We start from the raw sequence: 114,802 nt of genomic DNA, 5'->3' as shown, positions 1-114,802 counted from the left end.
ATGACCACCGGCGTGCCCGGCTACTTCATGTCCGAGGCCATCCTCGATGCCGACAGCCAGCGCATCGGCGTGATCGTGATCAAGATCGAGCTGTCGGCACTGGAACAGGAATGGTTGAACAGCCCGGACGTGGTGCTGACCAGCGACAACCACGATGTGGTGTTCCTGGCCAACCGCGATGCGTGGCGCTACCGCCTGCTGCGTCCGCTCGGCACGGAGGAACGCCGCGAGATGCGCGCGGCGCGGCAGTACGCCGACCGCTCGCTGCAGCCGCTGCGCGTGCGCACCGAGGACGTGCTGGCCGATGGCGGCCGCATGGTGCGCCTGCTCGACCCGGCACTGCCGCAGGCGATGCTGTGGCAGACCCTGGCGCTGCCCGACGAAGACTGGAGCCTGCACCTGCTGCACGACGCCAGCGCGGCCACCAGTGCCGGCCGCGGCGCGGCAGTGGCCGGCGCCGCCGCTTGGCTGGCGCTGGGTTTCCTGGTGCTGTTCGTGCAGCAACGGCGTCGCCTGTCCAAGCACCGCCAGCGCAGCCGGCGTGAACTGGAAACCCTGCTCAAGCAGCATGCACAGGAACTGCGGACCGCCCAGGACGGCTTGCTGGAAGCCGCGACCGATGCCGACGTTGGCTTGAGCCGCAGCCTCGAACATCTGCCGCAGGGCGTGGTGGTGATCGACAAGGAACAGCGTCTGGTCGCGTGGAATTCGCGCTATCTGGAATTGTTCCGCTTCCCGGCGGGGCTGGTGCGGGTGGGCCGCCCGATCGAGGAACTGTTCCGCTTCAACGCACGTCGCGGCCTGTTGGGGCCCGGCCCGATCGACGAGGCCATCGAACGCCGCCTGACCCACCTGCGCAGTGGCCGGCCGCACATGCGCGAGAGCGAGAAGGACGACGGCACGGTGCTGGAGATCCGCGGCAACCCGCTGCCCGACGGTGGCTTCGTCACCAGCTATGCCGACATCACCAGCTACAAGAACGCCGCGCGCGAACTGCGCTCGCTGGCCGATGCGCTGGAACACCGCGTGGCCGAACGCACCCAGGATCTGGACGAAGCCCGCCGCGAAGCCGAGCAGGCCAACCGTTACAAGACCCGCTTCGTCGCCTCGGCCGTGCACGACCTGCTGCAGCCGCTGAACGCCGCGCGCATGTTCGTGTCGGTGCTGCGCGGCAAGCTCACCGACCCCGAACAGCAACAGACCAGCGACCATATCGACGCTGCACTGGCCGCGCAGGACGCGATCCTCAACAGCCTGCTGGATATTTCACGGCTGGAGTCGGGGTCGTTGCAGGTACGGGTGCGCGCATTCGCGCTGTCTCCCTTGCTGGAAACCCTGGCGCGCGAGTTCGGCATCGCCGCACAGAGCCGCGGCCTGCAGCTGGACTGGGTGGACACCCGTGCGGTGATCGTCAGCGACGAAGCACTGCTGCGGCGCATCCTGCAGAACTTCCTGTCCAATGCGCTGCGCTATACGCCACGTGGCCGCGTACTGATCGGCTGCCGGCGTGCAGGCGACCAGCTGCGCATCGAGGTGCATGACCAGGGACCAGGTATTCCGGAAAGCCTGCAGGGCGAGATCTTCGAAGAGTTCCGGCGCCTCAACGACGGCGTGGAGCAGGAACGGGGCGCCGGCCTGGGCCTGGCCATCGTCGAACGCATCGGTCGACTGCTCGGACACCGCATCAGCCTGCGTTCCGCGCTGGGCAAGGGCAGCGTATTCGCGGTGAGCGTGGCACTCGGGGGCGCCGACGAGGTGATTGCACCGCCGGCGGCGCCGGTCATCGCAACCGAACCGTCCGATGACAGCCCGCTGCGCGAATGTCGGGTCTGGAGCATCGATGATGACCCCCACGTCTGTGCGGCAACCCGTGCTCTGCTGGAACGCTGGGGCTGCCATGTGGAACTTGCCGACGGCCCGCAGGGAGCGGTGGAAATCGCCAGCGCGTTGAACGTGCCGCAGCTGTTGCTGCTGGACGTGCGCATGGGGCAGTGGCACGGACCGGACCTGTATGAAGCGCTGTGCACGCTGTGGAAGGCGCGGCCGCCGGTGATCCTGGTGACCGCTGAGCGCGATGATGCGCTGAAAGTGCATGCTGCCGAGAACGGTTGGGGCTTCCTGCTCAAGCCCGTGCGGCCGCCGGCGCTGCGGGCGTTGATGACGCAGCTGCTGTTGCGGCATCGCGGGTAAGTCAGTCGCATCTGAGCGAGGGCCACAGACTGGCGTCAGACCGATCATCTCCCACATACAGCTACGCCGAAGTATCTGAGAAGCTCGGCGCGGGATACGAGAACAGATTCATGTTCTCTACCGATCCCGAACTGAATTCGATCAGCGGGAACTGATCAGGAAAGCGGAACAGCATCCACAACGACGCAGTACATGCGCCAACGTCCCGTCTCGGTCAGCCATCCAATCCAACGCGCGCATCACCTTCCGGCTCCAGTGCCTTCACCAGCACTGCCGCCTGCGTGCGGCTGTGGCATTCGAGCTTCTTCAAGATGGCGGTCACGTGCACCTTCACCGTATTTTCGGCCAAGCCCAGTTCATAGGCGATCTGCTTGTTGAGCAGCCCGTCGGCCAGGCACAGCAGCACCCGGAACTGCTGCGGCGTCAGCTGCGCCAGGCGGCTGGCCAGCAACGCGTCGGCCTCGGAACGCTCAGCGGCCATCGCCGGGAACCACAGGCCACCATCGAGCACCGCTGCCACCGCTTCACCGATGGTTTCGGCAGGCGCGGACTTGGGAATGAAACCGGCCGCGCCGAACTGCTGCGCGCGACGGATCACCCGCGGGTGGTCGTTGGAGGACAGGATCACCACCGGAATATCCGGGTGCGAACCGCGCACGTGCAGCAGCGCGGAGAATCCATGTGCGCCCGGCATGGTCAGGTCCAGCAGCACCAGATCCACATCGGGCTGTGCGTCCAGCGAGGTGGCCAGTGCTTCGGCGCTGGCCACCTCGCGTACCTGCGCCAGCGGCAGACTCTGCCGCAACGACTGCACCACCGCCGAACGCAGCAGCGGATGGTCATCGGCGATCAGGATGGTGTATTCGCTCATGCGGCCATTGTACGGGCAGCGAACTGCCTCCGCCGGGCATGGCCCGGCGCTACCGGAGCACCAGTACGGGCGCTACCGCCCCGACGGCTCCACGCTGCTGCGCCATGCATCCAGGAACTGGCGGCGCTTGAGCGCATCCAGGTAGACCAGCAGGCCGGGGCCGAGCTGGATCGGGCGACGGCTGCGGCCAGGGGCATCCCCGCCGCCTGCATCGCTGCGCACGATCGGCATCAGCCGCGCTTCCCGCGCGAGCACCTGCTGGCCACGTGGCGACAGCAGGTAGTCGAGGAAGCGCCGCGCTTCCTGCGGGTGCGCGCCGGTACGCGGAATCACCGCCGTACGCAGTACCACCAGCGTGTAGTCTTCCGGCTCGACGATGGCCAGCGGTGCGCCCGCATCGATACGCGCCTGCGCATACGAGCCCAGCACGTTGTAGACCAGCGACAACTGGCCGCTGGCCACCTGGTCCAGCAGCACGCCGGTGCGCTCCTCGCGCACCACCGCGTTGTCCCCCAGCGCACCAAGCAGGGCCCCGGCGATGCTGCCGCGCTGGGCGTCCTGGGTCGCCAGCAGGTAGCCCACGCTGCTGCGTTCGATATCGTAGGTGCCAACCTTGCCGCGCAACGGCGCCCCCTCCGCGCGCAGCAGGTCCAGCAACTGTCGACGCGTATGCGGCGCTTTCGCCGCCGGCAGCCTGCGGGTGTTGTAGACCATCACCACCGGTTCGTAGCTGATGCCGAATGCCTCGCCACGCCATTGCGCCCACGCTGGCAGCGCCTGGGTCTGCAGCGAGCGGTGTGGCAACGCGTGGCCGTCGTTGACCAGCTTGGTCTGCAGGTCCATGCCGCTGGAGATCAGCAGGTCCGGCGACGCAGGCCCGCTGCGGTCGCGCAGGTAACGCGCGTACAGGTCCTGGGTGATGATGTCTTCGTACACCACCTCGCTGCCCGGATGCAGCCGCTGGTAGTCAGCGATGACCTCGGCGAAGACCTCGATATCGGTAGTGCCGTGGATGCGCAGCTGCGCGGTGGCGGCGCCCTGGGCGGGGAAGCGGCGTACATCGCCCGGCGCGGCGAGGACCGGCACGGCCAGCAACAGGGCAAAGGCTGCGGCGAACAGGCGGATCATGTGCTGCTCCGGGGCAGGCGGATGGTGGCGACCAGGCCACCCTGCGGTCGATTGCTGAGATCGATCTGCCCGCCATGGCTGTCGACCACCCGCTTGACGATGGCCAGGCCAAGGCCTGCACCGCCGGAGGGTGCGCCCTCGCCGCGCGCGAAACGCTCGAACACGCGTTCGGCATCGGCGGCGGCGATGCCGGTGCCATGGTCGGCGATGGTCAGCACGGCCTGCCCACCTTCAGCGGTCAGCGCGATCTGCAAGGGGCCATCGCCGCCGTACTTCAGCGCGTTGTCGACCAGATTCTTGATGGCTTCGCGCAGCAGCAGCGCGTCGCCATGCACCTGCACCGGCTCGGCCGTCATCGCCAGCTGCACGCGCGGGGCGGGCCCTGCCTGCGGCAGCGCTTCATGCAGGGCCTGGTGGACGGTCTCGGCCAGATCCACGGTGGCGAAGCGCTGCAGATGTGACCGATGGATCACGCTGGCATCGCTGAGCAGCTGGTTGAGCAGCCGGCTCATATGGGTGGCGTTGCGCTCGATCGCCTGCAGGCTGCGCCGCATGTCTTCCGGATCGTCGTCGTCCAGCGCCAGCTGTGCCTGCGCACGCAGCGCGGCCAAGGGCGTGCGCATCTGGTGCGCGGCCTCGGCCATGAACGCGCGCAGGGTTTCATTGCTGCTGGACAGGCGCTCCATGAAGCGGTTCAGCGCGGCCACCATCTGGTCCATCTCGCGTGGCACGCGCGCATCGAGCGGTTTCAGGTCGGACGGCTCACGGCGTGACAGCTCGCGCTCGACCCGCACCAGCGGCCGGAACGCGCGGTGCACGCCGAACGCCACCAGTGCCAGCAGCAATCCCGACAGCACGCCGATGGCCAACAGCGCGCGGGTGACCAGCTCCTGCGCCACCGCTTCACGTGCACGCCGGGTCTGCCCCACCTGCACCTGCACCTCGCCCTGCGCGGAGGCCGCGGCAAAGCTGCGGCCGACCACCACGAAACGCACGATCTCGCCGCTGTAGGGCGCATCGAACAACTGCGGTTGCGTGCCCGGCCGCCGCGGCGACGCAGGCAGGTCACCGTAGCCGGTGATCAGGTTGCCGCGGCTGTCGGCGATCCGGTAGAACACGCGGTCTTCCGGCGCCATCGCCAGAAGGTCCAGCGCGGCATACGGAAGGTCCACCTGCCACTGGCCATCGACCAATGCCACCGAATCGGCGATCGACAGGGCCGACGACACCAGCAGATGGTCGTAGGAGCGGTTGGCGGCACGCTGGCCGTAGTCGCGTGCAGCGAACAGCAATGCCACCGCGAACACCGCCAGCAACGCGCCCAGGTACAGCAGCAGGGTGCGCCGCAGCGACCCGGGGGCGGCACTTGCGCTGCGCGCGTCAACCATCGGCATCGGCCGGGCCGTCGCTGCCTTCAAGCAGATAGCCGACACCACGCACCGTGGTGATGCGCAGCGGTGCGCCCGCCAGCTTTCTGCGCAGGCGACCGATGTACAGCTCGATGGCATTCGGCCCGGCTTCGTCATCGAAACCGAACAGGCCATTGCCGATCTCATCCTTGCCCACCACCTGGCCCAAGCGCCCGACCAGGATCTCCAGCAACCGATACTCGCGGTTGGGCAGCTCGATCGGCTCGCCATCCAGGGTCACCCGGTGCGCAGCGTTGTCGAACTGGAAGCCGCCGATCTGCACCACTTCGCTGGCTTGCCCGCGTGCACGTCGCAGCAGCACGCGGCAGCGCGCTTCGAATTCACGGAAGTCGAATGGCTTGCCGAGGTAGTCGTCAGCACCGACATCGAGTGCCTGCACGCGATCTTCGATGCCATCGCGTGCGGTCAGCATCAGCACCGGTGTGCTGTCACCACGCTCGCGCATGCCGGCCAGCACCCGCAGCCCATCCAGTTTTGGCAGGCCGATATCCAGCACCACCAGATCGAAACTCTGGTAACGCAGCACGCTGGCGGCGGCCAAGCCGTCAGCCTGCCAGTCCACCGCGTGACCACTGCGGCGCATGCGACGGATGATCGCATCGGCCAGGTCCGGGTTGTCTTCGACCAGCAGCAGGCGCATGGGCACAACAGTGGGAGGGGATACGAATGCTACCGCATGGCGCCGCTGCGCTCGCCGGGCATGGCCGGGCGCTACCGATGCTGACCTGTCCGCCGGTCATGGATCGGCGCCCCCGGGTGCATCGTCGCCGGGTAGCGCCGGGCCATGCCCGGCGAGCGCAGCGGAGACCATTTACGCTGCACCGCACAAACCGCTGACAGGACGATGACAGCTTGCGCGACACAGACTGCGGCCGCGCACCGTCCGGTGCCCACGATTGCCGCGCGCCTGGCGCGCACCTGGGAGGGTTTGTGGAATTGAGCATTGCCTGGCGGCGTCCTGCCGCCATGATGGCCCTGGCTGCGCTGGCCGCGCCGGCCTTCGCCGAAGACGAGCGTCCAGTGACCGCCACGGTGGGCGGCCGCCTGCACCTGGACTTCGCCACCTTCGACAACGACAACCGGGGTACGCCGAACAAGGACGACACCGAGATCCGCCGCGCCTGGGTTGACGTGTCCGGCAAGTTCTTCGTGGTCGACTACAAGCTGGAAGCCGATTTCTCCGGCGACCGTGTCGAGGCCAAGGACGTCTACCTGAGCCGCAGCTTCGGCGATGCCGGCCGCCTCACCGTGGGCCAGTTCAAGCAGTATTTCTCGCTGGACGACCGCACCGGTTCCAACTACGGCAGCTTCCTGGAGCGCGGCAACGCCGGCACCACGCTGGCGCCGCTGTACCGGCTGGGCGCCTCGTGGCAGGCCAATCCGGGCGATTTCACCTGGGCGGCCAGCGTGTACAGCCTGGAGAGCATCGACGCCTGGCAGGTCAAGGGCCGCGCTGCGGGTGGACGCGTTACCTGGGCGCCGTCACCCAGCGAGGGCGACGTGCTGCACCTGGGCCTGTCGCTGGCCCGCGAGGCCTACGACAACCCGGGCGGCAACGGCACCCCGGGCCTGAAGATCCGTCCGCGTCCGGCCGGCCATCTGTCCGACGAAAGCCGCCTGACCCTGGTCGACTTCTCCGCCGGCCGCGATACCGACGTCAACAAGTGGTCGCTGGAATATGCGCAGGTGCGCGGCCCGCTGTCATGGCAGGGCGAGTTCAGCGGCGCCACCTTCGATGATGGCGCCCAGCGCGGTGACGTGATGGCCGCCTACGGCATGCTCAGCTGGTTCGTTACCGGCGAAAGCCGCGCCTACGACCGCAAGACCGGTCGCTTCGCCCGGGTCAAGAACATCCGCCACAAGGCCGGTGCCTTCGAAGTGGCCCTGCGCTACGACCAGATGTGGGGCGCGCAGCACCTCGATGGTGCGCCGGACCTGCGCCGGGGCAGCACCGAAGGCTGGACGCTGGGCGGCAACTGGTACCTGCGCGACAACCTGCGCTTCATGCTCAACGTGATCGAAAGCCGCAACCGCGACCGCCTCGCCGGCACCACGGTGGATCGCACGCGCGCGGTCACCGGGCGCCTGCAGTTCGACTTCTAACGCGTTTTCCCCGGGCACGCTCGCTCGGGCCCCTTCCACGTCCCACATCCTGTTTCCTCTAGGAGTCCGCAGATGATGCTGAGCATCCTCGGCTTTGGCATGGTCATTACGTTCATGTACTTGATCATGAGCAAACGACTGTCGCCGCTCGTTGCCCTGATCACCATTCCCATCATCTTCGCCCTGATCGGTGGCTTCGCCGCCGGCATCGACGAGATGATGCTGGAAGGCATCAAGAAGATCGCGCCGACCGGCGTGATGTTGATGTTCGCCATCCTCTACTTCGGCGTGATGATCGATGCAGGCCTGTTCGATCCGCTGGTGCGGATCATCCTGCGCTTCGTCAAGGGCGACCCGATGAAGATCGTGCTTGGCACCGCCGTGCTGGCGATGCTGATCTCGCTCGACGGCGATGGCTCGACCACCTACATGATCACCGTCTCGGCGATGCTGCCGCTGTACCAGCGGCTGGGCATGAACGCGCTGAACATGACCTGCGTGACCATTCTCGCCGGTGGCGTGATGAACCTGACCCCGTGGGGCGGCCCGACCGCACGCGCGGCCACCGCACTGCACGTGGATCCGGCCGATGTGTTCGTGCCACTGATTCCCTCGATGGTGATCGCCTGCGCTGGCGTGCTGCTGCTGGCCTGGTACCTGGGCCTGAAGGAGCGTCGTCGCCTGGGCGTGGTGACCCTGCCCAAGGGCGGCAGCTGGATGGACAACAGCGTGTCCGATGACGGCAACACGCTGCCGACCGTGGAAGACGCCGAAGACACCAAGCGCCCCAAGCTGCTGTGGGTGAACCTGGTGCTGACCCTGGCGCTGATGAGCGCGCTCATCATCGGTGTGCTGCCGATGCCGGTGCTGTTCATGATCGGCTTCGCCATCGCGCTGGTGATCAACTACCCGAACCTGGCCGAACAGCGCCGCCGCGTGGTCAGCCATGCCGGCAGCGTGCTGTCGGTGGTGGCGCTGATCTTCGCCGCAGGCATCTTCACCGGCATCCTCAACAACACCGGCATGGTCGAGGCGATGTCGCACAGCTTCCTGGCGATCATCCCCGACAGCTGGGGCCCGTACCTGGCGGTGATCACCGCCGTGGCCTCGATGCCGTTCACCTTCTTCATGTCCAACGACGCGTTCTACTTCGGCGTGCTGCCGATCCTGTCCGAGGCGGCCGGCAACTACGGCATCACCCCGGTGGAAATGGCCCGCGCGTCGCTGGCCGGGCAGCCGGTGCACCTGCTCAGCCCGCTGGTGCCTTCCACCTATCTGCTGGTGGGGCTGGCCAAGGTTGAATTCGCCGACCACCAGAAATTCACCCTGAAGTGGGCGATCGCCATTTCGCTGCTGCTGATGATCGGCGGCCTGTTGTTCGGGCTCTATCCCTTCACGGCCTGATTTCCTTACCAAGGAGCGTTCTGCAATGACTCTTCGCATCGCCTACGTCACCAGCGGGATGGGCAGTGTCGGCACTGCCATCTGCCAGAGCCTGGCCCGTTCCGGCCATACCGTGGTCGCCGGCTGCGCGCCCAACTCGCCGCGCAAGGCCAACTGGCTGCGCGAGCAGCGCGAACAGGGCTTTGATTTCATCGCCTCCGAAGGCAACGCCACCGATTGGGCGTCGACCACGGCGGCCTTCGCCAAGGTGCGTGCCGAGGTCGGCGAGGTGGACGTGCTGGTCAACAACTCCGGCGGCAGCCGCGACCTGCTGTTCCGGCAGATGACGGTGGAGGACTGGAATGCGGTGATCGCCTCCAATCTCAATTCGCTGTTCAACCTGACCAAGCAGGTGGTCGATGGCATGGCCACGCGTGGCTGGGGCCGCATCATCAACATCGGTTCGGTCAGCGCCCACAAGGGCCAGATCGGCCAGGTGAACTACGCCACGGCAAAAGCCGCGATGCACGGTTTCAGCCGTGCGCTGGCCGCTGAAGTCGCCTCGCGCGGGGTCACCGTCAACACGCTGTCGCCGGGCTACATCGCCAGCCAGGCGATCAGCAGCTTCCCACCGGACGTGCTGGATCGACTGGCCGCGTCGGTACCGGTGCGGCGCCTGGGTCGCCCGGAAGAAGTGGCCGGCCTGTGTGCCTGGCTGGCTTCGGATGAAGCCTCCTACGTGACCGGTGCCGACTATCCGGTCAACGGTGGCCTGTACATGGGCTAGTCCTCTCCACGCAGGGCGTGGGTCTGCTTCCCTCCCCCGGCAGATTCACGCCCTGCGCGGCTTCCCCCACGACGCCGTTCGTTGGTTTTCCGTAAACAAGGTTTCATGTTCCGTTCGCATAGTGGCCGTGCACCACGCCCCCGGGCCGGTGACCATCCCCCATGCAACGGACCATCATGCAGACCCGATACCTGACGATCGCCGTGGCGATCGCGCTTTCCGCCGCCAGCGCCCATGCCGCTGAAGCCGCCGACGCCACCGCCGATACCGCGCTGAGCGCGCAGACGCTGGATACCGTCTCGGTCATCGGCCAGGGCGAGACCCGCCAGGTGCAGCGCATCACCACCGTCGACAAGCAGGTGCTGCCGCCGGGTACCAGCGGCCAGAAGATCCTCGACCGCCTGCCCGGCGTGTCGGTGCAGTCCAACGATGCGTTCGGTGCCAATGAGGAATCGCAGACCATCAGCCTGCGTGGCTTCGACAAGAGCCGCCTGGGTTACACGCTGGACGGCATCCCGCTGGGCGACAACAGCTACGGCAACTACAACGGCCTGAGCATCGCCCGTGCACTGATCGCCGAGAACCTGGCCGGCGCCGAGCTGTCGCAGGGCATCGGCTCGCTGGGCGTGGCCTCGACCAGCAACCTTGGCGGCACCATCCAGTACTTCTCGATGGACCCGTCCACCGAATTCGGCGGCCGCGCCAGCATCACCGTCGGCGATGACAACCAGCGCCGCGGCTACCTGCGGGTGGACACCGGCGACATCAACGGCTTCTCGGCCTACGTGTCCGGCGTGCACCAGGACCAGGACATGTGGGCCGCGCCGTACCAGAACCAGACCACCCGCCAGTTCAATGCCAAGGCGGTATGGAACGTGGGCGACAACCGCTTCGGTGCCTTCGTCGCCACCTCGCGCGCCAGCCAGGCCAACTATGCCTACCTGTCCAAGGACATGCTGGCGCGCGGCCTGGGCTATGACTGGAACATCTATGCACCGGACTGGGATCGCGCCGTCGCGGCTGCATACTGCGCACCGGGCACCTACAACAAGGCACGCTGTGCATTCAGCGGCGGCGTCAACAGCATCGACGATGCCTACTACCAGAGCCGTGCGCTGCGCGATGACAACCTGTACTCGATCGACGCAGACATCCGCCTGGGTGAACAGGGCCGCCTGAAACTGCTGGGCTACCACCACGAAAACCGTGGCCAGGGCCACTGGTGGGCACCGGGCCAGCCGTCCTACCCGGGCACCGACAGAATGCTGCCGATCTCGATCCGCAGCACCAACTACACCATCAACCGCGATGGCGTGACCGCTGCGCTGTCGTGGACGCTGGGCATCCACGAACTGGAAGCCGGTGTGTGGTACGAACAGAACGACCATAACGTCTCGCGCAACTTCTACTACATCAGCGGCCCGTTCCTGGACGACCTGTACCTGCAGAATCCGGACCGTCGCCTGTTCAACCAGGACTTCGACATCCGTACCCGCCAGTTCTATGTGCAGGACCGCATGCGCTTCCTCGACCAGCGCCTGACCGTGGACGTGGGCATCAAGAGTCCCAACACGCGCATGACTGCCAAGGCCCAGCCGGGCATGGAAACCAGCATCGCCTCGGGTACGCTGACCGCCAAGGAATCGGTGCTGCCGCAGCTGGGCGTGGGCTTCAAGCTCAATGCCAACAATGAAGTGTTCGCCTCGTACGCCGAGAACATCGCAGCCTTCGTCGGCGGCGGCAGCGGTGGCCCGCTGCAGGTGTCGCCGGAATCGTTCGCGGCCAGCGCCGGCCTGGAGCCGGAGAAGTCCAAGAGCCTGGAAGCTGGTTTCCGTACCTTCGGCGAGAAATACCAGGCGTCGATCGCGGCCTACAACGTGAAGTTCGACAACCGTCTGCTGTCGTTGAACCCGTGCTCGAGCATCGAGGTAGGCACGCGTCCGGAGTGCGTGACGCGCTTCATCAACGTCGGTTCGGTGAAGAGCCATGGCGCAGAGCTGACCTTCATCCTCAAGCCGGTCGATGGCCTGCAGTGGTACAACGCGCTGTCCTGGAACAAGACCACCTACGAGGATGACTACACCTCCGGCGGTGCGATCGTACCGGTGGCCGGCAAGATCACCGTGGATACGCCGCAGCGCATGGCGTCCAGCGAGATCAGCTGGAACCGCGATGGCTTCTTCGCCAGCCTGCGCGCCAAGTACACCGGCAAGCGGTACTACACCTACACCAACGACCAGTCGGTGCCGGGCGTGACCACCTTCGATGCCGGCGCCGGCTACGACTTCGGCCCGGGCATGGGCCTGCGCAACGTGCGGGTGTCGTTGAACGCGACCAACCTGACCAACAAGCGCTATGCGGGCCAGCTGAGTTCGTTCGCACCGACCGATCCGAAGGGCACGCGGTATGCAATCCATGCGAGTGCGCCGCGGCAGATCTTCATGACGGTGGCGGCGGAGTTCTAAGTCGAAAGCGGGCGCTGCGGCGCGTTGATTGTTCCTGCATGGCGCGGGCAGGCAGGCCCATGCAGGACACGCCGTAAACCCGTCCATGGAGGCTCGATGGCGCCTTGCTCGCGTGCGCTGTCCTGCGCACACGGCAAGACCGGGGTTGGGCGTCCTGCCCAACCCGCCAGTCGCATGCGACTGGCCCATGGCGCCAACGGTCCTGCATGGGCCTGCCTACCCGCGCTGGACAGTTCCCCGCGCCGGCGCGGAGGCAATGGAAAGCAAGAGCAAAAGCAAAAGCAAAGAGCCGGGCAGTGCCCGGCTCTTTGCTTTTCAAGCGCAATCCCTTCGGCGCGGTGATGTGCTGCCGCCCGCGCGGGAAACTGTCTGGCGGCGGTGGGGCACCCTGGCCAGGACCGTGAGGCGCATGGATGCGCCGATCGAGCCCCCATGGATGGGTTTACGGCGTGTCCTGGCCAGGGTGCCCCACCGCCGCCAACCGATATCAATCGAGGCGCCAGCGCATCATCCCGCCAACGCATTTCATTCCGGCGCCAGCTGGTCCATCCGGATGCGGTTGGCGAACAGCGAGAACGCCAGCATGCCGGCCAGGCCGTTGGCCCGGCTCATCCAGTGCGGCAGCCAGCGCGGTGGCTTCAGCACACCCGATTCGAACAGCGGGGCGAACGCGATCGCATCGGTCAGGCTCATCTTGCCGGCGAACAACCAGCGGCAGACCTGCAGGCGATCCTCGGCCAGCATATGGCGGAAGAAGGTATGCACCGACACCAGACCGCGCAGGTACACCGTGTCCTTGGTGAAGGCCAGGCCGCCACTCGGCGGCACACCGCGGAATACCCGCTGCGCCGAGGCGAAGCTCTCTTCCGGGTTCTGCCCGGCATCGCAGAAGTAGCGGAACACCTCGATGAAGTCCGCACCTTCGCGCGCCATCGCGATCGCCTCGGTACGCAGGCTGATGCGCTTCAGGCGCTCGATGTCGATGCTGCCGGTGATCTGCTCGGCAAACGTCGCCAGTCCTTCCTGGGTGGCCGTCACCCGTGGCGAGGACAGCGCCAGGCTCGGCAGCACCGGCTGCGCGCGACCGTTCAACGCCGTCAACGAATGCACCAGCGCTTCGTGGTGGAACAGCTGCGCGCGATCGTAAGCGCTGAAACGCGCGCTGGTGCGCAGGCGGATGCGGGTCGGCCCGGCAGCCGCCTTCGAGACCAGCTCCGGGTCCAGCTGCACCTGGATGATACGTGATTCAAAGAACGCATCGAGATCATTCTGCAGCTGCAGCTGCAGGGCGATCGCCGAAACCGGCACCTGCTCTTCCGGTGCCAGCAGTTCGTGATCCAGTTCGGCGGCAATCTGGATGAAGTGGCGCGCCGCATCGCGCGTGCTCGGTCCGTTGCCCGGCAACGGCTGCTCGGGCGAACCGAACAACTGCATCGAACAGGCATCCACGGCCGCGGTGCCGAGGCCTTCCAGCAGCTGCGCTGCCAGATCCCAGCTCTGCGCGGACTGCCGCACGTAATGGCCCAGCGGATGGCTTTCGTCACACTCGGCAGCGAGCGCGGCCAGCGCGCGACGCTCGTCGCTGAAGTCCAGCTTCGGGTAGTCGACCACCGGCAGCGTCGGCTGGCCACGGGCCACGCTGTCCAGGAAGGGTGCCTGCAGTGTCGCCGGCCAGCTGGTCAGGCCCAGCAGGCGGATGCCTCCTACGGCCTCGACCAGGCGCGCATCGAGCGCTGCATGGTGGGCCACGTCACGGTCCAGCGTCGCGGTCGGTTCCATGGGCGGACTATAACGCCCTGCCCGCGCGTTGGTAGGTGCCAACCTTGGTTGGCACAGATATGCATGCGCGGGAAGCATCCACGCATGGCGTGGATCTACTGGGCTGCCCCTGCCGTGACAGTGCCAACCAAGGTTGGCAGCCACCATTCTCCAGCCTTAGCGCCGGCGCGGTTTGCCCGCCGTGCGGAACTGCTGGCTCTTGCCCTTCCTGCCACCGCGTTCCTGCGCGGTCTCGGCCTGGCGCACGGCCAGCTTGGCGGCGGCGGCGGCCACTTCTTCCTTCAACTTGAAGTAGTTCAGCAGCCGGCTCTCTTCGATCTCGCCGGCATCGATCGCCGCACGCACGGCACAGCCGGGTTCCTGCTGGTGCATGCAGTCGCGGAAGCGGCACTGCGCGGCCAGCGCTTCGATGTCGGCGAAACCGCCTTCGGCCAGCGTTTCTTCGCCGGTCGGCTTCAGTTCGCGCATGCCTGGCGTATCGATCAGGCAGGCGCCCATCGGCAGTGGCATCAGTGCGCGGTGGGTGGTGGTATGGCGGCCGCGCGAATCGTTGGCGCGCACCGTATTGGTCTTCATCCGCTGCTCGCCCAACAGCGTGTTGGTCAGCGTCGACTTGCCCGCACCGGAAGAACCCACCAGCACCACCGTGCGACCGGGGCCCAGCCACGGCTCCAGCACTGCAACACTGTCGGCATCCAGGCCATTGATCGCGTGCAGGGCGATGCCCTGCATCTCCAGTTCTTCCAGTACCGCCAGCGCATCTTCGCTGTACTCGGTCTGGTCGGCCTTGGTCAGCACCACCACCGGTTCGGCACCGCCACCGCCCACCAGCAGCAGATAGCGTTCAATACGGCGCGGATTGAAGTCCGCATCCAGGCCACAGACGATGAAGACGGTATCGATGTTGGCGGCGATCACCTGCTGGTGGTAATGCTCACCGGCAGCGCCACGCTTGATGGCGGTACGTCGCGGCAACAGGGCAACGATGCGGATGCCATCCAGCAGCACCCAGTCGCCCACCGCCGGCCGTTCGTGGCTGGGGAAGCGCGGGCGCTGCCACTCCGGCAGCGATTCGGCCTTGATCGATGCCTCCGGGCCATCAGCCACCACATAGTGGGTGCGATGCTGCTCGATCACCCGCGCCGGGTGGGCCTGCGGGTGTGCGGCCATCACAGCCTGCCAGTCGGCCTGCTGCGGCGGGCCCGGCCAGGGCCAGCCAATGGTCTGCAGAGCGGTGAAATCGGGGGTCTGGGTCATCGCCGCCATTCTACCTGTGTGGTGCCGCCCAGCCCAATGTTGGCGGGCCCTGCGGCCCTTGCCATGCGCTGCAGCAATTCCGCTACCATGGAAGCCCCATGCCTTTTGCGGCCCACCGCCCATGTCCACTCCCTCGCCCAAACCCCTGGTCATCCGCGAGCGCCTTTCCGAAGTGCGCTACGAAATCCGCGGAGAACTGGCACGGCGAGCCCGGGAGCTGGAAGCGCAGGGCCACAAGCTGATCAAGCTCAACATCGGCAATCCCGGCGCTTTCGGCTTTCGTGCACCGGAACACCTGCAGCGCGCGATCGCCGATGACATGGGCCGCACCGATCCGTATACCCACCAGCAGGGCCTGCCGGTCGCCCGCGAGGCCATCGCCGCCGCCTACGCCCGCCGTGGCGCACCGGATGCCCATCCGGACCGCGTGTTCGTCGGCAACGGTGTCAGCGAGCTGATCGACCTGTCACTGCGTGCGCTGCTCAACCCGGGCGATGAAGTGCTGGTGCCCTCGCCGGACTACCCGCTGTGGTCGGCCTCGACCATCCTCAACGACGGCCGCCCGGTGTATTACCGCTGCGCCGCCGAGAACGGCTTCCAGCCGGACCCGAGCGAGATCGAGACGCTGGTGTCCTCGCGCACCCGCGCCATCGTGCTGATCAACCCGAACAACCCCAGCGGTGCCAGCTACCCGCGCGAGCTGCTGGAGCAGGTGGTGGAGATCGCGCGCCGCCACAACCTGCTGCTGCTGGTCGATGAGATCTACGACCAGATCCTGTACGACGACGCGGTGTTCCAGCCGGTCGCACCGCTGGCCGGTGACCATCCCTGCCTGACCTTCGGCGGCCTGAGCAAGGTGCACCGCGCCTGCGGCTGGCGGGTGGGCTGGGCACACCTCAGCGGCGACGACGCGCGGCTGGGCGACTTCCGCGCCGCGCTGGACCTGCTGGGCGCACTGCGCCTGTGCGCCAACGTGCCGGGCCAGTACGCCATCGACGCCGCAGTGAACGGTCCGGACACCATTTCGGAGCTGTGCGCACCGGGTGGCCGCCTGTATGAAACCCGTCGTGCGGTGATCGAAGCCTGCGAGGCCAGCGAGCACCTGTCGCTGGTTGCCCCCGCCGGCGCGCTGTATGCGTTCCCGGCCGTGGTCGGTGCCGCTGCCAAGGGCTTCGACGATCATAATTTCGCGCTGGACCTGATGAACAACGACGGCGTGCTGGTGGTGCCGGGCTCGAGCTTCAACGTGCCTTACCGCCATCACTTCCGCGTGACCCTGCTGCCGGAGGCGTCGGTGATGCGCGACGTGTTCGCCCGTATCGACCGCGCCCTCGCCCGCCGTGCCGAAGACGCCACCAAGGTGGTGCCGCTGAAGCCCCGCCGGTCGGTGGCTTGATCGATGGGCTTGTCGTATCTGGCCCTGGGCGATTCCTACACCATCGGTGAAGCGGTCGCGGTCGACGGCCGCTGGCCGCATCAGCTCGCCGCCGCCCTGCGCGCGCAGGGCATCGCGCTGGGCGACCCGCAGATCATCGCCACCACCGGCTGGACCACCGACGAGCTCGACGCCGGCATCGACGACGTGGCGCCGCAAGGGCCATTCGACTTCGTCAGCCTGCTGATCGGCGTCAACAACCAGTATCGCGGGCGTCCGCTGGACGAGTACCAGGTGCAGTTCCAGGCCCTGCTGCAGCGCGCGATTGGTTTTGCCGGCGGCCGTGCGGACCGGGTCCTGGTGCTGTCCTTCCCGGACTGGGGCACCACGCCGTACGGTGCAGGCAGCGGTCGCGACCTGAGCCAGATCGAACTGGAAACCGACGAGTTCAACGCTGCCGCCGAGGTGATCAGCACCCAGCAGGGCGTGGCCTTCGTCGACATCACCGATATCAGCCGCGACACCGGCGCTGACCCGGCGATGATCGCCGAGGATGGCCTGCACCCGTCCGCACGGATGTACGCGCTGTGGAGCGCGCGTGCGCTGCCGGTGGCCGCACACCTGCTGGGCAGGACGGACTGAGACGATGGACGGCACGCCACGGAACGGCACGCCCCTGCCCTGTTCGCCGCTGGATGCCGGGCAGGCGCGCCTGATCGCCGAGTCCTTCCGGCCGATGCAGGCCTGGGGCAGCCGCCGCGATTACTACTACACGCGCGGCAAGCTGGGCAGCGACCCGCTGTATGACGGCGTGCTGCAGCACCTTCCCGATGACGGCCAGCCGGTGCTCGACCTGGGCTGCGGGCTGGGCCTGTTCGCACATGTGCTGCGCCAGCGCGGTCGCCAGCAGGGGTACCTCGGGGTGGACGTGGACAGCGACAAGATCGCCCGTGCGCAGCGCGCCGGCAGCGGCCTGGCCGACGTACGGTTCGACTGTCTGGATGTGCAGGCGCCGTTGCCGGTGCATGGTGGGCATGTGCTGCTGCTGGATGTGCTGCAGTACCTGGACGAAGCGCCGCAACTGGAGCTGCTGCGCGCGGTGAGCGCGCGGGTCGCGCCCGGTGGCCGCCTGCTGCTGCGCACGCCGCTGGCGACCGGCGACCGCCGCGACCGCACCACGCGGGTGGCTGACCGACTGGCCTGGCTGGTCGGCTGGATGGGCACGCGACCGCGCCACTACCCGGATCCGCAGCGGCTGCAGGCCACGCTGGCGGCTGCCGGCATGCAGGTGGCTCCGTTGCGTCCGCTGCATGGGCGCACGCCGTTCAACAGCTGGTTGCTGGTGGCCGAGCGGCCGGGAACTGCGGCCAACGGCTGAGCCCCTCGTGGTGGGCGGCTGTCTACGGGGGCTGCCCGGGCGGGATGGGCTGCGCGGGGACGCCGTGAACCCCTCCTTGGGGGCTTAGCCGCGCCATCCATGGCGCGGATACCCCGCGCAGCCCACCCGACCCGGACACGGACGGTTTACGGGCGCGTCCGCCACGGAAGACAAGAGAAAAGCGAAGGGCAAACGCGGATCGCTTCGCTCTTGCCGCGCTGCGCGCTCGCCGGGCGCGGCCCGGCGCTACCGGTCACCTGGCCGGCAGTTCGGCTTTCAGGCCGCGCTCGTCCAGCACCTGCAGCACCCGTTCGATGATGGCCAGGTTGTGGCCATGTGCGGCACCTTCATGCAGCAGCACGATCGCGCCCGGGCGCAGGTCCGGGAGCAGACGCGCCAGCACGCCATCCGGGGTGCAGCCGACGCCGTCATAACCGCGGGCGCTCCAGCCCACGCGCACCAGGCCCAGCTTGCGCAGTACCGGCGCCACGAACGGGTTGGTCATGCCCACCACCGAGCGGTACCAGCGCACCGGTCGCCCACTCACCGCCTGCAGCGCCTGCTGGCAGCCCTCGATCTCCGCCGCCATCGTGCCCGGGCCCAGCCGCCAGAAGCGCGCCTGCGGATGGCTGTGGCTGTGGTTGCCGAGGTCGTGTCCGCGACGCAGGATCTCCTCCACCAAGGCCGGATGCGCCAATACGCGCTCGCCGACCAGGAAAAAGGTCGCCTTCGCCTGGTGCCGATCCAGCAGATCCAGCACCGCCGGGGTCTGTTCACTGGGGCCGTCGTCGATGGTCAGCCAGACGCTGTTGCCGGCCTCGGGCAACCGGCTCAGCACCGGTGCGTAGAAGCGGCTGTTGGGCAGGAACACCGGCACCATGAACAACGCGTGGCTTGCCACCATCAGGGCCAGGCCCCAGTGCCAGCCCGCCAGCACCCAGACCAGGATCACGGCCAGCTGCGACAGCACCAGCCAGGGCACCCAGCGCCAGGGCCGGGTCGGGATGCGATGCAATGTTCCTGCGTTGGTCATGCCCCATGATGCCATGGGGGGTAGAATTGATGATTCGAATTTTTCGGACCCATGACTGCCATGTCCCTCGATCCCGCCCTGCGTTCGCGCATCGAAACCATCCTCAACGACAACCGCGTCGTGCTGTTCATGAAGGGCCAGCCGTCGATGCCGCAGTGCGGCTTCTCGGCCAAGGCCGTGGGTGCCCTGCAGGACCTAGGCGTGGAGTTCGCCCACGTCAACGTGCTGGCTGACGCGGAGATCCGTGAAGGCATCAAGGCCTATGGCGACTGGCCGACCATCCCGCAGCTGTACATCGACGGCGAACTGGTCGGCGGCAGCGACATCGTGCTGCAGATGGCCGCCAGCGGCGAGCTGAGCAGCGTGCTGGGCCTGGCTGCACCGGACCGCACCCCGCCGCGCATCACCGTCACCCCGGCCGCGGTGGAAATGCTGAAGGGCGCGCTGGCCGATTCACCGGGTGCGTCGCTGCAATTGGGCATCGATGCCCGCTTCCAGCCGAACTTCCAGCTGGCCCCGTACGATGAAGGCGCGATCGCCGCCGAGTCCAACGGCCTGCGCGTGCAGTTCGACCTGGCCAGCGCCCGCCGCGCCGATGGCATCACCATCGACTGGGTCGACGACATCCGTGGCAAGGGCCTGGCGATCGACAACCCGAACGCGCCCAAGCCGGTGCAGGAAATCAGCGTGCGTGATGCCGACGACCTGGTGCGTGCCGGCAACGTGATGCTGGTGGACGTGCGCCCGGCCGAAGAACGCGCCATCGCTGCTGTCGGCGTACCGTTCAAGAGCTTCGATGGCAACGGCCGCGCCGAGCTGGAAGCCCTGCCCAAGGACACCGCCCTGGCCTTCCTGTGCCACCACGGTGGCCGCAGCGCGCAGGCAGCAGAGCAGTTCCGTGCGCTGGGCTTCAGCAAGGTGTTCAACGTCACCGGCGGCATCGATGCCTGGTCGGACGAAGTGGACAACGGCGTGCCGAAGTACTGATCGGCTGCGCTTGATGCACAGGAAAAACGCCGGCGAAAGCCGGCGTTTTCTGTTGAGCCCATCCACGCATGGTGTGGATCTACTCCTTCCGTGCCCCAAGCGCGGGGGCTGACGTTCCGGTTACCCGGCAAACCCGCCTTCGGCCAGGTAATCCAGTTCTTCCGGCGACGGAATGCGGCCAAGCACCGCATTACGGTGCGGGAACCGGCCGAAGCGGCGGATGATGTCGCGGTGCAGTTCGGCGTACTGCAGGTATTCCTTGTCACCCAGCACGTCGAACATCGCGACCGAGCGGTCCTGGTCCAGCGGATCTTCGGAGTGCTCGAACGGCAGGTAGATGAAGGCGCGCAGCTTGGGGACCAGCTGCAGGTCCAGCCCCTCCTCGATCGCGCGCGTGGCGTAGTGACGTGCCAGGCCATCGGTGGCATAGGAATGGGCCGTGCCGCGGAAGCAGTTGCGCGGGAACTGGTCCAGCAGCAGCATCAGCGCCAGCGCGCCCTCGGCGCTGCCCAGCCAATGCTCGCGCGCGCGCGATGCGGCAGCGTGGTGTTCGTCCGCGAACAGCGTACGGAACCGCGCGTCGAACGCATCATCGCGGGCGAACCACTTTTCAGGGCCCGCGTCCTTCCAGAAATCCACCACTTGCGCGGCAACGTCCATCACCTACTCCCCAGGGCCGGCGCGCCGCGCCAGGCCATCATCATCATTCGTCGAAGCGCAGGTGGCGGACCGACTTGCCGTTGCGCCGGATAAGCTTAAGCGCCTCGATGCCGATCTGGATATGGTTTTCCACGAACTGCGAGCTGACCTTGGCGTCGGACGCCTCGGTTTTCACCCCGTCCGGGATCATCGGCTGGTCTGAAACCAGCAGCAGGGCCCCGCTGGGAATGTGGTTGGCGAAGCCGGCAGCGAAGATCGTCGCGGTTTCCATGTCGATGGCCATGCAGCGCATCGCCCGCAGCCGCTCCTTGAAGGCCTCGTCGTGCTCCCAGACCCGGCGGTTGGTGGTGTAGACGGTGCCGGTCCAGTAATCATGGCCGAGGTCGCGGATCATGGTCGAAACCGCACGCTGCAGGGCGAAGGCCGGCAAGGCCGGCACTTCCGGCGGCAGGTAGTCGCCCGAGGTCCCCTCGCCGCGGATGGCCGCGATCGGCAGCACCAGGTCGCCCAGCTCGTTCTTGCGTTTCAGCCCGCCGCACTTGCCCAGGAACAGCACGGCCTTGGGCATCACCGCCGACAGCAGATCCATGATGATCGCGGCATTGGGGCTGCCCATGCCGAAGTTGATCATGGTGATGCCGTCGATGGTGGCGCTGGCCATCGGCCGGTCCAGGCCGATCACCGGCGCCCCGGTCAGCGCGGAGAACGTATGCAGGTAGCCCCCGAAGTTGGTCAGCAGGATGTGCTGGCCGAACTGGTCCAGAGGCACGCCGGTATAGCGCGGAAGCCAGTTGTCGACGATGTCCTGCTTGCTCTTCATGGGCGCTCCGGTACGGCGTGGGGCCGATATTGTAGGCCCCCGCCCGCCCCCGCCATACATGCGGCTGCGGCAACGAAGAAGGGCGGCCCTGCGGCCGCCCTCCCGGGGTTTGCCTTGGCAACCGGCAGGCTTAGAAACGCACGGACCAACGCAGATTGGCGCCATGGTCACGGCTTTCATCGCCGAACTGGCCGGTGTAGCCCAGTTCCAGCTGCTGGTTGGCCGTCAGCCAGGCCGACAGGCCCAGTTCGGCCACCACCGCGCTGTCGGCGATCGGCGCACCGCTGACCGCGAAGGTATCGCCGCCGCTGGCAAAGCCCAGCTTGGCCATCGGGTTGCGGTCGCCCGAAGCGTGGCGATACCCCACCCCGCCGCGCACGTGCAGCCAGCTGTCCTGCTGGAACGAAGCCTTCAGACCCTTGTCAAAGCGCACACCGGCCGTAGCCAGGGTGGTGCGGCTATCGTCCACGTCACCCTGCAGGGCCGCCGCGCCACCGCGCTCGTTGATCGACTTCATGTCCACTTCAACACGTGCCACCTGCAGGTACGGCTCCAGGCCTGCCTCGCGGCCGCCGAAACGGTAACCCGCTTCGATGAAGGCCTGGCGGGTACGCCCGTCGTAGCGCGCGCTGAGCGTATCGCTGTAGCCGGCGAATGCCAGTTCGCGGGTGCTGTCGATGTCGTGCTCGCTCCACGCCAGGCCGCCACGCAGACCAAAACCGCCCCAGTTGTGGCTGGCGTATGCACCGAAGTGGGTGTTGTCGATCTTCGACTTCGCCCGACGGCCGTCCTGCTGCTTGACGTCGGTGCGGCCGGTGCCGGCCAGCAGGCCCACCTGCCAACCACCGAACTGGCGGTCCACGCCCATCAGCAGGCCGTTGCTGTTGGCCTCGGTGCGGGCAGTGTTGGCATTGCCATCCAGCGTGCCACTGCCACCGATTGCCTGCACCCACACACCGGTCGCGGCCGCTTCGTCACCGCCCGGAGAGGTCGCACCCGCACGACGCGACAGCGCCGCATCGCGGACATGGCGGCTGCCTTCGACCAGCGCGATCGACGTGGCTGCATGCAGTTCACCGCTGAGGCTGTCCAGCGCTGCGCCCACCTGCTGCGGGAACAGCGTGGTCAACGGCTTGGGCAGCCCCTGGTTGATCGCCAGCGTATCGACCACGGTAGCCACGGCATGCTGGTTTGCGGTGTTGGCCGAGCTGGCCAGCGAGTTGCCGCGGGTCACTTCAATGCGTGCGCCGGTGGCGCCGTAGGCCAGGTTGAACTGCATGAACGGAGAGAACGTGCTGAAGTCGGTGATGGCGAACTGTCCGTTCACGCCGCCATCGGCACGGATGAAGTTGAACTGCTCACCCAGGTAGTAGATGCCCGGCTCCGGCAGCGCCACCAGGGTGCCGCCGAGCGTGGCGGTGCCGGTGACATGCAGCTGGTCGCTGCGGCTGCCCGGTGCCACCTCGGCCTGGTATACGCCGGTCTCTGTCTGCACGTAGTCGCCGTTGATGGTCAGCGTGCCGATGGAATTGCCCGGTGCGATGGTGCCGGCCACGGTGGTGTCCCCCAGCTGGCCAACACCCTTCAGCGTGCCCTTCTGGCCGACGAAGGTGGTGCCGCCGGTCTGCACGCCGTTGAAGGACAGCACGCCGCCATTGATGGTCAGGTTGGAACCGTCTAGCACGCCACTGACGTTGACCCGGCTGATGCCGCCCTGGGTGTTCAATGCAGTGTTCTTCAGCGTGCCGTTCAACAGGAAGGTGCCACCGGCCACGTCCACTGCGCTGGTCAGCGTATTGACGCCATCCAGTTCCAGCACGCCTTCGCGCACCACAGCACCGTTGAAGCTGTTGTCGCCGCTCAGGCGCAGCCAGCCGGCACCACTCTTGGTCAGCTTACCCGGGCCACCGATATCGTTGGTCCAGTCATCCCAGGCGTCACCTTCCCAGACCTTCAGGCCGCCGGCCTTCTGGTTCATCACTACGTTGGTATCCACGCGCAGCGAACCGTAGCCCTCGATGGCCTTGGCCAGGTTCATCAGGCCCCAACCGTAGACGTCGTCCACGCCGGCCGCACCGAGGTCGGTGGCGGTGGTCAGCAGCACGTCGCGCACCTGCGCGTTGTCCAGGTACGGGAAGCGTTCGAACAGCAGGCCCAGGGCACCGGTAACGTGGGGTGCGGCCATGGAGGTGCCGGTCATCAGATCGTAGCTGTAGGTCGGCACGCGCTCGAGCACGTCGAGCAGGACGTTGCCCTGTGAATCCTGGAGCAGCTGTGCATCCAGCGCCGAATCGGCACCGTAGACCGTGGACAGGATGTCGGTGCCCGGGGCGGCCAGGCACCAGTTGGCGCTGTAGCCGCAACGGTTGGAACTGACGTCGAGCATGTACCCGGCGGCACTGTCCTGGCCCACGTTGACCACGCTCAGCCAGTTCTGCTCGATATCGGCAAACAGGCGCGGCAGCGTGGCGTAGATTCCGGCGATCGGCGCGGCTTCCGGCGTGGCTGCGTTGGCGTTGTTGTTGCCCGCGGCCCACACCTGGATCATGCCCTTGCTGCGCGAGCCCTCGGCGAAGATGTCCAGGTACTCGGCGTTGGCGGCATACAGCTGGTCCTGGGTGGCCAGATCGGTGGGCTCGTTGGTCAGCCCCCAGCTGTGGTTGACCGCACGCACGTCCTGGGCGTTCATCTGCGCGTACATGCTCTCGAACGCACTGCCGTCCGGGCCCACGCCGCCCACGGTGACGACGCGGTAGTCGCCGCCGCCCACGTCCGTCCACATCTGGGCGCTGTTGAAGAACAGCTTGGCCGCGGTCAGGTCCGCGCCGAAGGCCACGCCATGGGTACCGTTGCCGTCGCGGTTGGCCGCGATGGTGCCGGCCACGTGGGTGCCATGGGTCTGGAAGGCGATCCCCGCCTGCTGGTAGCGCGGATCAGACTCGATGATGTCGCGGATCGCCTGCGGAACGCTGTCGTCGTAGACAACGTAATCGATCGACACGTCATCGCCGTCGCTGGCGAAGCAGGCATCGGGCCCGTCGATCAGCGTGGTGTTGGTGCAGCGGCTGCCGTCGAGCAACAGATCGGCGATGCGCAGGCTGCGGTGATCCTTGCCGGCGAACTCGTCATGGTCCAGGCCCGAGCCGCTGTCGAACACGCCCAGGCGGATGCCGGCACCGGTCAAGCCACGCGCGTATGCGGCGTCGGCATTGACGGCCTGCAGGCCCCAGTCACGGTTGAATTCGCTGGTGCGCCAGCTGGCACGATCGCCGGCCTTGCCCATCACCGGCGTTTCCGGGGTGGTGTCCGGCGGTGCAACCATTGCAACCGCTGCAACCGGCGCGGCGAAGGCCGACTGCGAAGGCGCAGCGAATGCAGCCTGCAGGCTGCGCTGGTACTGGTAGCGGGACAGGTCGTCGAGGTTGCCCTGCGCCAGTGCCGGCAGGGTGGCTGCCATCAGCAGCGAGCCTACGATGGCCGATGCGAGCGGGGAAGGCAGGAAGGAACGACGGAGAGAGGTGGAGCGATACGACGTTGCAGCAGTCATCGGGGATTACGTCCTTGATTCCATGGATTGTTTCAGGTGCTGCTCCCTCATGGAGCTGTGTGGGAACACCTGCGCGGCGAGTCAGCGCGCGCTCACCCGCATGACGCTATCGGCGGGCGTCACGAGAACTTAATACATTTTTCACATACTTGATGTCGGAAAAGTCCCTACTGCGCCCCTGCCCAACGTCACTTGGCAAACCGCCGCCGTCCCGGCTAGCGTCGGTGGGTTGAACACGCTGCCAAGGGGATCTGCATGACATCGACGTTGTTGCGCGCCGGGTTGGGTCTGGCGCTGGTATCGCTGAGCACGGCGCCGGCCGTGGGCGCTTCGCGCTTCGTGGCCGATCCCTACCCGAGCACCTACCAGGCGCACCCCGATGGGCCGCTGCTGATCCAGAACGCAACGGTGCTGACCGGCACCGGCCAGCGCCTCGACAACGCCGATGTGCTGCTGCGCGATGGCCGCATCGTCGCCGTCGGCGATGCGCTGCAGGTCGATGCCAGCGTCACCCGCATCAACGCCGACGGCAAGTGGGTGACGCCCGGCCTGATCGACGTGCACTCGCACCTGGGCGTCTATCCCAGCCCCGGTGTCGGCGCGCACAGCGACGGCAACGAGATGACCGCGCCGGTCACCGCCAACGTCTGGGCCGAGCACTCGGTATGGCCGCAGGACCCCGGTTTCCAGGCGGCGCTGGCAGGCGGAGTGACCAGCATGCAGGTGCTGCCCGGCTCGGCCAACCTGGTCGGTGGCCGCGGCGTAACGCTGAAGAACGTGCCTGCCACCACCTACCAGGCGATGAAGTTCCCCGGCGCGCCGTGGGGCCTGAAAATGGCCTGCGGCGAAAACCCCAAGCGCGTCTACGGTGGCGGCAAGGGCGTGGCACCTGCAACGCGGATGGGCAACGTGGCCGGTTACCGCGCAGCCTTCATCGACGCAGCCGACTACATCGCCAAGAACAAGCCGAAGCCGGCCAAGCGCAAGGGCTGGTTCGGCAGCGACAAGGGCGACAGCGCCGGTGATGCCGGCGGCAAGCGCGACCTCAAGCTGGATACGCTCGCCGGTGCGATCCAGGGCGATATCCGCGTGCACATCCACTGCTATCGCGCCGATGAAATGGCCACCATGCTCGACCTGTCCAAGGAATTCGGCTTCAAGGTGGCCGCCTTCCACCACGGCGTGGAGGCCTACAAACTGGCCGACCGGCTGGCGGCCGAAGGCGTGTGCGGGGCACTGTGGGCCGACTGGTGGGGCTTCAAGATGGAAGCCTTCGACGGCATCGCCGAGAACATCGCGCTGGTCGACCGGCCGAAGAACAGCTGCGCCATCGTCCACTCCGACTCGCCCGAGGGCATCCAGCGCCTGAACCAGGAAGCAGCCAAGGTGATGGCCGCCGCGCGCCGCGCGCACATGCCGGAGATCGCGCCGGAACGCGCGATCACCTGGATGACCGCCAACGCCGCCAAGGCGCTGGGCATCGAGGCGCAGACCGGCACGCTGGAGGCCGGAAAGATGGCCGACGTGGTGATCTGGAACGGCAATCCCTTCAGTTCGTATGCACTGGCCGAGCAGGTGTTCGTCGATGGCCGCCGTGTGTACGACCGCAGCACGCCATCGGCAACGCCGCGGTCGGATTTCCAGCTTGGACAGGAGTTGCGCTGATGGGCATGTTAAACAAGCGTCGCCGGGCATGGCCCGGCGCTACCTTGGTTGCGCTGTTGTTGATGACAACCGCAGCCTCGGCGCAGGACCTGCTGGTGCGCGGTGCGACCGTCGCTACCGCCAGCGCACGTGGCAACGTGGAAGACGCCGACGTGCTGGTGCAGGGCGGCATCATCCGTGCGGTGGGCCGGGGCCTGTCCGCACCGGCCGGTGTGCCGGTGGTCGAAGCCAAGGGCCGCATGCTGACCCCTGCCCTGTTCGGTGGCATCACCGAGATCGGCATCGAGGAAGTATCCGGTGAATCAAGCACGGTCGACAGCGCACTGAAGATCGGCGAGCAGCCGCTGCGCCCGGAGTTCGACGTGACACTGGCCTATAACCCGGCATCCGTGCTGATTCCGGTGGCGCGCCTGGACGGCATCGGCTTCACTGCGCTGGGCGCGGCCACCGGCGGTGGCTTCGTCGCCGGCCAGGGCGGCGTGGTGCGTTTCGATGGCAGTGCCGACCCGATCGGCCCGCGCGCGCTGTACCTGCGCCTGGGTGCTGCAGCATCTGACCTGACCGGTCAATCGCGCGCGGCGCAGTGGATGCTGCTGCAGCAGATGGTGGACGAGGCACGCGGCCAGGTCGACGCCGATTCGCCGCATGCGCTGCTGACCCCGGCCGGCCGCCGCACGCTCGCCCGCTATCTGTCCGGGCAGGGCCGCATCGTGGTGGAAGTGGACCGCGCGGCCGACATCCGCCAGCTGCTGCGCTGGGCGGCCCGCGAGAAGGTGAAGATCGCCATTGCCGGCGGTGCCGAGGCCTGGCAGCTGGCGCCGGAACTGGCAGCAGCCAGGGTGCCGGTATTCGTCGACGCGCTGGGCAACCTGCCGACGACCTTCGACCAGATCGGCGCCACCCTGGAAAACGCCGCGCGGTTGCGGCGCGCGGGCGTACCGGTGGCCTTCGCCCAGCGCGATGACGCCTCGCACAATGCACGCAAGATGCGCCAGCTGGCCGGCAACGCGGTGGCCAATGGCCTGCCCTGGGCCGACGGCCTGGCCGGGTTGACCCGGGTGCCGGCCGAGGTGCTGGGCGTGGCCGACCAGATCGGCAGCATCGAGCCGGGCAAGCGTGCCGACCTGGTGCTGTGGGAAGGCGATCCGCTGGATGTGGCGCACTATGCCGAACAGGTCTGGCTGGGCGGCCGCGCGATGCCGATGCGCTCGCGCCAGACCGAACTGCGCGACCGCTACCTGCAGCGCAACGCGCAGCCCTGACCCTAACCAGGAGCCATCGATGCCCACCCTGCGCTGGTATTTCGACTTCGTCTCGCCCTATTCCTACCTGCACTGGCAGAAGGTGAAGCAGCTGCCGCAGTTCGGGCGCATCCAACCGGTACCCATCGCCTTTGGTGCGGTACTGCACCATCTGGGCAACCTGGGCCCGGCGGAGATCCCGGCCAAGCGCCGCTTCATGTACCGCCAGCTGCTGTGGACTGCGCAGGCCGAGGGCACCCCGCTGCGCTTCCCGCCCGGGCACCCGTTCAATCCGCTGGCGGCCCTGCGCCTGTGCCTGGCCGCCGGTGCCAGCACTGCGGCGGTGGATGCGCTGTTCGACTGGATCTGGCGCGACGGCCACGCCGGCGACACGGCCGAGGCCCTGCGCGAACCCGCCGCCCGGCTGGGTATCAGCGACGTAGAGGCGGCCATTGGCGAGCCGGCCATCAAGGAGCAGCTGCGACGCAACACCGAGGCGGCGATCGAGGCCGGGGTGTTCGGCGTGCCGACCCTGGCCATCGACGGCGAACTGTTCTGGGGCAACGATACCCACCCGCTGATGGCGGCGGTGCTGGACGACCCCAGCCTGCTGGACCGGCCGGACTGGCAGCAGGCGGTGGCCCTGCCGGTGGCGGTGCAGCGCAGTCGCTGAACAGGGAGCGGCGCGTTTCCCTCGCGCGCCCGCCGCCGTTTTGAGATAGTTTTCACATTTCCGAACCTACAACCGCCCTGGAGGGGGAGCCGCGGATGCGCATCGGAATCGTCGTCGACTCGGCCTGCGACCTGCCGCAGGACTTCATTGCCGAGCACAACATCGTGCTGCTGCCGATCACCGTGCGGATCGGCGAAGCGGTGCTCGCCGACCACCGCGACGAGCAGGCAACGCTCAGCTTCCTGCACGCGCACGTCGCCGAGCACGGCGCCGAAGCGGAGACCATCCCCTTCAGCGTCAACCAGATCCGAGACCTGTTCCTGCAACGCTTGGTGATCGACTACGACCATGTGTTCTGCATGACCATCACCAAGACCCGCAGCCCGATCCACGACAATGCACTGCAGGCCAGCTTCGCCATCCTCAACGACTACAAGCCGGTGCGGCAGGCGGCCGGCTTCAACTCGCCATTCGCGCTGCGCGTGCTGGATACCCAGAACCTGTTCGCCGCCCAGGCGGTGACGGCGGTGGAAGCGGTGCGGCTGCGCGCCAGTGATGCCAGCGTGCAGCAGATCCGCGAGCGCCTGGAAGAACTGGCCGGCAACGTGCACGGCTACATGGTCACCCGCGATCTGTACTACATGCGTGCCCGCGCCCGGCACAAGGGCGACCGCAGCGTCGGCCTGCTCAGCGCCGCACTGGGCAGTGCGCTGGACATCAAGCCGGTGTTGCATGGCTATCGCGGGCAGACCGGGCCAGTGGCGAAGATCAAGGGTTTCGACAATGCCGTGCTGAAGCTGTTCGGCGTGGTCGGCCAGCGCGTACGCGCCGGCCTGATGACGCCGACCGTGTGCGTCAGCTACGGCGGCGAACTGGACGAGCTGCGTGCCCTGCCCGGCTATGCGCAGATGAAGGAGGTCTGCGCCGACCATGGCGTGACCGTGTACGAATCGGTGATGAGCCTGACCGGCATGGTCAACGTCGGCAAGGGCGCGGTCACCGTGGGCTTCGCCGATGGGCCGCATCGGTTTGAATGAAGGCCAACCGCGCTCTGGAATCTGCACATCGATTCCACCGCGCCTATGCCAGCCTAGCCGCACCTCAAGGAGATCAACATGCCTGCGCAGTACCACATCAGCCTGCCCGAACCGTCCAAGGCCCGCGGCAACGACCCCGACCTGTCTTTCCATTCGCAGGGCGCTGCCGGCTTCGCCGAAGAACTGCAGAACGCGCTGCGCAATGGCAGCCTGTTCGAGCGCTGGCGCGACAAGCAGCCGGACCCGGATGCGGTGGAGCCGCAGTGGGGCGCGACCGATCCGGAGGCCACCGTGACCGGTGAGCAGAAGGACCTGCGCATCAACCTGGTGGCCACCACCCGCATCGACAGTGACGTGTTCAAGCAGCGCCTGCGCCTGCTGGCCGGGCACCACTGGGAACTGCGCGACGTGCGTTGAGTTCCGCCTCTGGTAGGCGCCAACCTTGGTTGGCGCTTTCCTGAAGGCTGCCAACCAAGGTTGGCCACTACCGGCTTCACCTTGCCGAGCTGCCGGCCAGCGGCCGGCACTACCCGGCATCTGGGTGTGCTGGTATCGTGCCGCCGCCAACGGTGACCGCACGGATTGCACATGGACCCCAAGCTGAAAGCGCTCATCGAGCAGACCAACCTGTCGGACCTGCTGCCGCCGGCGCCTCGGGAAATGGATCTGCAGCAGCCGGTGGCACCGCCGGAACCCGCAAAACCGCAGCCCGCCCGTTCCACCAGCGATGCACTGCAGGTGCATTTCGGTGGTACCGACATGGTCGGAAAGCTCGCCAATGCGCCCACCAGTGGACGGATAAAGACCTTCGCCATGATCCTGCTGGGCGGGCCGACCATCGTGTTCGGCCTGCTTCTGCTGGGCATGGTCTGGACCGAGCCGGGCAAGTCAGTGTTCGCGCTGGTCTACGGCACGCTCATCGCAGCGGTGTTGATCGGTATCTGGCCTTATCTGCTGTTCCGCAAACGCGAAAAGCCGGCGGCCTGACGCGGGCTGCCTGCCAGGATAGTGCCGGTCGCTGGCCGGCAACTCATGCATACGGCATCTGCAGGCCAGCGGCCGGCACTACCCATCCTGCGCCTTACCAACCGCCGCCCAGTGCGCGATACAGCTCTACGCGTGCAATCGCGGCGGTCGCCTGGCTGTTGGCCAGCGCGGCCTGGTTGTCCAGCGCGATGCGCTGGGTGCTCAACACATCCAGCATGTCGACCACGCCGGCCTGGTACTGCCGACGCGCCGCACCCAGCGCCGTCTCGCTCTCATCCACCGCCACGTGCAGCTGCGCGGCACGCTGCTGTTCGGCGGCATAGCCGTCGATGGCATCGTCCACTTCATGCCAGGCCTGCAGCACGGTACGGCGGAACTGCAGCGCCGCCTGTTGCTGCTGAAGCCTGCTCAGCGCCAGGTTGGCCTTCAGGCGTCCGCCCTGGAAGATCGGCAGGCTGATCGACGGGCCGATACTGAAGCGATGCGCGTTCCAGCCATCCAGATCATCCAGCTGCCTGGCCTGGAAACCGGCATCGCCATTCAAGGTGATGCGCGGCAGGAAGCTGGCCGTGGCCACGCCAATTCCCGCCGTGGCAGCATGCAGTGCAGCCTCGGCACGGCGGACATCCGGGCGACGCTCGGCCAGTTCACTGGGCACGCCCACCGCTACGGTCGGCAACGCGGCCCAATCGCGGCGCGCGCTCTGCAGCTGCGCATCCAGCGCCTGCGGCGGCTGTGCCAGCAGGAATGCGAGTGCATTGCGCAGCTGCGATTCGCGGTGCCGCAGCGGCGCGATGCGGGCCTGCAGCGAAGCGACCTGCGCCGCCGCACTGGAGACCTGCAACGTGCTGGCCACGCCTTGGCGCTGGCGCGCTTCGGTCAGCCGCTTGATGTCGTGGGCGATGCTGAGGTTGTCCTCGGTGATGGCCAGCAGCTGGCGCGTCGCGCGCAACTGCAGGTAATCACGCGCGGTCTCGGCCAGCAGCGCGATGCGCACCGCGTGTGCATCTTCCTCAGCCATCTGCACGCGTGCGTCGGCCGCTTCCACCTGACGGCGTACGCGTCCCCACAGATCCAGTTCCCAGCTCATGCCGATGCCGGCCTGGAACAGCCCATAGTCATCGCGACCGCCATTACCGGACGGATCGTTCAGGCCTACCTCGCTGTTGCGCGCGCGTACGCCACTGGCAGTGGCGCCGACGCTGGGCAGCCGGTCGGCCGCGGTGACGCCACGCGCGGCGCGGCTCTGCTGCACCCGGTTGGCGGCCAGCTGCAGGTCGAGATTGGCCTGCAGTACCTGCGTCGCCAGTTGCCCCAGCAGCGGATCATCGAAACCGGACCACCAGCTGGCGTCGTCATCCAGCGCAGCTGAAGCCACCGCTTCGCCCTGCCACTGCGTGGGCAGGTCGGCCTGCGGGCGCACGAAGTCCGGTCCCAGCGTGCAGGCGGTCAACGCCGTGCACAGTGCCGCTGCAGCCAGTACACGCGGGAATACGCGGATCATGCGCCTTCCCCGCCCGTGCGGTGCCGCTCGCGCTGCGCGCTCTGCACCCGCTGCGGACGTTGCAGATCCACGCTGGCTTCCACCGACATGCCGGCACGCAGTTGGCCCAGCAATGCCTGCTCCGGCTCCAGCACGATCTTCACCGGAATGCGCTGCACCACCTTGGTGAAGTTGCCGGTCGCGTTTTCCGGCGCCACCGCGGCGAACGTCACGCCAGTGGCCGGGGCGATGCTGTCGATATGGCCGCGCAACGGTGTGCCGGGGAACACGTCCACCGTCAGCTCAACCTGTTGCCCTGGCTGCATGCGGGTCATCTGCGTCTCCTGGAAGTTGGCGACAACGAAGGCGCGCTGCAGCGGCACGACTGCGGCCACCGGCGTGCCCGGGGTCAGGTAGGCGCCGACGCGCACTGCGCGGCGTCCCACCACGCCATCGATCGGTGCACGCAGCTCGGTGTGCGAAAGATCCAGTTCGGCGCGCGCCTGTGCGGCTTCGGCACGCTGCACGGCCGCCTGTGCGGCCTGCACCCCGGCAGCGAGGATGTCGGTGCGCTGGCGTGCGGTCGACAACGCGGCCTGTCCCTGTTGCAGATGTGCACTGGCAACGGCCTGCTTCGACTGCGCCTGCTGTGCGTTCTGCACGGTACCGGCACCGTCGCGGGCCAGCTCGCGGTAACGCTGCTGGTCGGCGCTGGCCAGGGTCAGTTCGGCGCGGCTGACATCCACACTCGCCCTGGCCTGTTCGATCAGCGAGCCCTGCTGTGCCAGCGCCGCCTGCGCGTTGGCCAGCTGCGCGCGCGCATTGGCCAGGTCGGCGCGGGCGGCCTGCAACGCGACCTGGTAGTCGCGGTCATCGATACGGGCCAGCACGTCACCGGCCTTCACCGCCTGGTTGTCTTCCACGTTCACCGCGCTGACGAAGCCGGCGATCTTCGGTGCGACTACGGTGTAATCAGCAACCACATAGGCGTTGTTGGTGGTCTGGTGGCGGCCGTCGCGCAGCAGCAGCCAGGCAGCACCGGCCAGAAGCAGTACGCCCAGGCCGAGGCCCGCGTTGAGATACGTTCGATTGATTGTCATGGGGGAGTTCCTGCGAAGGGATCAGGCCACGGCACGTGGCGGATGGATGCGGGTGGGCATCCAGGCAATGAGGGGAATGAAGGCCAGCGCGACCAACGCGACCAGCAGGTAGAGATCGGCCGAGGTCAACGCCTGCACCTGCGCATGCAGGCGCGCGCCAAGCTGCGGCCCTTCGGCCAGCCACGGCTGTTCGCCAAGCCGCTCGACCAGCACGGTGGAGTGGAAATGGCGGCGTCCCTGCGCGACCGCTTCCAGCACGCCGCTGGCCAGCACCGCAGCAAAGCCCTTGACCGTGTTGAACCACGCCGATGCGAAGGGGCCGTCCTGTGGCGCCAGGCCACCGGTGGCCAGCATCAGCAACGGCAGCACCGCCATCGGCTGCGCAAACACCTGCAGCAGCTGTACCCACAGGAAGTTGTCGCGTATCCAGCTGACGTCCAGATGCGCGCCCAGCCAGCAGGCCAGCGCCAGCAGGGCCAGGCCGGTGGCCTGCACCCAACGGCAATCGATCACACGGATGTTCAGCAGTGCGGCGACCAACGGCAGCGCGATGACCTGCGGCACCGCCACCCACAGCAGCATCGGCGCGGTCTGTTGCGGGCGATAGCCCTGCACGCTGGCGAGGAAGCCGGAAGGAATGGAGATCACCGCCAGCAGCACGAACAGCACGCCACCGAGGGTAATCAGCGAGTAGCTGAGGTTGCGGTTGGCCAGCAGCTGCAGCTTGAAGAACGGCAGTGGATGGAACCACTCGTTGATGAAGAACAACACCAGCAGACCCGCACCGCCACCCAGCATCAGCGTGATCAACGACGAGTCGAACCAGTTCAGGCGCGGGCCCTGCACCAAACCCAGTACCAGCAGCACCAGCGCCGGCAGGCCGAGCATCAGGCCGACGCCGTCGAACTGTGCGAAGCGCTCCAGCCGCAGGGGATCCTGTGGCAGGCCCCAGCCGACCATCGCCATCGCCGCCAGGCAATACGGCACGATCTGCCAGAACGCCCAGTGCCAGCCCACCTGCTCCACCCAGAATGCGGCCAGCGGAGTGCCCATGCTCGGCCCGAAGGTGGCGGTCAGTGCGTAGGCGGCCAGGCCGTACAGCTTGATGCCCGGCGGCAGGAAGCGCAGCGCCACGCTCATCAGCAGCGGCGGCAGCGCGCCCCCACACAGTCCCTGCAATGCGCGCAGCAGCAGAAAGGTCTGCAGGTTGGGGGCGAGCGGGCACAGCACGCCCAGCACCATGAAGCCGCCGATCATAGCCAGCGCAAAGCGGCGCAGCGAGAAGGTGGCTGCGCACCACGGTGCGAATGCCATCGCGCTGACCGACATGGCGCTGTACAGCGCCACGATCCAGCTGCCGTCATCGACGCTGAAACCCATCGCACCGCGGATGTCGGCCAGCGCGACCTTGGTGACGTTCTCGTTGAAACCCGACACCAGCACTGCCAGCAGCACACCGCACAGCCCAACCAGGATGCGCCGGTCGAAGCCGGGGGCAGCGACGGGCCGGGGCGCTGCCGGCGCCGCGGGCATGGCGGCCGGCGTGCTCACTGCCGGCTGCCGATCCGTGCAGTACACGGCATATATGGAGACATTGGATTGCGCTCAGTGAAACTTTCGGGAGCGCAGTCTAGAAAGGCCGTTGCCTGCGAAAAATGGCGTGCCCGGCATCGCAGGCGTGCGTACAACGCACGCCCGCGGGCAATCAGTGGTGGGCCGCCTCGACCGAATCGCACATGCCCTTGATCGCCCGCCGCAGCCACTGGTGGGCCGGGTCGTTGTCCATGCGTGGGTGCCAGGCCTGCACCAGCGCTACGGTCCGCACCGGCACAGGCAGCGGGAACATTCGCAGCGGCAGGCCCATTCGGGTGATGCGGTCGAGCATCACGCTTGGCATCTGCGGCAGCACCAGGTCCGAATCGGCGGCAGCAAAGATCGCGCCATGGAAGGTAGGGATGACCACCGCCACCCGCCGTTGCAGGCCAAGCGCTGCCAGCTCTTCGTCGATCGGGCCATGCGCAAGCCCGCGCCGGGACACGGCGATGTGGTCGCACGCGGCGAAGCGCTCGACACTGATGTCGCCGTCGAACAACGGATGATCCTCGCGTGCCGCGCCCAGCAGCGAGGTGGTGAACAGGTGCTGCACCTTGGTTTCCGGGCTGTGCTTGCCGGCCGTGCTGATGTACAGGTCGATCCGCCCCTGCACCATCGCATCGTCATCGGTATCGCCTTCGGGCACGAAGCGCAGCATGCAGCGCGGTGCCTGCTGGCGGAAGACATCACGCAGGCGGCCGCCATAGCTGCCGATGAACACATCGTTGGCGCGCACGCTGAACGTTCGTTCCAGCGTGGCCATGTCGACCTCGCGGCCCGCATTGAACACGCGGTGTGCCTGCTCGATCACATCGCGCACCTGCTCACGCAGTTCCAGCGCGCGTGGCGTGGGGGCGAGCCCACGGCCGGCGCGCACCAGCACCGGATCACCCAGGGCTACCCGTACCCGGCCCAGGGTACGGCTCATCGCCGGCGCACTGAGATTCATCCGTCGCGCAGCGGCCGCCACGCTGCATTCGTCGATCAGCACATCCAGTGCCAGCAACAGGTTCAGGTCCGGCAAGGGCATGGCAGTCTCCCGCAAATGGGATGACTCTACTGCAATCCAGATCATCCAGAATTGCGTTGTACGCACGCATTGACTGCGGCGCACGGCATGGGTGCGCGCGACGACATCAGCGACCATCAGCGCCCTGCAAAGGAGCTTTCCATGTTCAACACCCTGCTGGTCGCGCTTGATGGCGGCCCCCAGCACGACCGCGTGCTGGACCTGGCCGCCACCATGGCCGGCCCCCGCAGCCGCCTGCACCTGCTGTGCGTGCTTGACCCGGAATTCGCGCTGGCCGCTGGTGCCACCGATGCCGACCGCCGTGAGTATCCCGCCGCCGCCCGGCAGCAGGCGCATGCCGAAGCGGTACTGGCCGACGCCCTGGCCGAGCTGCGCGAGCGCGGCGTGGACGCCATCGCACAGCTGCCTTCCGGCGATCCTGGCGAAGTGATCAGCGCGCAGGCGCGTCGCCTGCAATGCGACCTGATCGTCATCGGCCACCGCCATCTGTCACGCCTGCAGCGCCTGTTCGAGCCCTCGGTGGGGCAATGGACGATCGACCATGCGCCTTGCCCGGTGCTGGTGGAAACACGTGATCCGTAGGTATCGCCACCTTGGCGAGGTACTGGCCTGCGGCGGCCTGACGCGGGCTGCCTGCCAGGGTAGTGCCGGCCGCTGGCCGACAACGCCTGCGCCGCTGGATCCGACCGGGCGGTCGCGCCAGCCCCGATCAACCACGCACTTTCCTGCCGTGGCAGTCGCGCAGCCATGCTCAACAGTCCAGCGTGTCGTGCGCGCCCCCGTCGTCGTCCAGCACGTGTGCGTGCAGGATCACCTGGTTGCGGCCCGCACGCTTGGCCGCGTACAGGCCGGCATCGGCATCGGCCAGCAACTGTTCGGCGGTGGCCAGCGCCGGCGGATGCAGGTAACCCACGCCCACGCTGATGCTGACCCGGCCTTCCGGCAGCGGCAGCGCTTCCACCGCCTCGCGCAGGCGCTCGGCCAGCGCCAGCACACCCGACAGTGGGCTGCCGGGCACGATCACCGCGAATTCCTCACCGCCATAGCGCGCCACGCTGTCGGCCGCGCGCCCGGCAGTGGCCTGCAGCACCGCAGCCACCGCCTGCAGGCAGCGGTCGCCGGCAGGATGACCGTGCTCGTCGTTGAATGCCTTGAAATGGTCGATGTCCACCAGCAGCAATGCCAGTTCGCTGCCGCTGCGTCGCGCCCGGTTCCATTCGGCCAGCAGCAGCGTATCGAACTGGCGGCGATTGGCTACGCCGGTCAGGCCATCCTGTCGTGCCAGCTGATCCAGGCCTGCCTGCCGCTCCAGCAGGTCGAGCTGCAGCAACGTGCTGCGCAGGCTGAAGCCCAGCGTTGCCACCACGAACCCGGTCAGCGCCAGCGGCCGCGCGTGGTCCACCACCAGGGTACCGACCACCAGCAGCAACAAGGGCAGGATGATCGGTCCACCGGCCTGCACCAATCGCAGCAGGCGAGGATGCAGCACGAAGCCCGGTGCGGGTGCCTGACGCAGCGCCAGCAGCGCCAGCAGCAGGAACGGCAGGTCGATCAGCAGATCGTTGTAGGCGCCGAACGACTGCTCGGCGGTGTAGTGATTGATGTAGAACGCCAGCAGCAGATAGGACAGCGCATACAGCGCCAGCGCGCGGTAGAAGCTGCGCCGTTCAGGCGCGTCGCCGGCGACCCAGCGCACCACCGCGAAACCGGCGATGCACAGGTTCTGGATGTCGAACATGCGCTGCATGTGCGCCATCGCCTGGTCGTCAATATCGATGCGGTCGGCGAAGGACTGGGTATGCACGAAGAACAGCACGCCCAGCAGGGCGGCCATCACGCCGTCGATCAGACTGATCATCCGGCGTTCGCGACGGGCGCGGGCCAGGATGAACACCAGCGGCACGCCGTACAGCACATACAACAGCAGGCTGGCGCGCGGGGTGATGTTGGCGCGGTCGGCGCCCAGCGCATCGATCATGTTGAAGGCCATGCCGCCGGCCCAGAGCAGCAGTGCCAGTGCCGTGGCGCGCCAGCCCAGCGCGGCGCGGTCCCGCTGGCCACGCCACAGGCAGGCGGCCGCGGCCAGTAGCGGCGCGGCGGTGAGAAACACGAACGAGCTACCGCCGGCCGGGCCCGGCCAGAACGCCACGGCCAGACCGTGGCAGACCACGAACAGCAGCGCCAGCGCAACCGGCATGCATCCCCCATCGGCAAGGCCGTATGGCCGCACGATAGCGCGCCGCGCCGCCACGGTGGCGTGATCCACTTTGGAAAATCCGCGACGGTGGCAGCCGTCTCGTGGGACGGTTGCCCAGCGACGCTCGCGGGCCAGCCGGGAAGCCGCTGGGCAGCCGCGACCTGTAAAATGCGCAGATTCCTCCCCATTCTGGCCAGCGCGTCCGCGCCGGCCGCCCCAGAGATCCCGTGAAAACCCCGGAAGGACTGCGCGCCCTGATCGACGACGGCGTGATCGATGAAGTTCTACGCCCGCTCAAGAGCGGCAAGGAAGCGGCCGTGTACGTGGTACGCAGCGGCAACGAGGTGCGCTGCGCGAAGGTCTACAAGGACATGGCCCAGCGCAGCTTCCAGCAGCGCGTGCAGTACCAGGAAGGTCGCAAGGTGCGCGGCAGCCGCGAGGCGCGTGCGGTGGGCAAGGCCAGCAAATACGGCCGCAAGCAGCAGGAAACGGCCTGGAAGAATACCGAGGTGGACGCGCTGTACCAGCTGCGCGATGCCGGCGTGCGCGTGCCCGAGCCGTACGGTTACTACCACGGCGTGCTGGTGATGGAGCTGGTCACCGATGCCGACGGTTTCTCCGCCGCGCGCCTGGGCGAGGTGGAGCTGGAGCCCGAGCAGGCCCGCCAGTTCCACCAGACCCTGGTCCGCCAGGTGGTGCGCATGCTGTGCTGCGGCCTGATCCATGGCGATCTCTCGCCGTACAACGTGCTGGTCGGTCCCGATGGCCCGGTGGTGATCGATTTCCCTCAGGTGGTCAGTGCGGGCGGCAACAACGCCGCGCGCAGCATGCTGCTGCGGGATGTCAACAACCTCACCGCCTACCTGGGCCGTTTCGCGCCCGAACTGCTGGACAGCTGGTATGGCGAGGAAATGTGGGCGCTGTTCGAGGCGGGCAGCCTGCTGCCGGACAGTGAGCTCACCGGCACCTTCGTGCACGATGAATCCACCGTCGACCTGGACAGCGTGCGCCACGCCATCAACGATGCGCGCGAACAAGCCTTGATCCGCCAGCAGGGCCGTGAAGCGGCGGAAGAAGAAGACGACGTGTAAGCGCCACGCCATGCGTGGCGGCTGGCCGCCGTAGCGTCGAGCTTGCTCGACTGTTCTCAAGGCAATGCCGGCCAGCGGCCGGCACTACCGTCAGGGTCAGACGTGCAGCGCCCGGGCGTGGTGCGCGATGTGCTCGCCGATGAAGCTGGCGATGAAGTAATAGCTGTGGTCGTAGCCGGGCTGCAGGCGCAGGCTCAGCGGATGACCGGCAGCATCGCAGGCCTGCTGCAGGCGCTGCGGCTGCAGCTGGCTGTGCAGGAACTCATCCCCCTCGCCCTGGTCAACCAGCAGCGGCAAGCGCTCGCCGGCGTGGGCCACCAGTTCGCAGGCATCCCACTGCGCCCAGTCGGCCGGGTTGTCACCAAGGTAGGCGGCGAATGCCTTCTGCCCCCACGGCACGTGGCTGGGTGCCACGATCGGCGAGAACGCCGACACGCTGCGGTAGCGGCCGGAGTTGCGCAGCGCGATCACCAGCGCGCCATGGCCGCCCATCGAATGGCCACTGATGCCTCGTGCGTCGGTGGCCGGGAAACCCGCCTCGATCAACGCCGGCAGCTCGTGAGCGACGTAGTCGTGCATGCGGTAGTGCTTGGCCCACGGCTGCTGTGTGGCGTTGAGATAGAAACCCGCGCCCTTGCCCAGGTCATAGCCCTCGGCATCGGCCACGTCATCGCCGCGTGGGCTGGTGTCCGGGGCGACGATGATCACGCCGTGCTCGGCCGCATAGCGTTGCGCGCCGGCCTTGGTGATGAAGTTCTGCTCGGTGCAGGTCAGTCCGCTCAGCCAGTACAGCACCGGCAGCTTCCGGGTTTCCGCCTGCGGCGGCAGGTACACGGCGAACTGCATGTCGCAGCCCAGCGTGGTCGAATGATGGCGGTAGACATCCTGCCAACCGCCGGCACAGGCGCGGTGTTCGATACGTTCCATGAGGTTTCCTCCCGAGGGACGGCAGGCAAGCGCCTGCCGCCCGGCGCGGCTCAGTAGTGGACGACCGAACGGATCGACTTGCCTTCATGCATCAGGTCGAAGGCTTCGTTGATCTTGTCCAGGTCCATGGTGTGGGTGACGAACGGGGCCAGCTCGATATCGCCCTTCATCGCGTCTTCGACCATGCCCGGCAGCTGGCTGCGGCCCTTCACGCCACCAAACGCGGTGCCCATCCACTTGCGGCCGGTGACCAGCTGGAACGGGCGGGTGGAGATTTCCTGACCGGCACCGGCCACGCCGATCACCACGCTCTGGCCCCAGCCACGGTGGGCGCATTCCAGCGCCGCACGCATCACGTTGACGTTGCCGATGCACTCGAAGCTGTGGTCCACGCCCCAGGTGGTCATCTCCACGATCACCTGCTGGATCGGCTTGTCGAAGTCCTTCGGGTTGATGCAGTCGGTGGCGCCGAATTCGCGGGCCAGCTCGAACTTGGACGGGTTGGTGTCCACCGCGATGATGCGCCCGGCCTTGGCCTGGCGCGCACCCTGGATGACCGCAAGGCCGATGCCGCCCAGGCCGAACACGGCCACGCTGTCGCCTTCCTGCACCTTGGCGGTGTTGTGCACCGCGCCGATGCCGGTAGTCACGCCGCAGCCGAGCAGGCAGACATGCTCCGGGTTCGCTTCCGGGTTGATCTTCGCCAGTGACACCTCGGCAACGACGGTGTATTCGCTGAAGGTCGAGCAGCCCATGTAGTGGTAGATCGGCTCGCCGTTGTAGCTGAAGCGGCTGGTGCCATCGGGCATCACGCCCTTGCCCTGGGTGGCACGCACCGACACGCACAGATTGGTCTTGCCGCTCTTGCAGAACAGGCATTCACCACATTCGGCGGTGTACAGCGGAATGACGTGGTCACCCGGCTTGACGCTGGTCACGCCCTCGCCCACCTCCACCACGATGCCGGCGCCTTCATGGCCCAGCACCACCGGGAACAGGCCTTCCGGATCATCGCCGGACAGGGTGAACGCATCGGTGTGGCAGACACCGGTGTGGGTGATCTTGACCAGCACTTCGCCCGCCTTCGGCGGGGCGACGTCGATCTCGACGATCTGCAGCGGCTGGCCGGGACCAAAGGCGACGGCGGCACGGGATTTCATGATGGCACTCTCCAGAAAGGGCTTGCGGAAAACAGGATGCGCGGCGCTGTGTCGCGCCGTCGTTCATTTCAGGTACGAGCGGATCAACGCGCTCATGTCGCGCACGCGTTCGGCGCGTTGTTCATCGGAGGCGGCGGGCTGGCCGAACTCCTCGCGCAGGTGCGCTTCCATCACTTCGGACATCAGGCCGTTGACCGCGCCACGGATGGCGGCGATCTGCTGCAGCACCGGCCCGCAGTCGGCGCCGGCTTCCAGCGCGCGGTCCAGCGCATCGCACTGGCCGCGGATGCGGCGCACGCGGGCCAGAACCTTCTTTTTCTCTTCGGGAGAGTGCGGCATCGTGGGCCGGCCTCGGAACTATACTGGGGGATAGTATATATCAAGTTGCGAAAGTGACGCTAATGACCGCCCCTTGAACCCCATCCGCCATCAATAGGCAAAGCAAATCAACTAGTTAGAGAACACGCTCTTACACCACGCCGATGTCTGCCAATCTCTACCCAACTGCGTCAGGAGTGGAACGATGGGAGTCGGTATCCAACTGGGGAACATCACCGATGAGATCGGGAGCAGTACGTTCCTGTACGCCTTTTTCTCGACCATCGCCGGCAATCTGGAATCCGATGGATGGGGGAGCCGCTTCCCCATCATCATGAACAAGCTCTATGCCGGAACGTTGTCGCGAGAGGATGGCATCGGCGCACTCGCCGAGATGCGCATCATTCAGAGCGAACTGACCTACCTTTCCCCGAGCCGCGTCATCTGGTCACTCGAAGATCGATCTCTCCAGCCTCCGTGGGGAGATGACATCTCGACAGACATCAACAGTCTTGCGGATTACTTCGTCACCGCGCACGGACGGGATCTCATCGGAATTCTGGTTGAGATCTTTGAGGATCTCGCTGAAGGCGAGGAAGCATGCGCGAAGATCGTCAGCTACTGAGCAGTCACCAAGGCCCGTTCAATCAAACGCCCCTTCTGCGGCCAGCCGGGTCAGTTCTTCCACCACGTAACGCACCTTCGGTCGCAGATGCCGCGTCTGTGGCCACAGCGCGTGGATGTCCACATGGTGCTGCGTGCAGTGGTCCAGTACCGACTGCAACGCACCGGATTCCAGGTGATGGCGCACCAGTGACATCGGCATCTGGCAGATCCCCAACCCGGCGATCGCCCCCTCGATCACCGCATCGCCATCGTTGAGCTGGTGCGTGGCACTGGGGATGAAGCTGCCGTTGATGCCCTCGCTGCCGATCCGCCACGCCACCGACTGGCCATGACGGAAGCCGACCACGCTGCGATGGTCGCGCAGTTCGTCCAGCGTCTGCGGCACACCATAGGCCTGCAGGTAGGCCGGCGACGCGCAGGTCACCAGGCGCTGGCTGGCCAGCTTGCGCGCGACCAGGTGCTCGGCGTGATGCAGGCCGCCAAAGCGGATCAGCAGGTCGATGCCCTCTTCCACCGGGTCAACGAAGTGATCGGTGAAGGTCATCGTCAACTGCAGGTCCAGGTGTTCATTGCACATGCGCAGCAGTACCGGCAGCACCACCAGCCGCCCGAACGAGGACGGCATGTCGATGCGCAGGCGGCCGCTCGGCAGATGCGCAGCCGAGCCCAGGCAGGCTTCGGCCGCCGCGATTTCATCCAGGGCCGCGGCGCAGGAGGCGTAGTACGCCTCGCCGTCGGTGGTCAGCGCGATGCGCCGGGTGGTGCGATGGAACAGGCGCACGCCCAGCCGCGTTTCCAGCCGGGCGATGGCCTTGCCGACCGCCGAGCGGGAGATGCCCAGCGCGTCGGCGGCTTCGGTGAAGGTGGCCGAGCGCGCCGTGGTGACGAAGGTCGCCAGGCCATTCAGGGATTCGACGCGAAGCATCGGCAGGCTCGCTCATTGGGGACAGATTGTCCCGCCTGACGGGAAATCTACCGCCTTTATGTGCCCGCATGTCAACTCCATCATGGTGCTGTCGCGCCGTTGGCGCCCTCCCCCGCTCCGAGATGACTGACATGACCGCCGCCCTGTTCCGCCCCTTCGACCTCGCTGGACTACCCCTGCACAACCGCATCGCGATGGCGCCGATGACCCGTGCCCGCAACCCCGGCGCCGTCGCCAATGCGCTGACCGCCCAGTATTACCGGCAGCGCGCCAGCGCCGGCCTGATCATCAGCGAAGGCACCCCGGTCTCACCGCAGGGCCAGGGCTACATCGACGTGCCGGGCATCTGGTCGGCCGAGCAGGTGGCCGGTTGGACGCTTGTCACCGACGCTGTACACGCTGCGCAGGGCGCGATGTTCGCGCAGCTGTGGCACGTCGGCCGCATGTCACACAGCTCGCTGCAGCCCGACGGCGGCCAGCCGGTGAGCGCTGGCACGCGGCCGGTGGCGAGCGATCCGAAGAACACCTCGTTCGTGTACCTGGACGACGGCAGCCGTGGCCATGCCGATCCGACGCCGCCGCGTGCACTCAGCACGGAAGAAGTGCCGGGCATCGTCGCCGACTTCGTGCAGGGTGCCGACAACGCGATCGCCGCCGGCTTCGATGGCATCGAACTGCATGCGGCAAACGGCTATCTGTTCGAGCAGTTCCTCAACCCGGTCACCAATGACCGGCAGGACGTGTACGGCGGTTCGCTGCGCAACCGCGCCCGGCTGATCCTGGACACCGTGGATGCGATGGCCGCGCGCATCGGCGCGCACCGCATCGGCGTGCGCCTTGCGCCGAACAGCCAGGTCTTCGACATGCCCGCCTATGCGGAAAACGAAGCCAGCTATCTGTACCTGGCCGAGGAACTGGGCAAGCGCGCGCTGGCCTATGTGCATCTGAATGACAACTACCTGCACGGCGCACCGGCGATCGGCAAGGCCTTCCTCAAGGCCTTCAAGCAGGCCTATGGCGGTACGGTGATCCTGGCCGGCGGCATGACCCGCGAACGCGCCCTGCGGCTGGTCGAGGAAGGCATCATCGATCTGGCCGCCTTCGGCCAACCGTTCATCGCCAACCCGGATCTGGTCGAGCGCCTGCAGCGCGATGTCCCGCTGGCCATCCCCGACCGCAGCACTTATTACGGCGGCGGCAGCGAGGGCTACCTCGACTACCCGCCGGCCCCGTAGATCCACGCCACGCGTGGATGCGGCGCGCCATTCGCCACCGAACACATCACGGCGCCTTCTCGACCTTCGTCGAGTCCGAATCAAAGGTCAGCACACGGGTGCTGATCTCGCCCCTGGCCGAGTCCTTGCGGCTCAGCTCAAGCCGCCCCTGGTTGCCCTGCGCCACCAGGCTGGCGGCAAAGCTGCCCTCGTTGGACAGTGCCGTGATCACGGCGGTGCCATCGGGCGCGACTCTCATGCCCGCCCGATCGCGAACCTTGTATCCCACGCCAACCGGTGCATCCAATGCCATTACCGCGCTGCCGTTGGCCATGGTGCCGATGCCACCGCGCTCATCGCCCTTCGCATCGTAGATGGTCATGCCCGTTGCACGTGAGTTGCGGGCAATGTCACTGGCATCCTCGGCAATCTGCACGCGCGTGCGCCCTTCACTGTCGAGCACGGTCAGCTTGTAGGTACGGATCTCCGGCACTACGCCGGCATCGGGCGTGGCTACGCTGGTCCCGATCAGGGCCAACGATGCGCCCAGCGCGAACATCGAGGCAGCAAGCAGATTCCTGCGGCGCAGCCTGTGTTCCAGGCGTTCCAAGCGTACGGCTATATCCTGCTCATGCATGTTGCGCTCCCTGTTTGCGCCTGTGGTTGTTCCGTCACCTGCTATCAGCCTCCACGTGGATCACACGGGTGGATGCTCCGCCTTCGGTGGAATCCACGCGGCTCACCTCCAACTGTCCTTCCGCCCCCTGCGCGATCAGCTTGGCGGCAAAGCCCCCGGCGTTGGACAGGACACCGATGAGCGCCGAACCGTCCGCTCCCACTTTCATTCCGGCCCGATCTGACACGCGATAGCCAACGCCACGCGGCGCATCCAGGGCAACCGTAGCGCTGCCATCGTCGGCGGTGACCATGCCTCCGCGTTCCTGTTCATTGCCATCGAAGATGATCAACCCCGCCACCCGGGCGTTGCGCTTGATGTCCAGATCCGGCGCGTCCTCACCGATCTCCACCCGCTTGCGCCCTTCCTGATCAAGCACGATCAGGCGTTGGGTGCGGATCTCCGGAACAATGCCGACCTCCGGCCTGGCAAATCCGCGACCAGCCAGCACAATCGACATCAATAGGACGGGGATAGCCACCAGCAGCCACCGCCACCGGCCTGCCCGTAGCTCCAGCTTGCGTACTCGCGCTTCCACTTCCAGATCCCGCATGGAACCCTCCCTGGCAACGAGGCCACCGATCGCAACGACCGGGCACTCCGATCCTGAACTACAGTTCGATCCTAGACCGCACATCCGTGCCCAACAACATGACGAAAGTCTCCATGAACTCCGTCACCACTTCGTTCATCGTCAACCTCGACGTGCCCGATCTTGCTGCCGCTGAAACCTTCTACACCGCAGCCTTCGACCTGCGGGTCGGTCGCCGCCTTGGCCCCGGTGCGCTGGAACTGCTCGGTGGCCCCACGCCGCTGTACCTGCTGCAGAGCGATGCCGGCAGCGCAGCGACTGATGACGGCGATGTGCGCGATTACGAGCGCCACTGGACGCCCGTGCATCTGGACTGGGTGGTCGCTGACATCGACGCGGCGCTTGCCCGCGCGGTTGCGGCCGGAGCCGCGCTCGAACGCCCCGTCCGCGAACGCCTCTGGGGAAAGATCGCCGTGCTGTCCGATCCGTTCGGCCATGGCTTCTGCCTGATCCAGTTCAGCGATGCAGGGTATGACGCGCTGGTCGAATGAATTGGTCACTGCGTAGCGGGCGCCAATCCACGCATGGCGTGGATCTACTAGATGTAACGGCATCCATGCAGCGCGTGGATCAAAATGGGCGTGCGGCGATGGTCAGTAGATCCACGCCACGCGTGGATGCGGGTGATCGCGATTCATTCGCGCAGCATGTCCACGAACGCACGCAATGCACCGGGCATCTGCCGCTGTTTCGGGTAGTACAGCGCAAACCCGGCGAACGGTTCGCTCCAATCTTCCAGCACCGCCACCAGTCGGCCGTCGTCCAGATACGGCCGCGCGGTGTCTTCCAGCACATAGGCCAGGCCGATGCCATCGAGCACCGCGCCAACCACGGTGCCCTGCTCGCACAGCGTCAGTCGACCCGGTACGTCGATCTCCAGGGTCTGGCCGTCGCGTTCGAACTGCCACTTGTACAGATGGCCGCTGGCGAAACGGAAACGTACGCACTCGTGCGCGGCCAGGTCGCGCGGATGCTGCGGGGCCGGCCGGCGCCGCAGGTACTCGGGTGAACCGACAATCAATCCGCGCAGCGGCGGCCCCATCGGCACCGCCACCATGTCCTCGGGCACGAACTCGTGCAGGCGCACGCCAGCGTCGTAGCCCTCGGCAACGATATCGACCAGGCCATCGTTCTCGGTCAGCTCCACCCGTACGTCCGGATGCGCGTGCAGGAACCGCGCCAGCCGCGGCCCCAACTGGGTCGCCACCGCCGCCCGCGTCGCATTGATCCGCAGCAGGCCGGCCGGCACCGCGCGGAAGTGGTTCATTTCCTCCAGCGCGTCATGCACCTGCCCCAGCGCCGGCTGCAGGCGCTCCAGCAGGCGCTGCCCGGCCTCGGTCAGGGCCACGCTGCGGGTGGTACGGTGGAACAGGCCCACCCCCAGCCGTTCCTCCAGCGCGCGGATCGCATAGCTCACCGCCGAGGTCGACAGGGCCAGTTCGGCACCGGCGCGGCGGAAACTGCGGTGGCGGGCGACCGCAGCGAAGGCGGCCAGGTGGGTCAGGTTGTCAGTGGCCATGATTGTGCAGTCTGCCTTGATGAATCATGCCGATATATACGCTTCTTACCCTGAGGTACGGAGCGTATTGTAAAACGCCTTTCGACAAACCCTGCCAAGGATTCCCCATGTCCCTCGCCCGTGGTTACGCCGCCCACACCCATACCGACCCGCTGGTGCCCTTCGAATTCGAGCGCCGCGCGGTTGGCCCGAACGATGTGCGCATCGAGATCCTGTACAGCGGCATCTGCCATTCCGACCTGCACCAGGCCCGCGACGACTGGGGTGGCTCGATCTATCCGATGGTGCCGGGCCACGAGATCATCGGCCGGGTCACCGAAGTCGGCAGCGAGGTCACCCGCTTCAAGGTCGGCGACCACGCCGGTGTCGGCTGCATGGTCGATTCCTGCCGCCATTGCGATGCCTGCCAGCACGACCTGGAGCAGTACTGCGCCGAAGGTGCGACCTGGACCTACAACGGCCGCGAGCGTGAAAGCGGCGCACCGACCTACGGCGGCTATTCCGACCACGTGGTGGTCGAGCAGCGCTTCGTGGTCAAGGTCTCCGAAACGCTGGACCTGAAGGCAGCCGCGCCGCTGCTGTGCGCCGGCATCACCACCTGGTCGCCGCTACGCCACTGGAAGGTCGGCCCGGGCCAGAAGGTCGGCGTGATCGGTCTGGGTGGCCTCGGCCACATGGGCGTGAAGTTCGCCAAGGCGCTCGGCGCGCACGTGGTGATGATCACCACCACCCCGGAAAAGGGTGCCGACGCCAAGCGCCTGGGCGCTGACGAAGTGCTGGTTTCGCGCGATGCCGAGCAGATGAAGGCGCATGCCGGCAGCTTCGACTTCCTGCTCAACACCATCCCGGTCAGCCATGACACCAACCCGTACATGGGCCTGCTCAAGCGCGAAGCGACCATGTGCCTGGTCGGTGTGCTGACCGAACTGGACCCGCCGTTGACCGGTGGCAGCGTGATCTTCGGTCGCAGGAACCTGACCGGTTCGGCGATCGGCGGCATGGCCGAAACCCAGGAGATGATGGACTTCTGCGCCGAGCACGGCATCGTCAGCGACGTGGAGATGATCGACATCAAGAACGTCAACGAAGCCTGGGAGCGCATGGCCAAGAACGATGTGCGCTACCGCTTCGTGATCGACATGGCCACCATCAAGGCCTGATCGCTGCGCTGATGGAATGAAGAAACCCCGGCATTGCCGGGGTTTTTTTTGCGTACGCCACCCGCCGGGCATGGCCCGGCGCTACCGGATTCGTGGCGGGTAGCGCCGGGCAATGCCCGGCGGGCGCATTTTCAGTACGCGAACTCGCGGAACACCGGGTCGACGTCGCCGTGCCAGCGGCCATGGAACAGCGCCAGCTTGCGCTCGGCCGGGGTCAGGCCGGACTCGACGATTTCCTGCAGCACGTCCAGGAACTTGCTCTCATCCTGGCCATCGGCATTGCGCGCCGCACGGCGCTTGAGCCCGTCCACCGAAATCTTCACCGCCTCGCGGGCGAGGTCGCGCACGGTGCCACCGCGGAACGGCAGGCCCATCGCGTGCTTGGGCACGCCATCACGCAGCGCATGGCGCTCGGCCAGGCTGAAGTCACGCACCAGATCCCACGCCGCATCCAGCGCCGTGTCGTCGTACAGCAGGCCCACCCAGAAGGCCGGCAGCGCACACAGCCGGCTCCACGGGCCACCATCGGCACCGCGCATTTCCAGGTACTTCTTCAACCGCACTTCCGGGAACGCGGTCGTGGTGTGGTCCGACCAATCGCGCAGGGTCGGCAGCTGGCCCGGCAGCACCGGCAGCTTGCCCTGCATGAAGTCGCGGAAGCTCTGCCCGCTGGCATCGTGGTAGATGCCATCGCGGTAGGAGAAATACATCGGCACATCGAGCAGGTAGTCGACATAGCGCTCGTAACCGAAGCCGTCCTCGAACACGAAGTCAAGCATGCCGGTACGGTCGGCATCGGTATCGGTCCAGATGTGCGAGCGGTAGCTGAGGTAGCCGTTCGGCTTGCCTTCGGTGAACGGCGAGTCGGCGAACAGTGCGGTGGCGATCGGCTGCAGCGCCAACGACACACGGAACTTCTTCACCATGTCCGCTTCGCTGGCGTAATCCAGGTTCACCTGCACGGTGCAGGTGCGGGTCATCATGTCCAGGCCGAGCGAACCGACCTTGGGCATGTACGAGCGCATGATCTTGTAGCGGCCCTTGGGCATCCACGGCATTTCATCGCGCGTCCACTTCGGCTGGAAGCCCATGCCGAGGAAACCCAGCTGCAGTTCGCCGGCCACCTGCGCCACTTCATTGAGGTGGGTGCCGGTTTCCACGCAGGTCTGGTGAATGGTTTCCAGCGCCGCACCGGACAGCTCCAGCTGGCCCGCCGGCTCCAGGGTCACCGAGGCGCCATCACGCAGCAGGGCGATGGTGTTGCCGTTCTCCTGCACCGGCGTCCAGCCGAAGCGGACCAGGCCGTTGAGCAGGGCCTCGATGCCGCGCTCGCCATCGAAGGTCGGCGGACGCAGGTCATCCAGGCGGAACCCGAACTTCTCGTGCTCGGTACCGATGCGCCACTGCGAACGGGGCTTCTCGCCGGAGGCGATCTCCGCCACCAGTTGCGAGCGGTCGGTAATGGGCGTATCGGCGACGTGGCTGGGGCTCGACAAGGGGGTGGCTCGCTGGACGGTGGCAGGGGATGTGGGGCTGGGAGCCTTGCATCGCAAGGGCGCACTATAGCCTGGCGGCTCGTTACGTCATGCGACGGTGACGGGTTTCAGCATCCTACCGACACCCTCTTGACCCTCGTACACTCAGGGCCATGAGCCGCCATTCACGACATCCCGAGCTGCACCGTGCCGATCGCGTCGGCTGGCTGCGGGCCGCCGTACTGGGCGCCAACGATGGCATCGTCTCGGTCGCCGGCCTGGTGGTCGGCGTGGCCGCCAGCGGCGCCTCGGCCAGCACGATCCTGGCCACCGGTGTGGCCGGCACCGTGGCCGGCGCGATGTCGATGGCCGCCGGCGAGTATGTATCGGTGCAGACCCAGGCCGATACCGAAAATGCCGATCTGGCGATGGAGAAGCGCGAGCTGCACGAAGACCCGCACAGCGAACTGGACGAGTTGACCGCGATCTACCGCCATCGCGGGCTGGAGCCGGCGTTGGCGCGCCAGGTTGCCGAACAGCTGACCGCCCACGACGCGCTGGGTGCCCACGCGCGCGACGAACTGGGCATCACCGAGGAACTGCGCGCGCGGCCGTTGCAGGCCGCATTGGCGTCGGCCGCCGCCTTCACCTGTGGCGCCGCGCTGCCGGTGCTGACCGCACTGCTGACGCCGGTACAGAACGTCGCCACGGCCACCACGGTCAGCACGCTGGCCGGCCTGTGCCTGACCGGCGCGATGGCGGCACGCGCCGGTGGCGCATCACCCACGCGCGGCGCCCTGCGCGTGATGTTCTGGGGTGCACTGGCGATGGCCGCCGCGGCCGCGGTCGGTCGCCTGCTGGGCGCGCACGTCATATGACCGGCATACCCCCCACCGCCATGGCACTACTGGCGGAGATGGCCAGCCTCGCCGGCTGCCAACGCGCTGAGGGCTATGCCTGCATCACCGCCCGCCGCGAGCATGGTGCCAGTTCGGTGGAGATTCCCCAGCCACAGTTCGCCATCCTGCTGGAAGGCCGCAAGCAGGTACGTAACGCCCACCAGTCGCTGACCTTCGTGCCCGGCGACATCCTGCTGATCACCCAGCGTTGCCGCATCGACGTGGTCAACACACCGGACCCGCAGACCGGCCGCTACCTCAGCGCGATCGTGCCGCTGTGCACGGAAGTCCTGGCAGCGGCGCGCACGCTGTGGAGCGAGGCCTTGCCAACGGCCGGCGCGGCGCTGGCCCGACAGGCGCTGGGCGACCACGCCACGGTACTGCGCAGCTGGCGGCAGTCGTTGCAGGACGGCCACTACAGCGAAGCGCGGTTGGCGCTGGCCACGCTGGTGCTGGCGTGGTGCCGGCAGGGCCACGGCAACCTGCTGTTGCCGCACGCACCGACGCTGGGCGAGCAGATCCGCGACCGCATCGCCGCCGAACCGGCCCGCGACTGGCAGTCGCGCGACGTTGAGGCGCACTTCGCGCTGAGCGGTGCGACCCTGCGGCGGCGGTTGGCCGCCGAAGCCACCAGTCTGCGCCAGCTGCTGACCGAAGCGCGCCTGGCCCATGGCATGCAGCTGCTGTACACCACCGATCTGCCGTTGAAGACCGTGGCAGCACGCGCGGGGTATCGTTCCGCAGCGAGTTTCAGCAAGCGCTTCGCCGAGCAGTACGGGCTGGCTCCCACAGATATCTAGGGTTGTTCGGCAGGGCTGCGCCCTGCACCCGCAGAGGCAACAGCAACAGCCGAAGCAACAGCAACAGCGTGCATTCCGTGGGATGGCGGGGCGGTGTCGGATTGCGGGGACGCCGTAAACCCATCCATGGGGGCTTGGCCGCGGCATCCATGCCGCGGACACCCCGCAATCCGACACCGCCCCACCTCTGACAGATTCCGGTGGCCAGTAGATCCACGCCATGCGTGGATGATTTCCTCCAATTCCATTCGATTCATTTCGATGATTCCGAATTGAATTCGAAGAGCATCCACGCATGGCGTGGATCTACGTGTCGACCAAGGTCGACACCCACCAAAAGCAGGTCATGCCATTCCAACAGATCGCGGGAATCTGTCGAAGGCGGGGTGGGTCCGGTTGCGGGGGCGTGAGCCGCATGGATGCGGCGACCGAGCTTACATGGACGTACTTGCAGCGTCCCCCGCAACCGGACCCACCCCGCCATCCCACAGGAAACCAGCTTCTGCTGTTGCTTCGGCCGTTGCCGTTGCCGTTGCTGTTGCCTCTGCGGGTGCAGGGCGCAGCCCTGCCGATACCCCCCATTGAGCATTCCGCGCAGTGCTTTGAGCGCCGCACGCACGCGCAACACGGCACGCTGTGCGCAACGGGCCTGCCCATCACTCACCGAGAAGAACCGCCATGACCCTGCGTCATCTGCCATTGCACGCCGCCCTGCTGCTGGCCCTGTCCTCCCTGCCGTTGGCCGCGCTGGCCGAGGCCACCTCGCCCGCCCCCACCCAGCAGGTGCCGGGCGTGCAACACCAGCGCATCGGTGCGCTGCAGGTCACGGCCCTGTTCGACGGCGTGGTTGCGCTCGGCCGGCAGGAAGTGGTCGACGTGCCGCCAACGCTGGTCAGCCGCCTGCTCGAAGGCCGCTATGTGCCCGAAGACAAGAAGGGCCTGCAGACCGCGATCAACGCCTTCCTGGTGCGCCAGGGCAAGCACCTGACCCTGGTCGATGCCGGCACCGCGCAGTGCTTCGGCCCTGACCAGGGCCAAGTGCTGGGCAACCTGCGTGCGGCCGGCGTAGACCCGGCCGAGATCGATGAGGTGCTGCTGACCCATGCCCATCCCGATCATCTGTGCGGGATCCTCGATGCACAGGGCAAGCCGGCCTATCCGAATGCGACGGTGTGGCTGTCCAAGGCCGATGCCCGCTACTGGCTCGACCCGGCCAGCGAAGCCACGGCACCGCAGGGCGTGCGCTTTGCCTTCGCGCTGGCACGCAACGCGATCGCGCCGTACCAGGCCGCCGGTCGCCTGCACACCTTCCAGCCTGGCGACGCCCTGCCGGGCCACGCGGTGGCGATGGATACCCACGGCCACACGCCGGGGCATGTGTCCTACCGTTTCGACAGCCAGGGCCAGTCACTGCTGGTGTGGGGCGATGTGCTGCATTTCCATGCGGTGCAGTTCGCACACCCGGAAGCAGCATTCGAGGCCGATTCGGATCGCAAGGCGGCTACGGCCAGCCGTCGCAGCCTGTTGCAGGAAGCCACCGCCAAGGGCTGGTGGGTTGCCGGCGCGCACCTGCCCTTCCCCGGGCTGGGGCACGTGCGCAGCGAAGGCCAGGCCTATGCGTGGGTACCGGCGGAATACTCGCCACTGAAATGATGTGCCGCCGGGCATGGCCCGGCGCTACCGGATCGCGGTGACGGAAAACATCAGGGTAGCGCCGGGCCATGCCCGGCGAGCGCAGCGGAGCGCCTTATTCCAGCCCCAGCCAGCCGCCGATGATGCCGCGGGCTTCATCCACGCCGGTACGGGCCGAGCCGGAGAACACCTGCACACTCACCGTATCGCCGAACGACGAATGCAGTTCCTTGCGTACCTTCTGCAGGGTCTGCATCTGCTGGCTGCGACTCAGCTTGTCGGCCTTGGTCAGCAGCGCATGCGCCGGCAGGCCACGCTGCACGGCATAGGCCAGCATCTGCCGGTCGTAGTCCTTCAGCGGATGACGGATGTCCATCACCACCACCAGCCCCTTCAAGGCCTCGCGGGTGCGGAAGTAGCGGTCGATGAAGGCCTGCCAGTGCGCCTGCAGGTCCAGCGGCACCTTGGCGTAGCCGTAACCGGGCAGATCGACCAGATGGGCGTCCGGGGTAACCTGGAAGAACACCAGCTGCTGGGTCCGGCCAGGCGTCTTGGAGACCCGGGCCAGGCTGTTCTGGCGGGTCAGCGCATTGAGCGCGCTGGACTTGCCGGCGTTGGAGCGACCTGCAAAGGCCACTTCAGAACCTTCATCGGGCGGCAGCTGCCCCATGTTGTGGGCAGAGAGGTGGTATTGGGCGCGTTCGATGAGCAATGACATGCGCATAGGATCGCATGTTGCGGCGCCGCGCGCCCGGCCCGGGGCCTTCCAGCGGGAAAATGCTGCACTGCTGCGTTGACCGTGCAAGGAAACGGCGTTGATAATCCGGGCGATGCCGGCCGCCGCCGCCCGGCCGGTCCATACGGAGCTTCAGCATGCGCCACGCTCGCGTTCTTGCCGTATCCGCCCTTGCTACTGCCGTCGTTGCCGCTGCTGCCTTTGCGCAGACCACGCTGACCCCGCTGCCCGACAACGGCCCGATCAAGACCGCCTCGCTCGAGGTGGATTTCAGCAAGACCACCTGGGGCGACGCCAAGGCCGGCCAGACCAAGGCCACCGCGTGCGCCGCCTGCCATGGTGCCGATGGCAATTCCACGGTGGAGATGTATCCCAGCATCGCCGGCCAGAGCGAGCGCTACGTCGCCCAGCAGATGGCCCTGATCGCCAATGGCCAGCGCAGTTCCGGCGCCGCCGTGGCGATGGTGCCCTTCGTGCAGAACCTCACCCCACAGGACATGCGCGATATCGGCGCGTTCTTCGCCACCCAGAAGGCCAACGCCGGCATCGCCGACGACACGCCGGTGGCCGAAGGCCCGTACAAGGGCATGAAGTTCTACCAGATCGGCCAGCAACTTTACCGCGGCGGCGACGCCCAGCGCGGGCTGCCGGCCTGCATGGCCTGTCACGGCCCCAGCGGCGCCGGCAACCCCGGCCCGGCCTACCCGCACATCGGCGGCCAGCACGCCAGCTATGTCGCCCGGCGCCTGCAGGAGTACCAGGCCGGACAGACCAACGAGACCGACAAGGCGCACTTCCAGATCATGGCCACGGTGGCGCAGAAGCTGACCGAGCAGGAGGTGCAGGCCCTTTCCAGCTACCTGCAGGGCCTGCACAACAAGGCCGACGATCTCGCCGCCGAAGGCGCTTCGACGCGACCGGCTGCCGCCCCCTGACCGCCACTGGTCGGCGCCGGTCGCCACGACGGCCCGTCGCTGCGGTATGTTTCCTTCACGCCGGCGGCTGCGCCGGCGTTGTCATTTTCAACGGAGATGCGTGTCGATGAGGTTGATTCCCCGCCTTCTGCTGTCCCTGCTGGTGCTGCTGCCGTTGGCGGCCTGCGCCGCCACCCCCGCCAACGCCCCGCTGGTCGAAGGCAAAGACTACGAGCGCATCGCCCAGCCTGGCCCGTTCCAGCCGCTGGCCGGCAAGATCGAGGTGGTCGAGGTGTTCGGCTACACCTGCCCGCACTGCGCCCATTTCGAACCGCAGCTGGCCGCCTGGGCCGCCAAGCTGCCGGCCGACGTGCGCTTCACCCCGGTCCCGGCCGCCTTCGGCGGTGCCTGGGATGCCTGGGCACTGGCCTACTACGCCGCCGACGAAGTGGGCGTGGCCAAGCGCAGCCACGCCGCTGTGTTCAAGGCCCTGCACGATGACGGCACGCTGCCGATGCAGAACGTCTCGGCCGATGAGCTCGCCAACTTCTACAAGGCCTACGGCGTGACCCCGGAGCGCTACACGCAGGCCCTGCGCGGCGAGGCGGTACAGAAGAAGGTCGATGCCGCCCGTGCCTTCGCCCAGCGCACCCAGGTGCCTGGCACCCCGGCCATCATCATCAATGGCCAGTACCTGGTCCGTGGCAAGAGCTTCGACGACCAGCTGCGCATCGCCTCGGCGCTGATCGCCCAGGCCCGCGCCGCCCGCGGCCGCTGAACCAACACACACCATCGACACGGCGCTGTCGCCGCCGCATGTCATCATTTCCCTCTGGCCGGCGCCTGACGCCGGCCCCACCTTTCCAGATGCTGGAGACGCTTCCATGAAGACCCGTTTCGCCGCCCTCGCCCTCGCAGCGCTGCTGCCGATCCTGGCGGCCTGCAAGGCCGACGATGGCACCACCAACACCTCCGCCCCGGCAGAACCGGCAGCGACCCCGGCCAGCACCGAACCGGCCGCGCCGGCCGCAGGCGGCGAAGCCGCTGCACCGGCTGCCGAAGGTGACAAGACCGCTGCCAGCGCTGCGCCTGCCCCGACCACCGCCGCGCTGACCGGCCCGGCCCCGGTGGAAGGCGCCGACTACCAGCTGATCCCGAACGGCCAGCCGTTCCAGCCGGCCGCCGGCAAGGTCGAAGTGGTCGAGATCTTCGGTTACGTCTGCCCGGCCTGCGCTGCGTTCCAGCCGCTGGTCGGCCCGTGGAAGGCTGGCCTGCCGAGCGATGTGAACTTCGTCTACGTGCCGGCCATGTTCGGCGGCACCTGGGACAACTACGCCCGTGCCTTCTACGCCGCACAGACCCTGGGCGTGCAGGAGAAGACCCACGAAGCGCTGTACTCGGCCATCCACTCGCAGAAGACCCTGAAGGGCGAGCGCGGTGCTGATTCGGTCGATGACATCGCCAAGTTCTACGGTGCCTACGGCGTGGATCCGAAGCAGTTCGCCGCCACCATGGGCAGCTTCGCGGTCAATGCCAAGACCAACTCGGCCAAGCAGTTCGCCCAGCGCAGCCAGATCAGCGGCACCCCGTCGATCATCGTCAACGGCAAGTACCTGGTGAAGGGCAAGAGCTTCCCGGACATGCTGCGCATTGCCGACCACCTGATCGCCCGCGAACGCGGTGCGGCCCAGGCTCACTGATCAAAGAGACGTTTTCCCGGCCGTGACTTCCCCCACAACACGGACCCTGCGCTTGCTGACGGCCAACATCCAGGCCGGCTCAAGTACCCGCCGCTACAGCGACTATGTGACCCGCAGCTGGTCACATGCGCTGCCGGCGGGTCGCAAGCGCAGCAGCCTTGACGCGATTGCCACTTTGGCGCGCGGTCATGACATCGTCGGCCTGCAGGAGGCCGACCCGGGCAGCCTGCGCTCGGGCTTCACCAACCAGACCCATTACCTGGCCCAACGCGCCGGCTTCAATTACTGGAGCCACCAGCCGAACCGGCGCATGGGTGGCGTCGCCTCCAGCGCCAACGGCCTGCTGAGCAAGCTGGAACCGGTGGAAGTGCAGGACCACGCCCTGCCCGGCCGTATCGGCGGGCGCGGCGTGCTGCTGGCCAAGTTCGGCGATGGCCGCGATGGCCTGGCCGTTGCGGTAGCGCATCTGTCCTTGGGCGCCGGTTCGCGGATGGCCCAGCTCGGCTTCATTGCCGAGCTGTTGTCCGACCATCCCAATGCGGTGCTGATGGGCGACTTCAACTGCCTGGCCGAACGTCCGGAAATGCAGGTGCTGTACCAGAAGACCCGCCTGCAGCCGCCCGGCTGCATCGTGCCGACCTTCCCCAGCTGGCGCCCCGACCGCGCCATCGACCACATCCTGGTCAGTAGCGGCCTGCAGACCCGCACCGTGGAAGCGGTGCCCGCTGCGTTCTCCGACCATCTTGCCTTGGCCATGGCAATCGACGTCCCGGCCGACGCCCTGCGCTGAGCCCTGCCGCTGCGCTCGCCGGGCATGGCCCGGCGCTACCGACCTTGGTAGGGGCCAACCTTGGTTGGCACGCTGACCTGGTGGTGCGGACCCCGTTGGCACGCTGACCTGGTGGGTGCGGACCCCGTTGGCAGGCTGACCTGGTGGGTGCCGACCGTTGGTCCGCACGCTCTCCGCCGGGCATGGCCCGGCGCTACCCCGCCTGCGCCACCGGCACCTTCAACCGCCGTGCGGTCATCGTGCTGCCCACCGAGGCCAGCACCGTGCAGCCGATGGCCAGCCACTGCAGGCCATGCAGGTGCTCATGCAGCAGCAGCATCGCCCACAGCGCGGCCACCGCCGGTTCCATGCTGATCAGGATGCCGAAGGTCTCCTTCGGCAGGCGCTTGAGCGCCATCATTTCCAGTGACATCGGGATCGCGCTGGACACCAGCGCCACCACCAGCCCGGCCAGCAGGATCTTCGGCTCCAGCAACGCCGCACCGGCATGCACCACCCCCACCGGCACCACCACCAGCGACGCGGCCAGCAGCCCCAGCGACACCGAATGCCCGGCGTGCAGGTGGCCGGCGCGCTTGCCGAACACGATGTACAGGCCCCAGCACGCTGCCGCCCCCATGGCGTACAGCACGCCCACCGGGTCCAGTGCCGGGCCGCCGCCGATCGGCAGCAGCAACAGCAGCCCGACCGCCGCGCAACCCACCCACAGGAAATCGATCGGCCGCCGCGACGACAGCATCGCCACCGTCAACGGGCCGGTGAATTCGATGGCCACCGCGATGCCGAACGGGATCGTGCGCAAGGCCATGTAGAACAACAGGTTCATCAGGCCCAGGGTGAGGCCGTAGCGCAGGATGGTGACCGCATCCACGCGGCTGGTCTTCCAGCGCCATGGCCGCCAGAACAGCAGCAGCAACAGCGCCGAAAAGCCCACGCGCAGCGCGCTGGTGCCCTGCGCGCCGATCAACGGAAACAGCTGCTTGGCGTAGGAGGTACCAATGGCCAGTGCGGTGACCGAGCCGAGCACCGCCAGCGCCGGCAACATCGGCGCGATTCGAGAAGTCTGCATGCCGCCAGTCTATTGCGTCGGCGGCGAGCACTTGGCTCAATTGACGGCCCGTCCGCGCAACTTCTGCTCATCATGGCCACCGCCCCCGTGCTGGACAGCTTCGACCGCGCCATCCTCGCCCTCCTGCAGCAGGACAACACCCTGCCGCAGCGGCAGATCGCCGAAGCCGTGCACCTGTCCACGCCGGCGGTGCAGCGGCGGATCAAGCGCCTGCAGGACAGCGGCGTGATCGCCGCCAACGTGGCGGTGATCGACGCTGCGAAAATCGGCCGGCCATTGACCATCATCGTCGAGGTGCGCGTGGTCAGCGAACAGCGCGAGAAGGTCGCCCCGTTCCGCCGCCGCGTGCAGGACGATCCTGCCGTGCAGCAGTGTTACTCGATCACCGGCGACGGCGATTTCCTGCTGCTGCTCTCGGCGGCATCGATGGAGGAATACGAGGCGATCACCGAGCGCTTGTTCGGCGGTGATGACAACATCGAGCGCTTCCGCACGTCGGTGGCGCTGGGCACGTTGAAGCGCGGGTTCGACGTGCCGCTGACATGACGCAGATGCCGTCGAGCCTGTCCTGCTCCTACACTGGTGACGCATGAACACCGCTTCCCCCTCCAACGCCAGACGCCTGCGCCGCTGGTTGCTGCGTGGCGCCGTCCTGCTGATCCTGGTCATCGCGGCGATGGCCTTCTGGAACAGCCCGTGGGCTGCCGCACCGAAGATGCTGTGGACACTCTCGCGCATGCCACCGGCCACGCAACTGCCGGTACCGGTGGACGGCGTGCGGCCCCGGCAGATCGCCGATACCTTCGGCGCACCGCGCGGGCGCGACCGCACGCATGCGGGTATCGACATCTTCGGCAAGCGCGGCACGCCGGTGCGCAGCGCTACCCCCGGCGTGGTCGCCGACATCCGCGACAGCGGACTCGGTGGCCGCCAGGTCTGGGTGATCGGGCCGGGACGCGAGCGCTATTACTACGCGCACCTGGAAGACTGGGCCGATGGCCTGGCGCGCGGCCAGGTGGTGCAACCCGGCGACCTGCTCGGCCATGTTGGCGACAGCGGCAACGCCAAGGGCACGCCGCCCCATCTGCATTGGGGCATCTATGGCGTCGACGGCGCGCGGGACCCGCTGCCGCTGCTGCAACCGCAGGGCACCCGCTGACGGCAACCGAGCCGAGCCTCGAGGCCGCAGGCGTTTGTTCATGATTTGTAAATAGGAATAGTTCGTATTACCATTTCTTTCGTTTCCGGTGGTGCCAGGACGGCCTGCCCGCCCTTCCCCTACCCGTAGCGCCTCGACTCCTGGATGACGGCCGAACGCGCGTGCCCGTTGCAGGAATCCGCATGATCCGTTCCGCCTTCCGTACCCCGCAGCCGCAGCGGCTGTCCGTTGCCGTACTCGTCGCGCTCTGCGCCGTCGCACCCACCGCTTTCGCCGAAACCGCCACCGACCCGACCACCCTCGACAAGGTCGTAGTAAAAGGCGAGCGCGCCGAAGGCTATTCGGTGCGCCGTACCTCGGCCGGCACCCGTTTCGACCTGGCGCCGCGCGAGATCCCGCAGTCGGTCAGCATCATCAGCCACCAGCGCATCGAAGATCAGCAGCTGGACGACATCATCGACGTGCTGGGCAACACCACCGGCGTCACCAGCACGCAGTCGGACAGCGAGCGCACCGAGTTCTACGCGCGCGGCTTCTACATCGACAGCTACCAGTTCGATGGCCTGCCCACGCAGATGGTGCAGAACTGGAGCTACGGCGATTCCGGCCTGGACCTGGCCCTGTACGACCGCGTGGAAGTGGTGCGCGGCGCCACCGGCCTGCTCAGTGGCGCCGGCAACCCGTCGGCATCGGTGAACCTGATCCGCAAGCACGCCGACAGCGCCGAGCTGACCGGCAGCGTGTCGGTGAACGTCGGCAGCTGGGGCCGCACCCGCACCACTGTGGACGTGGGCAGCGCACTCAACGCCAGCGGCACCGTACGCGGCCGCGTGATCGGCAGCTACCTGGACACCGACGCGCAGATGGACCGCTACAACCAGCGCAAGACCCTCGGCTACGCGGTGATCGATGCCGACCTGACCCCCGATACCCAGCTCAGCGTGGGCTACGACTACCAGCACAAGAAGGCCAGCGGCGCGACGTGGGGCGGCTTCCCGATGTGGTACGCGGACGGCACTGCAACCAACTACCCGACGTCGTTCAATCCCTCGCCGGACTGGACCTACTGGGACACCACCAGCAAGCGCGCCTTCGCCACCCTGCAGCACGCGTTCGGCAATGGCTGGAAGTTCAAGATCGGCGCCACGCATGATCGCACCCAGGCCGATGACAAGCTGTTCTATCCGTCCTACACCGCCTTCGACAAGACAACCGGCGCGGGCGTAACGCCGATGGCTGGCTTCTACAATACCGAGCGCAAGGTCGATGGCATCGACGGCTACATCGATGGTCCGTTCCAGCTGTTCGATCGCGAGCACCAGTTCATGGCCGGCCTGAGCTACAACAAGCGCGAGTTCGCCAACTACGGCGATTTCCAGATGGGCGGCCCGGGCTGGACCCCGTTCGATACCTACCTCAACTGGACCGGCAACATCCCCCAGCCGAATTGGAATCCACTGGCACTGGCCAGCGAAGGCACCATCACCCAGAAGGCCGGCTACGTGGCCGCGCGGTTGTCACTGGCTGATCCGCTGAAGCTGATCGTCGGTGCGCGCTACACCGACTGGAAGAGCGAAGACGAAGGCAATGATCGCTCGCACAAGGTCACCACGCCGTACGCCGGCCTGGTCTACGACATCAACGACACCTACTCGGCGTACACCAGCTACACCGAAATCTTCCAGCCGCAGACGCTGCGCAACAAGCAGGGCAGCTACCTGGACCCGGTGGATGGCAAGAGCTACGAAGTGGGCGTCAAGGGCGCCTGGTTCGACAACCGCCTGAATGCCTCGCTGGCCGTGTTCCGCATCGAACAGGACAACGTCGGCCAAGCCACCATGGACAAGGTGGATGGGCAGCAGAATGAAACGGCCTATATCGCCGCACGCGGCACGGTCAGCCGTGGCTTCGAGTTCGAGTTGAACGGCGAACTGGCACCGGGCTGGAATGCCACCTTCGGTGCGTCGCGCTACGTGGCCAAGGATATCAATGACGCCGACATCAACACCAACCTGCCGCAGACCGCGCTGAAGCTGTTCACCAGCTACACCCCGCAGTCGCTGCAGGAACTGACCGTCGGTGGCGGCGCCAACTGGCAGAACCGCATCTACTACGCAGCGCCGGTGGTGGGTCGTTTCGAACAGGAAGGCTATGCGCTGGTCAGTGCGTTCGTGCGCTACCGCATCTCGCCGGAGTTCAGCGTGCAGGCCAACCTCAACAACCTGCTGGACAAGAAGTACTACTCGCAGATCACCGGTTACGGTGCGTATGGCGATGGTCGCAACGGCTCGCTGACGTTTACCTGGTCGTTCTGAAGGAAACGTCGCCGGGCACGGCCCGGCGCTACCGCGGCAACAGCAGCGCCGGGAGATCACTCCGGCGCTGCTGTACTCACATCAGAACCGCAGGTCCGCGCGCAGGTACCAGTAACGGCCACGCGGGATGTCGTAGGTCGAGGCGTCATAGCCGTTCAACGAACACGACAGGCAGATCGGCGGGTCCTTGTCGAACACGTTGTTCAGGCCCGCCGTCAGCTGCAGGCCCTTCATCCAGTCGATCTTGTAGCCCACCTGCATGTCATGGAAGGTGGTGGCCGACAGCGTGTTGGTGCCGGCGGCCTGGTTGCTGCACACCGGGAACGCCACGGCGTCACCGCAGTCTTCGGTCAGTTCGGAAATGTGGCGTACCGTCCAGTTGGCGCTCCAGTTGTCCAGCGTCCAGCCGATGCTGGCGTTGCTGGTCCACTCCGGAATCGAACTGTCAGCCACTTCCACGCCGGGCTTCTGCGGCTGCCGCTGGCCGGCCGCACCGGTGGCCTCATAGCGACCGACGAAGGTGTTCTTCCAGCCCAGCTTGAACTGGCCGATCGAGCTCTGCGGCAGGGTCCAGAACAGGTCTACATCCCAGCCGTCGGTCTTGATCGAACCCAGGTTGGTCAGGCGGTTGTTGAAGCTGCTGACCGCACCGGTGCTGGCACGGGTGATGCCGTCGCAGTAGATCGGGTCCAGGGTATCCACGCACAGGTCCAGCTGTGTCTGCGCGTTGATCGCCTGGATCGCGCCATCGATGTTGTGGCGGTAGAACGTCACTTCCACGTCGAAGCGCTCCGACCACGATGCATCGTTGCCGAACCAGGGGCTCCACACGAAACCGGCACTGAAGCTGCGCGACCGCTCCGGCTCCAGCTCGCGGTTGCCGCCGGTGGTCACCGAGATCTGCGAGTTGGCCTGCTGGAAGCCGGTCGGCACGCCCAGCGATGCGCAGTTGGCCGCACTGCCACGTGGCGGTGTGCCACCCAGGCCCACCGAGCAGGGATCGAACAACTGCAGGTCAGCACGCGCAGCCGAGCCGTACAGCTCGCCGATCGACGGTGCGCGGAAGCCTTCGGCGTAGGTGGTACGCAGCACGAAGTCATCGGTCACCTGCCAGCGCAGGCCGTACTTGGGCGTGAACTCGCCACCGAAGGTCGAGTAATCCGAGTAGCGGCCAGCCAGGCTCAGGTCCAGCTTCTTGCCCAGTGCCGAGTCGGCGAAGATCGGCACGCTCAGCTCCAGGTACGCTTCGTTGACGTCGTAGGAGCCGGACGTCGGCTGCGACGGTACGCCGTTGTAGTGGCCGATCACCGTCAGCGGATCAGGCTGGTACGAACCTTTGTACTTGCGGTGTTCGAGGCCGGTGGCGAAGGACACCGGGCCGGCCGGCAGGGTGAACAGATCGCTGGACAGGTTGGCGGTGAACAGGCTCAGCTCGTTCTGGCTGCGGTCGCGCACCACCGGCTGGATCCAGCGCAGCATGTCCGGGGTGATCGAACCGGCGCCACCGAAGATGTTCAGCGGTACGCAGCCCGGCGTGGCCGCGCACACCGCAGGATCGCCCAGCGCCATGTTGACGTTGTAGATGTTGTAGCTGCCGTAGTTGGTCTGCTCGGCCTTGTTCTTGCTGTACATGCCGTTGACGTCCCAGTACCAGCTGCGGTCAGCGGCCTGGAAGTTGCCGACCAGGCCGGTGGCGAAGTACGTGGTATCCACCTGCTGTTCGAACACGCGCGCGCCGCCTTCCACCGGGCGGCGGCCGATCAGGCTCATGTTGCCCGACGACACCAGGTCGAAGCCGAACGGGTTGTACGGGTTCAGTGCCGAGACCACGATGTTGTCGGCCAGCGGATTGCCGGTGGCACCATCAGGGCCGAAGAACAGCGGTTCCGGGCCGGCCTGGTTGGTCGACTCGCGGCGGTTGCCCAGTGCCTTGACGTACCACTGCACGTTGTCGGTGATGTCGAACCGGAACTGGCCAAACAGGCCCTTACGCTCCGACGGTGTCAGCACCATGTTGTATTCGGCGAAGTTGAAGCGGTCGGCGCTGGTGAAGCAGTGGTAGTCGTCGGTGCGGTTGCAGCCGGCGCTGCCGTCGTAACGCGGGCTGCTCACGCCGGTGTTGGGCACGATGTCCTGTTCGGCACCGGTGTTGGGATCGACGAAGGCGAAGCGCCCCTGCGGGATGCCGCCGCTGCCGAAGGCCAGGCCGGTGCCGGGGATCGGGAAGCGCGACTGCTCGCGGTCCTTCGCATACACCGGGTCCTGCTTGGTCCAGCTTGCCCCCAGGAACAGGCTGTAACGGTCGCCGCTCTTGCCCCAGGCCAGGTCCACGCCCTTCTGCGTGCCATCGCCCTTGCCGTACTGGCCGTAGTTCATCGTCACCTGGCCGCCATCGAAATCGCGGCGGGTGATGATGTTGACCACGCCGGCGATGGCATCGGAGCCGTACAGCGACGATGCGCCGTCTTCCAGCACTTCGATGCGCTCAACGATCGCCAGCGGGATGGTGTTGAGATCGGTGGCCGAGCCCACGCCCGAGGCCGAGGATTCATTGACCCAGCGGATGCCATCGACCAGCACCAGTACACGCTTGGCACCGAGATGGCGAAGGTCCACCTGCGCCGAACCCGCGCCGACGCCGCTGCCGTCGGGTGGGAAACCGAAGTTGCCCGACGAATTGAACTTGGCATTGAGCGCCGAGCCCGAGCCGGTGAGCTGTTGCAGCACTTCACCGATCGAGGTCAGGCCGGTGCGTTCGATGTCGGCGCGGTTGAGCGTCTGGACCGGCACCTGGCCTTCCACTTCAGCGCGCTTGATGCGGGTACCTGTGACTTCGACGCGATCCAGGTCGGTGGTGGCCGATTGGGCAGCAGCCCCCAACGGGGCCAGTGCGGTCACGCACAGCGCGACGGCAACCGCCAAGGGGCGGTGATGCAGGTAATTCATTCGCTCTCTCTCCAAAGGAATGTCGGGACATGGACTGCCGCGCTCCCCCCTGCATGGCGGCAGCGTCTCCTTTGTAAACAAGCGGTAAACATCGCGGCGTGATGCCCGACACTCTTTCACGCGAATTTGACGATTCTGAAAGCAGATAACGTCATTTGCTTACGTATTCACCGGAATGCGCGTACGACAACATCGCCGTAGCGCTGGGTCATTCCCCGCCGGGGTCACGGTAGCGCCGGGCCATGCCCGCCCGGGTCACGGTAGCGCCGGGCCATGCCCGGCGAAGTGTCGAAGAGGTCTCTGCCAAGCCCGGCGCACATCGCAGGTCTGCCGCCGGGTATGACCCGGCGCTACCGGTACACGTGCGGCCTTCCCTTGGGAAGGCCGCACCCGTGATCCACTCACTGCACGAACGCGATGCGTTGCATGCCGGTGGCTTCGGCGGCGGCCAGGATCTTGGCCATGCCGTCGTACTCGGCCGACGGATCGGTGCTGATGCGCAGCTCCGGCAGGTTGCCGGCATGCTCGCTGGCCTGCGCCTGCAGGCGCGACTGCAGATCACCGATGGCCAGCGGCTGGCCGTCCCAGCTCAACTGGCTGGACGCATCGAGGCGCAGCTCGATCGGCGGTGGCGGTTCGGGGCGATCCACCACGCGATCGGTGGCCTGCGGCAACTGCACGTTGATCGGCCGCGACAACATCGGCGCGGTCACGATGAAGATGATCAACAACACCAGCATTACATCCACCAGTGGCGTGACGTTGATGTCCGCCAGCGGGCTGCTTCTTCCTGCGCTACTGAATGCCATGTGCCGCTCCCTGCAGCAGGGCCGGTCGCCCCAGCCCAAACCTACGCCGGACAACCGCCTTCGCGGCAGTGCGGATCCCGCCATCATTCAGCTGTCGTTGCCGTCTTCGGCCGTGTACACAATGCGAAACTGAATTCAGCCACTGCCCGCTATGCTGGTCGCCATGACCCGACGATCTTCGACCGCCCTGTCCCTGCTCCCGCTGGCCACCACGCTGCTGATCGGCTGCGCGAGTGCCCAGTCCCTCGATGCCCAGAACGCCCAGCTGAAGGCCGCCATCGCCGCCGCCGAACGTGGCCAGTTCGATCCCGGCCAGGCCGCCGCGCTCAGCCGCCATCCCGCGTATGGCTGGCTGGAGTTCGCCAACCTGCGGCGCAACATCGACACCGTCGATACGGCGCAGGCACAGGCCTTCCTCAAGCGCTACCAGGGCCAGGCCGTGGCCAACAGCTTCCGCAGCGCCTGGCTGCCCTCAGTAGCGCGCCGCCAGGACTGGCCGACGCTGCTGGCCAACTGGGCTCCCACCGACAACCTCGGCCTGCGCTGTGCGCAGCTGACAGCGCGCCAGGCCACCGGCAAGCTGGACCCGCAGTGGATCGGTGAAGCCCAGGATCTGTGGCGCAAGAACGGCAAGTCGTTGCCCGATGCCTGCGACGCCGTGTTCGCCGTGCTGCAGGCGCAGGGTGGCATGAGCGATGCGCTGCGATGGGAACGCATCGATGCCGCTGCCGATGCACAGCAGCCGGCGGTGATGCGTTCGGCTGCGCGCGGCCTGCCGGCCAGTGATCTGGCCCTGGCCAACACCTACGCGGCCTTCGTCGACAAGCCCAATGCCAGCGCCCTGAACTGGCCGCGCAACGAGCGCAGCCGGCGCATCGCCACCGACGGCCTGGCCAAGCTGGCCAAGGCCGACCCGGATGCTACCGAACAGCAGCTGCCGCAGTACGCGCAGGCGCTGGGCCTGAGCGCCGAACAGCAGGGCCAGGTGCGTTACCAGATCGCCCTGTGGACGGTGGCGTCGTACCTGCCCGACTCGGCTCGCCGTTTGAATGCCGTGCCCGATGCGGCCTATGACGAGCGCCTGCACGAATGGCGCGCGCGCGAAGCGATGTCGCGCGGCGATTGGCCGGCGACGCTGGCGGCGATCCGCAAGATGGGCCCGACCCAGCGCAACGATTCGCGCTGGCGCTATTTCGAAGGCCGCATGCTGGAAAAGACCGGCCAGGCACAGCAGGCGCAGCCGTTGTTCCGCGAAGCCGCGCGCGCACCGACCTTCCATGGTTTCCTCGCTGCGGACAAGCTGCAGCAGCCCTACACGCTGTGCCCGTGGAAGCCCAACGACAGCGCACAGGCGCAGGCCGCGGTGGCCCGCGATCCGGCCATCCAGCGGGCGATGGCGCTTTACCAGATCGACCGCGCCGGCTGGGCGGTGGCCGAATGGAACAATGCGCTGTCGCGCTTCGATGACACCCAGCGTCGCCTCGCCGTGCGCGTAGCGCAGGACAACGGTTGGTTCGACCGCGCGGTGTTCGCGCTCGGCAAGCAACCGCAGGAGCAACGCCTGTACGACCTGCGCTTCCCGCTGCACCACGACGCCACGATCCGCCGTGAATCGGCACGCAATGCCATCGACCCGGCCTGGGTGGCCGCCGAGATCCGCGCCGAAAGCACTTTCACCCCGCGCGCGCGTTCGCCTGCCAATGCGATGGGCCTGATGCAGGTACTGCCGGCGACCGGCGCCGGCGTGGCCAGGTCCATCGGCCTGACCGGCTACGGCGGCGCTGACAGCCTGTACGACCCGGATACCAACATCGCCATCGGCACCGCGTACCTGCGGCAGTTGATGAACAAGTACGACGGCCTGCCCTACGTGACCATCGCCGCCTACAACGCGGGCCCGACGCCGACCGCACGCTGGCAGACCCAGCGCCCGGGCTTCGATCCGGACCTGTGGATCGAGACCATCAGCTACAAGGAAACGCGCGAGTATGTCGCCCGCGTGCTGGCCTTCAGCGTGATCTACGACTGGCGACTCAATGGCGACGCATTGCCGCTGAGCGACCGCCTGATGGGCCGCCTGGTGGACAAGCGCAAGGCCTTCACCTGCGCCACCAACGCCGACCAGGGCGGCGATTGATCACGTGGTATCGGTAGCGCCGGGCCATGCCCGGCGAACGCCATGTGTTCGGCCGGGCACGGCCCGGCGCTACCGTGCCATCATCCCCCCATGAAGATCTATCTTGTCGGCGGCGCCGTGCGCGACCGCCTGTTGCAGCGCCCTGCCGGCGACCGTGACTGGGTCGTCGTCGGCGCCACGCCCGCGCAGATGGAAGCGCAGGGCTACACCGCCGTCGGCCGTGATTTTCCCGTCTTCCTGCACCCGAAGACCGGAGAGGAATACGCTCTGGCCCGCACCGAACGCAAATCCGGCCGTGGCTACCGCGGCTTCGTGGTCGATGCCGATCCGGCGGTGACGCTGGAAGAAGACCTGCAGCGCCGCGACTTCACCATCAATGCCATCGCCTGCGATGAAGACAGCGGCACGCTGGTTGATCCCTATGGCGGTGCGCGCGACATCGAGCAGCGCGTGCTGCGCCATGTCGGTCCCGCATTCGTTGAAGACCCGCTACGCGTGCTGCGTGCGGCGCGCTTCATGGCCCGCTTCGCCTCGCTCGGTTTCACCGTCGCGCCGGAAACCATGGTGCTGATGCGCGAGGTGGCCGCCAGTGGCGAGCTCGACGCGCTGGTACCGGAACGTGTGTGGCAGGAACTGCGTAAGGCATTAGTGTGCGAACGCCCATCGGCGTTCCTGCGCACCCTGCACGACGCGCACGCGCTTGGCCCGATACTGCCAGAACTGGAAGCGTTGTACGGCGTACCGCAGCGCGCGGAATTCCATCCGGAAGTCGACACTGGCATCCACCAGGAAATGGTCAGCGACATGGCGGCGAAGCTGGCGCCCGGTGATGACCTGGTCGGCTTCGCCGCACTGACCCACGACCTCGGCAAGGGCCTGACCCCGGCCGAGGAATGGCCGCGCCACATCATGCACGAGCAGCGCGGCATCACGCCGCTGAAGGACCTGTGCGCGCGCCTGAAGATTCCGACCGAGCACCAGCAGCTGGCCGAGGCGGTATGCCGCGAGCATCTGAACGTGCATCGCATCGACGAGCTGCGCGATTCCACCGTGCTGGAACTGCTGGGCCGCTGCGATGCGTTGCGCCGGCCGGAGCGGGTGGCACGCATCGCGCTGTGCTGCGAGGCCGACAAGCGCGGCCGGCTGGGTTTCGAGGACAGCGACTACCCGCAGGGCGAAACACTCAAGCGCCTGCACCGGGCGGCGCTGTCAGTGCAGGCGCGTGACCTGGACACCACACACCTCAAAGGCCCGGCCATTGGTGAGGCGCTGGCCAAGGCGCGTGTACGGGCGATCGCCGCCGCCCGCTGATGCTTATCCGGCACTTTTACCGGTAGTGCCGGCCGCTGGCCGGCAACCACAGCGCTATCAGTGCGCCATCCCGCGGGTGATCGCCGCAGCACGTTCCTTCAGCTGCGCCACCGCGTCGGGGATCATCTCCATGCCCACGTCCAGGCCGGGATTCAGCACCAGGCCGACGCCCTCGCCGATGCCCGACAGCAGTGCATGCACCGCGATGGGCATGGCGTGGGCAAACTGCGGCAGCTGCTCGTGCCAGATCTCCGCGCGCTCGGGCGCGGTGAACACCGCAAACATCGGCTCGCCGCTTTCGCTGGTCAGCACCAGCGGCGAAATGCTCTCGTCCCAGGCGCCGTCTTCACCGATGGCCTTGTCCAGCAGCACGAACACCGGCGCGGTCAGCAGGCCGTCGAGGAACTGCGAGGCCGTGAGGGTTCCGTCCTGGGCCTGCAACAGGCGCACTTCCAGGTCGTTGGCGGGTTCGAAAGGCGTTTCGTGGTCCATGGTCGGTTCCGGTACGTGGTTGCTGGCTGCAACTTTAGCAGGCCCGGCATCAGCCTACGTACACCTCGTTCCGCAGCGGAATCGACCTCAGCGGCCGATCAGGCTTTCCGCCGGAATGCCCAGGTTGCGGTGCAGATTGCGGATCATCTCCAGGGTCAATCCGCGCTTGCGATTCAATACCTCGTATACGCGGTTGAGCTGACCAATCGAGGGCACCAGATCCTTGACGGTCAGACCGCCCTGCTCCATGCGGAAGCGGATCGCTTCAATCGGGTCCGGCAGCTCGCTCGGGTAGTGCTTCGCTTCGTAGGCCTCCACCAAGGTGGCGAGAATCTCGAAACGATCTCCCTCTTCGCTATCCAGCGCAGGTTCGTTCTCGAAATAGGCCTCCAGCTCGCGCAACGCGTTCTGATAGTCGACTTCTGTGCGAACAGGACGAATGTTCATGGAAACTCCGCAGTACAAGCGCTAACCAGATCATAAGCCGCACGCAGCACTTCAGTTATACGGTCAGCCCCCACCGTGTCCATGCCGCCACATCCACCCCGCCACTGCCAGCCCGGCCACTATCACCAGCATCACCGGCAGCCCAAAGCGGTGCCGGAACGGGATCGGCACCCCGCCGAGCTGCTGGTCCATGCTTTCGGTATCCAGCACCCAGCCGTGCTCGCAGCCGGTGCAGGCCAGCTCGTAGCGGCGCTGGTAGACGAAGCCGAACAGCAGGTCGATGCGCGCCATCCTGTAGCGCAGCTGCGGGGCGAATTCGGTTTCGGTCTGGCAGCGCAGGCAGTGGTGCGATTCGGTGGGGCCGACAATCAGCACCCGTTCGTGTTGGCCGATCAGCAGCAACGTTCAGCCCTCCTTGCAGGCGGGCTGGGCCAGCAGCCAGGCTTCGGCCGCCGCCACCGTGGCGGCATCGCCGACGGTGGCCTGGTCCGGCGCGATCTTCCGCCCGTCGCCATTTCCATTGCGATCGCGCATGACGCTGGTGGTCAGCACCAACGCGCTGCCGTCCACCAGCCGGCGCACCACGTTGGCCGTCGATACACCTGCCGTGGGCTGTCCGAAACTGCGGGTCTGCGCCCGGCCTCGGAACGCCAGTACGGTCGCTTCGCCGGAACTGGCGGTGCGCGGGCCGGTCAACACCGCCACCGGCGCGCCGACCTTGCGGGGCAGATAGCTGGGCTGGCCGAAATCCAGGCGCGTCGCCTCGCCCATGCGCACGCCACTGGCAGTGGTCTGCCAGTGTACCGGACCGTCGGCGGTCTCGAATGAGCCCACGTCCTCGATAGCCATCGCCGAGGTGCGCAGCAGCGGCGCAACGCCCAGCAGCATCGGCCACATGTTGCCGCCGGTGTTGTCGCGCAGGTCGACGATCCAGCCACAGCGAGGCGTGCTGTCCTTTTCACGGATGGCGTTCTGCCAACGCACCGCACGCTGGATGTTCTGTTGCTGCAGCTGCTGCGGCGGCGCACCGGGGTCTGCCGCATAGCCCTCGATCAGCACCTGGCCGATACGCGGGTCACGTGCGCGAGTGGTGTCACTTTCGCTGCGGGCAGCAGCGGTGGCGTTTTCGCGGGCGAAACGCTCCACGCGTTGCTGCTGTCGTTGCGGGGTCATCCAGCTGCCGTGACCGCCTGAACTGCGACCGATGGCCTCGGCCAGGACGGTCCGGACCTTGGCCGGATCGCCCTGCGCATCTTTCAGCCGCGTGCGCGTGGCAGGCCAATCGACCCTGCCTCGGTACAGCGCCTCGCGTTCAAGCATGTCCAGCAGCTGTTCCTGTGCGGCGGGTGATGGAATCTCGATGGCGTCGGCCGCAGTGGCAGCGGTCGTTGCCAGCAGCGCGGCGATGAGGAGGGCACGCCCCGGCAATCCTTTGCTGTTCCGCATCGACATCTCCCTGTCGTTGAATGAAGGCGAAGCATAGCGCCTTGGCCGCCGCGCGGCGTGTCGCATCAGGCACGTCAGGATCGGACTGCGATTTACAACTTTGCCCATGTCGGCACGCTGGCAAACGCGCGAAGGTCGCTGTGCCGGCGCCACCTGCGCTGGCCGGGATTGGCGTCCTGAATCAATGAGCAAAGATGACCGATTGCCTCGATGCAGGCACTCGCGACAATGCACCACCTGCCGGTCCATGGCGGGCGGTGCGTGGGGACCCTTGGGTCCGTCGGCTTCTTCTTTGCTCTTGACCGGCACGCCAACCCGCACCGCCCGCCACCTTGCATCCCGCAGGTGGCCCAGCCCTGTGAGGTTGTTGCCATGACCACGCTCTACCCCACCTATCCGCGCCTGCACACATTGCTGGGTGATGCCCTGCCCGACCTGCAGCTGCCCAACACCACCGCCGAAGCGCTGGAAGACGCGCTGGCCGAAGCCGATGAAGCTGTCCCCACGCCCGCCTTCTTCAAGCGGCTGCGCGACGTCACGCGCTGCCACGCCGCTGACGGCGAGCCGTGGACGGAACTGCGCATCACGCCGGCGCGGGCGCGCGATCTGGCCTGCACCACGCGCTGCCTGCTGGCGTTGTCGGCGCTGGGGGGTGTGCTGCTGGCGACGCAGGCAGCGCGTGAACTGGACGACGCGGAGGCGCAGTGCCCGCCGCTGACGGAGGAAGGGCTGCTGCATGCGGTACAGCTGCTGGCCGATCACGCGGGCGCGTTGCTGGGGCGTTCGCCGTTGTAATGCAGCGGCGTTGGGATTGCTTGATTGGTAGCCAGGGCGTGTCGACCGAGGTCGACACCTACCAGAGCAGGTCATGGCGCTGGAGGGATTCGTACCGACCTGGGTCGGCACCCACCAAAGCGGATCATGGCGCTGGAGGGATTCGTGTCGACCGAGGTCGACACCTACCAGAGCGGGTCATGCCGCTGGAGGGATTCGTGTCGACCGAGGTCGACACCTACCAGAGCGGATCATGGCGCCGGGGGGATTCGTGCCGACCTGGGTCGGCACCCACCAGAGCGGGTCATGGCGTCGGTTGGATTCGTGTCGACCTGGGTCGACACCCACCAAAGCGGAGGTCGTCACCAGTTCGCGCGCAGGCCGATGTTGCCTTCGATGATGCGGCGCTTGCCGTTGTCGCTGCCACCAACCTCGCGGGTGTAGTCGGCCACGGCATACGCGCTGATCGTGCGGTTGAAGCGCCCGACCACGCCGACACCGGCCTCCACAGCACGCGAGCGCTGCGAATTGATGATCGCGTCGCTGTCGAACAGGATGCGGTCCTCGCCTGAACGGCCATGCCAGTAGTTCAACTTGAAGTACGGCTGCCAGCCGTTGTCGGCCAACTGGTAATCGCCCGCCAGGCGCAGGCCGACGCGGCCGGTCCAGGCGTTGTCGTTGTCGAAGGAAACGGTGGACACCAGATCACGCTGGTCATCCAGTGAACTGCGCTGCCAGATCACCTGCAGCTGCGGTTCCAGCCACCACGATGACTGCCCGAACTGCAGCAGTGGCTTGCCCGCTTCCAGCGACAGCGTGGTGCCATCGCCCTTGAGGTCGATGCCCAGCCCGCGCGAGGAGCGCGTGCGGCCGTCGTAGCGGCTCTGCATCGCCACCGCATCGATGTAGCCGCCGCTGCTGTCGGTCAACGTCCAGTACAGGCCCACGTGCTTGTCGTCCAACCGGCTCTGGCCGACCAACACGTTGTCCCAGCCTACCGCCAGGCCGGTGATCCTGCCATCGGCGCGAGTGCGGCCGACGAACACGCCGATCTGGTTGCGGTGGCTGTCACCGCTGGCAGCCCACACATCCAGGCCTGCCTGCACACCCATCACGTCACCATCGAAGCCGGGCCGTGCATCGCCTTTCCAGTGGATCTCGCTGCTCTGCCCGACCAGCCGTCCCCACGCCGTGCGGAAGGTGCCCTGGTTGTACAGCAGTCGCTGTTCGCCCTGGCGCTCATGGAAGGTCCCCAGGCTGGCCAGCGAAGTCTCGCGCAGCAGCGGCGGCACCACGGCGTAGGCCGCGGTCTCCAGGCGGTACAGCGGCACCAGGCCGTTCTCGTTCGGCGCGGCGGGCCTTGCCCCCGCACTGGGCGGCGGCGAACCGGTACCGGGCAGGCTGCCACCGGCCACCGGCACGTCCGGTACGGGTGGATCACTGGGCGGCGCTACCGGCGCAGGTTCCGGCGGCGGTGGCGGCGGCGCGGTCTCGCCTGCGGTCAGGTCCGGATCGGTGGCGCCCTCTGGCGGCGGCGGGGGTGCCGGGGGAATCGGCGGTGGTGGCGCCACCGGGGGCGTCGGCGGTGGCGGTGGCAGTACTTCGCCGCCGCCGTTCGGCGCGGGCGTCGGCCCGGCCGCCAATGTCGAACGCAGGTACCAGTTCTCGCCGGTGCCGGCGCTGACGCCGCCCTTGAACAGGAAATACTCGTAGGCACCGGCCGAGACCGGTGCGAACAACGAGAACGCGCCTGGCGCGGTGGTTGCGCCGTTCAGCGCCTGCACCACCAGGATACCGTCGACCAGCGTGGCCGCTCCTCCGCCACCGGTGTTGATGATGCCAAGGCCGGTGCTGCCGGTGGCGGTGCCGCCATCAAAGACCAGGCGGTCGCTGGCTGAGTCGTCCGCACCCAGCACGGTCTGCAGGTACACGCCACCGCCGTCGCCGCGGTAGTTGCCACGGATGGTGAAGGCATCGCCGGCGCCGCTGTTGTTGGTCAGATCAATGCGTCCGGCGTTGACCATGTTCACCAGCGCAGCTGCCGCGAACGGGCGGATCGCATGGTTGCCGCCACCGGCGAACAGCGTGCTGGTCTCGTCCACGTTCAAGCTGCCGGTGCCGGTGGCACTGTCGCCCAGCACCAGGTCGCCATCGAAGGTGAGCTCGGTGCTGCTGGCCAGGCTGATCGCTTCCCAGTTCTGGAAGCGTCCGACGCCAGCGGTCTTGACGTTGTTGAAGCTGAGGCGATCGCTGCCGGTGCCACCATCGAACAGCGGTACAGCGCCGAGGTTGGCCTGGTTGAGATTGCCCAGGGTCGCGACGTCATCGTCGGGGCCCATGTCGATGGCGCCGTAGACAATGCCGCCGCCATTCCAGTTGAAGGTGTCGTTGCCGGTGCTCAGCAGCACCTGGCCACGCACCGTGCCACCGGTGATGGTGACGCTGTCGGCGCCGCCACTGACGCTGATGTTGCCGCCGATGTAGGCGTCGTTGGAGATGATGATGGTGTCGGTGTCGAAGCCGGTGACCACGTTGCCGTCGTCGGTGCCGCCGGACATGTCCCACAGGTTCTTGTCCAGTTTCATGTTGACGCGGCCGATGCGGCCGCCGGTCATCCACGCCTGGTCGCCATCTTCGAACGCGCCGACGATGCGGCCACCGCTCATGCGGAAGGTGTCGATGTTGTCGCCCTGCTGCAGGGCGCCGATGGTGCCGCCGGTCATGACGAAATCATCGCGGCCACTGCCCTGCGTCACCAGCCCGGTGATGGTGCCGGCGTTGACGGTCAGCTGGTCATCGCCATTGCCCTGGTCGAGGCTGTCGATGGTGCCGCCGCTGAGCAGCAGCACGTCGTTGCCATCGCCCTGCTGCACGCCGCCGCTGATGCTGCCGGCCAGCATCTGCAGACGATCGTTGCCGGCACCGAACTGCACGCCGCTGCTGCCACTGATGGTGCCGCGGTTGACCAGCTCGCTGTCGCCGGCACCGCTGAACTGCAGTGCGATACCGCTGCCGGAACTGATGCTGCCGGTGTTGTCGACGCGGCTGCCGCCGCCAAGCTGTACCGCGGTACCGCTCGCCGAGCTGATGGTGCCGAGATTGGTGAGCACGTGCCCGCCCGCGCCGAGCAGGGAGACGGCGCTGCCCGCGCCGGCCTGCTGCAGCTGCGCGCCATTGCCAACATTCACGGTGATGCCTGCCGCGCCACTGGCGCTGATGGCTGCTGTCTCGGGATTGGGGGCGGTGCTGCTGCAGGTGACGGTCTGCCCGGCCACGGGAGCCGTCGCGTCGCACCCGGCCCAGGCGGCAGGGGCGGACAGGGCGAGCAGCGAGGGCATCGCCAGGATCTGCAGCAGGGAAACGGTCAAGCGGCGCTGGCGGAACCCGCGCGGGACGACATGGGACATACAGCACTCCTGGGTCGGGGGATCAGGAACTGCGGATGCTCTGTACGACACTGCTGATGCAGTCTGCCCTGCCATGAATGGTTTCGATAGCTGAACTTATCGGCAGTCGGTCACGCTTTCGTTGTGAAACCGGGAAGTAGTCACGCAGCCCGCATGTCGATGAACCGATTCATTTCCCATCGCCCGGGATGGAACATCCACGCATGGCACAGCGGGCATGCCACACCTGGATAGCCATGGATCCACACACGGATGGGCCATGCCCAGTAGATCCACGCCATGCGTGGATGGGCCGTTCTCAACGATGTTTGCCGCGCTCAGATCTTCAGATAAATGCGACGCCGGTCCAACCACCACGCCACGCCCCACCACAGCGCGACGAACCCCAGCGCCTGCAGCATCGAGGCCAGCTCCAGCGCCTGTGGCATTGCTGCGGCCAACTGTTGCCAGACCCAACCCCAGGCGCCGGTGGCCAGCAGGATCACCGACATCACCGAGGCACCCAGATAGGCGGTGATGGCATTGACGCCGAAGCGCCGGCCCAGTGCCGGCCATCCCTTGCGGTCGATCAGCAGGTGGCCCAGCCACAATGCCAGCGCGGCCAGGCCACCGGTCCACAGCACGTAGCTGGGCGTCCACAGCTGCTTGTTGAGCGGCAGTACGGTTGCCAGCAGCAGGCCAAGCACGGCGGTGACCGCACCCAGCGCGGCCAATGCACCGGCGCGGCCACTGCGCAGCAGGCCCCCGGCCAGCAGGCCCAGCACGGTGCTGGCCAATGCACCCAGACTGCTCAGCAATCCTTCCGGGTCATGGCCCAGACCGGTATCGGCCTGCCATTGGTAGATCCATGGCGCGAACAAGGTGGTATCCAGGCGACTGGCCGGGTTGGTCCACGGCGCCAGGTCACCCACGCCCAGCAGCAGCGCGGCGTAGCCCACCAGCAGCGCCACCAGCGCGGCCGCCTGCACGCGCGGGCGCGCATACACCGCCAGCACGCCCACTACGGCCGCGCACAGCGCAATGCGCTGCAGCACGCCCCAGATGCGGAAATGGTGCGTGTGCAGTGCCCACCAAACAAGCAGGTGCAGCAGCACACCGGCAACGGCGATGCGCAGCGCGCGTTCCAGCACGCCACGTGCAAGCGCAGGCCGTGCGGCCGGATCCAGCGCGCGCGGTGCGACGCTGAAGGCCATCGACACGCCAACAAGGAACAGGAAGAACGGGAACACCAGATCGGTCGGCGTACAACCGTGCCAGTCGGAATGGCGCAGCGGTGCGAACACCGCGCTCCAGTCGCCTGGGTTGTTGACCAGCAGCATCGCCGCCACGGTCATGCCGCGCAGGGCGTCGATCGAGCCCAACCGGCGTGGCGGCGCGCTGCTCATCGTCAGGCCGCCTCGTACTGGCCGGCGATCCACGTACCACGCACCTGCAGCGCGTCGTCCAGCAGCACCAGGTCGGCCTGGTAGCCCTCGGCGATGTAGCCCAGGCGATCATCGACATTGAGGAACTGCGCCGGATAGGTCGAGGCCATGCGCGCGGCTTCAGCCAGCGGCTGGCGCAGCAACTGCACGGTGTTGCGCACGGCAGTGGCCATGTCCAGCGCCGAACCGGCCAGCGAGCCGGCCGCGTTGCGCACCACGCCGTCGATGGCAGTAATGGTTTCGCCATACAGCACGTAGCTCGGATCGTCGGCACCGACCGGCGGCATCGCGTCGGTCACCAGCAGCAGGCGGCCACGCGGCTTGGCCGCCAGCGCCACCCGCAGGCTGGCCGGATGCACGTGCACGCCATCGACGATGATGCCGATCCAGCTGTCGCGATCTTCCAGCGCCGCGCCGACTGCGCCGGGTTCGCGGCCCTGCAGCGGCGACATCGCGTTGTACAGATGGGTGAAGCCACGTACGCCGGCATCGAGGCCGGCACGGATCTCTTCATAGGTGCCGGCCGTGTGGCCAGCAGCGACGATCACACCGCGCTCGACCAGCGCGCGGATGGTCTCCAGCGGCACGCGCTCGGGCGCCAGGGTCAGCAGGGTCACGCCGTTGTCCAGCGACGACGCCAGTTCGATTTCCTGCTCGTCCGGCACGCGGAACTTGCTGGCATCGTGCGTGCCCTTGCGCGCCGGTGCGATGTACGGGCCTTCCAGGTGGATGCCGATCACGCCGGGCACGCCCTGTGCGATCGCCTGGCGCATCGCGCCGATCGCCTCGCGCATCACGACCACGTCGTCACTGATCAGGGTCGGCAGCATTGCCGTGGTGCCGAAGCGGCGATGCGCACGGGCAATCGTACGCAGCGACTCGACGTCGGGCGTGTTGTTGAACAGCGCGCCGCCACCGCCATTGACCTGTACATCGATGAAGCCGGGCAGCAGCCAGCCACCGCCAAGATCCACCTGCTCGTCGGCCGTACCCAGCTGCGGCGCCGCGTCGGGCAGCAGCGCGCTGATGTGGCCGTCTTCGATCACCACCGCAAGATCATCGCGGAACTCATCGCCGGCAAGAATGCGGGCATTGCGCAGGACGGTTGCCATCACACCGTCTCCGTCACCTTGTTCAGATGCGGCGGCAGATCCGGGTTGAAGCCACGGCGCAGCGCCAGTGCATTGATCGCGCGATAGAAGCTCTGCACCGTCAGCAGCGGCGCGCACAGCGGATGCGGCGCGGCAGCGACCGGCAGGTTGCCGCCGGCACCGGCCAGCCACACCTTGGCGCCACGTGCGGTGAACTCTTCAGCCACGGCACGGGTACCGGCGCCGGTCTCATCGGGCTGGGCAAAGGCCAGCACCGGGAAGCCGCGATCGACCAGCGCCATCGGACCATGCTTGACCTCGGCCGAGCTGTAGGCCTCGGCATGCAGGCTGCAGGTTTCCTTGAACTTCAGCGCCGCTTCCTGCGCCGCGCCCAGGCCGAGGCCACGGCCGAGCACGAACAGGTTGTTGGCCTCCACCAGGCCATCGGTCACCGCGCTCCAGTCGCACTGCCAGGCCTCGCGCATCGCATCGGGCAGCAGGTCCAGAGCGTTGCGCAGCGCGCTGTCCTGCTTCCAGTACGCGGCCAGCTGCAGCAGCGCGGACAACGAAGCGAGGTAGCTCTTGGTCGCCGCCACGCTCTTCTCCACGCCGGCATGCAGCGGAATGACCGTGTCGGCCAGTTGTGCCAGCGGAGAATCCTCGACGTTGACCAGCGCCACCACGCGCGCGCCAGCGGCCTTGGCCGCTTCGGCATTACGCAGCAGGTCCGGGCTCTTGCCGGACTGCGAGATGACAATGAACAACGCACCGCGCAGCTGCAGCGGTGCCGCGTAGACCGAACCCACCGACGGCGAGGCCGAGGCAACGACCAGGCCCAGCTGGGTTTCCAGCAGGTACTTGCCGTAGGTCGCGGCATGGTCGGAGCTGCCACGTGCGCAGGTCACCACGAACGGCGGCGGCGTAGCGCGCAGGCTGGCTGCCAGCGTCTCCATCACGGCGTGGTTGCGGGCGAACTGGCGGGCAACGACCTCGGCCGCTTCGGCAGCCTCGGCGAACATCAGGGTGGCGGTGGGATCGGACAGCGACATGGCAGGCTCAGGAAGGATCGGAAGGAAGGGGGCGCGCGGCGGCAGGACGCATCGGTGCGGTCGAGCCGCGCACCACCAGTTGCGGCACGAAGCCCTGGTTGTGCAGCGGCGCCGGCGCATCGTCGTAGGCATCGCTGCGCAGCTGTGCGATCAGCAGGCGCGCGGCATGGCGGGCGATGTCTTCGGTGGCCTGCTTGGCGGTGGTCAGCGGCGGCCACGACTGGCGCGAGAACGGACTGTCCTCGAAGCCGGCAATGGACAGGTCGTAGGGCACGTTCATGCCGGCCGACTTCGCTGCGGCCAGCACGCCGGCGGCGATTTCATCGTTGGAACCGAAGATGGCGGTGGGCGGTTCGCGCAGTGCCAGCAGGCGCCGCGCACCGCGGAAACCATCGTCGAAGGTATAGTCGCCCTGCACCACCAGATGCTTGTCCACGGTCATGCCGTAGTCCTTCAGCGCGGCCTCGTAACCGGCGTAGCGTTCGCCCGAAGAACGGTGCGAGGTGCCACCCCAGAGGAAGCCGATGCGCTGGTGGCCCAGCTGGATCAGGTGCTCGGTGATTTCATAGGCGGCTTCGCGGTCGTCGACGAACACGCAGGCGCCATCGGCCGGATCTTCGGTGGCGGCAATGATCCGCACCAGCTTGATGCCGCGCGCGGTGAGCGCCTGGACCAGGTCGCGACGTTCGGACATCGGTGCGGTCAGCACCAGCCCAGCCAGGCGCGAGCGCTGCACCCAGTCGGCCAGTTCATCGGCCAGCAGCGGCGAACTGGAATCGCACGGATGGATCTGCAGGCCGAAGCCGGTTTCGCGGCAGGCCGCGAGCACACCGTTCTGCACGCCGATGATGTGGTACGGGTTGGGGTTGTCGTACACCAGCCCGATCACGAAGGTGGTGCCGCTGCGCAGGTTGCGCGCCGACGGATCGGGTTCGTAGTCGAGCTCGGCAATGGCACGCAGCACCCGCGCACGGGTGGCCTGCATCACCGAGGGCTCGTTGTTGATCACCCGCGACACCGTCTTCAGCGAGACCTTGGCCTTTTCGGCAACGTCCTTGATGGTCGCTCTGCGCATCGGCTTTTCCTGGGGTTGGCTGCCGTCCATCATCGCCGATCAGACCTTGTCCTGCGGCAGGCCGACGCGATGGCCGACCACCGAGTAGAACAGGATGTACAGGTAGCAGGGCACCATCAGCAGCAGGAACACCAGCTGGAAGTCGATGTGCTGTTTGAGCACGGCAAACAGCTGCGGAATGATCGCGCCGCCGGCGATGCCCATGACCAGCAGCGCCGAACCGGTTTCGGTGAAGCGGCCCAGGCCACGGATCGCCAGCGGGAAGATCGCCGGCCACATCATCGCGTTGGCAAAGCCCAGCAGCGCCACGAAGGCGACCGACACATAGCCGTGGGTGAAGAAGGCGCCCAGGCAGAACAGCACGCCCAGTACCGCCGAGATGGTCAGGTAGCGCGACTGCGAGACCACTCGCGGGATCAACACCAGGCCGACCACGTAGCCGATGAGCATCGCAAACAGGGTGAACGCGGTGAACATCTTGGTCTGGTCCAGCGGCAGGTCGAAGCCATGACCGTAGGTACCGATGGCATCTCCGGCCATTACTTCCACGCCGACGTAGACGAACAGGCAGAGCACGCCCAGCCACAGATGCGGGAACTGGAAGATGCTGCTGCGCTCGGCCTTGCCTGGCACGCCGGCCGGAGTGGCATTGGCCTCGGAGGCCTTGATTTCGGGCAGCGGCGAGAACAATACCGCCACCGCCAGCAGCACCAGCAAACCGGCCATGGCCAGATACGGCGCGTGGATCTTGGCCGCGAACTGGTTGAGCAGCGTGGCCTTGGTGGCCGCATCGGCGGCCTGCACCTGAGCGTCGAGATCACCGATGCCATGCAGCACCAGAGTGCCGATCAATATCGGCGCAAGGATGCCAGCGATCTTGTTGCAGATGCCCATCATCGCGATGCGCCGTGCGGCGGTTTCGATCGGGCCGAGGATGGAGATGTACGGGTTGATCGCGGTCTGCAGCAGCGCAAGGCCGCTACCGATCACGAACAGGCCGCCCAGTGCACCGGGATACCAGCGCTGGGTGGCGAATTCACCGAACAACGCCGCACCACCGGCCATCACCAGCAGGCTCAGGCTCAGGCCTTTTTTCATGCCGGTGCGGCGCAGGATCCACGACGCCGGCAGGGCCAGGAAGAAGTAGGACAGGTAGAACACCATCAGCACCAGGAAGGCGCCGACCTCGCTCAGCTCGAAGGCGAGTTTGACGAAGGTGATCAACGGGCCGTTGAGCCAGGTGAAGAAGCCGATCAGGAAGAACAGCACGCCGACGATGGCGATGGACGAGGCCACGTTCGGGCGTGCGCTTGCAGCGGGGACGGCTGACATCAGGAAGGCTCCTGCGGCGACGGCCGCAGAACACGGCGTCGGAGAGTGGCTGGGAACAACGTTGTCACATTCTTTCGATGGACAGCGACCGTTTGTCAACTTCCATGCGCGGGTCACCACACCTCATGTTGCACTGCGCAAGCGCGTTGCACGGCCATCCGCTGAATGCGCTTGGCCCTTGAAGCCCCTTGCTGCAACGGTTCCGCCCGGGATGCAGTACTCACGCCATGTAAACGTTTACGGCGATCTGCATTCGTTGCGGCGCAGCAACGAAAGTGTCACGAACTCGTTGACATCGTTGTCAACGCGGTTACAGACTCCGCCCAATCGCCGGCTCCATCGTTGCCCTTCCCGGGGCCGGCCCCACCTGCAGCAGGAGCCCGCGTGACCGCCAGCCATCCCGCCCCGGCCTATGTCCTGTCCCGCGTCGCGCCCTCGTTCCTGGCTGCCGACGTTGGCGGCACCCATGTGCGTGTCGCCCGGGTCCAGGCCAGCGGCGACGATGCCCATCCGGTGCAGGTGCTCGATTACCGCAAGTACCGCAACGCCGACCACGCCGGGCTCAGCGCGATCCTCGCCGACTTCCTGGCCGAAGGCCCGCGCCCGTCGCATTGCGTGGTCGCCACCGCCGGCTATGCCCGCGAAGACGGCACGGTGATCACCGCCAACGTGCCGTGGCCGTTGTCGGCGCGGCAGATCGAGGCCGACGTCGGCCTGCAGCGGGTGCACATCGTCAATGACTTCGAAGCGGTGGCCTACGCGGCCGCGCAGGTCGATGCCAGCGGCGTGCTGCACCTGTGCGGCCCGGAAACGGCGCCGCGCGGCCCGACCCTGGTGGTCGGCCCCGGCACGGGCCTGGGCGCAGCGCTGTGGATTCCCACCGCCAACGGCCCGGTGGTGCTCGCCACCGAAGCCGGGCAGCCGACCCTGGCCGCCAGCACCGAACTGGAAATGGCGATCGTCCGCCACATGCAGCGCGACCGCGCGCACGTGTCGATCGAACATGCCCTTTCCGGTCCCGGCCTGATGAACCTGTACCGCGCGATCTGCGCGCTGCAGGGGCAGGCACCGGCGCTGGCCAGCCCCGATGCGGTCACCGCTGCGGCGATGACCGGCACCGATCCGCTTGCGCGTCAGGCGCTGGATGTGTTCTGCGGCCTGCTCGGCAGCACCATCGGCGACATGGCCCTGTTCTATGGCGCCCACGGCGGGGTCTACCTGGCCGGCGGGATCCTGCCGCAGATCCGCGAGTACCTGCGTACCAGCACCTTCGTCGAACGCTACCTGCAGAAGGGGCCGATGGGCGAGGCGCTGGCACGCATCCCGGTGAAGGTGGTCGAGCACGGACAGCTGGGCGTGATCGGCGCTGCCAGCTGGTACCTGCTCCACGCCGACGCCTGAACCTGCAATCGGCTTCAACGCAATCGCAGCACGCAGTACGTGGCACGCCAATGCCGGGACATCGCCGCCGCCCCGCGCACGTCATCGCAACCGCAATCCCATATCGCCGCCGGCATCCAATCGAGTGATGAGGAGAGACATCATGAATACCCGCAAGACCTTGCTTTCGGCCGCCATCGTCAGCTGCATCGCCTTCAGTGCGCACGCGCAGCAGGCCGCCCCGACCGCCACCGATCTGGACACCGTCACCGTTACCGGTATCCGCGGTTCGATGGAGAAGTCGCTGGACACCAAGCGCGAAGCCAATGCGCGCGTGGAAGTGGTCACCGCCGAAGACGTGGGCAAGCTGCCGGCGCACAACGTCGCCGATACCCTGCAGCGCCTGCCGGGCGTCAACATCAGCTCGTCCAGCGCCGATGAGGGCGGCTTCGACGAAGCCGACCGTGTCAGCCTGCGCGGCACCAGCCCCAGCCTCACCCAGACCCTGATCAACGGCCACACCGTCGGTTCGGCCGACTGGTTCGTGCTCAGCCAGGGCAACAACGTCGGCCGCAGCGTCAGCTACTCGCTGCTGCCGTCGGAACTGGTCAGCTCGGTGGAAGTGAACAAGTCCTCGCAGGCCAAGCTGCAGGACGGTGGCACCACCGGTACCGTCAACATCATCACCCGCAAGCCGCTGGAGTTCTCCAAGCAGTTCACCGCTGAAGGCTCGATCGGCATGGTGCGTTCGGACCAGGCCAAGTCGAACGACCCGCAGTACTCGGCATTGTTCAACTACAAGAACGAAGAAAACACCTTCGGCGTGATGGTGCAGGGCTTCAGCCAGAAGCGCGAACTGCGCCGTGAAGCGCAGGAAATTCCGGGTGGCTTCTTCCAGATCGGTCCCAAGGATCCGGTGGCCCTGACCAATCCGGACCTGATCGGCGTCAACGTTCCCGGCCTGCTGGGTTCGACCCTGTTCGAACAGACCCGCGAGCGCAAGGGCGGCCTGGTCTCGCTGCAGTTCAAGCCGACCGACACCCTCACCCTGGGCCTGAATGGTTTCAGCTCCGAGCTGAAGGCGAACAACTACAACCGCAACTTCATGATGTTCGGCAACAGCTTCGCCAAGGTGCAGGCGCCGAACCCGGGCTATGTGGTCAAGGATGGCGTGCTGACCAACGCCACCTATGCAGGCGTGCCGGGCACCAACTACGTGGTGTACGACATGATCTACCGCGAGTCGAAGGCCAAGTCGAGCTACGTCACCTTCGATGCCGACTGGCAGATCAGCGACAGCCTGACCGCCAAGTTCCAGGCCGGCAGCACCAAGGGCACCGGTGAGACCCCGCGCCAGTACATCGCCGAGGTCACCCTGGCCGGCGGCGGTGGCGCCAGCTGGGCCACGCACGGCAGCGGCTCGCCGATCGACTGGAACGTCGGCGGCGACCTCTCGCCCAACGGCGTCACCAGCTTCGGCACCTGGGGCAACCAGCAGGTCACCGCCGAAGACAAGGAGAAGTGGGCCACGCTCGACTTCAACCAGTACTTCAACGACGGCGGCGTGCTGAGCTCGCTCGATTTCGGTGTGCGCTTTGCCGATCACAAGCGCGAAGCGCTGTCGCCGGAAGGCGCGACCCCGGGTGACATCTGGAGTGCACTGAAGAACGGTGCCACCTCCAACTACCCGAACGGTTTTGCCGGCGATATCGGCGGCACCTTCCCGCGCAACATCTGGTACTTCACCCCCGGTGCGCTGAAGGAGGCGGTGACCAACAACTCCACCTGGCTGGCGGGCAACGACGGCCCGACCGGTCGCCACAACTACGGTGCCGAGTGGCGGGTGAAGGAAAAGAACTTCGCCGGCTACGTGCAGGCCAATTTCCGCGGTGACTGGTGGAGCGGCAACCTGGGCCTGCGCTACGTCAACATCAAGCAGGACATCGATACCTACAACGCCGTCAGCAATGCTGCCGATGCGGATGTCAGCAGCCTGTTCGGCATGTGGGAACGCATGGCCTTCCAGAACAAGCGCAACCGCGTGCTGCCCAGCGCCAACATCAAGTTCGACCTGGACGACAACCTCGTGCTGCGCGTGGCCGCGTCGCAGACCCAGACCCTGCCGGACTACTCGGCACTGGGCGCGTCCTCGTACGGTTCCGACCTGAACCGGACCGGCGGCGGCGGCAACCCGAACCTCAAGCCGACCCTGTCCACCAACCTGGATGCCAACCTGGAGTGGTACTTCATGCCGCGCGGCCTGTTGTCGATCGGCGCCTACCACATGGACCTGAAGGACTACATCGCCTTCGACGTCGTCTCGCGCCAGCTGTACAGCGAACTGACCAACCAGCTTGAGACCTACCAGATCTCCACCCCGATCAATGCCGACGGCAAGGTCACCGGCGTGGAAGTGGCCTACGAGCAGCCGATCGGCGAATACTTCGGCGTCAACGCCAACTACACCTACGCCAACGGCACGACCGCGCACACCTGGTCCGATGGTTCGCACAACCTGCTGGGCACCTCGAAGAACACCTACAACGTGGGCGCGTACTTCGAGAACGAGCGCTTCGGTGCACGGGTCAGCTATACCCACCGTTCCTCGTTCCTGATCAGCCTGTCGGGCACCAACCCGTACTACCAGGATGACTTCGGCACGCTGTCGGCGTCGCTGAGCTTCAAGGCCACCGACTGGCTGAGCATCAGCCTGGATGGCCTGAACCTCAACAACCCGACCTACAAGTACTACCAGACCGCGGCCATTCCGACCTCGTTCTACAGCAACGGTCGCCAGTACTACCTGAACTTCCGCTTCAAGTACTGATCCAGCGGCAGCCTCATCGCCGAGTCGTGCACGCACGCCGGGCCTGGGTCATTCCGGGCCCGGCGTTTTTCATGTATAGCGAACATCGCACCCGATCCAAGGAGTCCTTCCGATGACGAAGCCCACCCGCGCCAGGATGCGCAGCCTTCTGTTGCTGGGCAGCCTGCTGGCCGCCCTGCCTGTGCTGCCGGCACTGGCCGCCGATGCCCCGGCACTCGATACCGGCCCTGGCCCGCAGCTGCGCGCCGGCAGCCTGATGTTGATTCCCGCACCGGCCAACGTGCAGCGCGGCAACGGCGCGGGCATCACCGTGGGCGCCGCTACCGTGCTGCATGCCGATGGCGAAGCCGCACAGCGCGTGGCCGCACAGTTCGCCGACCTGCTGGCGCGCAGTGGTGGGCCGCGACTGGCCGTGGCCAACGGCAATGCCGCCGCCAAGGGCAACAGCATCCGCTTCCAGATCGTGCCGACCTTCCGCGACAGCGGCGAGGGCTACACGCTGGAAAGCACCGCGCAGGGCGTGCTGGTGCAGGCCGGCAACGAGACCGGCCTGTTCTACGGCGCCACCACCCTGGCCCAGCTCGCCACCGGCGGCAGCAACGGCGTGCTGCCGGCCGTGCAGATCCAGGATGCGCCGCGCTTCAGCTGGCGTGGCTTCATGCTCGACTCGGCACGGCACTTCCAGAGCCTGGACGAGATCAAGCGCGTGCTCGATGCGATGGCCGCGCACAAGCTCAACACCTTCCATTGGCACCTGACCGACGACCAGGGCTGGCGCATGGAGATCAAGCGCTACCCGAAGCTGACCGAAGTCGGCAGCTGCCGCCTTCCGGCCGGTGATGGCGGCATCGATCCGGTCAGTGGCAAGGAGCATCCGTACTGCGGCTTCTACACGCAGGACCAGATCCGCGAAGTGATCGCCTACGCCGCCAAGCTGCATATCCAGGTCATTCCGGAGATCGATGTACCCGGCCACGCCACCGCTGCCATCGCCGCCTATCCGGAACTGGGTACGATCGACACGCCGTTGAAGCCGTTGAGCGAATGGGGCGTGTTCCCGAACCTGTTCAATGTTGAGGACGGCACCGTTACCTTCCTGGAAAACGTGCTGGAAGAAGTGATCCAGCTGTTCCCGGCCAGGTATGTGCATGTGGGTGGCGACGAGGCGGTGAAGGATCAGTGGGAGGCATCAAAACAGGTGCAGCAGCGCATGCGCGCGCTCGGCATCAAGGATGAGATGGCCATGCAGAGCCACATCATCAAGCGCCTGGAAACCTTCCTGGAACAACACGACCGTCGCCTGATCGGCTGGGACGAAATCCTTGAGGGCGGCCTGCCGCCGCAGGCCACGGTAATGTCCTGGCGCGGCACCGAAGGCGGCCTTGCTGCGGCCAGCGCCGGCCACGATGTGGTGATGTCGCCGGTCAGCCATCTGTACCTGGATTACCTGCAGACGGCCTCGCCAAACGAACCGCCGGGCCGGCCGACGCAGGTGAACCTGGCCAAGCTCTACAACTACGAACCGGTGCCGGCCGAACTGGCCGCCGACAAGCGCGGGCACATCCTCGGCCTGCAGGCGAACATGTTCACCGAGCACACGCGCACCTACGCGCGTCTGCAGCACAACCTGTTCCCGCGCCTGGCCGCCGTGGCCGAGACCGGCTGGAGCACGCCGGAGCATCGCGATTTCCGCGACTTCCTGGCACGCCTGCCCTCGCAGCTGCAGCGCTATCGGGCCTGGGGCCTGGCCTACGCGCAGACGCCGTTCGAAGTAGGCGTGGCCTACACCGATGACCGCGCGGCGAACACGGTGACCGTGTCGCTGGCCAATCCACTGGGCTATGAAGTGCGCTACAGCAGCGACGGCAAGCCGGTGACCGCGCAATCGCCGCTGTACCGGCAGCCACTGACGTCCACGCTGCCGGCGACGGTGCAGGCTGCCGCCTTCTACCAGGGCCAGCTGCTGGCTGCAAAGCCGACGGTGGCGGCGTACACCGCGCAGTCGCTGCTGTCGCGGCACAGCGAAGCACTGCGCAGCTGCGTCGGCGAGAAGGGCTTGGTACTGCGCCTGGAAGATGATGGTCCGCGCGAAGGTGCGCGTGCGGTGTTCACCGTCGACATCTTCCAGCCGTGCTGGCGTTGGCCGCAGGCACAGCTGGATGGCATCGGCAGCGTGGAAGTGCGCGCGGGCCGCATTCCGTACTACTTCCAGCTGGCCCACGACGAGCCGAAGCGTCGCTTCGAAAAGGCCCGGAGCGCGCACGGCGAAATGCTGATCCGTCGCGGTGACTGCACCGGCAAGGTCCTGGCGCAGGTGCCGCTGCCGGCGCAGACCGATGCCGACGGCTTCGTGACCCTGCGTGCGGCTTTGCCGAAGGGCACCTCGGGCACGGGCGATCTGTGCATCAACTTCACCGGCGACACGCGCCCGGCGATGTGGGTGCTGGATGAGGTGACGCTGGGGAAATAGCGGCGGACACGCATGGCGTGGCTCTAACGTAGAGCCAGGCCATGCCTGGCTGCGTTGGTAGACGCCAACCTTGGTTGGCGCCGCCGAGATCCATCCACGCATGGCGTGGATCTACTGTAGCGCCAGGCCATGCCTGGCTGCCTTTGGTAGACGCCAACCTTGGTTAGCGCCGCCGAGATTCATCCACGCATGGCGTGGATCTACAGTAGAGCCAGGCCATGCCTGGCTGCCTTTGGTAGATGCCAACCTTGGTTGGCGCCGGCGAGATCCATCCACGCATGGCGTGGATCTACTGTAGAGCCAAGCCATGCCTGGCTGCCTTTGGTAGACGCCAACCTTGGTTGGCGCCGGCGAGATCCATCCACGCATGGCGTGGATCTACTGTAGAGCCAGGCCATGCCTGGCTGCCTTTGGTAGACGCCAACCTTGGTTGGCGCCGGGAAGATTCATCCACGCATGGCGTGGATCTACTGTAGAGCCAGGCCATGCCTGGCTGCCTTGGTAGACGCCAACCTTGGTTGGCGCCGGCGAGATTCATCCACGCATGGCGTGGATCTACTGTAGAGCCAGGCCATGCCTGGCTGACTTTGGTAGACGCCAACCTTGGTTGGCGCCGGGAAGATTCATCCACGCATGGCGTGGATCTACTGTAGCGCCAGGCCATGCCTGGCTGCCTTTGGTAGTCGCCAACCTTGGTTGGCGCGCCTTACCCCCGCCAGCGCAGCAGCATGTCGCGCAGCGGGGTCAACGCGGTAGCCATCCCCGCCAACACGCCAACGGTGTTGGCCACCGCATCCATCGGATCGGCCATGCGGTTGCTGGTCAACGCGCCCTGCGCGAACTCGATGCCGACGCCCATCAGCACCAGGCCAGCACCTACCCACAGCAGCGGGCGGCCTCGTCGGAACAACTGCACCGCGCTGCCAGCCAGGATGAAATAAGCCAGGAAATGCTCGCCCTTGTCGCTGTTTTCCGGCAACGGGATCGGCGGCGGCGGAATCAGGCAGACCACGATCACCGTCAGCACCGCCAACACCCACAACGCGGTCCACAGTCGCGGCCGCCGCAGCGGCTTGATCACCGGCAACGCTGCACTCACAGGCGCCAGCTCAGGTCGCCCAGTTCGAAAGCCGGTTCGAAATCGACGTCGCGCTGCAGGCCAATGGCCTGGAAACGCTCGCCCATCTCCGTTGGCAGGGTCAGCTTCTTCACCTGGTCGCGCAACTGGATGCGGCCCACCTCATCGGTGCGCTCCTCTGCCAGGGTCAGTACCTGGTCCAGGCCGTTGCCGAGCAGGAAACTGGCCTGGCTGCAGTACCCGGCCAATTCAAATCCGCCATGCAGGCCGGCCTCGGCCATGGCAGTGAAATCGACCGATGCGGTGATGTCCTGCAGGCCCGGCCAACGATGGATCTCGTTGTGCACGTGGTGACGGTAGAACGCGCGCACGGTGCCGTCATCGCGTTCTTCCTGGTAGAACTCGCCCCGGTTGTAGCCGTAGTCCACGAACAGCATCGCGCCACGCCGCAGGCCACCGGCCACCGCCTGCAGCCAGTACGGCAGCTGCGGCAGCACTTCAGAACGGTAGCCGTCGGCAAAGGGCTTTTCCAGGTAGCGCTCGAGATGGCGCACCGCGCCGTTGAGCAGGAGGTCGGCCGGCTGTGCGCCACGGATGAAGTTGCCCTGCCCGTCCAGTTCGACGGTTTCCTCGTATACCTCGCCGTCCTTGATGAGGAAGCGCGGTGTCGGCAGCGCATCGATCACCTCGTTGGCGAACACCACGCCGTCCCAGTCGTCCTCGAACGGACGATCAAGCCATTCCACCCGGCCGGCCAGTTCGGGCGGCAGGTTCTGCTGCAGGCGCTCCTGCTGGCGCTGGCGCAGGTCCGCACTGGGTTCGAGGATCGCGTAACGGGCCGGCAGCGCCTCCAGCTCGGCCAGGCGCAGCAGCACCGCCTCGGCGAAGGCGCCGGTGCCGCCGCCCAGTTCCAGCATCCGTGCGTGCGCATCGAGCTGGCCGAACACCGGCGCCAGTGCATTGGCCACGCTGCCGGCGAACAGGCTGCCGAGTTCCGGTGCGGTGGTGAAATCGCCGCTGCCGCCGAATTTGCTGGCACCGGCGCTGTAGTAGCCCCAGCCCGGCGTGTACAGGCACAGCTCCATGAAGCGGGAGAACGGCATCGCCCCCCCCTGTGCGAGGATCTCGGCACGCAGGGCGGCGGCCAGTTGATCGCTGTGGGCCAGGGCATCGGCTTCGGGCAGGGGGAAGGTAGGCTGCATGGCGTCTTCGAATGCGGTGACAATGGTGCACAGGATAGCCGAGCCTTGGAGGACCCTCGATGAGTGACACCGCCCCCGTGGCCCTGATCACCGGCAGCGCACGCCGGATCGGCGCGGCCATCGCCCGCCAGTTCCACGCCTGTGGCTGGTCGGTGGTGCTGCACGCCCATACCTCCAGCGCCGAACTGCAGCAGGCCGCCTTCAACCTGGACAACGAGCGCCCCGGCAGCGTGCTGGCGTTGCAGGCCGATCTGCGCGACGCCGATGCCCTGGCCGATCTGGTCGAGCAGGCGGTCACCCACTTCGGCCGCCTGGATGCGCTGGTCAACAACGCCTCCAACTTCTTCCCCACCCCGCTCGGCCAGGTCACCGCCGAGGCGATGGACGAGCTGTACGCGGTCAATGCGCGGGCGCCGCTGCTGCTGGCCCAGGCCGCCGCGCCTTACCTGCGCCGCCAGCACGGCTGCATCGTCAACCTGACCGACCTGCACGGCACCGACCCGATGCGCGACCACATCGCTTACACGATGGCGAAGGCCGCGCTGGAAATGGCCACCCGCTCGCTGGCGCTGGAACTGGCGCCGAAGGTGCGGGTGAACGCGGTGGCACCCGGTGCGATCCTGTGGCCGGAACAGGGCAAGGACGATTTCGCCCGCGAGGCGCTGCTGGCGCGCACGCCGCTGGCGCGGATCGGCACGGTCGAGGAAATCGCCGAAGCGGTTTACTGGCTGGCGGCCGAGGCCAGCTTCGTCACCGGCCACACGTTGCGCGTGGATGGTGGGCGTACGGTCAGCTGAAATGTTGCCGGCCAGCGGCCGGCACTACCGGTAGCGCCGGGCCATGCCCGGCGAGCGCAGCGGCAACAACAACCCATCATTCCAGGTCCACGACCTCGAACGCTTCACCAAACTGCTTGTGCGCGCGCCACAGCGTGGCCAGGTCCATGCCGCTGACCGGATCGACGAAGTCCGGGGCGATGTCAGCCAGCGGCTTCAGCACGAAGGCATGCTTCAGTTCCGGGCGCGGAATACGCAGATGGCCGGGACCCTCCACCACCAGGTCGCCATAGAACACCACATCGACGTCCAGGGTCCGGTCGGAGAAGCGCGGGCCGCTGCGGTCACGACCATGCGCATCTTCCAGCGCGTGCAGCCAGTCATCCAGTTCCTGCAGCGGCAGGTCGGTCTCGAGGGCAACGCCGTTGTTGAGGAAGGCCGGGCCGTCGAAACCGACGGCAGCGGTGCGGTAGGCGGCAGACACCTGCAGCGCGCCAAAGCGCTCGCGCAGGGCCGCCACCGCAGCGTGGAGGTAGCGGCGGGGATGGACGTTGCTGCCCAGGCTCAGGAGCACGGTGGTCATGCGGTTCCGGTGACGGCAATCAGGTGGAGCGCGGGCATGCCATCGTCACAACGGCCTGCCTACAATCCGGGACGCATATGATAGGGCACCGACATGACCTATTGCGTTGGAATCGAGGTGGACGAGGGCCTGGTCTTCGCCGCCGACACCCGCACCAATGCCGCGCTGGACGATGTCCGCGTGCATCGCAAACTGCACGTGTTCGAATATCCCGGCCAGGCCGCCTATGTGGTGATGGCCGCTGGCAACCTGGCCACGACCCAGTTGCTGGTGTCGCGGCTGAAGCGCGATGCCGAGGAGCGGCGCACGCCGAACCTGCGCGACATGGCCCATCTGTTCGAGGCTGCGGCCTACGTCGGCTCCCTGCTGGTGGACAGCCAGGTACAGAGCCAGCACACCGAGCATGGCCACGACGGGGTGAACACCCAGGCGACGCTGATCTTCGGTGGACAGATTGCCGGTGAACAGCCTGGCCTGTACATGGTCTATCCGCTGGGCAACGCCATTGCCGCCTCGCCGGAGACGCCCTATCTGCAGATCGGTGAGTCCAAGTACGGCAAGCCGATCCTGGACCGCATCCTGACCCCGTCCACGCGCCTGGAAGATGCCGCACGCACGGCGATCGTCTCGCTGGATTCGACCATCCGTTCCAACCTGTCGGTGGGCCTGCCGGTGGACCTGGCGCTGCTGCGCGCCGGCGAACTGCGGATCAGCCAGCAGCTGCGGCTGGGAGCCGATTCGCCGCTGTACGCCGACATCCACCAGAACTGGTCGCGACGGCTGGAACAGGCGGTGGAAAGCCTGCCGCGGTTCCCGTGGGAACCCCAGGACCGGTAGTGCCGGCCCATGGCCGGCAACCGCAATGATCCGACCACAGATGCCGGCCAGCGGCCGGCACTACCCCTGTTTCAGCCCAGCGCGTCGGCCACCGCGCGGAACACCTGCTGCATCTGCAGCGGCTTGCGCAGCAGGTGCACCTCGATGCCAGCGGGGAACACATCTTCCGGCATCTCCCCGGCAGCGTCTTCCAGCACCAGCGCCGGGCCGCGGTAGCCGAGCGTGGCCATTTCGCCCAGCAGCTGGCTGGCCGACAACAGCTTGGAGCCGGCATCGGCAATCACCAGCGCCGGCATCGCCTCCTGCTGCATCCAGCGCAGCGCAGCCGGGCCATCGGAGGCCAACTGCAGCTGATAGCCCTGGCTGGACAGTGCATTGCCCAACAGCGACAGGCGGGTGGCTTCACCATCGACCACCAGGATCGACTGGCCACTGCCCAGTGCCACCAGCTGTTCGATCGGTTCGCCGCCCTCGGCGCTGGCATGCATCGGCAAGCGCAGCTCGAAGCAGGTGCCCCGCCCCAGCTGGCTGTCGACGTGGATGCTGCCACCGGCACCTTCAACGATGCGCTTGCAGGAAATCAGGCCCAGCCCGGTGCCATCGGCCTTGGTGGTGAAGAACGGGTTGAACAGGTGCGACAACGTGTCCGCATCCATGCCGGTGCCTTCATCGACAACCGCGATGCGCAGCCAGTCCTCGCCATCGCGCTGGCCACCATGGCTGGCGGTCAGGCTCAGGTTGCCACCCTGGGGCATCGCCTGGATCGCGTTGAGCGCCAGGTTCAACAACACCTGCTGCAGCTCGGTGTAGTTGGCATCGACCACCAGCCCCTCATCCTCGACCACCAGGTCCAGGCGGACGCCATCGGGCACGTTGCTGCGCAACAGCAGCGCCACGGCCTGGAACAGGTCATCGATGTGGATGCGTTCGCTGGCCTTGCGCGAGCCACGCACGAACGACAGCATCGATTCGGCCATCTCATGGCCACGGCGACCGCACTCGGCGATCACGTCGGCCAGGTGGTGCAGCTGCGGATCTTCGGTACGCGCCTTCAGCAGGTCCGGCATGATCAGCAGCGGCTGCAGGATGTTGCGCAGATCGTGGCTGAGCCCGGCGGCCAGCAACGACAGGCTTTCCAGCCGTTGCGCGCGCATCAGCTCGGTTTCCACCCGCGAGCGCTCGATGGCGCTGCGTGCCTCACGCACCGCGCGCGCCACGGCCGACGGCAGGCGCGCCGGCTGGTGCTTGATGATGTAGTCGTTGGCTCCCTTCTGCAGGGCCGCCACCGCATTCTCCTCGCCCATGGTGCCGGAGACGAAGATGAAAGGTACCTCCGGCAACGCATCGCGCACGATGCGCAGCGCGTCGTCGCCGGAGAAACCGGGCATGCTCAGGTCGGACAGCACGATGTCCGGCTGGAAGCGCACCAACGCATGGCGCAGGTCGTCCGCGCTCTCGACACGCTCGAAGGTGGCCTCAAGGCCTGCATCGAGCATCTGTTCGGACATCAGCTCGGCATCCTCCGGGGAATCTTCCACCAGCAGGATGCGCAATGCGCCGAGCGCGGGACCGGTCAGGGGCATGGGCCTACTCGATCTCCGGAGCCTGGTTGATCAGTGCCCAGAACTTGCCCAGGGTCTGCACTGCGCCGAAGAACTGGTCCACGTCTACCGGCTTGACCACGTACGCGTTCACGCCCATGTCCCAGCTGCGGGCCAGGTCGCTTTCCTCGCGCGAGGAGGACAGGATCACCACCGGCAACCGCTTCAGCTCATCGTGTTCGCGGATCTGCCGCAGCACTTCCAGGCCATCCATGCGCGGCATCTTGATGTCCAGCAGCAGCACCGCCGGCAGGCCCTCTTCGCGGCTGGCGAAGGCGCCGCGGCGCAGCAGGTAATCCATCACTTCCACGCCGTCTTCGACGTGCACGATGGGATTGGCCAGGCGCGCTTCCTGCAGCGCATCGATCGCCATTTCGGCGTCGGCCGGGCTGTCTTCGGCCAGGAGGATGGTGCGCAGCGTCGTCATGCGATGGGGCCCTGTTTGTCCGTGTCGAGCACGGGGGGAAGATAGAAGTGGAAGGTGGCGCCGGCATCCGGTGCGGCTTCGGCCCAGATGCGGCCGCCATGGCGGGTCAGCACCCTGCGAACGCTGGCCAGGCCGATACCGGTGCCGGGATAGTCGCTGGCCTTGTGCAGGCGCTGGAATACACCGAACAGCTTGCCGGCGTAGGCCATGTCAAAGCCTGCACCATTGTCGCTGACCGTGAACTGATGACCGCCATCGGGCTGCTGCTGGTAGTCCACGCGGACCTTGGCCGGCTCGCGGTTGGCTGAATACTTCACCGCGTTGCCCAGCAGGTTCAGCCAGACCTGGCGCAGCATGTTTTCGTCGCCCACCACGATCGGCAGCGGCGCGATGCTCCACTCCACCTGATGGGCGTGGCCACTGCTCTCGGCTTCGCTCTGCACGTTCGCGTCGAGCATCGCGCGCGTATCGGCCACCAGCGACTGCATGTCCACGGTCTGCTGGCGCATCGCCACGCGGCCCAGGCGCGAATAGACCAGAAGGTCGTCGATCAACGTGGCCATGCGCCGCGCTGAACCGGAGATCACCCCCAGGTAGTGCTGGCTCTTCTCGTCGGCAGCCTCGCCCAGATGGCGCGACAGCTTGTCCGAGAACCCGGCGACATGGCGCAGCGGCGCGCGCAGGTCGTGCGACACCGAGTAGCTGAACGCTTCCAGTTCGCGGTTGACCTCCGAGACCTGGGCAACCTTGCCCTCCAGCTGCCGGTTCAGTTCTTCAACACGTGTCTGCACCGCACGCTGCACGGTCACATCGCTGACGGTCAGCAGCACCACTTCATCGTCGGTGTCAGGCAGCGGCATGCGCCGGGCGTTGAGCAGCATGTAACGGGACATGCCGTCGACGGTGCGTTGTTCGTGTTCGAAATCCCACAGTTCGCGGCCGCGCAGCAACACATCGGCCAGACGCTGGCGCACCACCGGGTCACGCCACGCGCCCTCGCCTACGTCCTCCAGCAGCAGGCCGTCGGCGCGCTCATCCTGCAGCCCGTACAATTCGGAGAACGCGGGATTGTGCAGCTGCACGCGCAGCTCGCGATCCAGCAGCACGATCGGTTCGCGCACGGTCTGCAGCACCGACGCCGCGCGTGCCGCAGCGCGCTGCGACTGCCGCTCTGCCTGCAGGCGGCGGCCGATCTGCCGTTGCAGCAGCCACAGCACCAGGCCGAGCAGTGCCAGCTGCACCAGCAGCGAGCTCCACGACACGAAGTTGGTCTGCCGCTTCTGTCGCTCCGCCTGCGCGGTGCGCTGGGCCAGCAGCGCTTCCTCACTGGCCTGCAGCTCTTCCACCAGGCCGCGGATCGGGTAGCGCGTGCTCAGGTCCTGCACCAGCTCGCGCTGGTCGCTGTTCGGCTCGGACTTCGCCAGTTCACGCGCAACCCCCAGCCGGCCTTCCAGCATCGACTGGATGCGGCCGATGCGGATCAGCTGGTCGGGATTGTCGCGGGTCATCCGGCCCAGTTCGGCCAGACGCTCGGGGATGTCGTTGGCCTTGCCCATGCGCTCGCGCAGGCCCGGCGCGTCCACGCCCTTGGACAGCGTCAACGCAGCAGATTCGATGTCGCGCACGTCGGTCTGCAGCTGCTGCAGGGCCACGGTCACCTGCTGGGTATGGGTCACCCAGCCCATGGCCAGTTCGTTGTCCTGCTGCAGTTTGCGCAGGGTCAACCACGGGACCACGATGATGGCTGCCGCTGCCAGTGCCAAAGCAGGCAGTCGCCAGCGATCCCAGATGTCATCACTGAAAACCAGCGCCATAGTTCCTCGTCAGCTCAGCCGGGGAGTGCGATCCGGGCAGGACCGGCCACGGCGGAACCGGCAATATAGCGCAGCCGGTCACATCTCTGGGGCAATGGGTCATTCGGCGAGGCGCCCACCAGCACGTATCGAGCAGGCGCCACAGCACAAAACAGGGGCGCCCCCGTGGGAGCGCCCCTGCCGATAACCTGCAGCGTCGATCAACGCTTGGCGGCACTGACCTTCAGTGCGGCGGCATCAACGCGGGTCACGCCCTTGATGCCCTTGGCGGTGGCGATGGCCTTGTCATGCTCGGCCTTGGTGGCAACGGTGCCACTCAGGCTGACCACGCCATTGACCGTCTCCACCTTTACTTCGGTACCCGGCACATTGCTGCTGGCGAGCAGATCGGCCTTGACCTTGGTGGTGATCCAGCTGTCGGTGACCGGCTCGTTGGAATCATGGCGGTCTGCATGGGTCATCGCCGAATGATCGGTTTTCGGCGGGCTCTTCGCTGCGGCGTCCTGGGCGAATGCGGCCGAGGAGGACAGCGCCAGGCCCAGGGTGAGGGCGGAAGCCAACAGCGTACGGGTCGTGGTGCTCATCGTTTGGTTCTCCTACTGGTTGGTGCGCCCAGTGTCGCCAAGTGCTTGTAGTGCAGGCGTGGCGCTGCGGTCACGCTCACGTGAATGGGCGCACCCGCAGCGGGAATGGTTCAGCTTCCGGGCGCGTAGTCATCTCGTTTACCCTGAGGTTCCTGTCCTGCACTTCACGATCTGCGCGGAGTCCTCCCATGCGCCCTGAGCTGCAACTGGCCCTGATCGGCTACGGCCTTGCCGGCCGCGTCTTCCACGCCCCGCTGATCCAGCACACGCCGGGGCTGGCCCTGCACAGCGTGGTCAGTTCGCAGCGCGATACGCTGCTGCGCACCTTCAGCGACGTCCACGTACGCGCTACCGCACAGGAGGTCTTCGATGACCCGGCAGTAGATGCGGTGGTCATCGCCACGCCGAACGAACAGCACGCGCCATTGGCCATCGCCGCGCTGGCCGCCGGCAAGCATGTGCTGGTGGACAAACCGTTCGCCGTGAGCGTGCGCGAAGCCGAACAGGTGCTGGTCGCAGCGCGCGACGCTGGACGCATCGCCACCGTGTTCCAGAACCGGCGGTTCGATGCGGACTTTCTGACCCTGCAGGCGCTGCTTGCCGACGGCACGCTCGGTGACATCGCCGAATGCCACGCACATTTCGACCGCTACCGTCCGCAGGTGCGCGAACGCTGGCGCGAGCAGGACGGGCCGGGCAGCGGCCTGTGGTACGACCTGGGGCCGCACCTGCTGGACCAGATGCTGGTGCTGTTCGGCTGTCCGCAGGCGATCGATGCGGACCTTGCGGTGCAGCGCGAAGGCGGCAGCGGCGTCGACTATTTCCACGCCGTACTGCATTACCCGCGCCATCGCGCGATCGTGCATGCCGGTTCACTGGTCGCTGCGCCTGCCCCCCGTTTTTCCGTGCATGGCACGCGGGCCAGTTGGATCAAGCATGGCCTGGACGTGCAGGAGGGGCAGCTACGTCGCGGCATCGCGCCAGGTGCGCCGGGATGGGGTATCGATCCGCGCCACGGCGAGCTGCTGCACTGCGATGCGGAGGACAACGTCCTGCGCAGCACCGTGGACAACCTGCCGGGCGACTACCGGCGCCTGTATGCCGACTTCGCGGCGGCGATGCAGGGTGAGGGCGAGCCGACGGTCAGCGCGCAGCAGGCGCTGCAGGTGATGCGGTTGCTGCAGGCGGGGATGGATAGCGCGCGCGAAGGGCGGCGGGTGCAGGTGGGGTGATCGGCAGGGCTGCGCCCTGCACCTGCCGAATCAACGTCAACGTCAACGTCAACGTCAAAAGCGGGCATTCCGTGGGATGGCGGGGTGGGTCCGGTTGCGGGGGACGCCGTAAACCCGTCCATGGGGGCTTGGCCGCGGCATCCATGCCGCGGACACCCCCGCAACCGGACCCACCCCGCCTTCGACAGTTGTCCGCTGCTCTTGGTGGGTGTCGACCTTGGTCGACACAGTAGATCCACGCCATGCGTGGATGACGTAGAAACGATCAAAGAAGGCTTTTTGTAGAGTGGAGCCATGCACGACTGGCTTCGCTCACGCAATTGCGGGGTCAGAGCCCTTTCCTGCGGAAAGGGATCCGACCCCGGCCGGTACTTACGACTTCTTGATGGCGTGGCCGCCGAATTCGTTGCGCATTGCCGACAGCAGGCGGTCGGTGAACGAGTTCGATTCACGCGAACGCAGGCGTTCGAGCAGCGACAGGGTGATCACCGGGGCCGGTACGTCCAGCGCGATCGCTTCGGCGACGGTCCAGCGGCCTTCACCGGAATCTTCCACGTACGGTGCGATGCCATCCAGCGAGGGATTGCGCTTGAGCGCTTCGGTGCTGAGGTCCAGCAGCCACGAACGCACCACGCTGCCGTGGCGCCAGACCTCGGCCACCTGGGCCAGGTCCAGTTCCATCTCCTGCTTGCGCTCCATCAACGCGAAGCCTTCGGCGTAGGCCTGCATCATTCCGTACTCGATGCCGTTGTGGACCATCTTGGTGAAGTGGCCTGCGCCGGGAGGGCCGACGCGCGCCCAGCCGTGGTCCTCGGCCGGTGCCAGCGTGCGCAGCAGCGGTGCGATCTGTTCGACCACCGCTGCATCGCCACCCACCATCAGGCTGTAGCCTTCCTGCAGGCCCCACACGCCGCCGCTGGTGCCACAGTCCACGTAGCCCAGGTCATCTTCGGCCAGCGCCTTGGCGCGACGGATCGAGTCCTGGTAGTTGGAGTTGCCACCGTCGATGACGATGTCACCTTCGGCCAGGTGCGGGGTCAACTGGCCCAGCGTCTGGTCCACGGTCTCACCGGCGGGCACCATCAGCCACACCACGCGCGGCACCGGCAGCGCGGCCACTGCGGCGGCCAGCGAATCAACCACCTCCAGGCCGGCCTCGGCGGCGCGCTGGCGGGCGCCCTCGCCCGGGTCGTAGCCGACAACGCGGTGGCCACCGCGGTGCAGGCGCTGGGCCATGTTGGCGCCCATCCGGCCGAGGCCGATCATTGCAATATCCATTGTTTCACCTTCAGTTGGGGTCTAGGGTCAGGCTGCCTGGCCTGCCGGTGGCTGCGCAGTGGCGCAACTGCGCCTCGCGCCAACGCCGGTAGAGCGTGGTATGCAGATTGTGCAACGCCAGGTCGATGGAAAACGGCGTGCGCGGATTCCGGTCGAGCAGGCGGATGATGTGGTAGCCGACAGGACGTATACCGCGTGGGTGCGCGTAGATCACGAACTGCTGGTAGAACGGATCGTCCAGCAACTGGTCCATCTGCTGCACCACGTCACGATAGCGCGGGGCCAGCTGCGCACGCAGCGCCGGATCGCGCTCGTACAACAGCCGCTCGAAATAGCGTTGGCCGACACGCGGAATGCCCTGCGCCAGCTGCCACAGGGCACGGTTGCGCTGGTCATACCAGGCCAGGCCACCGTGCTCCGCCAGTGCCTGCGCCGCGCCTGCGCCCACCTCCACCACGACGAAGTTCTCCGCCTGGTTGCTCAGATCGTCCAAGGTGCCTTTGTCGAAGACGTGTTCGATGAAGCCCGGCAACCCGACAAAGGCCTGCCGACCCATCGCCGACGTGCGCACGGCCTTGCCGTCGGCCATGAACTGGCCGGCCTGCGCGCCCAGCAGGATGCTGTCGGTGTCGTGCAGGCCAAGGAACGTGCCGATGGACAGTTCGGCGGGCGCGAATTCCGCATCGAAGGCGGCATCGCCGTACAGCTCGCGCTGCGCAGCCAGCTGCGCGACCTGGCGGCCGACACCGCACTCGGCGCGCACGTGGCCCGTATAGAACGCATCCAGCGCGCGGCTGTTGCTGGCGGCCGGCACATAGCCACGACCGAAGCTGCGCACCCGCTGCCATCCCTGTGCCGGAGCACCGCGTGCGCCAAAGCCGATCCAGCCCAGCTGCACACCGGTGAAGCGGAAGGATTCATTGTCCTGCAGTGCCTGCGTAGCGCGTTGCACGGCAGCGCCCAGTTCAAAGGCGTAGGCACAGACCGTGGCCGGGTCATCCAGCAACTGCTGCAACAGGGCCTGCCGGTCGGCCTCGGCCAGCGTTCCGGGCCAGCGCACGCGTAGATCACCGGCCGCCTGCGCTTCGGCCAGCGAGGCACGCGTACACACCGGCCCACCCTCTACCTGTGGCGTGGTAATCGTTGCGGTTTCAAAGCGCCATCCCAGCCGCTGCAGCAGGCCTTGGCTGCACTCGGCCGTAGCGGCCAGCGTGCTCAGGGGCCAGCCCAGCAGCAGGGCCCACGCGATCACCCTGCCGCGCACGCTCAGCCCTGGTCCGTTGCTGCCGGCGCTGGTTCGGGCTCAGGCCCGGCAGGAGGCTGCGGCGACGCGGCCGGTTGCGGTTGCGGCTCTGGCTTCGCTGCCGCTGGCAGGTACTGCTGCAGGCGCTGGAAGAAGCGCCGATAGAACTCGGCATCGGTGATCGTGCTGCTGGCCACTTTCACCAGTGAGTCGTCATTGCTGCCGAACGGCAGCGACACCGAGCCCAGCGCGCCCACGCCCACACTGGCCGAGGTCGGGCTCTTCTTCAGTGCATAGCGGTCCTGCACGGCGCTGACGAACACCAACGCCTGGCTGCCACGCGGCGCGCACGAGATACGCAGCACCAGCTGCTCATGGTCGTCCTCGCGCGGCTGGAAGTTCTTGTTGCCTTCCACCTGCGCATCGTCCGAGCGTGCGATCGCATAGCCCTGGCTGAGCAGCGTGCGCCGGGCTGCTTCGCAGGCTTCGGCCGGCCGCCCATCGACGGTGCGCGAGAAGGTGTCGCCGGAGTCGAAGGACTCCCGCAACAGACTGCTGTCGGCGGCACGACCGCCACAGGCGGTCAATGCCAAGGCACTGGTGGCAGCCAGCAGGGAAGCAGAAAGAAGGGAGGCCCGCATGGGTACTCCTGCGAAGACGGTATCCCCGAGGGTAGCCCCCTGCCCGTGTGCGCCGGGTCGAAAACACCGGGCACGTCCCCCACCGTTGTACCCGGTTCATGCAAAAAGGGGACGGAAGGATCAAGTCGTTTGTGCCACTAACGACTTGACCCCTCCGTCCCCTTTTTCAGTCAATCAGTCGGCCCAGCGGCCTGCGGCGGTGGACTGCGGCAGGACCTGCGCCGACAGCGGACGGTCGGCCTCCAGCAGGTTCACCGCGTCGGCCAGGATCGAGGCCGATTCACGCAGCAACGGATCCGGACGCTTCTCGGCGGCCTTCTCGCGGGCGGCATCCTTGACGATGTCGCGCTCGTTCCCGGTCAGGCCGTCATCGCTGCTGTCATCGGCCAGCGGGTCCAGGGCCAGGCCCAGTTCCTTGCGCACGATCTGGCGCTGCTTGCGCTGGGTGTCCTGGCGCTCGCGCTCGGCACGTCGGGTCGCTTCATTCAGCGAGACGTACTTCTTCGCCGCTTCAGTACGGAACTGCTCCACGTCCTCGTTCCACCACTGGAATTCCTTGTCGGTGGCGATGCGCGCGTCGTGACGCGTTTCCAGCTTCGGCAGCAGCGGCGCGAAGTTGCCGTACTGGGTGTGCGGCACCGCGGCGATACGGGTCCACGGCAGGGCATTGTCGTAGGTGCTCTCGCCGAACTCGGTGGCATCGACGCTGGCCGGGAACGCCAGGTCCGGCACCACACCCTTGTGCTGGGTGCTGCTGCCGCTGATGCGGAAGAACTGGGCGATGGTCAGCTTCACCTGGCCAAAGCGCTGGGCTTCGCCACTCGGCCAACGGTCCAGGTCGACGATGTTCTGCACCGTGCCCTTGCCGAAGCTGGTTTCACCGATGACCAGGCCGCGGCCGTAGTCCTGGATGGCACCAGCAAAGATTTCCGACGCCGAGGCCGAACCACGGTTGATCAGCACGGCCAGCGGACCGTCCCATGCCACGCCCTGGTTGCGGTCGCTGTTGACGGTGACCCGGCCACCGGATTCGCGCACCTGCACCACCGGACCCTGCTCGATGAACAGACCGGTCAGCTCGATGGCCTCATCCAGCGAACCGCCACCGTTGTTGCGCAGGTCCAGCACCACGCCGTCCAGCTTGTCGGTCTTGAAACCGGCCAGCAGCTTGGCCACGTCGCGGGTGGCCGACGCGTAATCGGTGGCGTTGCGACGACGGCCTTCGAAGTCCTGGTAGAAGGTCGGCAGCTTGATCACGCCGACCTTGCGTGCCGGCTCGCCATTGACGGCCGGGATGGTCATGGTCTCGCCCTTGGCGGCCTGTTCGGCCAGGCGCACCTTCTGCCGGGTCAGCACCAGGGTGTGGTGCTTGCCGTCGACGCCCGCTTCGGCCGGAATGAACTCCAGCTTCACCTGGGTGTCCTTGGCGCCACGGATCTTGGCCACGACATCATCGATGCGCCAGCCGATCACATCTTCCACCAGCCCGGACTTGCCCTGGCCGACGCCGACGATGCGGTCACCCGGCTTCAGCGTGCCGTCCACAGCCGCCGGACCACCGGCGATGATCTCGCGGATCACCACCACGTCGTCCTGGCGCTGCAGCTGCGCGCCGATGCCTTCCAGCGACAGCGACATCGCCTGGTTGAAGTTCTCGGCGGTACGCGGGGTGAAGTAATCGGTGTGCGGATCAACCGCGCTGGTGTAGGCGTTCATGAAGAACTGGAAGGTGTCTTCGCCCTTCAGCTCGTTGACCGACTTTTCCAGGGTGGCGTAACGCTTGTCCAGCGTCTTGCGGATGTCATCGGACTTCTTGCCGGCCAGCTTCAGGCGCAGCCAGTCATTCTTCACCGACTTGCGCCACAGCTCGTCGAGCTCGGCGTTGGACGCTGCCCACGGCACGTCCTTGCGGTCGTACTCGAAGCGCTCGTCGGTGGTGAAATCCGGTTCCTGCTTGAGCAGCTTGCGCGCGTAGGCCACACGCTCGCCGACGCGCTGCTTGTAGACCGCGAACACCTGGAAGGCCGGCTCCAGCTCGCCGCCGCGGATGGCATTGGCAATGCCGGCCTGGAACGGTGCGAAGCGGGTGATGTCGGCTTGGGTGAAGTACTGCTTGCCGCCGTCCAGGGTCTCCAGGTAGCGCTTGAACACATCCTTGGAGGTGGCTTCATCGAGCGCACGCGGGCGATAGGCGTAGCGGCTGTCGGACAACAGGCCGTATACCAGCTTGGAGGTGGTCACCTGATCGGCGGTAGCCGCCGCCGGCAACGCCGGCGAGTCGGCCTTGGCCGCCAGCGCCAACGGCGCAACCAGCGCCAGGGCCATCAGGAATGCGGGGGCTTTGAATTTCATTGACGTGCTCGAAGGCGCCTTGCCAAGGGGGAGACTGCAGGGTGTTCAGACACCACGACAGTGCCGAAAGTTGCCGGGTTTGTCACCCGTCCACTTCCAGTGGAAAACCAGCCTAGCGGGGCCGGTGTAGCAAATTGTGAATGCAGGCAAAGGCGTGCGGACCAACGGTCCGCACCCACCATGGTGATGGTGACACCCATCGGTGATGGTGACACCCATCGGTGGTGGTGGCACCCATCGGTGGTGGTGGCACCCATCGGTAGCGCCGGGCCATGCCCGGCGGGGATGAGGTGTGCGGACCAACGGTCCGCACCCACCGGCGGAGCCTCAGGAAACGCCGGCGCCCTTGGCCTGCACGTCGGCGTGGTACGACGAGCGCACCATCGGGCCGGAGGCCACGTGGCTGAAGCCCAGCTCGTAACCGTAGACTTCCAGCGCCTTGTAGTCGTCCGGGGTCCAATACTTCAGCACCGGGTGGTGGTGCGCGGTCGGCTGCAGGTACTGGCCGATGGTGATCATGTCCACATTGTGCGCACGCAGGTCGCGCATGGTGGCCTTGATCTGTTCGAAGTCTTCGCCCAGGCCCAGCATGATGCCCGACTTGGTCGGTACGTCAGGGTGCTGCGCCTTGAAGTTCTTCAGCAGGTTCAACGACCACTGGTAATCGGCACCCGGGCGCACGTTGCGGTACAGGTCCGGCACGGTTTCGATGTTGTGGTTGAACACGTCCGGCGGGTTCTGCGCGAGGATCTCCAGCGCGCGCTCCATGCGGCCCTTGCCGCGGAAATCCGGGGTCAGCACTTCGATGCGGGTGCCCGGCGATTTCTCGCGGATGGCGGTGATGCAGTCGACGAAGTGCTGGGCACCGCCGTCGCGCAGGTCATCGCGGTCGACGCTGGTCACCACCACGTACTTCAGGCCCATGTCGGCCACGGTCTGGCCCAGGCTGGCCGGCTCGTTGGCATCGGGCGGCTTCGGCCGGCCGTGTGCCACGTCGCAGAACGAGCAGCGGCGGGTGCAGACCTCGCCCAGGATCATGAAAGTGGCGGTGCCGTGGCCGAAGCATTCGTGGATGTTCGGGCAGCTGGCTTCCTCGCACACGGTCACCAGGCGGTTCTCGCGCAGCTTGGCTTTCAGGTTCTGCACGGCATTGCCCGAAGGAATGCGCACGCGGATCCAGGAGGGCTTGCGCAGCACCGGCACGTCGGCGAACTGCACCGGCGAACGGTTGATCTTGTCCCCACCCATCTGCTTGACCCCGGCCTGCAACGGCGCGGTGGACGGAAGCTCGGCCTGCACGATCTGCAGGGGTATGGTGCGGGCAGTGGTTTCAGTCATGGCGTTTCCGGGGGCGGTCAGGCGGCCGCAGAGAGATCAGGCAGTTCAGGCACGGGCTGCAGCAGCAGGCCGAACTGGCGGGCCAGGTGGTCCAGCAGCACCGGCTTGACGGCGTCCATCCCGGACGGACCGCCCAAGTCTAGCACCGTGGTCACCTGCAACCCCTCGTAACCACAGGGGTTGATGCGGTGGAAAGGGTCGAGGTCCATGGCCACGTTGAAGGCCAGGCCGTGGAAGGTGCAGCCGCGCCGCACGCGGATGCCGAGTGCGGCGATCTTGGCACCGCCGACGTAGACGCCCGGGGCGCCATCGAGCCGTTCGGCACCGATGTTCCATTCCGCCAGGGTGTCGATGATGGCCTGCTCGATGCGGCATACGTAGTCGCGCACGCCGATGCCCAGCCGCGGCAGCCGCAGCAGCGGATAGATCACGATCTGGCCGGGGCCGTGGTAGGTCACCTGGCCACCGCGATCGACGTGGACCACCGGGATCTCACCCGGCGCCAGCACGTGTTCGACCTTGCCGGCCTGGCCCAGGGTGAACACCGGATCGTGCTCGACCACCCACAGCTCGTCCAGCGTGTCATCGTCGCGCTGGTCGGTGAAACGCTGCATGGCGTGCCAGACCGGCTCGTAGGCCTGGCGCCCCAGGTCACGGACCACCGCCGGGCGCGGCGGGCGCGCCTCGGGGGCAGCCGCTTCGGCAGGACAGCTGACGGCTACACCGTCCACTTCACTTCCGGGTGGTCGCGCAGGGCCTGGTGGGCCACGTCGTACTGATCGCGGTTCTCGGCCCGGAAGACCAGGCGCACCGAGACGTACTTGCCGTTGGACGAATGCTTCCAGCTGATGCGCTCGTTCACCACGTCGACGCCAGCAGCCAGCAGCAGGCGGGGGAGTTCATGCTCCAGGCCGCGGTTGGCCGGGCCCATCGCGCTGAGCTCGAACTGACCGGGGAACTGGAAGCCGTGTTCGGGGTTGTCGGACTTGATTTCCATGCGCCCATTATCGGGCCGCAGGGCAACAAACCCAAGAGTATTCATGTAAGCCGGCGGCACTGCGGGCGGGCCGCTGCGTTGCAGCTGAACATCCATTCAGGCTGGGACCCACCTCCCAGGGCCCCTGCCCCATCGCTGCGGCTTCACCTGCGGTAACCGATTGTATCGATCAGACAATGTTGTTTTCGGAACAGACAAGTGATCCCAGCGCGCTCGTTCCATCACAGCGCCGGGAGTACCGTGTCGTTGCATAAAACGACAGACAAAAGCCCCCTTCCCGATGATCATCCCATCCATGCGCTACCTCGCATCCTTTGGATTGTCCGGCCTGCTGGCCACCGCCCTCCCCCTTTCCGCCTACGCAGCCGAGCAATGCGGCCCGGACGCGATGCGCGAGCATCCGCCGCAGGTCAATTTCCGCGTCGACAACGACCTGTTCGGCGGCCGCCACCAGGATCAGGGCTATACCAACGGCGCCCAGCTGACCCTGGTCTCGCCCAACCTGGTCGATTACACCGACGACCCGTGCCTGCCGCGCCTGGCGCGCTGGGTGAACAGCCACCTGGAGGCACTGCACCCGGGCAGGTTCGAACAGCAGAACATGATCTTCAGCCTGGCCCAGGGCATCTTCACCCCCACCGATTTCACCCGGAAGGACCTGATCGAAGACGACCGCCCGTATGCGGGCGTGCTGGTGGCCAGCTTCGGCTACAACGCACGCAGCGGCGACCACCTGCAGACCACCCTGCTGACCCTGGGCGTGGTGGGCCCGTGGGCGCAGGGCCGGCAGGTGCAGAACGCGGTGCACGACGTGCTGGGTGATGAGAAATTCCAGGGCTGGGACAACCAGCTGCACAACGAACCGGTGTTCATGCTGACCCACGAGCGCATGCGCCGCTGGCCGGGCGATGCCAGCATCAATGCCGACGGCTGGGGCTGGGATGCGATCAGCCATTACGGCGGCTCGATCGGCAACCTGGAAACCAAGGCCAACGTCGGCGGCGAAGTGCGTTTCGGCTGGAAGCTGCCCGACGATTTCGGCAGCACCCCGCTGCGCCCGGCCGGCGAGAACACCGCGCCGACCCGGGGTGGCAAGCCCAGTGGCTGGTCGTGGCACATGTTCGCCACCACCGATGCGGCGTGGGTGATCCGCGATATCACCCTGGACGGCAACACGTTCCGCAACAGCCACAGCGTGGACAAGCGCCACGTGGTCGCCTACGGCGGTTACGGCGTGGCAGTGATGCGCGGCCGCTGGAAATTCGCGGTAGCCCGCTACCACAGCACCCGCGAGTTCAATGGCCAGCGCGAAGCCCCGGTGTTCGGCAGCTTCACCATCAGCCGCTCGCTGTAAGCGAGGGGCTGATGGTGAAGCGGGTAGGTGCCGACCGTTGGTCGGCACACCGGATTGAATCGCTCGCTGTAATCCGGGGCTGCGTCCGCCGGGCATGGCCCGGCGCTACCCGATCATCGGTAGCGCCGGGCCATGCCCGGCGGGATCCCACGAAAAAGGCCGGCATTCGCCGGCCTTTTTCATTCACCGCAGCAGGCTGCGGATCATTCCGATTCCCACCACATCCAGAAGCTGTCCCACAGGCGCTTGAAGAAGCCGGCCTGCTCGACGGCGGCCACAGCCACCAGCGGCGCTTCGGCCACCAGCTTGCCATCCAGGGTGACCTTGACGGTGCCGATCTGCTGGCCAGCGGTGAACGGTGCTTCCAGGGTCTTGGGCACGTCGATGCTCGGCTTCAGGTCGTTGTAGCGACCGCGCGGCACGCTGACCAGCATCGGCTGCGCCACGCCCAGCTGCACCTTGTCGGTGGTGCCCTTCCATACCTTGTGCTCGGCCACGGCCTTGCCCGGCTCGTACAGGCGGTGGGTCTCGAAGAAGCGGAAGCCCCAGTTCAACAGGGCCAGGCTGTCATCGGCGCGCTGCTTTTCCGACGCGCCGCCCAGCACCACGGCGACCAGGCGCTGGTCACCGCGCTGGGCCGAGCTCATCAGGCAGTAGCCGGCCTCGGAGGTGTGGCCGGTCTTGATGCCGTCCACGCTGCCATCGCGCCACAACAGCAGGTTGCGGTTGGGCTGCTTGATGGTGCCGACCTGGAATTCCTTGATCTTGTTGTACGCGTAGGTTTCCGGGTAGTCGCGCACCATCGCGCGGCCCAGCAGGGCCAGGTCGTAGGCGCTGCTGTGATGGCCCGGGGCGGTCAAGCCGTGGGCGTTCACGAAGTGCGAGTTCTTCATGCCGATCTTGGCGGCGTAGCTGTTCATCAGCGAAGCGAAGGCTTCTTCGCTGCCGGCCACGTGCTCAGCCAGGGCGATCGCGGCGTCATTGCCGGACTGGATCGCCATGCCCTTTTCCATGTCTTCCAGGCGCGCGGTCTGGTTGACCGGGAAGCCGCTGTAGCTGCCGTCGGTGCCGGCACCACCTTCGCGCCAGGCGCGTTCGCTCATCATCACCTGGTCATCGGGACGGACCTTGCCGTTCTTGACCTCGGCGGCGATCACGTACGACGTCATCACCTTGGTGATGCTGGCCGGGGCCAGCTGTTCGTTGATGTTCTCGCCTGCCAGCACCTGGCCGGTGGCGTAGTCCATCAGCACCCAGGCCTTGGAAACGCTGGGTGCAGGCGCCGGCGGCGTGGCCACGGTGGCGGGGGCAGCAGCGGCGGCAGGCGCCGGGGTGGCCGGGGTCGGCAGCGGCGTCTGGGCGGAGGCCAGGCCCACCACCAGGGTGGCGGCCAGGGCAGTGGCGGCGGAACGGAAATTCATGGGACAGCAGGCTCCAGGGGACGGCCGGAAAATGAAGGATGGGGCGAGGTGGCCATTGTAAGGCCGAGGTGGCAAGGGCCGGCAGCACCGGCCCGGGCGGAATCAGTCCTTGACGATCTGTGGCGAGCCAAAGCCCAGACCCGAGATGCGCCCGGCAAGTTCCGCCGCGCTGGCATGGTCGCTGGCGGGTACCCGCAGGCGCCACAGGGTACGACCACCGGCAGCGATGTCGCTGATGGTGGCACCGACGATGCCGGCAGCGTTGAGCTGGCCCATCGCCCGGTTGGCGTTGTCGCGGTTGGAGAAGCTGGCGACCTGCAGCATCACCGCGCCCACCACCTTCTGCGACAGGCTGGGGCTGCTGGCCGGGGCCGGGCTGCGCGGCATGGCGGTGGCCACGACCGGCGCTGCCGGACGCGACGCGGGGGCGCTGGGCGGCAGGCTGCTGACCGCCACTTCCGGCATCGTGCTGACAGCGGCCTGGGTGGTAGCCGGCTGGCCGCGCTCGGGCGCGGCGTCGGCCGGCAGGCGCTTGACCAGTCGATCGATGTCGCTGTCGGCAACCGCACGTGCGGCGGGTGCGGGACGTGCGCTGGCGACGGCAGCGGTAGCCGCTTCCGCAGCACGGCGTTCGCGGCGCGACGGCTTCTGCGCCATCAGGTTGGTTTCACCCGGCTGCACTGCGCGCACTTCCACGTTGCCGGTACCGCGCTGGGTGATGCCCAGGCGCACAGCGGCGGCGTAACTGAGATCGACCACGCGGCCATCGTGGAACGGGCCACGATCATTGACGCGCACGATCACCGATTCGCCGTTGTCCAGGTTGGTCACGCGGGCGAAGCTGGGCAGCGGCAGGGTCTTGTGCGCAGCGGTGAACTGGTACATGTCGTAGACCTCGCGGTTGGAGGTCAGGCGGCCATGGAACTTGGCGCCGTAGTACGAAGCGGTGCCGCGTTCAACGTAGTTGCGGGTGTCGTCGAGCACCTTGTACTGCTTGCCCAGCACCACGTAGGGCGACTTGTTGCCGATCGCCGAGCGATCCTCATTGGTCACCACCGGCTCGGGAATACAGGCCACGTTGGGCACGTAACTGGGCGTGGTGTCTTTCACGCCGGGCTTGTACAGGCCACCGGCGGTGTAGTTGCCACGGGTGGACAGGTCCTCGGTGGCCGCCGCGTACGGCGAGCCCTCCGGACAATGCGCCGGACGCCCACCCTTGCCCTGCACCACCGTGCCGGACGGCTTGCCACCGTGGCCGGCGGTCGCCGGCTTTTTCGGCGCGCTGCTGCAGGCGGCCAGCGCGAGGACGATCAATCCAGGGACCAGCCATCTGATGTTCATGCCGGGGGCAGCTCCTGTCCGGCAACGGCCTGCGACAACTGGAACACGGCCATCGCGTACATCTTCGAGAGGTTGTAGCGGGTGATTGCGTAGTAGTTCTGGAAGCCCAGCCAGTACTGCTTGCCGGTGCTGCCTTCAAGGGTGATCGGGGTGGCGGTGGCACCCGGCTGCACCGGCGCGCTGGGCTGGTAGCCGCGCTGGGCCAGGTCGGCCAGCGACCAGGTGGGCATCCACTCGGTCGGGTTGAACTCCTCGCGGCCGGCGGCGAGCGTGGCCGGCACGGCGACCTGGCCGCCGCGCACCCAGCCACCCTTCTTCACGAAGTAGTTGGCGATGGACGAGAACACGTCGTCGTAGCTGGTGAACAGGTCACGGCGACCATCGCCGTTGCCGTCCACGGCGTAATCCAGGTAGCTGGAGGGCATGAACTGGCCCATACCCATCGCACCGGCATAGCTGCCCTTGAGCGTGGTGATGTCCAGCTTTTCCTCGCGGCCCAGCTCGAACAGCTTGGCCAGTTCATCGCGGAAGAACAGCTCGCGGCGCACTTCGCGCTCCAGCTTGGCCGGGTCGCCACTGCGCGGGTAATAGAAGGCCAGGGTGTACAGCGCATCGAGCACGCGATGGCTGCCGGCATTCTTGCCGTAGCTGGTTTCCACGCCGATGATCGCCACGATCACTTCCGCCGGCACGCCGGTGCGCTGCTGCACACGGTCCAGTTCGGCGCGATGCTGGGCAAGAAACGCCTTGCCGCCATCGATGCGTGCCTTGCTGATGAACATCGGCCGGTATTCGTTCCACGGCTTGACCCGTTCGGCCGGCCGCGACATGGCAGCAATGATCGGCTGGCGCACCTGCGCCTGGTCGAGCACGTTGCGGATCTCGTCGGGCTTGAGTCCGTAGCGCTTGGCGGTGTCGGCAATGAATCTGGCGCGCGCGGTTTCGAACGGCACCGGGGTGAGATCGACCGGTGCTGCCGTGGCCGCGGTCGCTTCCGGCGCGGCCTCGGCCGGGCCGTGGGGCTTGGCCGCCGGGTGGCGCGGCGTACTGCTGGCCTGTGGCGAAGTCGGTGGGGACGTCGGCTGGGTCGCGCAGGCGACCAGGCCGAGGGTGAGCATGCAGGCCAGAGAACGTCGAATCATCACCGCAGGTTAGCAGGTCATGGATGAATTAAAACCCCTAACACCATGAATCACAACGATTTGCACGCGTTCAGCGCGAAATGTGAAGACGTTGTGATTGACCTGCCCCATTCAGGCAGAGGTTGCCGGTTGCGTCCCCATCCCCGCAGACGCAACCGGCCGCCGGACCCGGTCGGTACCTGCGCGGCTGCCGCTCCCCAGTGGCAGTGCTCCGCGCTCCCTGTACCCGTTGGATCAGTACTGCTTTCCCATCCGACGCCCCTCGCGCTGCATCAAAGACGGCGCGCCATGCCGAACGGGCCGCCATTGTGCAGGCCGATTGCGACAAGTCCATTGATCAGGATCAACGCGGCGTCAAAATGTGAATTGGCGCCCACTTTTAATGGAACTTCGTCAGCGGCGATGCTGCTGTGCGGCGTTGTGGGAACGATTACAGAAATGCGCTTGCGCAGATTCATGCGCGCATCGGCGGCGAAGGTCGGCGAACGGCGCAGCCCCTCGTGGGTGAGCGCTGAAAGCAACAGCCGTGGTTGGCCGGGCGGGTGGGGTTCGCGGGGGACGCCGTGAATCCGTCCATGGAGGCTTGGCCGCGCCATCCATGGCGCGGACACCCCCGCGAACCCCACCCGCCCGGCCTCTGACGGTTTCCTGCGGCGTCCACCCACGCAAAGAGAAAAAAGAAGAGCGAAGAGCAACAGCGGGTCGCTTCGCTCTGAGCCGAGCGTGGGCTCGGCTCTACAGGAAGCGTGGGCAACCGGCCATGCTGCTTTTGCTTTTGATCTTCTTTTTCTTCTTGCGTGGTGGACGCCGCAGGAACCTGTCAGCGGCCGGGCGGGTGGGTAGTGCGGGGTGTCCGCGGCATGGATGCCGCGGACAAGCCCCCAGGGATGGGTTCACGGCGTCCCCGCACTATCCACCCGCCCGGCCAGCCCTCAGCAATCCAGCTTTCCACGACCCACCCGCCCCACCCACGAGGGGCTGCGCCGTTGGCTGGAAACCTACGCGTGCACCGGCCGATGCCCCCGCACCGCCATCACCAGCCCGATCCCCGCCAGCAACGACACCGCCGAGGTGCCGCCATAACTGATCAACGGCATCGGAATGCCCACCACCGGCAGCAATCCGGAAATCATCCCGCCGTTGACCAGCACGTACACGAAGAACGCCAGGCCGAGGCTCCCAGCCAACAACCGCGCGTGTGTGTCGCGTGCCTGCACCGCGATCGACAGGCAACGCCCGACCACGAACAGATACAGCGCGAACACCACCACCACGCCAATCCAGCCGAATTCCTCGGCAAGCACCGAGAACGCGAAATCGGTGGTGTACTCGGGCAGGAAATCCAGCGTGGCCTGTGTGCCGTGGCCCCAGCCGCGCCCCTGCATGCCACCCGAGCCGATGGCGATGCGCGACTGCAGGATGTTCCAGCCGGTGCCCAACGGATCGGCAGCCGGATCCAGGAAGGTCAGCACGCGATTCTTCTGGTATTGCCGCAGCAGCCCGAACCAGGCCAACGGCGCAGCCACCGACACCGCGCCCAGTCCGGCCGCCACCCAGCGCCACTGCAGGCCCGCCAGCAGCAGGGCGAACACGCCGCTGGCGGTGACCAGGGTGGCGGTACCGAGATTGGGCTGCATCAGGATCAGCAGCGCTGGCACCCCGATCAGTACTGCGGCCGTCAGCACCGTGCGCGGCGATGGCGGCAGCGGCTGGCGGTGCAGATACCAGGCCATCATCAACGGCAGGCTGAGCTTGAGCAGTTCCGAAGGCTGCAGGTAGAACACGCCGAGGTTGAGCCAGCGCTGTCCGTATTTGCCGGTGCCGATCACGTACACCGCCATCAGCGGCAGCATCGACAGTGCATAGATCGCCGGCGTCCACGCGCGCAGGCGCAGCAGCGAAACCCGCGACAGCAGCCACATCGCCACCAGGCCACCGGCAAAGCGCATCGCCTGCCCGTGCACCGGCCCATTCACGCTGTGCAGCACCGCCAGGCCTGCGCCCATCAGGATCAACAACGCGATCAGCAACGGCAGATCGATCGTACGCAGCGCCTCACGGCAGCCACCAAGCATTCGTTTCCATTTCACCCGCGGCACGGTAGCAACCGGCGCTTTCGCGAAGCTGTCAGCGCTGTTTGACGCTATCGACTCCTTCGGCGACAACTGCCTTGGGCGCCCGGATTTTCCGGGTTTCAAACAATTCTGATTGGAGCCACAAGGGCCACGTGCACATCATGTGCGGCCACCGACAACGGGTGGCACGGGACTCCAATCCCGTTGACCCAAGTGTTGTTTACGCTTGCCAGCCGGCGTCGCTTTTTCCTTGTTTAGCGGCGTCGGCTGGCAATCCGTCCGTGCGTCTTTGGCGGGCGGTGCGTGGAGGGCCTCGTGCCCGCCGGCGCTTTCACACTTGGTCACCGGTATTGGAGCCACGCATCGCCTGCCACCCTCGCCTCCACGCGGGGTGGCCCTTGCCGACCGCACGAGGACCCCGCCATGTCCGCTTCCACCTACCCGTACCTGTTCGCCACGCTGGGCGAGGCTGCTCACCAGCTGCCGCATGACATCGCCCGCGCGCTGGAAACCACGCTCACTGCAACGCAGGCCGCCAACGCGCCGGGCGGCCCTACCCTGCTGGACTGCCTGCAGCGCATCCGCCAGGTGGAAGCGGCAGATGGCCAGCCGTGGCCGAGCAAAGGGCGAACGCAGGCGCAGTGCATGGCGATGGCGCGCATCGACCGCGCCAATGCCGGGCTGACCTTCCTGCTGGAACTGCTGCACGCCAGCTAACGCGTACGCGTGGACGGGGACGACACGCAGCATCTGCCCGACGACGCCCGCGAAGGACTGCTGCTGGCCTGCCGAGGCCTGTCGGAATATGTGGATGTGCAGTTGCAGGCCGCGTAATGCGCACGTCGCTGTGCCCTCGCCTGCCTCTCGTACAGCGCATGCCGGCCCTGAGCCGAGCATGGCTCGGCACTACAAAGAGCGAAGCGACCCACTTCTGCTCTGCTTTATTTCTCTTTGCGTGGGTGGCCACCGCAGGAAACTGTCAGAGGCCGGGCGGGGTGGGTTCGCGGGGGTGTCCGCGGCATGGATGCCGCGGCCAAGCCCCCAGGGTGAAGTGACCCCCTAAAGTTGGACAGTTGGGGGATCAGGCGGCCAGCGCGACCTGTTCCCGGTACTTTACCGGGCTCAGGCCCTTTAGTTTCAGTCGGATACGGTCTTCGTTGTAGTACCGGATG

General features: G+C 66.9%; 98 protein-coding genes and 1 pseudogene (1 of these 99 cut by a window edge). 42 read left to right on the top strand and 57 right to left on the bottom strand.

Features of this window, described 5'->3' with window-relative positions:
• Positions 1-2,190 carry the 3' portion of a PAS-domain containing protein gene (locus tag LC407_RS16540; protein WP_223483225.1) on the top strand. The gene continues 462 nt to the left of window position 1, outside the view, so 2,190 of the gene's 2,652 nt are visible here — the last part of the coding sequence; the start codon falls outside the window, past its left edge; it ends in the stop codon at positions 2,188-2,190.
• Positions 2,191-2,404: 214 nt separating this feature from the next.
• Here the strand turns inward: LC407_RS16540 and LC407_RS16535 are convergent, their stop codons facing one another.
• The 4 genes from LC407_RS16535 to LC407_RS16520 all read right to left on the bottom strand — a co-directional run bounded on the left by LC407_RS16535 (position 2,405) and on the right by LC407_RS16520 (position 6,259).
• Positions 2,405-3,061, bottom strand: a complete 657-nt coding sequence (locus LC407_RS16535; protein WP_033831979.1) for a response regulator transcription factor — start codon at positions 3,059-3,061, stop codon at positions 2,405-2,407.
• A gap of 72 nt (positions 3,062-3,133) precedes the next feature.
• On the bottom strand, positions 3,134-4,189 hold the full coding sequence (locus tag LC407_RS16530; RefSeq protein ID WP_223483224.1) for an ABC transporter substrate-binding protein: 1,056 nt from the start codon (positions 4,187-4,189) through the stop codon (positions 3,134-3,136).
• On the bottom strand, positions 4,186-5,577 hold the full coding sequence (locus LC407_RS16525) for a sensor histidine kinase (protein WP_080149925.1): 1,392 nt from the start codon (positions 5,575-5,577) through the stop codon (positions 4,186-4,188). The genes LC407_RS16530 and LC407_RS16525 overlap by 4 nt, the downstream gene beginning before the upstream one ends.
• On the bottom strand, positions 5,570-6,259 hold the full coding sequence (locus LC407_RS16520) for a response regulator transcription factor (RefSeq protein ID WP_223483223.1): 690 nt from the start codon (positions 6,257-6,259) through the stop codon (positions 5,570-5,572). The genes LC407_RS16525 and LC407_RS16520 overlap by 8 nt, the downstream gene beginning before the upstream one ends.
• Positions 6,260-6,585: 326 nt before the next feature.
• Between LC407_RS16520 and LC407_RS16515 the strand changes: the two genes are divergently transcribed.
• The 4 genes from LC407_RS16515 to LC407_RS16500 all read left to right on the top strand — a co-directional run bounded on the left by LC407_RS16515 (position 6,586) and on the right by LC407_RS16500 (position 12,357).
• On the top strand, positions 6,586-7,722 hold the full coding sequence (locus LC407_RS16515; protein WP_025874117.1) for a porin: 1,137 nt from the start codon (positions 6,586-6,588) through the stop codon (positions 7,720-7,722).
• Between the two features lie 75 nt (positions 7,723-7,797).
• Positions 7,798-9,126: a CitMHS family transporter gene (locus tag LC407_RS16510; RefSeq protein ID WP_025874116.1), complete on the top strand. Its 1,329-nt coding sequence runs from the start codon at positions 7,798-7,800 to the stop codon at positions 9,124-9,126.
• Between the two features lie 25 nt (positions 9,127-9,151).
• Positions 9,152-9,892, top strand: a complete 741-nt coding sequence (gene phbB, locus LC407_RS16505; protein ID WP_025874115.1) for an acetoacetyl-CoA reductase — start codon at positions 9,152-9,154, stop codon at positions 9,890-9,892.
• A gap of 176 nt (positions 9,893-10,068) precedes the next feature.
• On the top strand, positions 10,069-12,357 hold the full coding sequence (locus LC407_RS16500) for a TonB-dependent receptor (protein ID WP_223483222.1): 2,289 nt from the start codon (positions 10,069-10,071) through the stop codon (positions 12,355-12,357).
• Positions 12,358-12,882: 525 nt separating this feature from the next.
• On the opposite strand, the gene LC407_RS16495 is transcribed toward LC407_RS16500, so the two are convergent.
• Entirely contained in the window at positions 12,883-14,136 is a 1,254-nt protein-coding gene (locus LC407_RS16495; protein WP_059065065.1) for a flavohemoglobin expression-modulating QEGLA motif protein, read from the bottom strand.
• Positions 14,137-14,292: 156 nt separating this feature from the next.
• Positions 14,293-15,393 (bottom strand): ribosome small subunit-dependent GTPase A, encoded by a 1,101-nt coding sequence (gene rsgA, locus LC407_RS16490; protein ID WP_223483221.1) that lies wholly within the window; start codon positions 15,391-15,393, stop codon positions 14,293-14,295.
• 121 nt (positions 15,394-15,514) lie between these two features.
• On the opposite strand from rsgA, the gene LC407_RS16485 reads away from it, so the two are divergent.
• Genes LC407_RS16485 through LC407_RS16475 form a run of 3 tightly spaced genes read left to right on the top strand, consistent with a single transcriptional unit; the run spans position 15,515 to position 18,146 of the window.
• Positions 15,515-16,789, top strand: a complete 1,275-nt coding sequence (locus LC407_RS16485; RefSeq protein ID WP_025874111.1) for a pyridoxal phosphate-dependent aminotransferase — start codon at positions 15,515-15,517, stop codon at positions 16,787-16,789.
• A 3-nt stretch (positions 16,790-16,792) separates the two neighbouring features.
• Complete coding sequence (locus LC407_RS16480; protein WP_223483220.1) at positions 16,793-17,410, top strand: SGNH/GDSL hydrolase family protein; 618 nt, start codon at positions 16,793-16,795, stop codon at positions 17,408-17,410.
• A gap of 4 nt (positions 17,411-17,414) precedes the next feature.
• Positions 17,415-18,146: a class I SAM-dependent methyltransferase gene (locus LC407_RS16475; RefSeq protein ID WP_025874109.1), complete on the top strand. Its 732-nt coding sequence runs from the start codon at positions 17,415-17,417 to the stop codon at positions 18,144-18,146.
• 253 nt (positions 18,147-18,399) lie between these two features.
• On the opposite strand, the gene LC407_RS16470 is transcribed toward LC407_RS16475, so the two are convergent.
• Positions 18,400-19,179 carry a polysaccharide deacetylase family protein gene (locus tag LC407_RS16470; RefSeq protein WP_033831985.1) on the bottom strand — a complete coding sequence of 260 codons (780 nt, stop codon included), beginning with the start codon at positions 19,177-19,179 and terminating at the stop codon, positions 18,400-18,402.
• A gap of 60 nt (positions 19,180-19,239) precedes the next feature.
• Between LC407_RS16470 and grxD the strand changes: the two genes are divergently transcribed.
• Positions 19,240-20,166 carry a Grx4 family monothiol glutaredoxin gene (gene grxD / locus LC407_RS16465; RefSeq protein ID WP_025874107.1) on the top strand — a complete coding sequence of 309 codons (927 nt, stop codon included), beginning with the start codon at positions 19,240-19,242 and terminating at the stop codon, positions 20,164-20,166.
• Between the two features lie 120 nt (positions 20,167-20,286).
• Here grxD and LC407_RS16460 read toward each other — a convergent pair whose 3' ends face one another.
• The 3 genes from LC407_RS16460 to LC407_RS16450 form a co-directional block, all read right to left on the bottom strand.
• Complete coding sequence (locus LC407_RS16460) at positions 20,287-20,826, bottom strand: DUF924 family protein (RefSeq protein WP_025874106.1); 540 nt, start codon at positions 20,824-20,826, stop codon at positions 20,287-20,289.
• 43 nt (positions 20,827-20,869) lie between these two features.
• On the bottom strand, positions 20,870-21,646 hold the full coding sequence (locus LC407_RS16455; RefSeq protein WP_025874105.1) for an AMP nucleosidase: 777 nt from the start codon (positions 21,644-21,646) through the stop codon (positions 20,870-20,872).
• 130 nt (positions 21,647-21,776) lie between these two features.
• Positions 21,777-25,193 (bottom strand): autotransporter domain-containing protein, encoded by a 3,417-nt coding sequence (locus LC407_RS16450; RefSeq protein WP_223483219.1) that lies wholly within the window; start codon positions 25,191-25,193, stop codon positions 21,777-21,779.
• Between the two features lie 255 nt (positions 25,194-25,448).
• Between LC407_RS16450 and LC407_RS16445 the strand changes: the two genes are divergently transcribed.
• The 6 genes from LC407_RS16445 (at position 25,449) to LC407_RS16420 (ending at position 30,796) form a co-directional block, all read left to right on the top strand.
• The gene (locus LC407_RS16445; protein WP_025874103.1) at positions 25,449-26,858 is read left to right on the top strand and encodes an amidohydrolase; all 1,410 of its coding nucleotides are present in this window, start codon (positions 25,449-25,451) and stop codon (positions 26,856-26,858) included.
• Positions 26,858-28,120, top strand: a complete 1,263-nt coding sequence (locus LC407_RS16440; protein ID WP_223483218.1) for an amidohydrolase family protein — start codon at positions 26,858-26,860, stop codon at positions 28,118-28,120. Before LC407_RS16445 ends, LC407_RS16440 begins: the two co-directional genes overlap by 1 nt.
• 19 nt (positions 28,121-28,139) lie before the next feature.
• Complete coding sequence (locus LC407_RS16435) at positions 28,140-28,772, top strand: DsbA family protein (protein WP_080149859.1); 633 nt, start codon at positions 28,140-28,142, stop codon at positions 28,770-28,772.
• 95 nt (positions 28,773-28,867) lie between these two features.
• Positions 28,868-29,809, top strand: a complete 942-nt coding sequence (locus tag LC407_RS16430) for a DegV family protein (RefSeq protein WP_025874100.1) — start codon at positions 28,868-28,870, stop codon at positions 29,807-29,809.
• Between the two features lie 78 nt (positions 29,810-29,887).
• A complete protein-coding gene (locus LC407_RS16425; protein ID WP_025874099.1) occupies positions 29,888-30,226 on the top strand; it encodes a hypothetical protein in 339 nt (112 codons plus the stop codon).
• A 171-nt stretch (positions 30,227-30,397) separates the two neighbouring features.
• Positions 30,398-30,796, top strand: a complete 399-nt coding sequence (locus LC407_RS16420; RefSeq protein WP_180831990.1) for a hypothetical protein — start codon at positions 30,398-30,400, stop codon at positions 30,794-30,796.
• A gap of 94 nt (positions 30,797-30,890) precedes the next feature.
• On the opposite strand, the gene LC407_RS16415 is transcribed toward LC407_RS16420, so the two are convergent.
• From LC407_RS16415 to LC407_RS16400, 4 genes are all read right to left on the bottom strand, one after another.
• Complete coding sequence (locus LC407_RS16415) at positions 30,891-32,300, bottom strand: efflux transporter outer membrane subunit (RefSeq protein ID WP_223483217.1); 1,410 nt, start codon at positions 32,298-32,300, stop codon at positions 30,891-30,893.
• The gene (locus tag LC407_RS16410) at positions 32,297-33,379 is read right to left on the bottom strand and encodes an HlyD family secretion protein (protein WP_223483216.1); all 1,083 of its coding nucleotides are present in this window, start codon (positions 33,377-33,379) and stop codon (positions 32,297-32,299) included. The genes LC407_RS16415 and LC407_RS16410 overlap by 4 nt, the downstream gene beginning before the upstream one ends.
• A gap of 21 nt (positions 33,380-33,400) precedes the next feature.
• Positions 33,401-34,930 carry an MFS transporter gene (locus LC407_RS16405; RefSeq protein ID WP_223483215.1) on the bottom strand — a complete coding sequence of 510 codons (1,530 nt, stop codon included), beginning with the start codon at positions 34,928-34,930 and terminating at the stop codon, positions 33,401-33,403.
• Between the two features lie 154 nt (positions 34,931-35,084).
• A complete protein-coding gene (locus LC407_RS16400) occupies positions 35,085-36,002 on the bottom strand; it encodes a LysR family transcriptional regulator (protein WP_025874094.1) in 918 nt (305 codons plus the stop codon).
• Positions 36,003-36,143: 141 nt separating this feature from the next.
• Here LC407_RS16400 and LC407_RS16395 point away from each other — a divergent pair, with 141 nt between their 5' ends.
• A complete protein-coding gene (locus LC407_RS16395; RefSeq protein WP_059065132.1) occupies positions 36,144-36,584 on the top strand; it encodes a universal stress protein in 441 nt (146 codons plus the stop codon).
• Between the two features lie 169 nt (positions 36,585-36,753).
• Here the strand turns inward: LC407_RS16395 and LC407_RS16390 are convergent, their stop codons facing one another.
• Entirely contained in the window at positions 36,754-38,199 is a 1,446-nt protein-coding gene (locus LC407_RS16390) for a GGDEF domain-containing protein (protein ID WP_223483214.1), read from the bottom strand.
• Between the two features lie 227 nt (positions 38,200-38,426).
• Here LC407_RS16390 and LC407_RS16385 point away from each other — a divergent pair, with 227 nt between their 5' ends.
• A complete protein-coding gene (locus tag LC407_RS16385; protein WP_025874091.1) occupies positions 38,427-39,290 on the top strand; it encodes a PA4780 family RIO1-like protein kinase in 864 nt (287 codons plus the stop codon).
• Positions 39,291-39,386: 96 nt separating this feature from the next.
• Here LC407_RS16385 and fghA read toward each other — a convergent pair whose 3' ends face one another.
• The 3 genes from fghA to frmR form a co-directional block, all read right to left on the bottom strand.
• Entirely contained in the window at positions 39,387-40,217 is an 831-nt protein-coding gene (gene fghA, locus LC407_RS16380; RefSeq protein WP_105164633.1) for an S-formylglutathione hydrolase, read from the bottom strand.
• Positions 40,218-40,267: 50 nt separating this feature from the next.
• The gene (locus tag LC407_RS16375) at positions 40,268-41,377 is read right to left on the bottom strand and encodes an S-(hydroxymethyl)glutathione dehydrogenase/class III alcohol dehydrogenase (RefSeq protein WP_025874089.1); all 1,110 of its coding nucleotides are present in this window, start codon (positions 41,375-41,377) and stop codon (positions 40,268-40,270) included.
• Between the two features lie 63 nt (positions 41,378-41,440).
• Positions 41,441-41,716 carry a formaldehyde-responsive transcriptional repressor FrmR gene (gene frmR / locus LC407_RS16370; RefSeq protein ID WP_005411009.1) on the bottom strand — a complete coding sequence of 92 codons (276 nt, stop codon included), beginning with the start codon at positions 41,714-41,716 and terminating at the stop codon, positions 41,441-41,443.
• A 184-nt stretch (positions 41,717-41,900) separates the two neighbouring features.
• On the opposite strand from frmR, the gene LC407_RS16365 reads away from it, so the two are divergent.
• A complete protein-coding gene (locus LC407_RS16365) occupies positions 41,901-42,320 on the top strand; it encodes an Imm70 family immunity protein (protein WP_099785381.1) in 420 nt (139 codons plus the stop codon).
• Positions 42,321-42,338: 18 nt separating this feature from the next.
• On the opposite strand, the gene LC407_RS16360 is transcribed toward LC407_RS16365, so the two are convergent.
• Positions 42,339-43,247 carry a LysR family transcriptional regulator gene (locus LC407_RS16360; RefSeq protein WP_223483213.1) on the bottom strand — a complete coding sequence of 303 codons (909 nt, stop codon included), beginning with the start codon at positions 43,245-43,247 and terminating at the stop codon, positions 42,339-42,341.
• A 131-nt stretch (positions 43,248-43,378) separates the two neighbouring features.
• Here LC407_RS16360 and LC407_RS16355 point away from each other — a divergent pair, with 131 nt between their 5' ends.
• Entirely contained in the window at positions 43,379-44,482 is a 1,104-nt protein-coding gene (locus tag LC407_RS16355) for an alkene reductase (RefSeq protein ID WP_223483212.1), read from the top strand.
• Positions 44,483-44,528: 46 nt separating this feature from the next.
• Here the strand turns inward: LC407_RS16355 and LC407_RS16350 are convergent, their stop codons facing one another.
• Together LC407_RS16350 and LC407_RS16345 are read right to left on the bottom strand one after the other, a co-directional pair.
• Positions 44,529-45,071 (bottom strand): hypothetical protein, encoded by a 543-nt coding sequence (locus LC407_RS16350; RefSeq protein ID WP_025874086.1) that lies wholly within the window; start codon positions 45,069-45,071, stop codon positions 44,529-44,531.
• A gap of 61 nt (positions 45,072-45,132) precedes the next feature.
• Positions 45,133-45,690: a hypothetical protein gene (locus tag LC407_RS16345; RefSeq protein WP_223483211.1), complete on the bottom strand. Its 558-nt coding sequence runs from the start codon at positions 45,688-45,690 to the stop codon at positions 45,133-45,135.
• 113 nt (positions 45,691-45,803) lie between these two features.
• On the opposite strand from LC407_RS16345, the gene LC407_RS16340 reads away from it, so the two are divergent.
• Entirely contained in the window at positions 45,804-46,220 is a 417-nt protein-coding gene (locus LC407_RS16340; RefSeq protein ID WP_223483210.1) for a VOC family protein, read from the top strand.
• Between the two features lie 143 nt (positions 46,221-46,363).
• On the opposite strand, the gene LC407_RS16335 is transcribed toward LC407_RS16340, so the two are convergent.
• Entirely contained in the window at positions 46,364-47,248 is an 885-nt protein-coding gene (locus tag LC407_RS16335; RefSeq protein WP_025874084.1) for a LysR family transcriptional regulator, read from the bottom strand.
• Between the two features lie 107 nt (positions 47,249-47,355).
• On the opposite strand from LC407_RS16335, the gene LC407_RS16330 reads away from it, so the two are divergent.
• On the top strand, positions 47,356-48,408 hold the full coding sequence (locus tag LC407_RS16330; protein WP_025874083.1) for an NAD(P)-dependent alcohol dehydrogenase: 1,053 nt from the start codon (positions 47,356-47,358) through the stop codon (positions 48,406-48,408).
• Between the two features lie 131 nt (positions 48,409-48,539).
• On the opposite strand, the gene LC407_RS16325 is transcribed toward LC407_RS16330, so the two are convergent.
• Positions 48,540-49,904, bottom strand: a complete 1,365-nt coding sequence (locus LC407_RS16325) for a glutamate--cysteine ligase (protein WP_025874082.1) — start codon at positions 49,902-49,904, stop codon at positions 48,540-48,542.
• A 152-nt stretch (positions 49,905-50,056) separates the two neighbouring features.
• Between LC407_RS16325 and LC407_RS16320 the strand changes: the two genes are divergently transcribed.
• The 3 genes from LC407_RS16320 to LC407_RS16310 all read left to right on the top strand — a co-directional run bounded on the left by LC407_RS16320 (position 50,057) and on the right by LC407_RS16310 (position 53,235).
• Positions 50,057-50,761 (top strand): VIT family protein, encoded by a 705-nt coding sequence (locus tag LC407_RS16320; RefSeq protein ID WP_033831997.1) that lies wholly within the window; start codon positions 50,057-50,059, stop codon positions 50,759-50,761.
• Positions 50,758-51,582, top strand: coding sequence for a helix-turn-helix transcriptional regulator (locus tag LC407_RS16315; protein WP_223483209.1), 825 nt, complete (start codon positions 50,758-50,760; stop codon positions 51,580-51,582). Before LC407_RS16320 ends, LC407_RS16315 begins: the two co-directional genes overlap by 4 nt.
• A 678-nt stretch (positions 51,583-52,260) precedes the next feature.
• Positions 52,261-53,235, top strand: a complete 975-nt coding sequence (locus LC407_RS16310) for an MBL fold metallo-hydrolase (protein ID WP_025878661.1) — start codon at positions 52,261-52,263, stop codon at positions 53,233-53,235.
• Between the two features lie 94 nt (positions 53,236-53,329).
• On the opposite strand, the gene yihA is transcribed toward LC407_RS16310, so the two are convergent.
• On the bottom strand, positions 53,330-53,932 hold the full coding sequence (gene yihA / locus LC407_RS16305; RefSeq protein WP_025878662.1) for a ribosome biogenesis GTP-binding protein YihA/YsxC: 603 nt from the start codon (positions 53,930-53,932) through the stop codon (positions 53,330-53,332).
• Positions 53,933-54,087: 155 nt separating this feature from the next.
• Between yihA and LC407_RS16300 the strand changes: the two genes are divergently transcribed.
• The 4 genes from LC407_RS16300 (at position 54,088) to LC407_RS16285 (ending at position 57,354) form a co-directional block, all read left to right on the top strand.
• Entirely contained in the window at positions 54,088-54,885 is a 798-nt protein-coding gene (locus tag LC407_RS16300; protein ID WP_025878663.1) for a c-type cytochrome, read from the top strand.
• Positions 54,886-54,991: 106 nt separating this feature from the next.
• On the top strand, positions 54,992-55,642 hold the full coding sequence (locus LC407_RS16295; RefSeq protein ID WP_025878664.1) for a thiol:disulfide interchange protein DsbA/DsbL: 651 nt from the start codon (positions 54,992-54,994) through the stop codon (positions 55,640-55,642).
• A gap of 106 nt (positions 55,643-55,748) precedes the next feature.
• Positions 55,749-56,564, top strand: coding sequence for a thiol:disulfide interchange protein DsbA/DsbL (locus LC407_RS16290; RefSeq protein WP_025878665.1), 816 nt, complete (start codon positions 55,749-55,751; stop codon positions 56,562-56,564).
• Positions 56,565-56,616: 52 nt separating this feature from the next.
• A complete protein-coding gene (locus LC407_RS16285) occupies positions 56,617-57,354 on the top strand; it encodes an endonuclease/exonuclease/phosphatase family protein (RefSeq protein WP_025878666.1) in 738 nt (245 codons plus the stop codon).
• Between the two features lie 193 nt (positions 57,355-57,547).
• Here the strand turns inward: LC407_RS16285 and LC407_RS16280 are convergent, their stop codons facing one another.
• Positions 57,548-58,423, bottom strand: a complete 876-nt coding sequence (locus LC407_RS16280; RefSeq protein WP_025878667.1) for an EamA family transporter — start codon at positions 58,421-58,423, stop codon at positions 57,548-57,550.
• Between the two features lie 72 nt (positions 58,424-58,495).
• On the opposite strand from LC407_RS16280, the gene LC407_RS16275 reads away from it, so the two are divergent.
• From LC407_RS16275 to fhuE, 3 genes are all read left to right on the top strand, one after another.
• Positions 58,496-58,969: an Lrp/AsnC family transcriptional regulator gene (locus tag LC407_RS16275; protein WP_080149847.1), complete on the top strand. Its 474-nt coding sequence runs from the start codon at positions 58,496-58,498 to the stop codon at positions 58,967-58,969.
• 43 nt (positions 58,970-59,012) lie between these two features.
• Entirely contained in the window at positions 59,013-59,582 is a 570-nt protein-coding gene (locus LC407_RS16270; RefSeq protein ID WP_223483208.1) for a M23 family metallopeptidase, read from the top strand.
• Positions 59,583-59,764: 182 nt separating this feature from the next.
• Complete coding sequence (fhuE, locus tag LC407_RS16265) at positions 59,765-61,897, top strand: ferric-rhodotorulic acid/ferric-coprogen receptor FhuE (RefSeq protein ID WP_223483207.1); 2,133 nt, start codon at positions 59,765-59,767, stop codon at positions 61,895-61,897.
• 81 nt (positions 61,898-61,978) lie between these two features.
• On the opposite strand, the gene LC407_RS16260 is transcribed toward fhuE, so the two are convergent.
• Both LC407_RS16260 and LC407_RS16255 read right to left on the bottom strand, forming a co-directional pair.
• Positions 61,979-64,843, bottom strand: coding sequence for a TonB-dependent receptor (locus tag LC407_RS16260; protein WP_059065107.1), 2,865 nt, complete (start codon positions 64,841-64,843; stop codon positions 61,979-61,981).
• Positions 64,844-65,244: 401 nt separating this feature from the next.
• The gene (locus LC407_RS16255; RefSeq protein ID WP_223483206.1) at positions 65,245-65,652 is read right to left on the bottom strand and encodes a biopolymer transporter ExbD; all 408 of its coding nucleotides are present in this window, start codon (positions 65,650-65,652) and stop codon (positions 65,245-65,247) included.
• A gap of 151 nt (positions 65,653-65,803) precedes the next feature.
• Here LC407_RS16255 and LC407_RS16250 point away from each other — a divergent pair, with 151 nt between their 5' ends.
• Both LC407_RS16250 and LC407_RS16245 read left to right on the top strand, forming a co-directional pair.
• Positions 65,804-67,789, top strand: a complete 1,986-nt coding sequence (locus tag LC407_RS16250; protein WP_223483205.1) for a transglycosylase SLT domain-containing protein — start codon at positions 65,804-65,806, stop codon at positions 67,787-67,789.
• A gap of 90 nt (positions 67,790-67,879) precedes the next feature.
• A complete protein-coding gene (locus LC407_RS16245) occupies positions 67,880-69,100 on the top strand; it encodes a multifunctional CCA addition/repair protein (protein WP_223483204.1) in 1,221 nt (406 codons plus the stop codon).
• Positions 69,101-69,157: 57 nt separating this feature from the next.
• Here the strand turns inward: LC407_RS16245 and LC407_RS16240 are convergent, their stop codons facing one another.
• The 4 genes from LC407_RS16240 to LC407_RS16225 all read right to left on the bottom strand — a co-directional run bounded on the left by LC407_RS16240 (position 69,158) and on the right by LC407_RS16225 (position 71,485).
• Positions 69,158-69,592 carry an SseB family protein gene (locus LC407_RS16240; protein WP_059065110.1) on the bottom strand — a complete coding sequence of 145 codons (435 nt, stop codon included), beginning with the start codon at positions 69,590-69,592 and terminating at the stop codon, positions 69,158-69,160.
• Between the two features lie 87 nt (positions 69,593-69,679).
• Complete coding sequence (locus LC407_RS16235; protein ID WP_223483203.1) at positions 69,680-70,039, bottom strand: transcriptional regulator; 360 nt, start codon at positions 70,037-70,039, stop codon at positions 69,680-69,682.
• Positions 70,040-70,102: 63 nt separating this feature from the next.
• Positions 70,103-70,441: a hypothetical protein gene (locus LC407_RS16230; protein WP_088100945.1), complete on the bottom strand. Its 339-nt coding sequence runs from the start codon at positions 70,439-70,441 to the stop codon at positions 70,103-70,105.
• A 3-nt stretch (positions 70,442-70,444) separates the two neighbouring features.
• Entirely contained in the window at positions 70,445-71,485 is a 1,041-nt protein-coding gene (locus LC407_RS16225; RefSeq protein WP_223483202.1) for a S41 family peptidase, read from the bottom strand.
• Positions 71,486-71,857: 372 nt separating this feature from the next.
• On the opposite strand from LC407_RS16225, the gene LC407_RS16220 reads away from it, so the two are divergent.
• Positions 71,858-72,280: a hypothetical protein gene (locus LC407_RS16220; protein WP_223483201.1), complete on the top strand. Its 423-nt coding sequence runs from the start codon at positions 71,858-71,860 to the stop codon at positions 72,278-72,280.
• Positions 72,281-72,621: 341 nt separating this feature from the next.
• On the opposite strand, the gene LC407_RS16215 is transcribed toward LC407_RS16220, so the two are convergent.
• From LC407_RS16215 to LC407_RS16190, 6 genes are all read right to left on the bottom strand, one after another.
• Complete coding sequence (locus LC407_RS16215) at positions 72,622-75,666, bottom strand: autotransporter domain-containing protein (RefSeq protein WP_223483200.1); 3,045 nt, start codon at positions 75,664-75,666, stop codon at positions 72,622-72,624.
• Positions 75,667-75,983: 317 nt separating this feature from the next.
• Positions 75,984-77,051, bottom strand: a complete 1,068-nt coding sequence (locus tag LC407_RS16210; RefSeq protein WP_223483199.1) for a heparan-alpha-glucosaminide N-acetyltransferase domain-containing protein — start codon at positions 77,049-77,051, stop codon at positions 75,984-75,986.
• A gap of 2 nt (positions 77,052-77,053) precedes the next feature.
• Positions 77,054-78,202: an N-acetylglucosamine-6-phosphate deacetylase gene (nagA, locus tag LC407_RS16205; RefSeq protein ID WP_032975389.1), complete on the bottom strand. Its 1,149-nt coding sequence runs from the start codon at positions 78,200-78,202 to the stop codon at positions 77,054-77,056.
• Complete coding sequence (locus LC407_RS16200) at positions 78,202-79,230, bottom strand: SIS domain-containing protein (RefSeq protein WP_223483198.1); 1,029 nt, start codon at positions 79,228-79,230, stop codon at positions 78,202-78,204. The genes nagA and LC407_RS16200 overlap by 1 nt, the downstream gene beginning before the upstream one ends.
• Positions 79,231-79,237: 7 nt before the next feature.
• The gene (locus tag LC407_RS16195) at positions 79,238-80,305 is read right to left on the bottom strand and encodes a LacI family DNA-binding transcriptional regulator (RefSeq protein ID WP_025878684.1); all 1,068 of its coding nucleotides are present in this window, start codon (positions 80,303-80,305) and stop codon (positions 79,238-79,240) included.
• A gap of 39 nt (positions 80,306-80,344) precedes the next feature.
• A complete protein-coding gene (locus LC407_RS16190; RefSeq protein WP_059065118.1) occupies positions 80,345-81,637 on the bottom strand; it encodes a sugar MFS transporter in 1,293 nt (430 codons plus the stop codon).
• Positions 81,638-82,021: 384 nt separating this feature from the next.
• On the opposite strand from LC407_RS16190, the gene LC407_RS16185 reads away from it, so the two are divergent.
• The 3 genes from LC407_RS16185 to LC407_RS16175 all read left to right on the top strand — a co-directional run bounded on the left by LC407_RS16185 (position 82,022) and on the right by LC407_RS16175 (position 88,314).
• Positions 82,022-83,038, top strand: a complete 1,017-nt coding sequence (locus tag LC407_RS16185) for a glucokinase family protein (protein ID WP_223483197.1) — start codon at positions 82,022-82,024, stop codon at positions 83,036-83,038.
• A 142-nt stretch (positions 83,039-83,180) separates the two neighbouring features.
• Complete coding sequence (locus tag LC407_RS16180; RefSeq protein ID WP_223483196.1) at positions 83,181-85,844, top strand: TonB-dependent receptor; 2,664 nt, start codon at positions 83,181-83,183, stop codon at positions 85,842-85,844.
• Positions 85,845-85,956: 112 nt separating this feature from the next.
• On the top strand, positions 85,957-88,314 hold the full coding sequence (locus LC407_RS16175) for a family 20 glycosylhydrolase (protein ID WP_223483195.1): 2,358 nt from the start codon (positions 85,957-85,959) through the stop codon (positions 88,312-88,314).
• A 706-nt stretch (positions 88,315-89,020) separates the two neighbouring features.
• On the opposite strand, the gene LC407_RS16170 is transcribed toward LC407_RS16175, so the two are convergent.
• Together LC407_RS16170 and LC407_RS16165 are read right to left on the bottom strand one after the other, a co-directional pair.
• Positions 89,021-89,413: a membrane protein gene (locus LC407_RS16170; RefSeq protein ID WP_025878689.1), complete on the bottom strand. Its 393-nt coding sequence runs from the start codon at positions 89,411-89,413 to the stop codon at positions 89,021-89,023.
• On the bottom strand, positions 89,410-90,594 hold the full coding sequence (locus LC407_RS16165; RefSeq protein ID WP_025878690.1) for an SAM-dependent methyltransferase: 1,185 nt from the start codon (positions 90,592-90,594) through the stop codon (positions 89,410-89,412). The genes LC407_RS16170 and LC407_RS16165 overlap by 4 nt, the downstream gene beginning before the upstream one ends.
• A 59-nt stretch (positions 90,595-90,653) precedes the next feature.
• On the opposite strand from LC407_RS16165, the gene LC407_RS16160 reads away from it, so the two are divergent.
• Positions 90,654-91,391, top strand: a complete 738-nt coding sequence (locus tag LC407_RS16160) for a pteridine reductase (RefSeq protein ID WP_025878691.1) — start codon at positions 90,654-90,656, stop codon at positions 91,389-91,391.
• Between the two features lie 76 nt (positions 91,392-91,467).
• Here the strand turns inward: LC407_RS16160 and folK are convergent, their stop codons facing one another.
• A complete protein-coding gene (folK, locus tag LC407_RS16155; RefSeq protein WP_080149831.1) occupies positions 91,468-91,953 on the bottom strand; it encodes a 2-amino-4-hydroxy-6-hydroxymethyldihydropteridine diphosphokinase in 486 nt (161 codons plus the stop codon).
• Positions 91,954-92,046: 93 nt separating this feature from the next.
• On the opposite strand from folK, the gene LC407_RS16150 reads away from it, so the two are divergent.
• Positions 92,047-92,790, top strand: a complete 744-nt coding sequence (locus LC407_RS16150; protein ID WP_025878693.1) for a 20S proteasome subunits A/B — start codon at positions 92,047-92,049, stop codon at positions 92,788-92,790.
• 71 nt (positions 92,791-92,861) lie between these two features.
• Here LC407_RS16150 and LC407_RS16145 read toward each other — a convergent pair whose 3' ends face one another.
• The 4 genes from LC407_RS16145 to LC407_RS16130 form a co-directional block, all read right to left on the bottom strand.
• On the bottom strand, positions 92,862-94,373 hold the full coding sequence (locus LC407_RS16145; RefSeq protein ID WP_080149830.1) for a hybrid sensor histidine kinase/response regulator: 1,512 nt from the start codon (positions 94,371-94,373) through the stop codon (positions 92,862-92,864).
• A 4-nt stretch (positions 94,374-94,377) separates the two neighbouring features.
• A complete protein-coding gene (locus LC407_RS16140; RefSeq protein WP_025878695.1) occupies positions 94,378-94,818 on the bottom strand; it encodes a response regulator in 441 nt (146 codons plus the stop codon).
• Entirely contained in the window at positions 94,815-96,632 is a 1,818-nt protein-coding gene (locus LC407_RS16135) for an ATP-binding protein (protein WP_025878696.1), read from the bottom strand. Before LC407_RS16135 ends, LC407_RS16140 begins: the two co-directional genes overlap by 4 nt.
• A gap of 200 nt (positions 96,633-96,832) precedes the next feature.
• Complete coding sequence (locus LC407_RS16130; protein ID WP_025878697.1) at positions 96,833-97,216, bottom strand: BON domain-containing protein; 384 nt, start codon at positions 97,214-97,216, stop codon at positions 96,833-96,835.
• Positions 97,217-97,404: 188 nt separating this feature from the next.
• Here LC407_RS16130 and LC407_RS16125 point away from each other — a divergent pair, with 188 nt between their 5' ends.
• The gene (locus tag LC407_RS16125; protein WP_025878698.1) at positions 97,405-98,448 is read left to right on the top strand and encodes an oxidoreductase; all 1,044 of its coding nucleotides are present in this window, start codon (positions 97,405-97,407) and stop codon (positions 98,446-98,448) included.
• A gap of 372 nt (positions 98,449-98,820) precedes the next feature.
• Here the strand turns inward: LC407_RS16125 and gnd are convergent, their stop codons facing one another.
• The 7 genes from gnd to LC407_RS16090 all read right to left on the bottom strand — a co-directional run bounded on the left by gnd (position 98,821) and on the right by LC407_RS16090 (position 106,297).
• The gene (gene gnd / locus LC407_RS16120) at positions 98,821-99,726 is read right to left on the bottom strand and encodes a phosphogluconate dehydrogenase (NAD(+)-dependent, decarboxylating) (RefSeq protein WP_223483194.1); all 906 of its coding nucleotides are present in this window, start codon (positions 99,724-99,726) and stop codon (positions 98,821-98,823) included.
• A 10-nt stretch (positions 99,727-99,736) separates the two neighbouring features.
• Complete coding sequence (locus LC407_RS16115) at positions 99,737-100,975, bottom strand: hypothetical protein (protein ID WP_218787997.1); 1,239 nt, start codon at positions 100,973-100,975, stop codon at positions 99,737-99,739.
• A 17-nt stretch (positions 100,976-100,992) separates the two neighbouring features.
• Positions 100,993-101,610 carry a DUF2242 domain-containing protein gene (locus tag LC407_RS16110; protein WP_033832021.1) on the bottom strand — a complete coding sequence of 206 codons (618 nt, stop codon included), beginning with the start codon at positions 101,608-101,610 and terminating at the stop codon, positions 100,993-100,995.
• 174 nt (positions 101,611-101,784) lie between these two features.
• Entirely contained in the window at positions 101,785-103,962 is a 2,178-nt protein-coding gene (locus LC407_RS16105) for a carboxy terminal-processing peptidase (protein ID WP_025878702.1), read from the bottom strand.
• A gap of 327 nt (positions 103,963-104,289) precedes the next feature.
• Entirely contained in the window at positions 104,290-105,300 is a 1,011-nt protein-coding gene (gene lipA / locus LC407_RS16100; protein ID WP_033832023.1) for a lipoyl synthase, read from the bottom strand.
• Between the two features lie 17 nt (positions 105,301-105,317).
• Positions 105,318-105,962: a lipoyl(octanoyl) transferase LipB gene (gene lipB, locus LC407_RS16095; protein WP_223483263.1), complete on the bottom strand. Its 645-nt coding sequence runs from the start codon at positions 105,960-105,962 to the stop codon at positions 105,318-105,320.
• A 56-nt stretch (positions 105,963-106,018) separates the two neighbouring features.
• Entirely contained in the window at positions 106,019-106,297 is a 279-nt protein-coding gene (locus LC407_RS16090) for a YbeD family protein (protein ID WP_025878705.1), read from the bottom strand.
• A 280-nt stretch (positions 106,298-106,577) separates the two neighbouring features.
• On the opposite strand from LC407_RS16090, the gene LC407_RS16085 reads away from it, so the two are divergent.
• Complete coding sequence (locus LC407_RS16085) at positions 106,578-107,651, top strand: lipid A deacylase LpxR family protein (protein WP_059065146.1); 1,074 nt, start codon at positions 106,578-106,580, stop codon at positions 107,649-107,651.
• A 203-nt stretch (positions 107,652-107,854) separates the two neighbouring features.
• On the opposite strand, the gene LC407_RS16080 is transcribed toward LC407_RS16085, so the two are convergent.
• The 5 genes from LC407_RS16080 to rodA all read right to left on the bottom strand — a co-directional run bounded on the left by LC407_RS16080 (position 107,855) and on the right by rodA (position 113,630).
• Positions 107,855-109,072: a D-alanyl-D-alanine carboxypeptidase family protein gene (locus LC407_RS16080; protein WP_032975369.1), complete on the bottom strand. Its 1,218-nt coding sequence runs from the start codon at positions 109,070-109,072 to the stop codon at positions 107,855-107,857.
• A gap of 102 nt (positions 109,073-109,174) precedes the next feature.
• Complete coding sequence (locus tag LC407_RS16075) at positions 109,175-110,413, bottom strand: septal ring lytic transglycosylase RlpA family protein (RefSeq protein WP_140225485.1); 1,239 nt, start codon at positions 110,411-110,413, stop codon at positions 109,175-109,177.
• Positions 110,410-111,555, bottom strand: a complete 1,146-nt coding sequence (gene mltB, locus LC407_RS16070; protein ID WP_223483193.1) for a lytic murein transglycosylase B — start codon at positions 111,553-111,555, stop codon at positions 110,410-110,412. The genes LC407_RS16075 and mltB overlap by 4 nt, the downstream gene beginning before the upstream one ends.
• Positions 111,556-111,827: 272 nt before the next feature.
• Positions 111,828-112,013, bottom strand: a complete 186-nt coding sequence (locus LC407_RS16065; protein WP_134833093.1) for a hypothetical protein — start codon at positions 112,011-112,013, stop codon at positions 111,828-111,830.
• Positions 112,014-112,553: 540 nt separating this feature from the next.
• Positions 112,554-113,630, bottom strand: coding sequence for a rod shape-determining protein RodA (gene rodA, locus LC407_RS16060; RefSeq protein WP_223483192.1), 1,077 nt, complete (start codon positions 113,628-113,630; stop codon positions 112,554-112,556).
• 423 nt (positions 113,631-114,053) lie between these two features.
• Between rodA and LC407_RS16055 the strand changes: the two are divergent.
• Positions 114,054-114,464 (top strand): annotated as a pseudogene (locus LC407_RS16055) (hypothetical protein).
• A 247-nt stretch (positions 114,465-114,711) separates the two neighbouring features.
• Here the strand turns inward: LC407_RS16055 and LC407_RS16050 are convergent.
• Positions 114,712-114,802 (bottom strand): IS3 family transposase (locus tag LC407_RS16050; protein WP_140227454.1); only part of this gene is annotated, 91 nt, incomplete at its 5' end.

Origin of the sequence: Stenotrophomonas sp. OVS01A, assembly GCF_019969775.1 — a bacterium.
GTDB lineage: Bacteria > Pseudomonadota > Gammaproteobacteria > Xanthomonadales > Xanthomonadaceae > Stenotrophomonas > Stenotrophomonas indicatrix.
This window is presented reverse-complemented; position numbering and strand designations above follow the sequence as displayed.

Excerpts from the sequence above, each read along its gene's own strand:
- LC407_RS16525 (WP_080149925.1), bottom strand. The coding sequence starts at position 5,577 with ATGGTTGACGCGCGCAGCGCAAGTGCCGCCCCCGGGTCGCTGCGGCGC.
- LC407_RS16500 (WP_223483222.1), top strand. The coding sequence starts at position 10,069 with ATGCAGACCCGATACCTGACGATCGCCGTGGCGATCGCGCTTTCCGCC.
- LC407_RS16075 (WP_140225485.1), bottom strand. The coding sequence starts at position 110,413 with ATGAACATCAGATGGCTGGTCCCTGGATTGATCGTCCTCGCGCTGGCC.
- LC407_RS16535 (WP_033831979.1), bottom strand. The coding sequence starts at position 3,061 with ATGAGCGAATACACCATCCTGATCGCCGATGACCATCCGCTGCTGCGT.
- LC407_RS16225 (WP_223483202.1), bottom strand. The coding sequence starts at position 71,485 with ATGCGGAACAGCAAAGGATTGCCGGGGCGTGCCCTCCTCATCGCCGCG.
- LC407_RS16330 (WP_025874083.1), top strand. The coding sequence starts at position 47,356 with ATGTCCCTCGCCCGTGGTTACGCCGCCCACACCCATACCGACCCGCTG.
- fghA (WP_105164633.1), bottom strand. The coding sequence starts at position 40,217 with ATGGAACGTATCGAACACCGCGCCTGTGCCGGCGGTTGGCAGGATGTC.
- LC407_RS16110 (WP_033832021.1), bottom strand. The coding sequence starts at position 101,610 with ATGCGGGCCTCCCTTCTTTCTGCTTCCCTGCTGGCTGCCACCAGTGCC.
- LC407_RS16140 (WP_025878695.1), bottom strand. The coding sequence starts at position 94,818 with ATGACGACGCTGCGCACCATCCTCCTGGCCGAAGACAGCCCGGCCGAC.
- LC407_RS16480 (WP_223483220.1), top strand. The coding sequence starts at position 16,793 with ATGGGCTTGTCGTATCTGGCCCTGGGCGATTCCTACACCATCGGTGAA.
- yihA (WP_025878662.1), bottom strand. The coding sequence starts at position 53,932 with ATGTCATTGCTCATCGAACGCGCCCAATACCACCTCTCTGCCCACAAC.
- LC407_RS16290 (WP_025878665.1), top strand. The coding sequence starts at position 55,749 with ATGAAGACCCGTTTCGCCGCCCTCGCCCTCGCAGCGCTGCTGCCGATC.
- gnd (WP_223483194.1), bottom strand. The coding sequence starts at position 99,726 with ATGGATATTGCAATGATCGGCCTCGGCCGGATGGGCGCCAACATGGCC.
- LC407_RS16295 (WP_025878664.1), top strand. The coding sequence starts at position 54,992 with ATGAGGTTGATTCCCCGCCTTCTGCTGTCCCTGCTGGTGCTGCTGCCG.
- LC407_RS16210 (WP_223483199.1), bottom strand. The coding sequence starts at position 77,051 with ATGAGCAGCGCGCCGCCACGCCGGTTGGGCTCGATCGACGCCCTGCGC.
- LC407_RS16145 (WP_080149830.1), bottom strand. The coding sequence starts at position 94,373 with ATGCCCCTGACCGGTCCCGCGCTCGGCGCATTGCGCATCCTGCTGGTG.
- LC407_RS16520 (WP_223483223.1), bottom strand. The coding sequence starts at position 6,259 with ATGCGCCTGCTGCTGGTCGAAGACAACCCGGACCTGGCCGATGCGATC.
- LC407_RS16365 (WP_099785381.1), top strand. The coding sequence starts at position 41,901 with ATGGGAGTCGGTATCCAACTGGGGAACATCACCGATGAGATCGGGAGC.
- LC407_RS16195 (WP_025878684.1), bottom strand. The coding sequence starts at position 80,305 with ATGCGCAGAGCGACCATCAAGGACGTTGCCGAAAAGGCCAAGGTCTCG.
- LC407_RS16360 (WP_223483213.1), bottom strand. The coding sequence starts at position 43,247 with ATGCTTCGCGTCGAATCCCTGAATGGCCTGGCGACCTTCGTCACCACG.
- LC407_RS16445 (WP_025874103.1), top strand. The coding sequence starts at position 25,449 with ATGACATCGACGTTGTTGCGCGCCGGGTTGGGTCTGGCGCTGGTATCG.
- LC407_RS16135 (WP_025878696.1), bottom strand. The coding sequence starts at position 96,632 with ATGGCGCTGGTTTTCAGTGATGACATCTGGGATCGCTGGCGACTGCCT.
- folK (WP_080149831.1), bottom strand. The coding sequence starts at position 91,953 with ATGACCACCGTGCTCCTGAGCCTGGGCAGCAACGTCCATCCCCGCCGC.
- LC407_RS16165 (WP_025878690.1), bottom strand. The coding sequence starts at position 90,594 with ATGCAGCCTACCTTCCCCCTGCCCGAAGCCGATGCCCTGGCCCACAGC.
- LC407_RS16495 (WP_059065065.1), bottom strand. The coding sequence starts at position 14,136 with ATGGAACCGACCGCGACGCTGGACCGTGACGTGGCCCACCATGCAGCG.
- LC407_RS16430 (WP_025874100.1), top strand. The coding sequence starts at position 28,868 with ATGCGCATCGGAATCGTCGTCGACTCGGCCTGCGACCTGCCGCAGGAC.
- rsgA (WP_223483221.1), bottom strand. The coding sequence starts at position 15,393 with ATGACCCAGACCCCCGATTTCACCGCTCTGCAGACCATTGGCTGGCCC.
- grxD (WP_025874107.1), top strand. The coding sequence starts at position 19,240 with ATGTCCCTCGATCCCGCCCTGCGTTCGCGCATCGAAACCATCCTCAAC.
- nagA (WP_032975389.1), bottom strand. The coding sequence starts at position 78,202 with ATGGCAACCGTCCTGCGCAATGCCCGCATTCTTGCCGGCGATGAGTTC.
- LC407_RS16335 (WP_025874084.1), bottom strand. The coding sequence starts at position 47,248 with ATGGCCACTGACAACCTGACCCACCTGGCCGCCTTCGCTGCGGTCGCC.
- LC407_RS16455 (WP_025874105.1), bottom strand. The coding sequence starts at position 21,646 with ATGAAGAGCAAGCAGGACATCGTCGACAACTGGCTTCCGCGCTATACC.
- LC407_RS16485 (WP_025874111.1), top strand. The coding sequence starts at position 15,515 with ATGTCCACTCCCTCGCCCAAACCCCTGGTCATCCGCGAGCGCCTTTCC.
- LC407_RS16175 (WP_223483195.1), top strand. The coding sequence starts at position 85,957 with ATGACGAAGCCCACCCGCGCCAGGATGCGCAGCCTTCTGTTGCTGGGC.
- LC407_RS16440 (WP_223483218.1), top strand. The coding sequence starts at position 26,858 with ATGGGCATGTTAAACAAGCGTCGCCGGGCATGGCCCGGCGCTACCTTG.
- LC407_RS16425 (WP_025874099.1), top strand. The coding sequence starts at position 29,888 with ATGCCTGCGCAGTACCACATCAGCCTGCCCGAACCGTCCAAGGCCCGC.
- LC407_RS16220 (WP_223483201.1), top strand. The coding sequence starts at position 71,858 with ATGACCACGCTCTACCCCACCTATCCGCGCCTGCACACATTGCTGGGT.
- LC407_RS16415 (WP_223483217.1), bottom strand. The coding sequence starts at position 32,300 with ATGATCCGCGTATTCCCGCGTGTACTGGCTGCAGCGGCACTGTGCACG.
- LC407_RS16530 (WP_223483224.1), bottom strand. The coding sequence starts at position 4,189 with ATGATCCGCCTGTTCGCCGCAGCCTTTGCCCTGTTGCTGGCCGTGCCG.
- LC407_RS16460 (WP_025874106.1), bottom strand. The coding sequence starts at position 20,826 with ATGGACGTTGCCGCGCAAGTGGTGGATTTCTGGAAGGACGCGGGCCCT.
- LC407_RS16320 (WP_033831997.1), top strand. The coding sequence starts at position 50,057 with ATGAGCCGCCATTCACGACATCCCGAGCTGCACCGTGCCGATCGCGTC.
- LC407_RS16080 (WP_032975369.1), bottom strand. The coding sequence starts at position 109,072 with ATGAATTTCCGTTCCGCCGCCACTGCCCTGGCCGCCACCCTGGTGGTG.
- LC407_RS16470 (WP_033831985.1), bottom strand. The coding sequence starts at position 19,179 with ATGACCAACGCAGGAACATTGCATCGCATCCCGACCCGGCCCTGGCGC.
- LC407_RS16090 (WP_025878705.1), bottom strand. The coding sequence starts at position 106,297 with ATGGAAATCAAGTCCGACAACCCCGAACACGGCTTCCAGTTCCCCGGT.
- LC407_RS16450 (WP_223483219.1), bottom strand. The coding sequence starts at position 25,193 with ATGACTGCTGCAACGTCGTATCGCTCCACCTCTCTCCGTCGTTCCTTC.
- LC407_RS16125 (WP_025878698.1), top strand. The coding sequence starts at position 97,405 with ATGCGCCCTGAGCTGCAACTGGCCCTGATCGGCTACGGCCTTGCCGGC.
- rodA (WP_223483192.1), bottom strand. The coding sequence starts at position 113,630 with ATGCTTGGTGGCTGCCGTGAGGCGCTGCGTACGATCGATCTGCCGTTG.
- LC407_RS16475 (WP_025874109.1), top strand. The coding sequence starts at position 17,415 with ATGGACGGCACGCCACGGAACGGCACGCCCCTGCCCTGTTCGCCGCTG.
- LC407_RS16190 (WP_059065118.1), bottom strand. The coding sequence starts at position 81,637 with ATGTCAGCCGTCCCCGCTGCAAGCGCACGCCCGAACGTGGCCTCGTCC.
- fhuE (WP_223483207.1), top strand. The coding sequence starts at position 59,765 with ATGATCCGTTCCGCCTTCCGTACCCCGCAGCCGCAGCGGCTGTCCGTT.
- LC407_RS16150 (WP_025878693.1), top strand. The coding sequence starts at position 92,047 with ATGACCTATTGCGTTGGAATCGAGGTGGACGAGGGCCTGGTCTTCGCC.
- mltB (WP_223483193.1), bottom strand. The coding sequence starts at position 111,555 with ATGATTCGACGTTCTCTGGCCTGCATGCTCACCCTCGGCCTGGTCGCC.
- LC407_RS16245 (WP_223483204.1), top strand. The coding sequence starts at position 67,880 with ATGAAGATCTATCTTGTCGGCGGCGCCGTGCGCGACCGCCTGTTGCAG.
- LC407_RS16515 (WP_025874117.1), top strand. The coding sequence starts at position 6,586 with ATGATGGCCCTGGCTGCGCTGGCCGCGCCGGCCTTCGCCGAAGACGAG.
- LC407_RS16355 (WP_223483212.1), top strand. The coding sequence starts at position 43,379 with ATGACCGCCGCCCTGTTCCGCCCCTTCGACCTCGCTGGACTACCCCTG.
- LC407_RS16200 (WP_223483198.1), bottom strand. The coding sequence starts at position 79,230 with ATGTCGCTGTCCGATCCCACCGCCACCCTGATGTTCGCCGAGGCTGCC.
- LC407_RS16435 (WP_080149859.1), top strand. The coding sequence starts at position 28,140 with ATGCCCACCCTGCGCTGGTATTTCGACTTCGTCTCGCCCTATTCCTAC.
- LC407_RS16510 (WP_025874116.1), top strand. The coding sequence starts at position 7,798 with ATGCTGAGCATCCTCGGCTTTGGCATGGTCATTACGTTCATGTACTTG.
- LC407_RS16160 (WP_025878691.1), top strand. The coding sequence starts at position 90,654 with ATGAGTGACACCGCCCCCGTGGCCCTGATCACCGGCAGCGCACGCCGG.
- LC407_RS16270 (WP_223483208.1), top strand. The coding sequence starts at position 59,013 with ATGAACACCGCTTCCCCCTCCAACGCCAGACGCCTGCGCCGCTGGTTG.
- LC407_RS16410 (WP_223483216.1), bottom strand. The coding sequence starts at position 33,379 with ATGACAATCAATCGAACGTATCTCAACGCGGGCCTCGGCCTGGGCGTA.
- LC407_RS16300 (WP_025878663.1), top strand. The coding sequence starts at position 54,088 with ATGCGCCACGCTCGCGTTCTTGCCGTATCCGCCCTTGCTACTGCCGTC.
- LC407_RS16105 (WP_025878702.1), bottom strand. The coding sequence starts at position 103,962 with ATGAAATTCAAAGCCCCCGCATTCCTGATGGCCCTGGCGCTGGTTGCG.
- LC407_RS16275 (WP_080149847.1), top strand. The coding sequence starts at position 58,496 with ATGGCCACCGCCCCCGTGCTGGACAGCTTCGACCGCGCCATCCTCGCC.
- LC407_RS16280 (WP_025878667.1), bottom strand. The coding sequence starts at position 58,423 with ATGCAGACTTCTCGAATCGCGCCGATGTTGCCGGCGCTGGCGGTGCTC.
- LC407_RS16240 (WP_059065110.1), bottom strand. The coding sequence starts at position 69,592 with ATGGACCACGAAACGCCTTTCGAACCCGCCAACGACCTGGAAGTGCGC.
- LC407_RS16130 (WP_025878697.1), bottom strand. The coding sequence starts at position 97,216 with ATGAGCACCACGACCCGTACGCTGTTGGCTTCCGCCCTCACCCTGGGC.
- LC407_RS16395 (WP_059065132.1), top strand. The coding sequence starts at position 36,144 with ATGTTCAACACCCTGCTGGTCGCGCTTGATGGCGGCCCCCAGCACGAC.
- LC407_RS16345 (WP_223483211.1), bottom strand. The coding sequence starts at position 45,690 with ATGCGGGATCTGGAAGTGGAAGCGCGAGTACGCAAGCTGGAGCTACGG.
- LC407_RS16315 (WP_223483209.1), top strand. The coding sequence starts at position 50,758 with ATGACCGGCATACCCCCCACCGCCATGGCACTACTGGCGGAGATGGCC.
- LC407_RS16260 (WP_059065107.1), bottom strand. The coding sequence starts at position 64,843 with ATGAATTACCTGCATCACCGCCCCTTGGCGGTTGCCGTCGCGCTGTGC.
- LC407_RS16375 (WP_025874089.1), bottom strand. The coding sequence starts at position 41,377 with ATGAAATCCCGTGCCGCCGTCGCCTTTGGTCCCGGCCAGCCGCTGCAG.
- LC407_RS16255 (WP_223483206.1), bottom strand. The coding sequence starts at position 65,652 with ATGGCATTCAGTAGCGCAGGAAGAAGCAGCCCGCTGGCGGACATCAAC.
- LC407_RS16420 (WP_180831990.1), top strand. The coding sequence starts at position 30,398 with ATGGACCCCAAGCTGAAAGCGCTCATCGAGCAGACCAACCTGTCGGAC.
- lipA (WP_033832023.1), bottom strand. The coding sequence starts at position 105,300 with ATGACTGAAACCACTGCCCGCACCATACCCCTGCAGATCGTGCAGGCC.
- LC407_RS16310 (WP_025878661.1), top strand. The coding sequence starts at position 52,261 with ATGACCCTGCGTCATCTGCCATTGCACGCCGCCCTGCTGCTGGCCCTG.
- LC407_RS16085 (WP_059065146.1), top strand. The coding sequence starts at position 106,578 with ATGATCATCCCATCCATGCGCTACCTCGCATCCTTTGGATTGTCCGGC.
- phbB (WP_025874115.1), top strand. The coding sequence starts at position 9,152 with ATGACTCTTCGCATCGCCTACGTCACCAGCGGGATGGGCAGTGTCGGC.
- LC407_RS16250 (WP_223483205.1), top strand. The coding sequence starts at position 65,804 with ATGCTGGTCGCCATGACCCGACGATCTTCGACCGCCCTGTCCCTGCTC.
- LC407_RS16065 (WP_134833093.1), bottom strand. The coding sequence starts at position 112,013 with ATGAATCTGCGCAAGCGCATTTCTGTAATCGTTCCCACAACGCCGCAC.
- LC407_RS16235 (WP_223483203.1), bottom strand. The coding sequence starts at position 70,039 with ATGAACATTCGTCCTGTTCGCACAGAAGTCGACTATCAGAACGCGTTG.
- LC407_RS16340 (WP_223483210.1), top strand. The coding sequence starts at position 45,804 with ATGAACTCCGTCACCACTTCGTTCATCGTCAACCTCGACGTGCCCGAT.
- LC407_RS16180 (WP_223483196.1), top strand. The coding sequence starts at position 83,181 with ATGAATACCCGCAAGACCTTGCTTTCGGCCGCCATCGTCAGCTGCATC.
- frmR (WP_005411009.1), bottom strand. The coding sequence starts at position 41,716 with ATGCCGCACTCTCCCGAAGAGAAAAAGAAGGTTCTGGCCCGCGTGCGC.
- LC407_RS16215 (WP_223483200.1), bottom strand. The coding sequence starts at position 75,666 with ATGTCCCATGTCGTCCCGCGCGGGTTCCGCCAGCGCCGCTTGACCGTT.
- LC407_RS16390 (WP_223483214.1), bottom strand. The coding sequence starts at position 38,199 with ATGCCGGTTGCGCTGGCGCTGCTGTTCGTGGTCTGCCACGGTCTGGCC.
- LC407_RS16400 (WP_025874094.1), bottom strand. The coding sequence starts at position 36,002 with ATGCCCTTGCCGGACCTGAACCTGTTGCTGGCACTGGATGTGCTGATC.